Consider the following 114,203-nt stretch of genomic DNA (forward strand, 5'->3'; position numbering starts at 1 on the left):
CGGAGAGTGGAGCCGGACCGCCGCCGCTGCGGACATGGGCGGCCGGCACACACCGAGGCCGAGCCGGGTGGGACCGCTCGGCCTCGATGCGTGCCTGCCGGGGCGGAGGCGCGGCACCCGGCTTCCCTGCGCCGCCGCCCACTTCCCGCTCGGCGCCGGCCGGCGTGTCACACGGGCTGGAGGAGGTCCCAGCGGTTGCCGTACAGGTCCTCGAAGACGGCCACCGTGCCGTACGGCTCGTGGCGCGGCTCCTCCAGGAAACGCACGCCCGCCGCCGTCATCCGGGCATGGTCGCGCGCGAAGTCGTCGGTGTGCAGGAAGAACCCCACCCGGCCGCCGGTCTGTGCGCCCACGCTCGCCAGCTGCTGCTCGTCCGTCGCCCGGGCGAGCAGCAGGTCCGTGCCCCCGCCGGTGCCGCCCGTCCCGCCGCCGGGGCGGACCACCACCCACCGGGAGCCGTCGCCCCGGTCCGTGTCCTCGACCAGGGTGAAGCCGAGGGCATCCGTGTAGAAGGCGACGGCCTCGTCGTAGTCGCGCACGACCAGCGTGATCAGGGCGATGCGAGGCAGAGGGACGGACATGCATTCTCCTTGCTGGGGGAGCGGTCAGTATCGCGGATCGCGTGCACAATGCCTGGCATGGACCCGTCGATCGAGCAGCTCACCGAGCGCGCCCGGCGCCTCGCCCGGCCCGGCGCGCGGCGGATCCTCGGAATCGCCGGGCCGCCCGGAGCCGGCAAGTCCACACTCGCCGGGCAGCTGGTGGCGCGGCTGGGCGGCCTCGCCGTGCTCGTTCCCATGGACGGGTTCCATCTGGCGCAGGCCGAGCTGGAGCGGCTGGGGCGGGCGCAGCGCAAGGGGGCTCCCGACACCTTCGACGCCGCCGGATACGCCGCGCTGCTCGCTCGGCTGCGTGCGCCCGAGGCGGGTACGACGGTGTACGCGCCTGCCTTCGACCGGGGCCTGGAACAGCCTCTGGCCGGAAGCGTCCCGGTCGCTCCCGGTGTCCCGCTCGTCGTCACCGAAGGCAACTACCTCCTGCACGACGAGGGGCCCTGGGCGCGGATCCGCGGCCTCCTCGACGAGGCGTGGTACCTGGAGCTGGAGGACCGGCTGCGGGTCGCCCGGCTCGTCGAACGCCACGTCCGCTTCGGCAAGGAGCGGCCGTACGCCGAGCGCTGGGTGCAGGAATCGGACGAGGCCAACGCCCGTCTCGTCGCACACGGCCGGCACCGGGCCCATCTGACGGTCCGCTCGGCCCAGTAGTGCGGCGACCGGAGGGGGTCACCGGGTCACGACGGCCTGCAGGGCGCGTCGCCGCCTCGGCCGGAGCCCGGGTACTTCCTCCGGAGCCACGCCCGGGGAACCCCCCCCAGGTGCCAGGGCTGTCTCCCGCGGCCTCCGGCCGGTGGGGCCCTCCGTCGGAGCCAGGGAGCGCCCTCGGCCCCGGGACGGCGGGTGCTGGCCCGGCCCGCCCGGCGCTGCGGACGTGCTTCCAGCCGCCCCGAGACGCCCGCCATCAGGCATCCCGCACCGAGGAGGCCTGCACGGGAGGGCATCGGGCGGGGCGGTCGCGGGGTGCGCCGGGGCCGCGGGAACCGGGCGGCCGCACCCCGTATGCCGCCAGTGGGCGCCGGGCACCGGCCGGGAACGGACGGGGCTCCCCGGTACGCGGACCCCTGCCCGCCCGCGGAGGCAGGCGGGCTTCTCCCCGCCTACCGTGGGTCTGGGGGCCCGACCGAGTCGAGCGGTGATCCCGCCCGCGTGGAGGAGGCCGTGATGGAGGAGCACTTCGTCTGGATGACGACGCGCCGCATCGAGCCGGGCAGGCTTGAGGAGTTCGAGCAGGCATGGCGCCCGGCGACGCACCCGGAGGGCATGCGCCGCGCGTTCGCGTACTGGTCCGAGGACGGTCGGGAAGTCGTCGGGGTGTCCCTCTGGGCGTCCAGGGAGGCGTGCGACGCCTGGCGCGGCTCCGAGGCCGAGACCCAACGACGAGAGGCCATGGCTCCCTACGTCGTCGAGGAGCGGGAGGCGTTCTACCGCGGCCGCGAGCTTCTCGTTCCCGGGAAGTAGCCGTACCCGCCCGAAGACCTCGCCCGCTGCGCGGGCCCCGCCCGGTGGGCCCGGCCGGCACCAGCCGGCCGCAGCCGCCGGGACGCCCCCGTTCACCGCCGACTGCGAGGCCGCCGGAGCGGTGGGTACGCTCGAAACCTGAGCACACACAGAGGGAAACCGGGCACACAGAGGACGAGCGGGGGCTGACGTGGGGCTGTTCAGGCGAGGACCCAGGCGGGACGGGGACGACGCGCCCCGGGACGAGGAGTTCGCCTTCTTCTCGACGGGCGAGGGCGCCCGTTTCCGCGGCCAGGTACGCGAAGCCTTCGCGGAACACGGCCTCGAGGTCACCGTCTACGCGGATGTGGTCACCGACAGCAGCGGGCGGCAGTTCGGGCTCGGCAACCTGGCAGCGGTCTGCCACAACGATGAACGCGGCCCACGGGTGTGGCCCGAGGTGATTCGCGGACATGTCGCCATGGTGCTGCGCACCATGGACGCGCCGTCCGCGCTGGACACCCTGCCGCCGGACCAGATCCGCTCCCAGATGTATCCCCGCGTGATCGGATCGGAAGGCCTCGACCCGACGAGCTTCGGCTACGCCCGGCCCCTCGCCCCCGGGCTCTGCGAGGTCCTTGCCCTCGATCTGCCCGAGAGCGTCATGCTGCTCACCGATGAGGCCCTGGAGCCGCTCGGGGAGGTACCGCGGCTCCGGGAGCGTGCGATGGGCAACCTGCGCGGCCTGCCGGTGGAGGGCCACGAGACCATCAAGGACGCCGGGGGCATGTGCTTCGAGGTGGTGGTCGGCGACTCGTTCTACACCGCGAGCAGGGTCCTGGTCCTGGACGCGCTCGTGCGTCAGGTCACCGGGCAGCACATCACTGCGGACGGTGCGCTCGTGGCACTGCCGTTCCGCCACCAGGTCGCCTTCCATGTCATCCGCGACACCGACGTGATCCCGACGTTGAACGGAATGGCCGCCTTCGCCGCCACGGGATACGCGGACACGCCCGGTGCCATCACGCCGTACGTCTACTGGTGGCGGAACGGTTCGCTGACCCAGCTGAGCGATCGTGACGAGGACGGCGACGGGCTGCGGATCGTCGTCGGCGAGGACTTCCAGGAGCTGCTGGAGAGGCTGGTCGCGCAGGAGCAGGGCGAGGGCTGACGCTGCACCGTCCCCGCACCCGTTCCGGTCCCGTCCGGCGCCGGAAGCCGCCCATGGCAGCAGCCCGGCAACCCCCGTCCCGCCGAACCGGATCGTCGGACCGGTTCAGGTCACCGAGAAGGAGCCACCATGCCCACCCCGAACGCAGCCCCCGCTCCCTTCACCACCGACGTCTACCGCGAACGGATGGCCCGGGCCGCCCGCGCCGCCGCCGATGCCGGTCTCTCCGGGCTTCTCGTGGCCCCGGGCCCCGATCTGGTACACCTCACCGGCTACCGGCCCGTGAGCACCGAGCGGCTCACCGTCCTCGTCCTCGCCGAAGGCCGGGACCCGGTGCTGGTGGTGCCCACCCTGGAGGCCCCGGACGCCAAGCACGCGGCCGGAGCGCCGGCGCTCACCCTGCGCGACTGGACCGACGGCATGGACCCGCACGCGGTGGCCGCGGCGCTGCTCGACCGCAAGGGCCGCTTCGGGATCAGCGACAACACCTGGGCGATGCATCTGCTCGGTCTGCAGCAACAGCTGCCGGACACCTCGTACGTGGCGCTCACCGAAGCACTCCCCATGCTGCGCGCGGTCAAGGACGCATCCGAACTGGCGAGGCTCGAGGCGGCCGGTGCGGCCGCCGACCAGGCGTACGGAGAGATCCTCGGGGTCCGCTTCTCCGGCCGGAGGGAGAACGAGGTCGCGGCCGACCTCGCGGACCTGCTGCTGCGTTTCGGCCATTCGCAAGTGGACTTCACGGTCGTCGGCTCGGGACCGAACGGCGCCGATCCGCACCACGAGGCGGGGGAGCGCACCATTGAGCAGGGCGACATGGTCGTGCTCGACTTCGGCGGTCTCAAGCACGGCTACGGCTCCGACACCACCCGCACGGTCCATGTGGGGGAACCGACCCCGGAGGAGCAGCACGTCCACAATGTCGTGCGCGCCGCTCAGCAGGCCGGTTTCGACGCGGTACGTCCCGGCGCCGCGTGCCAGGACGTGGACCGGGCGGCCCGTGCGGTCATCGCGTCGGCCGGGTACGGCGAGTACTTCATCCACCGCACCGGCCACGGCATCGGTGTCACCACGCATGAGCCGCCGTACATGATCGAGGGTGAGGAGCGGCCGCTGGTGCCGGGCATGTGCTTCTCGATCGAGCCGGGGATCTATCTGCCGGGCCGGTTCGGCGTGCGCATCGAGGACATCGTCACCGTGACGGAGTCGGGTGGCCGCCGCTTCAACAACACACCGCGGGAGATGGCGATCGTCGAGTAGGACGGGCGGGCAGGGCGGAGACAGCCCCGCACCTGGCCCCCTGGGGCACCTCCGGTCCCGCCCGCCCGCTCCTCTCACCCGTCCGCGAGCACCACGCACGACTCACCGGGCAGCTCGAGAACCCCGTCCGCGCCGGGCGCCCGCACACCGTTCCACACCGCGAGCACCCGCCCCCCGCCGCCCAGCGGGATCGCGGCCGGGTCCTCGGCCAGATTGACCACGACCCTGAGATCGCCCCGTCGGAAGACGAACCAGCGCGCCTCCTCGTCGTACGCGACACGTACGGCGGCCAGGTCCGGGTCGGAGAGGTCGGGCTGGGTGCGGCGCAGCGCGATCAACTCGCGGTGCCAGGCCAGCAGACGGGCGTGGGGCTCGCGCCCGCGCTCGGAGCGGTCCAGGCACGAACGCTCCCTCGTCGCCGGGTCCTGGGGGTCGGGAATGTCCTGTGCCGCCCAGCCGAACGCCTCGAACTCCCGCCGCCGGCCCTGCCGTACGGCCTCCGCCAGGGCGGGATCGGTGTGGTCGGTGAAGAACTGCCACGGGGTACGGGCACCCCACTCCTCACCCATGAACAGCATGGGAGTGAACGGCCCCGTCAGGACCAGCGCCGCCGCGCAGGCCAGCAGGCCGGGGGAGAGCTGCGCCGAGAGCCGGTCCCCGAGGGCGCGGTTGCCGATCTGGTCATGCGTCTGGGCGTAGCCGAGGAAGCGGTGCGCCGGGGTGCGTGCGAGATCGACCGGACGCCCGTGGGTGCGCCCGCGGAAGGCCGAGTACGTACCGTCGTGGAAGAAGACATGGCCGAGCGTCCTGGCCAGCGCGGTGAGCGGCGCCCGCGCGAAGTCCCCGTAGTAGCCCTGTGATTCACCGGTCAGGGCGGTGTGCAGTGCGTGGTGGAAGTCATCGTTCCACTGCGCGTGGAGCCCGAGGCCGCCCTCCTCGCGCGGTGCGGTCGTGCGCGGATCGCACAGATCCGACTCCGCGATCAGGAACAGCGGACGTCGTACGTCCGCCGCGAATCCGTCCACCGCCGCCGACAGTTCCTCGAGGAACGTCAGGGCACGGCCGTCGGCGAGTGCGTGGATCGCATCCAGGCGGAGCCCGTCCACGCGGTAGTCACGCAGCCAGGCCAGTGCGCTGCCCAGCAGATATGCGCGCACCTCGTCCGAGCCGGGCGCGTCGAGGTTGACCGCGGAGCCCCACGGGGTGTGGTGGGTGTCCGTGAAGTACGGCCCGAAGGCGGGCAGGTGGTTGCCCGAAGGGCCGAGGTGGTTGTGGACCACGTCCAGGACCACGCCGAGACCGAGGCCGTGCGCGGTGTCGACGAATCGTCTGAGCGCCTCGGGGCCGCCGTACGGTTCGTGCACCGCCCACGGCGAGACCCCGTCGTAACCCCATCCGTGCGTCCCGGGGAAGGGACACACGGGCATCAGCTCCACGTGGGTGATGCCCAGCTCGGCCAGCTCGCCCAGCCGCCCCGCGGCGGCGTCCAGCGTGCCCTCGCGGGTGTACGTGCCGATGTGCAGCTCGTACAGGACCGCGCCCGCGAGCCCGCGCCCCTGCCAGTCGTCGCTTCGCCAGACGTGTGCGTCCGGGGCCACCACCGCGCTCGGCCCGTCGGGGCCCTCCGGCTGGCGGCGGGAACGCGGATCCGGCAGCAGCGGGCCGTCGTCCAGCAGGAAGCCGTAGCGCGTGCCGTCGGTGGCCGCCGCCTCGGCCGTCCACCACCCCTCCCGGGCGGGGTCCCGTTGCATGGCATACCGCTCGCCCTCCAGCCACAGCGCGACCCGGTCCTGGGCGTTCGGCGCCCACACCTCGAACAGCACTGGCGAATCCCCTGTCGTGTCGGTCCGTGTCGGTTCGTTTCGGTGGCACTCGCAGCCATCCTGGCAAGTACGGGGTCTGGAGGCGGGCTACTCGCCGGTACTAGGGTCCCGCCATGACACCGCCCCCCGTACCTTCCCCGTCCCGGCTGCCCCTCTTCCCGCCCGGTTTCCTGTGGGGTGCATCCGCGTCCGCCTTCCAGACCGAAGGCGCGGCGGACACCGACGGCAAGGGCCCCTCCGGCTGGGACGCCTTCGCGGCGCAGCCCGGCCGTATCAAGGACGGCGCGGACGCCGCGCGCGGCACCGGTTTCCACGAGCGGTACCGCGAGGACGTCGCCCTGCTCGCCGGGCTCGGCGCCGGAGCGTTCCGCTTCTCCCTCAGCTGGCCCCGGGTGATCCCCGGCGGCAGCGGCCCGGTCAACCCCGCCGGACTCGGCTTCTACGACCGCCTCGTCGACGAGTTGTGCGCCCACGGCATCACCCCCGCCCCGACCCTCTACCACTGGGACACCCCGCTGCCCCTGGAGGAGGCGGGCGGCTGGCTGAACCGCGACACCGCGTTCCGTTTCGCCGAGTACGCCGCCGTGGTCGCCGAGCGCCTCGCCGACCGCGTGCCGATGTGGATCACCATCAACGAACCGGCCGAAGTCACCATGCTCGGCTACGCACTCGGCGAGCACGCCCCGGGGAAGCAGCTCCTCTTCGACGCCCTGCCCGCTGCCCACCACCAGCTGCTCGCCCACGGCTTCGCCGTCCAGGCGCTGCGCGCAGCGGGAGCCGGCAACATCGGCCTCGCGGTCTCCCATTCGCCCGTGCACACGGCAGGCGACACGGACGAGGACCGCTCGGGCGCCGAGATCTACGACATCCTCACCAACCGGCTGTTCGCCGACCCGCTGCTCACCGGCGCCTACCCGGACGGCTTCGACGGTCTGATGCCGGGCCCGGTCGCCGACGACCTCGCGGTGATCTCCCAGCCACTCGACTGGTACGGCGTCAACTACTACAGCCCCATGCTGGTCGGCGCCCCCGCGCCGGACGCCCTGGACTCGTACGCCGGGCTCGGCATGCCCGCCGGGCTCCCCTTCGGCCTGCGGGACATCGAGGGAGTCGAGCGCACCCACTTCGGCTGGCCCGTCGTCCCCGACGGACTGCGTGAACTCCTCGTCACGCTCAAGGAGCGGTACGGCGACCGCCTTCCACCGGTGTACATCACCGAGAACGGCTGCTCGTACGACGACGCGGCCGGCAGCGCCGACATCCGGCGCATCACCTTCCTGGACGGCCATCTGCGCGCGCTGCACGGTGCGATGGAGGCGGGCGTCGACGTGCGCGGCTACTTCGTCTGGTCGCTGACCGACAACATCGAGTGGGTCGAGGGCATGTCGCAGCGCTTCGGCCTGGTCCATGTCGACTACGAGACGCTGGAGCGCACCCCGAAGGCGTCGTACGCCTGGTACCGGGAACTCATCCGTGCCCAGCGGGACGGCTCAGGGCACTGACCGTATCCGCCACACCAGGACCGCGCCGAGGACCGTGACCAGAGTGGACGTCAGATACAGACCGGCGTAGCCGCCCGCGTACGCCACGATCGGTGCGGCCAGGGCCGGACCGAGGACCTGGGGCGCCGAATTGGCGATATTGATCACCCCGAGGTCCTTGGCCCGGTCGCCGGCGCTCGGCAGCACCTGGGTGATCAGCGCCTGGTCCACCGCCATGTACGCCCCGAAGCCGAGTCCCATCAGCAGCGCCGCACCCATCGCCACCGGCCAGGTGTGCCAGAGCGTCAGCAGCAGCGAGGCCGCGGCCATCACCACCGAACCCGCCGACACCAGGGCCCGGCGCCGGCCCCAGCGGTCCGACACGATCCCGCCGGCGAGCGCTGTCACCACGACCCCCGCCGTGTAGAGCAGCGTCAGGACCAGCACACCCTGGTCGGGATTCCCGTGATGGACCGCGTCCTTGAGGAAGTAGAGCAGGTACAGGGTCCCGATGGCATTGCCGAGCATCACCAGGAACCGTGTCAGCCACGCCCAGCCGAAGTCAGGATGCGCGCGCGGGCTCACCCAGAAGTCCGCGATGCGCACCGCCGCCGTCGGGGTCTCCTGCGGCGCCCGGCCCTCGCGGACGAAGACGACGAAAGGCAGCGCGGACAGCACCACCAGCCCCGCCAGCAGCAGATAGCCGGCCGATGTGTCCGTCACGACCGTCGTCACCAGCAGCGCGCCGACCACCAGCCCCAGTGTCTGCGGGATCCCGAGCCAGCCCGAGACGGCGGCCCGCTGCCCGACCGGCACCTGATCGGGCACGACGGCGTTGGCACCGGCGAGCATCGCGTTGAGCCCGAGCTGCGCCAGACACCAGCCGAGAGCCACCCCGGCGACCGTGGTCTGCACCGACGTCACCGCCAGCCCGGCCGCACCGGCCAGTGCTCCGCCCAGTATCCAGGGACGACGGCGGCCGAAGCGGCCGCCCGTGCGGTCCGACAGCGCGCCCGCCAGCGGGTTGGCGAAGACGGCGACGAGCGCGCCGGCTCCGGTGGTCAGTCCGAGCGCGACCTCCTTGCCCGACGGGTCGATGGCCTCCATCTGCTCGGCGAGCAGCACCTGGACGGGAGTCAGAAAGGCCATGAACAGACCGAGCACGGCCAGCACGAGCCCCGATATCCAGCCGCCGCCCACGCGCGCCTGCGGCTCGGAACGCAGCTTTTCCGTCGTCATGAGAGGGCCGCTCGCCATCGGCTCGGTGGTGCAGGGGGCTCGGAGGTGCCCGGAGCCTACGGACACCTCCGTCCCCCGATCAAGAGGCCGGAATCACCCGGGGCGGGGCAGGCGGATCACACCAGGTGGATCCGCTCCTGCACCACGGGGTGACCGGCCTTCGCGAAGTTCGCCGCCATCGGGAAGTTGCCCTGGTCCGTCGCGCCGGCGATGAACTCCGCGCCCTGCTCCGCCAGGAAGTGCGTGCATTCGGCGAGCAGGTCGTACGCGTAGCCACGGCCGCGCTGCTCCGGTACGACACCGATGAAGCCGACGCACGGGCCGGACGGATTGTGTGCCGGGATGTGCAGCCCGGCCAACTTCCCCTCCGGCGTGTACGCCAGCTGCCACCAGTCGCGCGGCGACGGGCACCAGTGGAAGAAGTCCAGTTCCTCCTGGGCCGCCTTGTCGAGCCCGCCCTCGGCGATGGCGCGCAGTGCGTGTGCGTCCAGAGTGACCGAGTGGACGCGCCGCAGGACGTCCAGAACGGCGTCGTCGTCGGGCTCCGGCCGGAACACCAGCCGCCCGGGCCGCTCCGGCAGCCCGCACGCCGGCGTCCACCGGTACTGGAAGCGCTCCACGAACACCTCCATCCCGGCCGCCTTCGCGGCGCGCAGCCGCGCCTCAGCGGCGGTGCGGAGCGCCGGGTCGTCGCGCCAGCCGGCGGGCAGGATCAGCTCGTACTCGACCTGGAACGGGGAGCTGCGCAGCAGTTCGGCGCCTGCCTCCTCCTCGCCTTCGGCGACGTCGAACCAGTTGAGATTGACGGGAGTCGTGTCATCGGGCCCGCCCCACCAGGCGGCCCGCGCGACGACCCTGCCGTCGCGCAGGGCGACCCGCTTCCATTCGGGGCGGTGTGTGGAACGGGCCAGCGCGCGGCCCACACCGAGCGGGTCGGGAAGGGTGTCGAAGAGATGTGCGTCGCTCGAGGAGAGCGCGCGGACGACCGTATCGGTCATGAGGAAGTCCTCCGGGAAGATGCGTGTGTGATGCGCTCCCGGTCAGACGACGCACGCCGGACGGACGGGGTGGGAGCGCGGAGATCGTGTGGTCTGCACTGCACTCGCCTCCTTCCGTCGGTCATGGGCGTCGTGAGCACGCTATCCGGCGCCGGGGAGGGCGTCCAGCGCTTTCCCGGTCCCCCGGCGAATCCCCCGGCACATCCGTCCCGGGCGGCCCACGGGCGGAAGTGATCGTCGACGGTCCTTCTGGACACCTCGGGGCAGTCGGCCCGACAATCACGTTTGTGACGTCGTCCTTCGAGTTCCAGACATACCCCGCGCGGCTCTCCGACGCCGAGCGGGAACGTGTGCTCGGGATGCTCCGGGAGGGCGCGGTCCAGGGCAGACTGTCGCACGACACCTTCGTCCGGCGCATGGAACTCGCCCTGGCCGCGCGCAGGTCCGACGAACTGCGCGCCCTCACCGCCGATCTGCCGCCCGAACGGCGGCTGTCCAGGAAGCTGTTCGGAGCAGTCGGCAGGATCTCCGCGTTCTCCACGCACCTCGGCCGGGCCTGGCAGGCCGGGCGGCTGCCTCCGCTGCTGCTGCCCGAGCCCGGCCCCTCCCCGCTGCGGATCGGCCGCGATCCGTCCAACGGACTGCGTCTCAGCCATGAGACGGTCTCGCGCCTGCACGCCGAACTGTCGTGGCGTGGCGGGCTCTGGGTGCTGCGCGACCTCGCTTCGACCAACGGTACGACGGTCAACGGCCGCCGTGTGACGGGCTCGGTCGTGGTGCAGGCCGGCGACATGGTGAGCTTCGGACGGATGAGCTTCCGGCTCGACGCACGCTGAACCCCTTGACGCACACTGAACCCCTCCCCGGGCCGGGGTGGGGACAGCCCCCGGTCGTCACACCGACGGGCACCAGTGACCCGGACCCCCTTCCACCGGAACGCTGATCACTGTCATCAGCAGGGTCTGCGTCCGAGGGAGGTGCCCGCATGCCGGGCAGAGAGCCGTTGACGGTCCGCACGGCGAGGTGGGGTGCCCGGCATCCCGGGCGGGCAGTCGTCGGGTGGCTTCTGTTCGTCGCGGTGTGCGTCGGCGCAGGTGGCGCGGTCGGGACGAACAAGGGCACGTTCGAGGACTTCTGGGTCGGCGAGGCCGGACGGGCCGAGGCGATGGCCGCGCGGAGCGGGCTCACCCCGCCGCCCGTGGAGCAGGTGCTCGTCGAGGGCAGGAACCCCGGGTCCGCCGCGCGCGAGATCCAACGGCGGATGGAGAAGCTGCCGGAGGTCGTGTCGGCCGCCGAACCCGCACCGTCGAAGGACGGCTCGTCGATGAGGGTCGCCGTCACACTGCGGGGCGACAGGGAGAGCGCCAAGCAGGATGTCGACGCACTGCTCGCACAGACCGCCGCCGTCCGTGAGGCGCACGGGGAACTGCGGATCGAGCAGACCGGCAGCGCCTCGATCTCCAACGGTGTCAACGACAAACAGGGGCAGGATCTCCGGCGCACCGAAATGATCAGTCTGCCGGTGACGTTCCTGATCCTCCTCGTGGTCTTCGGAGCGGTGCTCGCCGCGGGCATTCCCGTGCTGCTCGCGCTCACCGCGTTCGCGGGTGCGGTCGGGTTGTACGGGCCGGCGTCCTGGGTGCTTCCCGACGCGGGCGGTGCGGCGCTCAGCGTCATCTTCATGCTGGGCATGGCAGTCGGCGTCGACTACTCGCTCTTCTATCTGAAACGGGCTCGTGAGGAGCGCCAACGGTCGGGCGGGACCATCGGGCACGCCGCCGCCGTGGAGCTGGCCGCGGCCACCTCGGGCCGTGCCGTCGTCCACTCGGGGCTCGCAGTCGTGCTGTCGCTCGGCGGGCTCTATCTGGTGGACGACGTGGTCTTCTCGTCGATCGCCACCGGCGCGATCCTGGTCACCCTGGTGGCCGTGGCCGGCTCCGTGACCGTGCTTCCCGCGCTGCTCGCCAAGCTCGGTCCTCGTATGGAAGGCCGACGCGGCCTCCGCGGGCGCTCCGAAGAAGGCCGTATGTGGACGGCGCTGCTGCGCCCCGTGATGCGCAGGCCACTTCCCACCCTGGTCGCCGGCCTCGTGGCGACCCTCGCGCTGGCACTGCCCGGGCTCTCGATGACACTCGGCACCGAAGGCAGGGAGACGTTCCCGGACAGCGTCCCGGCCGTCGCGGCCTACGACCGGCTGGTCAAGGCCTACCCTTCGGAGGGTTCCGCACATCTGGTCGTCGCACGGGGCGGGGATCCGGCAGCCGTGCTGCGCCGGCTGGCCGAACGCACGCGCGGCAACGCGCTGTTCGCCCAGGACCGTGTGCCCGAGCCGCGGGTCGCCGCCGACGGCCGCACCGCATTGCTCGTGATCCCCGTTCCGTATGCCCAGAACTCCGTGGAGGCCGGCCGCTCGCTGGAGCTGCTGCGTGGCGAACTGCTGCCCGCCGCCGTCTCCCGCACCCCGGTCGCCGAGATCGCCGTCTCGGGCGAGATCGCTGCGGGCGCCGACTATGCGGCGCACCAGGAGAAGAGACTGCCCTGGGTGATCCTCTTCGTCTCCCTCGCCACCCTGGCCATCATGTACGCGGCGTTCCGCTCCGTCGTGATGGCGGTGCTCGGCATGCTCCTCAACCTGGCCGCGGTGATGGTCGCCTGGGGCACACTGACCCTGGTCTTCCAACACACCTGGGCCGAGGGGCCGCTCGGCTTCGACTCCCTCGGCTTCGTCGGATCCCGCACCCCGCTGATGGTCTTCGCGATCCTGGTGGGGCTGTCCACCGACTACCAGATCTTCGTGGTCAGCCGGATCAGGGAGGCCGTGGGGCGCGGGGTGCCGACCCGGCAGGCGGTGGTGGACGGGATCGCAGGCTCCGCGAGCGTGGTCACCGGCGCCGCAGTGATCATGGTGTCGGTCTTCGTCAGCTTCCTGTTCATCGACCGGATCGAGATGAAGCAGATCGCGATCGGACTGACGGTGGCCGTCCTCTTCGATGCCATCGTGCTGCGCGCCCTGATCCTGCCGTCGGCGATGGCACTGCTGGGTGACCGGGTCTGGTGGCCGCAGCGGCCCGGCGGAGCGTCGTCGAGCTCACCCCTGCTGGTGCAGGCCCCGGCCGGCGAGGGTCAGGAACGTCTCGCCGATCGCCTCCGATAGCGTCGGATGGGCGTGGATGTGCCGGGCCACGTCGGACGGTTCCGCGTCCCACCCCACGATCAACTGGGCCTCGGCGATCATCTCCGAGACGTTCGGTCCGACGAGATGAACGCCGAGGACCTGCCCGCCGCCCTGCTGGGCCACGACCTTCACGACTCCGCCCTGACCGTGCACCATGCCTTTCGCCACGGCGGTCAGGGGCATGGTGTTGACGCGGACGTCATGTTCCCGGCCCCGTGCCTCGGCCTCGCTCAGCCCGACGGACGCGGTCCCGGGAGCGGAGTAGGTGATCCGGGGGACGACGGCGTAGTCGATCGGCGCGGAGGGCACACCGGCCAGTGTCTCGGCCACCAACAGGCCCTCCGCGAAGGAGGCGTGGGCCAGTCCGGGCGACGGTGGCGGCAGCAGGTCGCCGACCACATGGATCCCGGGCACGGACGTCTCGAGCCGTGACCAGTCGGCTGGCTGCACATGGCCGCGTGCGTCGGTGGTCAACCCGGCCGCCTCGAGGCCGAGGCCGTCGGTCACCGGCGCGCGGCCCACGGCGACCAGCAGCTGTTCCGCCTCCACCGTACGAGTCTCACCGCGGGCGGTGCGGATCAATGCCCGTACGCCGTCGTCCAGCAGCTCCGTCGCCTGGAGCAGGGTCCCCGTCCGCACCTCGATGCCCCGCTTCTTCAGACCCCGGGTCAGATGACGCGAGACATCGGCGTCCTCGAGGGGCAGGAGCCTGTCGAGGGCCTCCACCAGCGTCACCTGCGCCCCCATCGAGCGGTGGAACGAGGCGTACTCGACCCCGATCGCCCCGCCTCCCAGCACCAGCACGGACGACGGGAGCCGGGGCACGAAGAGGGCGTCGTCGCTCGTGACGACGCGACGGCCGTCGGCGGCCAGGCCCGGCAGCATCCTGGGCCGCGAGCCGGTCGCCAGGACGATGCCGCGCCGCGCCGTGATGTGTCCGTACCCCTCGACGGCCGCCGAACGCGGGCCGGTCAGGCGGGCGCTGCCGCGTGCGATCTCGACGCCCGCATGCGTCAGACGGCCCTCGACGCCCTGGTGGTTGCGGGACACGATGTCGTCGCGGGTCGCCACGAGCGCGGACCAGTCGACCGTGTCGAGGGACGCTCGCACACCCCATCGTTCGCGCCCTTCCGCGATGGCGTCGACGAGCCCGGCCGCATGCAGCATCGCCTTGCTGGGGATGCAGCCGCGGTGCAGACAGGTGCCCCCGACCTTGTCACGCTCGGCGAGCACGACCCGAAGACCGAGGGCGGCCGCACGCAGCGCCGTGGAGTAGCCGCCGGTGCCGCCACCGATCACGATCACATCGGCCTCGTGCTCTTGTGTTTCCGTCATGGCACCAGCGTCGGCGAGGCCCTTGCCATGCGTCCAAGGCAATGTTCTTGTGGGTTCGATGCACAGCCTTTATGGGGGGACGAGGTTCATGAGTCAAGCGGGATGGGGCTCATGAGCAGCCTGCGGCAGATGGAGTACTTCGTCACCGTGGTGGAACAGTCGTCGTTCACGCGTGCAGCGGAGATCCTGCATGTCACCCAGCCCGCCCTCTCGCACCAGATCAAGGCCCTGGAGAAGTCCGTCGGCGGTGAACTGCTGGAGCGGATGCCGCGGGGGGTGCGGCTCACGCCGATGGGCCGTGCGTTCCTGCCGCATGCCGAACTGGCGGTACGCAGTGCCGCCCAGGCCCGGCGTGCCGCACGCGCGGCGGCGGGTGCGGAAGGCGGTGAGCTGCACATCGCGACGGTGCACGCGATCGCCGTCGGAGTCCTCCCCGATGTCGTCGCACGATGGCACCGGACGCACCCGGGGGTCACGCTCGTGCTCCATGAGTACGCCACCACGGACGCACTTGAGGAGGCGCTGGAGCGCGGCATCGCGGATCTCGCCGTCGGACCGCCGCCGCGGCGCAGTTCGGGACCGGTGGTGCCGGTCGGGGAGGAGGAGGTCGTCCTGGTCGTTCCGTTCGACGACCGGCTCGCGGGGCGGTCGTCGGTCCGGCTGGAGGAGCTCTCCGGCCACACCTGGATCCGGTGCGCCATGGAGCCTGTCGTGGAGGGCCGGCCCTTTCTGGACCGGGCCTGCGAACAGGCGGGCTTTTCACCTCGCACGGCGCTGTGGACGGAGCACACCTCGACCGCCGTCCGTATGGCGGCGGCAGGAGTCGGTGTCTGCACAGCTCCCGCTCAGATCGTGCAGGGCGCAGCCGGCGAGGACTGCGTGCTGCTCAGCGTCGAACCGCCGTGGTGCAGGGCGGTCACGGTGTTCTCCCGGGTCGCACTGACCGGCGCGGCGGAGGCGTTCACCGAGCTGCTGCGTGCCTCCTGGCCGTACGAGGCGCCACGCCCCGCGGGGACCGTGCCGGGTGCACGCGAGCCCTGCCCGGTCGGATCGCCGGAGGCTTCCGGCCCGGAGCACGGGAGTTCACTGTCCGTGACACCCTGAATCGCGCGCTATCCGGCGAATGGGTAGATTTCTTGATCAGGTGTCCTCTTGCGCGGATGCCCGTGACGCCCTCGTGACGGCTTTTCTTCTCCGCAAGAGCCCGAGGCAAGGAGAGCATCATGTCCCGACCCATCGCTGTGGGAGTGGACGGCTCCGACGAGAGCCTGGCGGCACTGGACTGGGCCGCGGACGAGGCAGCGGCGCGCGGGACCGGCCTGCGGGTGGTGAACGCCTCCCAGTGGCAGGAGCACCAGCTCCAGGCGGTGAAACCGTCCCGCGAGACCCGGGACGACCGCACCCGGGGCCTGCTCGAGTCCGTGGAGAAGCGCGTCCGGGCGCGGCGTCCGGACGTCGCTCTGACCGTCGAGGAGACCGAGGACGCCCCGGCCAGGGTGCTGGTGGCCGCGGCCTCCGAGGCGGAGCTGCTGGTCATGGGGTCGCACGGGCTCGGTGAGGTCGGCGGCTTCATCGTCGGATCGGTGGCCCAGGAAGTCGTGGGGGACGCGAAGAACCCGGTCGTGCTGGTACGCCCCGACCACGGCGGCGACGCGGCGGGCGGCGAACCCGGCGGCCCGGCCGGCCGGAAGGTCGTGCTCGGTCTTGACGTACGCGAGGTGAAAGACGAACTCCTCGAGTTCGCGTTCGACTTCGCGGCACGGCACTCCGCACCCCTGCACATCGTGCACACCTGGCACTTCCCCGGCTTCCACCACCGCGCGGAGGGCTCCGGCGACGGTGACGCCGACTCGGGCGCGCACGTGGATACGGCGTCGGCGCTCGCGGAGGCGGTCCGCCCCTACCGGGACAAGTTCCCGAGCGTCGAGGTGACGGCGGCGGCCACTCCCGGGAGGGCCGGCAGCCACCTCGTCGAGGCGGCGTCCGACGCACGTCTCGTGGTCGTCGGACGCCGGCGCGCGGCCTCGGGCTCCCACATCGGGTCGGTCACCCATGCCGTGATGCACCACGCCCCCTGTCCGGTGGCCGTCGTACCGCACGCCTGAGACCCCGCCGCGGCCGCCGACGGCGGGCTTTTCACCCGTGGCGGGTGAGGCCGGGCGGCGGCTGCCCCGGGCACGCTGCGAGCACGATCGCCAATGCTGTGGAACCTACGAAGCGCCGGGCCGCAGGCCGCCGGGGTGCACCGTCGCCGAGACGCACCGCCGACCGGAGCGGCCCGGGCCCGCCGAGATCGGGGAATCGCTCATGACCGACCTGGACACGCTGTCGGTGAACACCATCCGCGGTCTGTGCATGGACGCCATCCAGAAGGCCGAGTCGGGGCATCCGGGCACCCCCATGGGGATCGCGCCCGTCGCCTACACCCTCTGGCAACGGTTCCTGCGCTTCGATCCCCAGGACCCGATCTGGCCCAACCGCGACCGCTTCGTCCTCTCCGAGGGCCATGCATCGGCGCTGCTGTGGTCGCTGCTGCATCTGACCGGGGTCCGCGCGGTCGACCCCGACTACGAGGTGCTGGGACGCCCGTCGGTGACGCTCGACGACCTGAAGTCGTTCCGTCAGCTGGACTCGCGCTGTCCCGGCCACCCCGAGTACCGCTGGACGAGCGGTGTCGAGACCACGACGGGCCCGCTCGGCCAGGGCGTCGCCACCTCCGTCGGTATGGCGATCGCCGGCCGCTGGCTCGCCGGCCGCTACAACCGCGAGGAGTTCCCGCTCTTCGACTTCGACGTGTACGCGCTCGCCGGGGACGGCTGCATGATGGAGGGCGTCGCGTCCGAGGCCGCCTCGCTCGCCGGGCATCTGCAGCTGTCCAATCTCTGCTGGATCTACGACTCCAACCGGGTCACCATCGAGGGCCACACCGACATCACCTTCACCGAGGACGTCGCCGCACGTTTCCTCGCCTACGGCTGGAACGTGACCACCGTCGCGGACGCCAACGACCTCGAGGCCGCCGCGCGGGCGTTTCACACCTTCCGGGCCGAGACCGAGCGCCCCACCCTGATCGTGGTCCACAGCCACATCGGCTACGGCTCGCCCGTGGAGGACTCGCCGAAGGCCCATGGATCGCCGTTCGGAGCCGAGGGAGTGCGGACCACCAAGCGTTTCCTCGGCATGCCCGAGGACGAGGACTTCTGGGTTCCCGACGGTGTCCGCGACTGGTTCGGCCGGGGCATCGGCGCCCGCGGGGCCGAGTTGCGCGCCGCATGGGAGGACCTGTTGGGCCGCTACCGGGCCGCCTGGCCCGAACTGGCCGACGAACTGGTCCGCATGCAGCGCCGCGAGCTCCCCGAGGGCTGGGACGGCGCCCTCCCCGACTTCCCCGCCGACCCCAAGGGCCTGGCCTCCAGGGACTCCTCGAGCCAGGTGCTGAACGCCCTCGCACAGCGAATCCCCTGGCTCCTCGGCGGCTCCGCCGACCTCTCGCCCTCGACCAAGACCCGCCTCACCTTCGACGGCGCGGGAGACTTCAAGCCGGACGACCCGTCCGGGCGCAATCTCCACCTGGGCATCCGGGAGCATGCGTCGGCGGCCGTCGCCAACGGCATGGCCCTGACCAAGCTGCGGCCGTACTGGTCGGGATTCCTCATCTTCTCCGACTACGCCAAGGCGGCCATCCGGCTGTCCGCGCTGATGGAGATCCCGGTCGTCCACATCTTCACCCACGACTCCATCGGGGTCGGCGAGGACGGCCCCACCCACCAGCCCGTCGAACAGCTCGCGGGGCTCCGGGCGATGCCGGGACTGCTGGTGTTCCGGCCGGGCGACGCCGGGGAGGTCGTGGAGACCTGGCGGGTGGTCGCCGCGCTCCGCCACGAACCGGCGGCGCTGGTCCTCTCGCGCCAGGCGCTCCCCACGCTCGACCGCTCACGGCTGGCCCCCGCCTCGGGAGTCGCACGCGGCGCCTATGTCCTCGCCGACCCGCCCTCCGGCGATCCGCAGGTGATCCTGCTCGCGACCGGATCCGAGGTGTCCCTGGCGCTGGCCGCCCGGGACGACCTCGCGGCCGAGGGCATCGGGGCACGGGTGGTGAGCATGCCCTGCTGGGAGCTGTTCGACCGTCAGCCACGGGAGTACCGCGACGAGGTCCTGCCGCCGGCGGTGACCGCAAGGGTCGGCATCGAGCAGGCGTCGACGTTCGGCTGGGAGCGGTATGTCGGTGACCGGGGCGCGCTCATCGGCATGCACACCTACGGGGCGTCGGCCCCGCTGAAGCAACTGCTCACGGAGTTCGGATTCACCCCGCAGCGTGTGGTCCAGGTCGCGCGTGAGCTGGTGGCGCCCCTGAAGGAGGCGAGGACATGACGACGGCCATGACCCCGCTGCGCAGGCGTTCCGCCTGGCGGGCACTGGAACAGCACCGTGACGAGATGGGGCAGCGTGATCTGCGGTCGCTGTTCGCCGACGACCCGGGGCGCGGGCAGAGACTGAGGGCCCGGGCGGCCGGACTGTATCTCGACTACTCGAAGCACCGGGTGACCGACGAGACCATGCGCCTGCTGGTGCGTCTCGCCGAGGAGTCCGGGCTGGAGGAGCACCGGGACGAGATGTTCCGTGGCGAGCGCATCAATGTGTCGGAGGACCGCCGTGTGCTGCACATCGCACTGCGGATGCCCCGGGGCGGTTCCCTGATCGTCGACGGCACGGACGTCGTGCGTGAGGTCCACCAGGTCCTCGACCGGATGGCCGGGTTCGCGGAGCGCATCCGCTCGGGCGCCTGGAGGGGCCGGACCGGCAAGCCGATCAGAAACATCGTCAACATCGGCATCGGGGGCTCCGACCTCGGCCCGGTGATGGCGTACGAGGCACTGCGCCACTACACCCGCCGGGACATGACGTTCCGCTTCGTCTCCAACGTGGACTCGACGGACCTGGTCGAGGCGGTCCGTGATCTGTCCGCGGAGGAGACGCTGTTCATCGTCTCCTCCAAGACGTTCGGGACGCTGGAGACCCTCACCAACGCCCACTCGGCCCGGGACTGGCTCGTCGACCGGCTCGGTCAGGACGCGGTCGCCAAACACTTCGTGGCCGTTTCCACCAATGCCGGGAAGGTCGCCGAATTCGGCATCGACACCGAGAACATGTTCGGGTTCTGGGACTGGGTGGGCGGCCGCTACTCGATGGACTCCGCCATCGGACTGTCGACCATGCTGGCGATCGGACCCGAGCAGTTCGACGAGATGCTGGCGGGCTTCCACGACATGGACGAGCATTTCCGCACCGCCCCGCTTGCGGAGAACCTGCCCGTCGTCATGGGCCTGCTCGCCGTCTGGTACGCGGACTTCTTCGGTGCCCAGACCGTCGGCATCATGCCCTACGAGCAGTACCTCAGCCGCTTCCCGGCCTATCTCCAGCAGCTCACCATGGAGTCCAACGGCAAGCATGTGACGCTGGGCGGCGACCGCGTCGACTACGAGACGGGGCCGGTCTACTGGGGTGAGCCCGGAACCAACGGCCAGCACAGCTTCTACCAGCTGATGCACCAGGGCACCAAGCTGATCCCGGTCGATCTGATCGGCTTCGGCAAGAGCCTCAACCCGCTGGGCAACCACCACGACATCCTCTCCTCCAACATCTTCGCCCAGGCCCAGGCGCTCGCCTTCGGCCGCACCGAGGAGGAGGTCCGCGCCGAGGGAACGCCCCCCGAAGTGGTGCCGCACCGGGTGATGGAGGGCAACCGGCCCTCCACCGTGCTGCTCGCCGAGAAGCTCACCCCCCGCGTGCTGGGCCGGCTGGTCGCGCTCTACGAACACAACGTGTTCACGCAGGGGACCGTCTGGAGCATCGACTCCTTCGACCAGTGGGGCGTCGAACTCGGCAAGGCACTCGCGGCCCGGATCATCCCCGAACTCACCGCCGCCCAGGAGCCGGACCTCGGCCACGACTCGTCCACGAACGCTCTGATCCGTCACTACCGTGCTCTGAAGAACGGGGAAGTCGGCCATGACCACTGACACACCCATGCAGCTCGGCATGATCGGGCTCGGCCGGATGGGCGCCAATCTCGTGCGCCGGCTGATGCGCGACGGCCACCGCTGCGTCGTTCACGACCTCGACCGCGACGCCGTGAAGGAGCTCGAGAACGAGGGGGCGACCGCGGCCGACTCCCTCGAGGACTTCGTGGGCAAGCTGGAACGGCCACGGAACGTCTGGCTGATGCTGCCCGCCGGTGTGGTGCAGCCGACCCTCGACCGGCTGGCCGGCCTGCTGGACGCCGACGACACCGTCATCGACGGTGGAAACTCGTACTACCGGGACGACATGGCGCGGGCCGGGCAGCTCGCACCCAGCGGGATCCACTACGTCGACTGCGGGACCTCCGGCGGCGTCTGGGGCCTGGAGCGGGGCTACTGCCTGATGATCGGCGGCGAGCAGGAGGCGGTGTCCAGGCTGGACCCGGTCTTCCGCACCATCGCCCCCGGCACGGGGAACGCCGAGCCCACCCCGGGCAGGACCTGGACCGACGGCACCGCACCCCAGGGTTATCTGCACTGCGGGCCCAGCGGCGCCGGGCACTTCGTGAAGATGGTCCACAACGGGGTCGAGTACGGGATGATGGCAGCCATCGCCGAGGGGCTCAGCATCATCAAGCACGCGAACGCCGGCCTGACCTCACGGACCGTCGACGCCGAGACGGCCCCGCTGCGCGAACCCGAGGCCTACCAGTACGAGATCGACGTGGCCGAGGTCGCCGAGGTGTGGCGGCGCGGTTCGGTCGTCGGCTCCTGGCTGGTCGACCTCGTGGCCGACGCACTGGCCCGCTCCCCGGAACTCGACGACTTCACCGGTCGGGTGTCCGACTCGGGGGAGGGCCGCTGGACGGTCCTGGCAGCGGTCGACGAGAGTGTGCCCGCACCCGTCATCAGCGCCGCGCTGATCCAGCGCTACGAGTCGCGCGGGCTCGGCGAGTTCACCGACAAGGTGCTGTCCGCGATGCGCGGCGAATTCGGCGGCCACGCAGAGAAGACGGGGTGAACCATGTCCAGCGGCCCTCAGTCCGTGAGCGGCGTCCCGGTCCCCGAGGACCATGTCGTCGTGCTCTTCGGAGCGACCGGCGACCTCGCCCGGCGCAAACTCCTGCCGGGACTCTTCCATCTCGCCCAGGCCGGGCTGCTGCCGGCCCGCTACCGGATCCTGGGTTCGGCGCCCGCAGGGGCCGCGCTCAGCGACGACGAGTTCCGCAAGCGCGCCCGGGAGGCGGTGGCCGAGTTCGGGCGCTCCAAGCCCGAGGGCAACGCCTGGCAGGAGTTCGAGGACGCGCTGTCCTTCGGCTCGGCCGATCCCGACGACCCCGAGCCGCTTCTCGCGGCGGTGAGAGCCGCCGAGCAGGCGATCGGCGGCAGCCCGCGCCGGCTCCACCACCTTGCCGTGCCCCCGAAGGCCTTCACCTCCGTCATCGAGATGCTCGGTGCGACCGGCCTCGCCGAGGGCGCCCGCGTCATCGTGGAGAAGCCCTTCGGCACGGACCTCCCCTCGGCCCGGGCCCTCAACGCGACGATCCACTCGGTGTTCGACGAGTCCCGGGTCTTCCGTATCGACCACTTCCTCGGCAAGGAGTCCGTCGACAACATCCTGGCCCTCCGGTTCGCCAACGGTCTCTTCGAGCCCGTCTGGAACCGCGACCACATCAGCCATGTGCAGATCGATGTGCCCGAGAAGATCGGCATCGAGGGCCGCGCCCAGTTCTTCGAAGGGACCGGGACCTTCCGCGACATGATCGTCACCCATCTCTTCCAGCTCATGGGATTCGTGGCGATGGAACCCCCGACCGCCTTCGAGGCCACGTCCCTGCGGGACGAGAAGAACAAGGTCTTCCAGACCATGCGGACGATCGATCCGGCCCATGTCGTCCGCGGCCAGTACGAGGGATATCGCGACGAGCCGGGCGTCGACCCGCGGTCGGACACCGAGACGTTCGTCGCGCTGAGGGTCGAGATCGACAACTGGCGATGGGCCGGCGTGCCGTTCTTCCTGCGCTCGGGCAAGTCGCTGGGCGAGGGCCGGCACGTCGTCACGCTCGGCTTCCGGGAACCGGCCCTGCGCATGTTCCCGCTCTCCGCCCGCGGGCGCGCCGAGGAGGGCAGGAACAACGAGCTGGTGATCGATTTCGACGATCCCGGCCGGCTCGCGGCCCGCTTCCTGGTGAAGGAGCCGGGCCCCGAGATGCTCCTGGACGAGGCCGAGATGGTCTTCGACTACGGGGCCTCCTTCAACTCCATGTACGCGCTCGAGGGATACGAGCGCCTCATCCTGGACGCGATGCTGGGCGACCAGTCCCTGTTCACCCGCGCCGACGGGATCGAGCGGCTCTGGGAGGCGTCCACCCCGCTGCTGGAGGACCCGCCGCCGGTCGAGCCCTACGCACCCGGTTCCTGGGGCCCCGAGTCCGTCGAACGGCTGATCGCGCCGTATCGCTGGAGCCTGCCGGACCGCCGCTGAACGGGGCGGAAGGGGCAGCCGGTCCTCCTCGTCGCACCGCACCGCACCCCACGCGCGCTGCACCGCGTCGCAGCATCGCCCGGCTGCTCCGGATGGCACCCCCGCCGTCATCCCCACGGGCTATGCGTGGCGCGGCGGCCGCCCGCTGCCGCCCCCCGGGACCGCCGGGCCCTTCTAGCCTCATCGGCATGCTGGGGCTTCCGGATCACGTACGCACTTGCCTGTTCGACCTCGACGGTGTCCTCACGCGTACCGCGAAGGTGCACGCGGCCGCGTGGAAGGAGATGTTCGACGACTACCTGCGCCGGCGCGCGGAACGCGAAGGCACGACCTTCGTGCCGTTCGACGCCGTCCGTGACTACGACGAGTACGTGGACGGCCGTCCACGCGAGGACGGGGTCCGTACCTTCCTCGCCTCGCGCGACATCCGTCTGCCCGAAGGCGCACCCGATGACGGGCCGGACAGCGAGACGGTCCACGGCCTGGGCACCCGCAAGAACGACCTGGTGCTGCGCAGGATCCGCGAGGAGGGTGTGGAGGCGTACGAGGGCTCGGTGTCCTATGTGCGCGCCGCCAGGGACGCCGGCCTGAGGCGCGCCGTGGTCTCCTCGAGCGCCAACTGCCGTGATGTGCTGGCCGCCGCCGGGATCGAGGACCTCTTCGAGGAGCGGATCGACGGCATCGTCGCCCGGGAACAGAAGCTGAGGGGCAAGCCCGCGCCCGACACCTATCTGGCCGCCGCCCGTGCCCTGGGCGCCGAACCCGGTACGGCGGCGGTGTTCGAGGACGCACTGGCCGGCGTGACGGCAGGGCGGGCCGGGGAATTCGGCATCGTCGTGGGTGTCGACCGGACCGGGCAGGCGGCGGAGCTGCTGCAGCACGGCGCGGACGTCGTCGTGAAGGACCTCGCCGAACTGCTGGAGTCGCGATGATCACTCACTCCAGTTATGTGGTCGAACCGTGGTGTCTGCGCGAGACCGAACTGAAGCTCGACGTCCTGGCCCAGAGCGAGTCCGTGTACGCGCTGGCCAACGGACACATCGGATGGCGTGGCAATCTCGACGAGGGCGAACCCCACGGCCTCCCCGGCGCCTATCTGAACGGTGTCCATGAACTGCACCCGCTGCCGTACGCGGAGGCCGGTTACGGCTATCCGGAGTCCGGCCAGACGCTGATCAATGTCACGGACGGCAAGATCATCAGGCTTCTGGTGGACGACCACCCCTACGACCTGCGGTACGGCGAACTCACCGCGCACGAACGCGTACTGGACTTCCGCACCGGAGTCCTGCGCCGCACGGCGGAGTGGACCTCCCCGGCCGGCCGCGCGGTGCGCATCACCTCGCACCGGCTGGTGTCACTCACCCAGCGCGCCATCGCCGCGATCGCCTACGAGGTGGAGCCGCTGGACGGCGAGGCCACCGCCGTGGCCGTCCAGTCCGAGCTGCTCGCCAACGAGCAGCTGCCGCACGACACCGGCGACCCCCGCGTCGCGGCGGCGATCGATTCCCCGCTCCTGGCCGAGGAGGACTTCGCCCAGGACACACGGCTGCGTCTGGTGCACCGCACCAGGGCGAGCGGCCAGCGGGTGGCGGCCGCGGCCGACCACATCGTCGAAGGACCCGAGGGGACCACCTGGTCGTCCGAGAGCGAACCGGACGTCAGCAGGCTCACGGTCACCGCCACACTGGCTCCCGGGGAGCGGCTGCGCCTGGTGAAGTTCGTGGGGTACGGATGGTCCGCCCAGCGTTCGCTGCCCGCACTCCACGACCAGGTCGACGGCGCGGTCGCCGCCGCCCGGAGCACCGGGTGGGAGGGGCTGCTCGCCGAGCAGCAGTCCTATCTGGACCACTTCTGGTCCTGCGCCGACGTCGAGGTGGACGGTGACGCACAGATCCAGCAGGCCGTGCGGTTCGCGCTGTTCCATGTGCTCCAGGCAGCCGCCCGCGGCGAGGAGCGCGCGATCCCGGCCAAGGGCCTGACGGGGACGGGCTACGACGGGCACTCCTTCTGGGACGTGGAGTCCTTCGTGCTCTCGGTGCTCACCTACACCGCACCGCAGGCCGTCGCCCCGGTGCTGCGCTGGCGGCATGCCACCCTGCCCGCGGCCCGGGACCGGGCCCATCAGCTCGGGCTGGCGGGAGCGGCGTTTCCGTGGCGCACCATCACGGGCGCGGAGTGCTCGGCCTACTGGCCGGCCGGCACGGCCGCCTTCCACATCAACGCCGACATCGCCTTCGCGGTGACGCGGTACGTGACCGCGACCGGGGACGAGGCGTTCGAGAGGGGGCCGGGACTCGAACTGCTGGTGCACACGGCGCGGCTGTGGCACTCGCTCGGGCACCACGACGCGGAGGGTGTCTTCCACATCGACGGCGTCACGGGACCCGACGAGTACAGCGCCATCGCCCGCGACAACCTGTACACCAACCTGATGGCGCGACGGAACCTCGTCGCGGCCGCGGAGGCGGCGGCGCGCCACGCCGACCGGGCGGAGGAACTGGGCGTCGACGACGAGGAGACCGCCGCATGGCGTGATGCCGCAGCCCGGATCGCCGTGCCGTACAACGAGGTGCTCGGCGTGCACGAGCAGTCGGCCGGGTTCACCGGTTTCCAGCACTGGGACTTCGACGCCACCGGGCCCGAGCAGTACCCGCTGCTGCTGCACTTCCCGTACTTCGACCTCTACCGCAAGCAGGTCGTCAAGCAGGCGGACCTGGTGCTCGCCATGGTGACCTGCGGGGACGACTTCACCGACGAGGAGAAGGCCCGCAACTTCGCCTACTACGAGGCGCTGACCGTGCGGGACTCCTCGCTCTCGGCCTGCTGCCAGGCCGTCATGGCGGCGGAGACCGGACATCTTCGGCTGGCCTACGACTATCTGGGCGAGGCCGCGCTGATGGACCTGGAGAACCTGGAGCACAACACCCGCGACGGGCTGCACATCGCGTCCCTGGCGGGCACCTGGATGGCCCTGGTGATCGGGCTCGGCGGAATGCGCCACCACGGACGCGAGGGCGGGAACGAGGGCGAGGGCGGACGTCTGGGCTTTGCCCCGCGGCTGCCGGAGCGCCTGTCGGGACTGAAGTTCACCATCCTGGTGCGAGGGCGCAGGCTGCGGGTGGACGTCCGCCGCTCGGTGGCCCGCTACACCCTGGTGGAGGGGGACCCGCTGGAGATCCTCCACCACGGCGATCCGCTCACGGTCACGGTGGCCGAACCCGTGGAGCGGCCACTGCCGGCCGTTCCCGTACAACCCGAGCCGCAACAGCCCAAGGGGCGCCGGCCGGCCGACCGCGCGGGCGTCGGGGAGCCGGTCGCGGGGGAGGCGGCCCGCTGACCGCCCGGGTGTCCGGACCGGTGAAACCGCCGCGGGCGGCGGTTTCACCGGCCTTCGTCCCTGCGCTCCAGCAGCACCACGGGGAGGTCGGCGAACAGTTCCGGCAGCGGCACCGGGCCCCCGAAGTCCCGGTCCGGGGACAGCAGATCGGTCCACCGGCCGTCCGGCAGGGCCAGTGAGGTCTCCCCCCAGCCGCCGGCCTCGTCCAGCCGCAGGGAGAGCCGTGTCACCGCCGTGACCACCTCGCCCGAACGGCAGAACGCCAGGCAGTGCTGCGCCGCGTGCCCCGCCGCGGCCAGCGGTGTGTACGTCCCCGACCCGCCGAACACCTCGGGCCGTCTGCGGCGCAGCAGCAGGGCCGCGCGCATGACGAGGGTCTTCTCGTCCGGCGGTCCCTCCTGGAAGGGCCGGCGGTTGTCCGGGTCCACCAGCGCCAGATACTCCCGCTCCGTGCCCTGGTAGAGGTCGGGCACTCCGGGCATCGTCAGCTGCACCAGCGCCGCGCCCAGCATGTTCGCCCGCATGTGCTCGTCCAGCTCGGCGGCGAACAGCGCCGGCGCGTGCACCGGAGCGCCGGCGGGCCCCGCGGCCACGAACTCGTCCACCGCCCGTTCGTACGCCGCGTCCGGTTCCGTCCAGCTGGTGTGCAGCCCCGACTCCCTGACGGACTTGAGCAGTGCCGGCCCGATCCGTTCCGGCTCCGCGCGCCCGAAGCCGAAGGCCGTCTGCCAGGCCACCCAGGCCAGGTGGTGGTCGGGAGCCGGCACCCAGGCCAGTCCGGTCAGCACCTGCTCCCATCGCTCCGGGCACTCCGAGAGCACCGCGATCCTGGCGCGGACGTCTGCGCTCCGCTTCGTGTCGTGCGTGGAGAGCGCCGTTCCCGTCGAGGGCCAGTCCCGCGCGATCCGCGTGCAGTACGCGTGGAACTCCTCGGGACTCACCGCCGGGCACTCGGGGTCCCCGCCCACCTCGTTCGCCGAGAGCAAAGGTGTGTAGCGGTAGAACGCCGTGTCCTCGACGGACTTGGCGCGCAGCGCCGACGAGGTCTGTGCGAAGCGGGCCCGGAAGGCGCGCTGCTCCGGTCCCTCCCCGAGCCGCCCGGACCCGAGGCCGAGGGCGAGATCCCGGACGACATCGACCGCCTGTGCCTCCTCGGCGACGGCGAAGGCGGCCTTCGCGCGCAGCGCGGCGTCCGCCGTGAGGACCGACTCGCCCCCGGTGCGGTAGGGCCGGTAGACCGGAACCCGCACCAGCAGCTCCCGGATCGCGGTGCGCAGCGCCCACGGCGCGTGGTCGTGCAGCGCGGGGTCGGCCGCGCACACCCGCTCGGCCAGGCGGGCGAGCGCCTCGGTCTCCGCGACCAGCTGATGCGTCACCACCTTGTACGCGGCGCGCCGCACCGTCGCACCCCAGTAGCCGCCCCGGTCCCCGCCCGGGGATGCGAAGTCCCGGTACGCACGGACCAGCTCCTCGGCGCCCACGGGATCGATGAAGAGCCCGTCGATCCGGTGCAGCGCGTCATAGCCGGTCGTCCCGGCCACCGGCCAGGACGGCGGGAGCAGCTCGCCGCGGGTGAGGATCTTCTCCACGACGGTCCAGCAGCCGCCCGTGGCCTCGTTCAGCCGTTGCAGGTACCCCTCGGGGTCGGCGAGGCCGTCAGGATGGTCGATCCGCAGTCCGTCGACGACGCCGTCGTGAACCAGTTCCAGGATCTTAGCGTGGGTGGCTGCGAAGACCTCCGGATCCTCGACCCGTACTCCGATCAGCTCCGAAATGGTGAAGAAGCGGCGGTAGTTGAGCTCGGTGCGGGCGAGCCGCCACCATGCCGGCCGGTACCACTGCGCATCCAGCAGCTCGGCCAGGGGAAGTTCCTCGGTGCCCTCACGCAGCGGGAACATGTGTTCGCCGTAATGCAGGGTCCGCCCCTCCACGCGCAGTGAGCCGAGTTCGTCCCCGAGCCGCCCGCCCAGTACGGGCATCAGGACCTTGCCGCCGCCCGCGTCCCAGTCGATGTCGAACCAGCGCGCGTAGGGCGACCCGGGCCCCTCCCGCAGCACTTCCCACAGTGCCCGGTTGTGGCGGGGCACGGCGGCCATGTGGTTGGGGACGATGTCGAGCACCAGCCCGAGCCCGTGCCGCCGCGCCGTGCCGGCGAGCGAGCGCAGACCCTCCTCGCCGCCGAGCTCGGCGCGCACCCGTGCATGGTCGACGACGTCGTAGCCGTGTGGCGAACCGGGCACCGCCTCCAGTACGGGTGACAGATGAAGATGAGAGACCCCGAGGCCGGCCAGGTACGGCACCGCTGCCTCGGCGGCAGAGAACGGGAACTCCGGCTGGAGCTGGAGCCTGTAGGTGGCGGTGGGCGTCATGCGAACGTACGTACCCGCATCGCGGGCATCTGTGTCATCGCTTCGTGCTCCGGCAGGGCAGGGCGCTCCACGTTCACCTGATGCGACGAACCCCCGAACGGTGATGCCTGCCGCTATGCGGGCCTGCGCAGCACCACCAGACTCCGTCCGATCATCGTCACCTGCTCGCCGGCCGCCACCTTGGGCCCCTGGCCCGGCGGCACCCCGTCGGGCCGTGCCGTGTCGACCACCACCTGCCACTGCCGGCCATGGTTGACCGGAACCGAGAATTCCAGTTCCTCGGCGCTCGCGTTGCACATGATCAGGAACGAATCGTCCGAGATCCGCTCGCCCCGGGGACCCGGTTCCGAGATCGCGTGACCGTTGAGGAAGACGGTGAGGGCCTTGGCATGGGCGGCCTGCCAGTCCCGCTGGGTCATCTCCACGCCCTCCGGGGTGAACCAGGCGATGTCGGAGAGCTCGTCGTGCGTGCCCTCCACCGGCCGGCCGTGGAAGAACCGCCTGCGCCGGAAAACCTGGTGGTCGCGGCGCAGCCACACCATGGCCCGGGTGAAGGCCAGCAGCGAACCCTGCTCCTCCTCGGTCGAGGCCGGCCAGTGCACCCAGGACAGCTCGCTGTCCTGGCAGTAGGCGTTGTTGTTGCCGTGCTGGGTGCGGCCGAACTCGTCGCCGTGGCTCAGCATCGGCACGCCCTGGGAGAGCATCAGGGTCGCGATGAAGTTGCGCATCTGGCGGTTCCGCAGCTCCCGCACCTCCGGGTCGTCGGTGTCGCCCTCCGCCCCGCAGTTCCACGACCGGTTGTGGCTCTCGCCGTCCCGGTTGCCCTCTCCGTTGGCCTCGTTGTGCTTCTCGTTGTACGAGACCAGGTCCCGCAGTGTGAAACCGTCGTGGCAGGTCACGAAGTTGACCGAGGCCAGCGGCCGGCGCCCGTCGTCCTGGTAGAGGTCCGACGAGCCGGTCAGCCGGGAGGCGAACTCGGCGAGCGTGCGCGGCTCGCCGCGCCACAGGTCCCGCACGGTGTCACGGTACTTGCCGTTCCACTCGGTCCACAGCGGCGGGAAGTTCCCCACCTGGTAGCCGCCCTCGCCGACGTCCCAGGGCTCGGCGATCAGCTTGACCTGGCTGACCACCGGGTCCTGCTGCACCAGGTCGAAGAACGAGGACAGCCGGTCCACCTCGTGGAACTGGCGGGCCAGCGTCGCCGCGAGGTCGAAGCGGAAGCCGTCGACATGCATCTCGGTGACCCAGTAGCGCAGCGAGTCCATGATCAGCTGGAGAACGTGCGGCGAGCGCATCAGCAGGGAGTTGCCGGTGCCTGTGGTGTCCATGTAGTACCGGCGGTCCTCGGACAGCCGGTAGTACGAGACGTTGTCGAGGCCCCGGAAGGAGAGGGTGGGGCCCAGGTGGTTGCCCTCGGCCGTGTGGTTGTAGACGACGTCGAGGATGACCTCGATGCCCGCCTGGTGCAGTGCCCGGACCGCGGACTTGAACTCGAGGACCTGCTGGCCGCGGTCGCCCCAGGAGGCATAGCGGTTGTGCGGGGCGAAGAACCCGATGGTGTTGTAGCCCCAGTAGTTGTCGAGGCCCGCGTCCATCAGTCTGTGATCGTTCACGAACTGGTGCACCGGCATCAACTCCAGTGCGGTGACTCCCAGTTCAGTGAGGTGGGAGATCACCGCGGGATGCGCGAGCCCCGCGTAGGTCCCGCGCAGCTCGTCCGGCAGCGCCGGGTGCAGCATCGTCAGGCCCTTCACATGGGCCTCGTAGATGACGGTCCGGTGGTAGTCGGTCCGGGGCGGGCGGTCGTCGCCCCAGTCGAAGTACGGATTGACCACGACGGAGGCCATCGTGTGCGGGGCGGAGTCGAGGTCGTTGCGCGAGTCCGGTCTGCCGAAGTGGTAGCCGTACACCGCCTCGCCCCACTCGATACGGCCGCTCATCGCCCGTGCGTAGGGATCCAGGAGCAGCTTCGCCGAGTTGCAGCGGTGCCCGTGCTCCGGCACGTAGGGGCCATGCACCCGGAATCCGTACCGCTGGCCGGGCATCACCCCCGGCAGATAGGCATGGCGGACGAACGCGTCGGTCTCACGGAGCTCCACCGCCGTCTCCGAGCCGTCGTCGTGCAGCAGACACAGCTCGATTCGGTTCGCGGCCTCCGAATAGACCGCAAAGTTGGTTCCGGCGCCGTCGTACGTGGCGCCGAGGGGATACGCCTGTCCCGGCCAGACCTGCATAGATAAGACTCTTCCACTTCTGATCCGGGTGCGGGGGACCACTTCGGCCAGATCCTGCCCGAAAGGAGGGCAACCTCCTAGGACTTACCGCAGTCCTACCGGGTGACCACTGGTAAGAGGGGGGAAAAGTGCGCAAACTAGTGCGCCGCCACCTGGGTAAGGTGCTGGCGGGCACGGCCATTGCGGTGACGGGCACCGCCGCGATGATCGGAATCACACTTCCGGGTCAGGCAGGAGCGGACGACGGGCCGGGGGGCCGGGCGGTCGCATCCCAGGGCTCCGACGGGCAGGGCGCCGACGGCGGGGGAGAAGGCGGCCGGGCCGTGGAACCCGGTGTCGTGGCCAAGGCCGCGGACGAGGGCGAGAAGGGCATCGGACGGGACCCGCTCACCGACGACGAGCTCAAGCGTGCCGAGCAGCTCGCGGCGGCTCCGGTCGCGCGGAACGGCAGGGACGCGGGAGGTGCACGCGGCCCGCAGCAGCTCACCACCGATCTGGCCGAACCGGAGCCGTCCGAAGCCGGCCTCGCGGCGCCGCCCCGCCGTGCCGTCGTCTCGTACTACGACTACAGGACCGACCAGCTCGTCACGTCGACGGTCAATCTCTCCACGGGGAAGGTGGAGCGGAGGGACGCCCAGCAGGGCGTGCAGCCGTCGCCGCACCGCGAGGAGCTCCGGGAGGCGGCCGAACTGATCCTGGCGAGTCCGCTCGGCTCGGGGCTGAAGGCCGACTACAAGGACGCCACCGGCGCTGCGCTCACCTCGCCGGAGCCGCTGACGCTGAGCGGATTCGTCTACCGCAAGGACCGGGAGGCACAGATTCCGGAGCAGCTCGGCGACTGCGGGGTGCACCGCTGCGTGCGGATCATCACCAAGGTCACGAACGGGCCCTGGATCGACACCCGCGACCTGGTCGTGGATCTGAGCGCCCGGAAGGTCGTCCGGGCTCCGTTCGGGTGAACCTACCCGCCTCGGAATTCCGCCCGCCGGAGTTCCGGCCGGCCGACTCGGCCGACTCGGCCGACTCGGCCGACCCGGCGCCCCGCTGAACCGCCTGGCCGGCAACGGCCACGCCCGTGGCCGCGGCCGACCGGAGACGCCGGCCCTTCGCATCCCACTGCATTCCCGACAGCACGTCTTCCGCACAAACGTCCGAGGGAGTTCCTCTTCGCCATGGACAAGAGCAGATTTCCGCACGCCCGCAAGCCTGCCTCGGTGCTCGCCGCCGCGGTCCTGCTGGGCGGCGCGCTGACCGCCGCGGGGCCGGGCGCGGCGACCGCCGCCCCCAGGGCTCCGCAGGCCCCTGCCCCGGCACTGCCCTGCAGCACGCCCTACCAGATCACGTCGACCCTCACCGGCGGCACCACGTGGCGCATGTGCTGGCACTACGACTCCTCCGCCGGTCTCGTCCTGGACAAGGTCAGCTACCAGCCGAAGGGCGAGTCCCGCCCGATCCAGGTGCTCACCAGCGCCAAGCTTGCCCAGGTGCACGTCCCCTACGACGACGGACAGGCCGAGTACGACGACCTCACCGGCTTCGGCTTCGGCTACGGCCTGCAGAACCTCAAGCCCACCGAATGCCCCGGCGGGACCATCAAGAAGGTCAAGGTTCCCGACGCCGGTCAGGTCAACGGCCTCTGCGTGACCACACGCACGCGCGGCCACGCCTATCGCAAGGCCAGCGACGAGGGCACCAAGGTCTGGCACGCCCAGGGCAAGGACATGCTCCTCTACACCGTCAACAAGGTGTCCTGGTACGAGTACATCACCGAGTGGCGGTTCGCCTCCGACGGGACGATATCCGCCAACGTCGGCGCCACCGGCAGCCTCTCGCCGGGCGACTACGACGCGGGCGACGGCCGCGGCTGGCCGATCGGCAAGGGAGCCAAGGACTACTCCACCAGCCACAGCCACAACGTGTTCTGGCGGCTCAACTTCGGTCTGGACGGCAGCTCCAAGGACCGGATCGAGCAGTTCGACTCCAAGGTGACCCCGCCCACGGGGAACGGCAGCCCGAAGACGAAGACCACCCGTACGCCCGTCACCAACGAACTCGCGGGTGACGCGAAGTCCATGCGCTGGTGGCGGGTCGTGAGCGCGACCGGCAAGAACAAGGACGGGCACGCCCGCTCGTACGAGATCGTGCCCGGCGCCACCGCCAAGCATTCCGGCCGCGGCTTCACCAAGCACGACGTCTTCTTCACTCAGAACCGCGCCTGCGAGCAGTTCGCCAGCAACAACACCCTCAACTGCGGGCGGGGTGCCCCCAACAGCGTGGACAAATGGGTCAATGGTGAGTCACTGACCAATCCGGTCACGTGGGTCAACATCGGGTTCCATCACATCGCCCGCGACGAGGACCAGGAACCGATGCCCGTCCACTGGCAGGGTTTCCAGCTCGCACCCAGGGACGTAACCGCTATGAATCCGCTCACTCCGGCAGATCTCGCCAGTCAGAACGGTGCGCCTCCGTCGGGCAGTTGAGCGAGGAGCATAGGGATCCGGCTGCACCGCCTCCCGCTTGCGGAGTACTCTTCCTTGATCGTTGGAGGGGAGCGGGAAGGCGGTGCGCGGGTGAGCTCGGGAGGGCTGGAGCTACCCCCCGGTGACGCAGGTCACGAGGGGGACTCCGTCGATGTCCCGCCCGGCGCGGTGTCGCTCGCCCGGCCGGTCGAGATCGGGGCGGAACTGGACTGGAGCACGGACGCCTGGAGCGAGGTGCGTACGCGTGCCCAACGAGCCGGGCGGGCCTACATCTGGCTGAACCTGGTGGAGCAGCGTCTGCGGGCCGTGGTGGCCGCCGTACTCCGTCCCATCTACGAGCCCGTGCACGGCGAGGACTGGGTCGTCGCCGCCGCGGGTCCCGCCGGACAGGAGTGGGTGCAAAGGGCCGTCGCCGTGCGGGAGGTCTCGCGCCGCAAGGGGTATCTCCTCGACCCGGCCGACGACAATGTGCTCAGCTTCCTCACCCTCCCGCAGCTGCGGGAGCTGATGGTCCAGCACTGGCCCTGCTTCGAGCCCTATTTCGACGACCGGCGCGAGGTGGAGCTGGCACTGGACGAGCTGGAGGTGGCCCGCAATGTGGTCTCACGCAACCGCGCGCTGAACGAAGCCGTGCTGGCCCAGGCCGAACGGGCTTCGGCCCGGCTGCTGGAGATCCTCGGCAGCGGCGCGGGCGTCCCGTCGGCGGACCGGCTGCCGGTCGACGCGGTGGAGGATCTGGTGGGGGACCGGTACGCGGACGTGGTGTCCGTCCACCCCGACCGGGTGCGACTGCAGCGGCAGCTGCCGGCCGAAGACCTCTTCGGGGGCGCGCGGCGCCTCGACGCCATCGGCATAGGACTGAATCTGCTCGTGCAGAACTTCTCGGGGCGCCGGCTGGTACGGCTCGCCGAGTCCGGTGCGCGGGTGCGGCTGCTGTTCCTCAACCCGGCGAGCAGCGCGGTCAAGCGGCGCGAGCGTGAACTCGGGCTCAGGAAGGGCGAACTGAGCCGTGCCGTGGAGATGAACATCCTCCACACCCGGCGGGTCCGTTCGAAGCTGCGTGACCCGGGGGCGTTCGAGATCCATGTCTTCGACGAAACGCCCCGCTTCACGGCCTATCTGGTGGACGGTGACGGTCCCGACGGGCTGGCGGTCGTGCAGTCGTATCTGCGGCGGGCCCGGGGCATGGAGGCGCCGGTTCTGGTGCTGCGGGGCGCCGGCAGGTCGGTGGTGAGGACGGGACAGGACCCCGAGCACGGACTGTTCCAGACCTACCGCGAGGAATTCGAGTCGGTGTGGGCCGACTCCCGGCCGGTGTCCTGAGTGTCAGTGCCGCGTGCGAGGGTTTCGTCCGTACCGCAGACGAGGGGGCAGTGATGGCGTGGCACCGTGAGCCGCTGGTCGGCTTCGGCCTGGAGACGACCGGGACGGATCCGCTGGAGGCACGCATCGTGACGGCGCAGACCGTCGGCGTGCGGGACGGAGGGGCCGTCGGACGGTGCCCCCTGAGCCGGATGGCGGCCCACGCCGGTGAGGGGGTCGTGCGATGAGCTGGATCAGTGGGCCCTTGGTGGCCTTCGACCTGGAGACCACGGGCACCGACGTGGAGACCGATCGCATCGTCACCGCCGCGGTCGTACGACTGGAACCGAACGGGGCCGTTTCAGGGGAACGGACCTGGCTGCTCGATCCCGGCGTGGTGATACCCGAGCAGGCCTCGGCGATCCACGGCATCTCGACGGGCCACGCCCGCGAGCACGGGGTCCGGGCCGGGTCCGCAATCGAGGAGATCGCGCAGGCCGTCGCCGAGGTTCTGCACTCGGGAACGCCTCTGGTGGTGATGAACGCACGCTACGACCTGTCCCTGCTGGACCGTGAGTGCCGCCGGCACGAGGTGAGGTCGGTCAGCGAGCGGCTGGGCGATGCACCGTCGCCCGTCATCGATCCCCTGGTGATCGACAAACACGTCGACAAGTACCGGAAGGGCAAGCGGGCCCTGCACGCGTTGTGTGCTCACTACGGCGTATCGCTCGAGGACGCGCACGATGCGAGGGCCGACGCGGTGGCTGCCGCCCGGGTGGTGCGACGCATGGCGGAGAGGCACCAGCCGGTCGGGACGATGTCCCTGACGGACCTGCATGACCTCCAAGTGCGTGCGGCGGCCGAGCAGTCGGCCTCTCTGCAGGCATATCTGCGGCGGACCGCGAACCCGACGGCCGTCGTCGAGTCGGCCTGGCCCGTCATCCCCAGGAGTCGATAGCCCGGCCGGTCAGGGTTCTCCGCGTGCGAGAGGCCGCAGGTGGGAGAGGGCGATCCGTCGTCGGGTGGGCAGGGCGGTGTGGGCACGGCACCGGCAACGACCTGGCCGACCCGCTGCGGAACCACGGCATCCGCCGGCCGCGTACACCCGCCCGGCGTGGTGGCCACGTTCAGAACGGGTACCAGCGGACCGTGGGGTCGCCGTCCCGCAGTGACGCCACACGGCGCCGGAACTCCGCCAGCGCCCTCGGGCTGGACGGGGCGTGCTGGGCGACCCAGGCGCAGCTGGCGACCTCACGGGCGCCGCGCAGCACCTCGCAGCCCGGCCAGTTGCGGACGTCCCAGCCGTAGGCCGCCGTGAAGGCGTCGTACGCCTCGGCGGCGAGGCCGTAGCGGTCCCGGGACAGGGCGAGGACCACGAGATCGTGCTCGCGCAGGTCCAGGGAGAAGGTCTCCAGGTCGACCAGGACCGGACCGTCCGGCCCGATGTGGACATTGCGGGGGAGCGCGTCACCGTGGATCGGTCCCGGCGGGAGCTGCGGGGCCAGCGCGGCGGCCGCCGGGGCGAAACCGTCCCGCCGTTCCCGCAGATACGCCGCGTCCGCCGGCTCGATCGCATCGCCCGCCAGCCGCAGCCAGCGCTCGACACCGCCCAGGAGGTCCCGTCCCGGCAGCGCGAACGCCGGGGCGGACAGCATGTGCACCTGTCGCAGCACACGCGCCAGGTCCTTCGGCTCGGCGGGCCGGACGGACCGGGGCAGCCGATGCCACAACGTCACGGGATGGCCCTCCACCAGCAAGGGCCTCGGCTCAGCCGCCCGCACCGCCGCTACGCCCGCCTCCTCCAGCCAGCCGGCCACGGCCAGTTCGCGCTCCGCGCGCTCGAGCAGTTCTTCGCTCCGCCCGACCTTCACGACCACATCACCGGACCCGAACACCGCGTTCTCGCCGAGCGCGATGAGGACCGCATCGGTGGGCAGCCCGGCCGCGGCCAGCACCTGGCGCGCGCGTGTCTCGTCCATGGCTCGAATTCTCGCATCCCCGCAGGTGGTGCTTCTGAAGCGGTTGACGAACCCACGGTCCGTCAGCACGATGACGGGGCCGGAGCCGGGCAGGGTTCCGGTCCCTTCGCGCAAGGGGGTGCATCCGTGTCACCGGCGAGCTCGGCGCAGCGGTCCGGCCGGGCTGGGCCGGCAGTGAGGGACCACGGAGCCTGGTTCCTCGTGCTGCCCGCGCTGATACCGATCCTCGTCCTGAGCGTGGGCCCGCTCCTCTACGGCATCGCGCTCTCGCTCACCGACGCCCAGTCCGGGCGCACCCGCGCCACCCGGTGGACCGGCACGCTGAATTTCCAGGACCTGCTCCACGACACTCTCTTCTGGGACTCGTTCCGGATCGGCCTGGTGTGGGCGGTCGGCGTCACCGTTCCCCAGTTCGTACTCGCCCTCGGACTGGCCCTGCTGCTGAACCAGAACCTCCGCTTCCGTTGGCCGGCCCGGGCCCTGGCGATCATCCCCTGGGCGATGCCCGAGGTCGTCGTCGGCATCATGTGGCGCCTCGCCTACCACCCGGACGCCGGGATACTCAACGAGACCATCCGTGACCTCGGCCTCGGCGACGGCCGCGACTGGCTGACCGGACTGACCACCGCCCTCCCCGCCGTGATCGTCGTGGGTGTCTGGTCCGGAATGCCGCAGACGACCGTCGCCCTTCTCGCGGGCCTTCAGCACACTCCGCGGGAGCTCCACGAGGCCGCGGCCCTCGACGGCGCGGGTGCCTGGCGCCGATTCCGTACGGTCACCTGGCCCGCTCTGAGACCCATCGCCCTGGCGATCACGGCACTCAACCTGATCTGGAACGTCAATTCCTTCGCCCTGGTCTACGTCCTGACCGGCGGCGGCCCCGGCGGCCGCACCCGTCTCCCCATGCTCTTCGCGTACGAAGAGGCCTTCCGTTACGGCCAGTTCGGCTATGCCGCGGCCATGGGCTGTGTGATGGTCGCGGTGGTCTCCGTGCTGCTCGCCCTGTACCTCGTGGGCCGTCTGCGGGAAGGTGACAACGGATGAGCCTGCGCACCAGCAGGGCCGCGCGCACGGGCCAGTACGCCGCCCTTGCCGCCTACCTCGTGTTTCTCGGGTTCCCGTTCCTCTGGCTGGTCTCCACCGCCTTCAAGCCGCCGCGCGAACTCGGATCGCTCCATCCCACGTGGGTCCCCGGCGAGCCCACCGTCGCCAACTTCCACCAGGCCTTCGACGAGCAGCCGCTCCTGGGGGCCGCGGCCAACAGCCTGTTCGTCGCGCTGGCTGCTGCGGTGGTCGCGGTACTCCTCGCCACCCCCATGGCCTATGTGACGGCCCGTCACCGCACGCGTCTCGCACGGGCGGCGACCGGCTGGGTCGTGGTCAGCCAGGCGTTTCCGTTCGTTCTCCTGATCATCCCGCTGTTCCTGGTCCTCAGGAACCTCCGGATGGTCAACACCCTCACCGGACTGGTCATGGTGTATGTCGTGTGGTCGCTGCCGTTCGCCCTCTGGATGCTCACGGGGTACGTGCGGGCGGTCCCTGCCGAGCTCGAGGAGGCCGCCGCGGTCGACGGTGCCGGTAGGGTGCGTACGCTCGTCTCGGTCGTCATCCCGCTGCTCGCGCCCGGGATCGCGGCCACCACGATGTTCGCCTTCATCACCGCGTGGAACGAGTTCTTCTTCGCGCTCGTCCTGCTCAGGAGCCCGGAGAAACAGACACTGCCGGTGGTCCTCACCCACTTCATCGGCGCGGAGGGGGCCGCCGACCTCGGACCGCTGGCCGCGGCCGCCGTCCTGGCGACACTCCCGTCCCTGGTGATCTTCGCGGTCGTCCAGCGGCACATCACGAGCGGGATGCTCTCAGGGGCGGTGAAGGGCTGATGCGTGCACCGTCGCGCCGTCCGGTCCGGCCGATGCGCCTGCGGACACCCCTTGCCGTGGCCACCGTGCTGGCCCTGCTGCTCATGGGCTGTTCCCGTGACGACCGCGCCGGTACCGACGGACGGATCACCCTGCGCTTCCAGTCCCTTGCCTGGCAGCAGGAGTCGGTGGCCGTCAACAGGGAGCTGGTGGAGGAGTGGAACGCCACCCACCCGGGTGTCCGGGTCGAGTACGTCCAGGGCAGTTGGGACAGCGTCCACGACCAGTTGCTCACCTCCTTCGAGGGCGGTGAGGCACCCGACATCATCCATGACGCATCCGACGACCTCGCGGATTTCGCCTACGGTGGCCGCCTCGCCGATCTGCGCGAGCTGCTGCCTGCCCGGCTCACCGCCGGAATCCCGGCCCGGAGCTGGGAGACCACCACATTCGGGGACGGCGTCTACGGGGTCCCGTTCCTCCAGGAGCCGCGCGTCCTGATCGCCGACAAGAGGATCCTCGATGCATCGGACGTCCGCGTCCCCACCCCCGGAAGACCCTGGAGCTGGGGGGAGTTCCGGCTGGCGGCCAGGGAACTGACGGCACGGCTGGGCAAGGGCAGGTACGCCGTCGCCTGGCCCCTGCGGGACCCGGTCTCGGCCACGCTCAACCTCGGCCTCTCGGCCGGCGGGCGGATGTTCCGCCGCGGCGACGACGGAAGGGTACGCATCGAATTCACGGCTGCCGACGCAGTGGTGCCGGGCATCGTCCACGATCAGGTCCAGGTGGACCGCAGTGCCTCGCCGACCGCGCTCGGCGGGGGCGGCTCCGACGCCCTCCCCGGCTTCTTCGCCGGCAAGTACGCGATGGTCATGCTCGGGTTCTCGTACCGGCAACAGGTGGCCCAGCAGGCGCCGGAGGGCTTCGAGTGGACGGTGCTGCCCGCTCCGGCGGGACGCGAAGGGCTCGCACAGGGTGTGAGTCCGCAGACCCTGTCGGTCGCCGAGGACAGCCCGTACAAGAAGGAAGCGGTGGCGTTCATCGACTTCCTGTTGCAGCCGCGGAACATGGTGCGGCTGGCGAAGGGCGACTGGATGCTCCCGACGGCCACGCAGGCGCTCGCGGACCCCGCCCTGCGCACCCCGGAACACGGATGGGGGACGGGCGTGGCACTGGCCCGCCATCTGCGACCCGCGCCGGCGCAGTCGGTGCGGGGCTATCCGGAGTGGAAGGACAAGGTCGCTGCACCGGCGTTCCAGGAGTACTACTCGGGCGGCATCGACCGGTCCGAACTCGCCGGCCGCCTCGTCGACGACGGGAACCTGGTGCTGGCCCGCTACCAGCGGCAGTAGAGGGTCCGTCGGGCGGCTCCCGTTCGCTCCGTTTTCCGTTTTCCGGACCGGTCCGTCCCCTCGGGCATTCTCGTGCATCTGGTTGCACGAGACGTCTCGTCTCGTTTAGTCTCGGGACATGACCGAACCCGTGCGTGCCCACATCGCCATGTTCTCCATCGCCGCCCACGGACATGTGAACCCGAGCCTTGACGTCATCAGGGAACTCGTGGCCCGTGGGCACCGGGTCAGTTACGCGATTCCGCCGTCATTCGCCGAGAAGGTCGCCGCAACCGGCGCACGGCCGGTGCCCTACACCTCCACACTGCCGACGGACGACGACCCGGAAGCGTGGGGCACGGAACTGATCGACCACATCGAACCCTTCCTGAACGATGCGATCCAGGCCCTGCCGCAGCTGGCCGAAGCCTTCCGGGGGGACGAGCCCGACCTCGTCCTCCATGACATCACCTCGTACCCCGCACCCGTACTCGCCCATCGGTGGGGTGTGCCGGCCGTCTCGCTCTCGCCGAACCTCGTCGCCTGGGAGGGATACGAGGAGGAGGTCGCCGAGCCGATGACCGCGGGGCTCAGGGCGACCGAGCGCGGCGGGGCGTACTACGCGCGCTTCGGGGCGTGGCTGGCCGGGAACGGGATCGACACCCACCCGGACCCGTTCGTCGGCCGTCCGCGACGGTCGATCGTGCTGATCCCCAGGGTGCTTCAGCCGAACGCCGACCGGGTCGACGAGTCGGTGTACACGTTCGTCGGCTCCTGCCGGAGGGACCCGGCGGAGCAGGGGAGGTGGCAGCGGCCGGCGGAAGCGGAGAAGGTGCTGCTGGTCTCGCTGGGTTCGTCCTTCACCAGGCAGCCGGGCTTCTACCGCGAGTGCGTGAAAGCCTTCGGCGATCTTCCGGGATGGCATGTGGTGCTGCAGATCGGCAAGTTCGTCGCCCCGGACGAACTGGGCGAGCTGCCCGCGAACATCCAGGCGCACAGCTGGGTGCCCCAGCAGGCCGTCCTCGAGGAGGCGGACGTCTTCATCACTCATGCGGGCGCGGGTGGCAGCCAGGAGGGCCTCGCCACGGCCACCCCCATGGTTGCCGTCCCCCAGGCCGTCGACCAGTTCGGCAACGCCGACATGCTGGTCTCGCTCGGTGTGGCCCGCCATGTCCCCATGGAGAAGGCCGACGCGGAGACTCTCCGTGAAGCGGTCCTTGCCCTGTCCGGCGACCCGGAGGTCGCCCAGCGCCTCCAGGCGATCAGGATCTCGATGGCGGCCGAGGGCGGCACGCAGCGGGCGGCCGATCTGATCGAGACGGAACTCGCCGGGAAATAGGGCCGACTTCGGCGATTCGGGCGGGCTCGGGCAGTCCCGGAACCTTCGTTCCAGGGCTGCCCGCCCCGCGTTTACCCACATGCTCCACGGTCACACCGGAATTACACCGTGAACACATTTTCCCAACCGAAGTCCCCCATCTGTAAAGGAATTTCAACCGGGAGTCCGACTTGTGGAGCCCTGGCCGATTTCGTATTACAAACACTTGTTGATCAAGTCACAGCTGTATGAAGGGCTTGATCTGGGCGCGTCAATCGGTCAAGGTTTCGAGGCAGCCCCCGGAGATTTTCCTTCCGGAGGCCAATCCCCCCACAAATTGATGACGAGGAGACCCCTCTTCATGGCAACTCACAAGCGCGCGAGCAGGATGAAGCTCACCGCGGCGATCACCGCCGTGGCTGCCGCTGCCGGAGTGACCGTACTCAACACCTCATTCGCCGGAGCCGCGCCCGCGCCGGCCGAGGGCAAGATCTATGGCGCGAACGCCGAGGGCGCCGTCGCCGGAAGCTACATCGTCATGCTGGACGAGAAGGCGAACAAGCAGGAACTGGCCCAGGAGTACGGCGGAAAGCTGCAGCGCAACTACAGCTCCGCCATCAACGGCTTCTCCGCCAGCGGGCTTTCGGAGACCGAGGCCAAGCGCCTCGCCGCCGACCCGGCCGTGGCCAAGGTCGTCCAGAACAAGAAGTTCACGATCAACGCCACCCAGGAGAACCCGCCGTCCTGGGGCCTGGACCGGGTCGACCAGGCCGACACCGCGGCCGACAACAAGTACACCTACCCCGACGGTGCCGGCGAGGGCGTCACGGCGTACGTCATCGACACCGGAGTCCGCGTCTCCCACAAGGACTTCGAGGGCCGCGCCAGCCACGGCTTCGACGCCATCGACAACGACGAGACCGCCGACGACGGCAACGGCCACGGCACACACGTGGCGGGCACCATCGCCGGAACCGCGCACGGAGTCGCCAAGAAGGCCAAGATCGTGGCGGTCCGCGTCCTCGACGACAACGGCTCCGGTACCACCGAGCAGGTCGTGGCCGGCATCGACTGGGTGACCAAGAACCACCAGGGTCCCTCCGTCGCCAACATGAGCCTCGGCGGCGGCGCCGACCCGGCACTCGACGAGGCCGTCCAGAAGGCCATCGCCGCCGGTGTCACCTTCGGCGTCGCCGCGGGCAACGAGTCGAGCGACGCGGGCCAGGGCTCCCCGTCACGGGTCAAGGAGGCCATCACCGTCGCCTCCTCGACGAAGGAGGACCAGCAGTCCGACTTCTCCAACTTCGGTTCGGTCGTGGACATTTACGCGCCGGGCTCGGACATCACCTCCTCCTGGAACGACAGCGACGAGGGCACGAAGACCATCTCCGGCACGTCGATGGCGACTCCGCACGTCGTCGGTGCGGCCGCGGTCTATCTCGCGGGCCACAAGGACGCCACCCCGGAGCAGGTCGCCAAGGCGCTGACGGACGGTGCCACACCCGACAAGATCAGCAACCCTAGCGAGGGCACGCCCAACAAGCTCCTGAAGGTCGTCGAGTGACCGACTGATCGACGACGTTCACGAGACGGCGGCCGCCGTGCCCTCCCCCACGGGGCACGGCGGCCGCCCTTAGTGTGTGGCCATGGTGAAGACTCATGCGTATGCACTGCTGCTGCGTGGAATCAACGTCGGCGGACACCGCAAGGTCCCCATGGCCGACCTCCGCGCCCTGCTGACGGAACTGGGCCATGGTGACGTCCGCACATATCTCCAGAGCGGCAACGCCGTCTTCACCACCGCAGCGCGCGACGAGGAGCGCATCGCGTCGGAGATCGGCAGGGCAGTCGAGCGGAAATTCGGCTTCGCCGTCGACTGTCTGGTCCGCGGCGGCCCGTATCTGCGAAGGGTCGTCGAGGACTGCCCCTTCCCGGCCGCCGAACTGGAGGGCAGGCAACTCCACGTCACCTATCTCTCGGAGCACATGGAACCGGGGCGGTTCGACTCCGTCGACGCGGACGCCTTCCTCCCGGAGGAGTTCCGGTTGGGGGAAAGCGCCCTCTATCTGTACGTCCCCGGCGGACTCGGCCGCTCCAAGCTCGCGGAGGTGCTGGCAAGGCCCGGCCTGTACCGGGGGATCGTGGCCACGACCCGCAACTGGAACACCGTCGTCAGACTTGCCGAGATGACCGGGGAGGCGCCCGATGCGTGAGCTCTCCGGGTTCGGCCCTGCCGTCACCGCGGCCATCGAGGGAGAGATCCGCCTCCTCGATCCAGCCGTCCGCACCCGGCCGGAGTTGCTCGCCGAACTGCTGCATCCCGAATTCCTCGAGTTCGGCGCGTCCGGCCGCCGCTGGGACCGGGACTCGACCATCGAGGCGCTCGTCCTGGAGGGCGCCCGGGCTGTCAGGCCCATCACCGCTTCGGACATGAAGGGGGCCGAACTCGCTCCAGGTGTCGTGCATCTGACCTTCGTCGGGGAGTCGAACGGCTGTCGGTCCCACCGCAGTTCACTGTGGCGGCTGACCGGGGACGCCTGGCGGCTCTACTTCCACCAGGGCACGCCGTTCAGTGCCGGCGAGAGCTCCGGTGCCAGCTGAAGCCTCCCGGCAGCCGCACCGATGCGCTCCGGTGACCGCCACTGTGCCGGGTGACGTTCGCCCGCCGTGTGCCGAAGCGCACCGACCAGCCGTGCGCACTGATGTTGAGGTGCATCAGTTTCGGGATGATGGTGATCTGCTTGTGGTAATAGATCGACATGTAGGCCTCCTTGTCGCCATGGTGCTCGAAAACCTCGCCGCGACCGTCACCGCAGTGCCACGGTCGTGTCACCACAGGGCAGACATGTCCTCATCCGGCGCCGAGATCCCGGCCGCGCCCGGGTTCTCCCACCAATGGGGGAGCGAAGACGCCCCCTGGCCCGGACCGGCACGGCCGGATCCGCCACGGGTCCGCGGCCCGTCCCGAGGGGGTGCCGCACTGTCGGTGGCACGGCCTATCGTCGGTTCCATGTACGACGACGGTGACGGACCGCCACGGGATTCCGGGGCGCAGGCCGCGCAGGCACGCGCGGCCGAGGTGCGCGTCGCGTTCGAGGGGATGCTGCAGATCCGCAGGCTGACCAACACCGGCGCCCCCGACCCGGAGGCCACACCGGCGGCCTGGGAACGCGGCCGGATGGTGAGGGCCGTCGCACTCGCCCTGGAGGCCTGCGGCATCACCCCGTCCGCGGTCGATGCCGCAGGCCGGCGGATGGTGACGGGCTATCGGGTGGGGACGGCGTCGCAGGACGAGCCGGAAACGGTCCGGGTCGAATGGCTCGGACCGCACGGCAGCGGAGCCGCCGGACAGGAGGAGGCCGCGCTCGCGGAGTGCTCCCGGGTGCTGGAGCGGCTCGGCTGGGACGCACTCCTGTACCGGGGGCGGGGCCATCACCGCTTCCTGGAGGTGCGGCCTCCCCCTGCCGGGCACTGAACCGCCCGGAATTGGCCCGCGCAGGCGGGCACCGATTGGCCCGGGGCAACGGGACACCCGCTGCCTAGGGTCGGGGGATGACGACCGAGCACACCGCCCCCGTGGACTTCTACTTCGACCCTGCCTGCCCCTTCGCCTGGATCACCTCCCGCTGGATCCTGGAGGTGGAGAAGCAGCGCGACATCGAAGTGGCCTTCCGCCCGATGAGCCTGTATCTGCACAACACGGGCAAAGAGCTGCCCGACTGGTACCGCGACCTGGTCGACCGGTCCATCGGCCCGGTCCGGGTCGCGGTCGCCGCGGCCGAGCGGCACGGGGAAGGGGTGCTGCGGGATCTGTACACGGCCCTGGGCACCCGTATCCACCAGCAGAAGGCCGGGGACTTCGACGCCGTGATCGCCGAGGCCCTCGCGGAGACCGGCCTGGCCGCCGCACTCGCCCGGGCGGCGCACGACCCGTCGTACGACGAAGCGGTGCGCCGCAGCCACGACGCGGGCATGGACCCCGCGGCTGGCGGCTACGTCGGCACACCCACCATCCATGTCGACGGAGCCGTCTGGTTCGGTCCCGTTCTCCGCTCCGTCCCGCGGGGTGAGGCGGCGGGCAAGCTCTTCGACAGCTTCCGCGTGCTCGCTGGGCACCCCGACTTCTTCGAGCTCAAGCGCACCCGCACCGGTGAGCTCAACACCGCCTGATCCGCCGTGGGGCCCCGGTCACGGTCCGGGCCGGATGCTCGGGGACGCCTCCGGGGGCGCGGTCGTCCTCGACGGCGCCTCGTGGCCCGCCCTCGGGTTCCGGCCTTTGTCGTGGCCGAAAGTGAGAATCAAACAACTATTCGCATGATGCCTCCGTCTCGCTGTGTGTACCTGTCACACACCAATGCCGGGAGTAGGTCATGGGACGTTCATGGACAGTGGGCGCGGCGCTCGTTCTCGCCAGCGCGGGACTCGTGAGTGCGGCGGGGCCGGCGGGAGCCGTCTCCCACCGGGCGGAGGGGGCCGCGTCGGTCACCGCATGCTCGACGTCATGGGGCAGCGGAACCAAATCGGCAACGGACTCGGACGGGAAGCCGCTGACGAACATCACGACGAGCCGGAGCACGTGCTACGACCGCATGGTCTTCGACATCAGCGGGGCCACGGGCAAGGTCGGCTATCACGTCGGCTATGTCGACGCGTTCCACCAGGACGGCTCCGGCGACCCGATCCCGGTCGGCGGGGGCGCCATTCTCCAGGTGTTCGTCTCCGCACCCAGCTATGACCCGGAGACCATGCGCCAGACCTACCCGGGGAAGGCCAAGAAGCCGCTGCCGGGTGTTGACCTCACCGGGTACAAGACGTTCAAGGACACCAAGTTCGGGGCGAGTTTCGAAGGACAGACCCAGGTCGGTCTGGGTGTCCGGGCCAAGCTTCCGTTCCGGGTGCTCCAGTCCGGCGACAAGCTCATCGTGGACGTGGCCCACACATGGTGACCCGCGCCGGCCGGTGAGTGCCGTCCGTGCCGGGCGCGGCGGTGGTGGTACGGCGGCGCACCGTCCTTCCACCACCGCACGGGATTGACCCGCCCTCTCCCGGGTGCGGCCGCTGCGTGCCGCCCCGGGAGGAGGGGGCGTCGGCGAATCAGCCTCGGTCGCGTCGCCGCCGGACGTACCGGCGGCCACCGTCGCACCTGCCGTCGTCGCAGGACCGGCGGCGGTGAGCACGGCCGCCTTCCGGCGCCGGCTCTGCCGTGCGGGCCCGATGACACGAGGGGCGCCCTCCGCCCGGCGTCATGCCCCGGCGGCCCACGCCGGCATCCGGGCCAGGCGCGGGAGGCGGGTCACGCGGGCGGCCCGGGCCTCGTCGTAGCGCCGCAGCACCAGCTCGGTCAGCTCGGGGGAGGCGCCGAGGACATCCGCGAGGACGTCCGCGCCCGCGCGTCCGGCGCCGTCGGCGATACGGTCCGGAAGGCGGCCCGGGGCGATGACGTACGGCGCCACCGCCACCCGGGGCACTCCCTCCGCGCGCAGCGCACGCACGGCGTCCTCGGTGCGCGGCAGTGCAGCGGAGGCGAACGCAGGCCGCACGGCGCACCAACCGGTGTGCCGCAGCTCCCGCGCAATTTCAGCGATCACTGCGATCGCCTCCGGGTCGGACGAGCCCGCCGAGGCCAGGACGACCCCGGTCGAGCACTTGTCGGCCGGCGTCAGCCCGGCCTCGTACAGTCGCCGCTCCACCGCGTCCAGCAGCAGCGGGGACGGGCCGAGGACCTCGGCCCGGGTGATCCGCAGCCTCGGATGTCCCGCCACGGCCTCGCGGAGGACGGACGGGATGTCGGCCTTGGCGTGGAAGGCCCGGGTCAGCAGCAGCGGGAGGGCCACCACCTCCCGGACCCCGTCGTCGGCCATCCGTTCGAGCACCTGTGGCACGGACGGTGCGTTGAAGTCGAGGAACGCCGTCGACACCTGCAGCCCCGGCCTCCGGGACCGTGCCTGCCGTACCAGGGCGTGCACGGTCGCGGCGTGCCGGGGATCGCGGCTGCCGTGGGCGATGACGAGGAGTGCGGGACCGTGCATCCGAGGACTCAGTTCTTGACGAGCAGACCGCGGCTGCGCAGGACCCATCGCTCCAGGGGGCTGAAGACGAGCAGGTCGATGGCGATACCGACGATCAGGATGAGGATGATCGCGAGGAACACCCCGGGCATGTCGAAGTTGTTGCGGCCGTTCTCCAGCAGCTGGCCCAGTCCGAGGCCCAGTTCGGGCGAGGAGGCGATGATCTCGGCGGCCATCAGCGAGCGCCAGGAGAAGGCCCAGCCCTGCTTCAGGCCCGCGAGATAGCCCGGGAGTGCGGCCGGCATGACGATGTGCCAGGTGCCCTTCAGCCCGGTCGCGCCCAGGGTGTGACCCGCGCGCAGGAAGAGCGGCGGGACCTGGTCGACACCGGACACCAGACCGTTGGCGATCGACGGCACCGCGCCGAGCAGGATCACCGTGAACATCATCGAGTCGTTCAGACCGAGCCAGATCACGGCGGGCGGAACCCATGCCACCGACGGTAGGGACTGCAGGCCCGACAGGATCGGACCGATGGCGGCGCGGACGAACTTCACCCGGGCGACGAGCAGCCCGAGCGGCGTGCCGATGGCGAGCGCCAACAGGAAGCCGAGCAGACCGCGTGACACGCTTGTCCACACCACTTCGAGCAGGGTGCCCTGCAGCCACATCTCGGACACACTGTCCCAGATCGCGGACGGCGGCGGCAGTTTGTAGTCCGCGGTGACCTTCAGCTCGACCAGCAACTGCCAGACGACCAGCACCAGTGCGATTGCCACCACCGGCGGCAGCACCTTCTGCACCAGGACCTGGCGCACCGGCGTGCGGCGGATCTGGACCGCGTCGAGCGCGTCGAGGCCGGCCTCCAGACCCGCGATGTCGTCGCTCCCCGACACCTTCGTGGACGAGCCGGCCGCCTCGTCGGCGGCCTTGGTGGACCTGGCGGCCTTGTCGGTGGTGTCAGTGCTGGCCATGGCGGCGGATCTCCCCACGCAGTTGTTCGGTGATCTCGACGGACAGTTCCGCGACGGCAGCGTCCTCGATGCGACGCGGCTGGGGGATGTCGACCGTCCACTCGCGGGCCACCCGGCCGGGCCGGGACGACAGCAGAACCACGCGCTGCGCGAGCCGGACGGCCTCGCGCACGTTGTGGGTGACAAAGAGGACCGACACGTTCGTCTCGCGCCAGATCCGGGTCAGCTCGTCGTGCAGCACGTCCCGGGTGATGGCGTCGAGTGCCGCGAACGGCTCGTCCATCAGCAGCAGATCGCTGTCCTGCGCCAGCGCCCGTGCCAGCGCCACGCGCTGGCGCATACCGCCGGACAGCTCGTGCACCCGCTTGCGGTACGCGCCGCCGAGCCGGACGAGCCCGAGCAGCCGCTCGGCCTCCTCGCGGCGCCCCGCCTTCGGGACCCCGCGAAGCCGCAGGGCGAGTTCGATGTTCTTGCCCGCGGTCAGCCACGGGAAGAGGGCGTGCTCCTGGAACATCAGGGCCGGCCGGCCGCCTGGTGTCTCTATGGACCCGGCTGTCGGCCGGTCGAGACCGGCCACCAGATTGAGGAGCGTGGACTTCCCGCACCCGGAAGCCCCCAGGAGGGTGACGAACTCGCCCGGAGCGACATCGAGGCTGATGTCGTCCAGGACGAGCTGCGGTCCGGCCGGTCCGGCGAAGGACTTCGAGACGTGCTCGATACGGGCGGCGTGCGACACCGTCGTGGCGCTCTCGGCAGCCTTGGCGAGCGTGGTGGCCATGGTCGTCACCTCCTGGGAAACGTAAGGAATGCGGTCGGGCAGGACTTACTCGGCGCCGAGTCCGGCGTCGCCCACCGCGGGCCGGCCCTCGGCCTTCAGCACCTTGTTCAGGAGCGTCAGGTCGTAGATGCCGTTCAGATCGGGCCGGTCCAGCAGACCGGCCTTGACGGCGTGGTCGGCCTGCGCCTGGAGGGTGGCGGCCAGCGGGTCGTCGGTGATCCGGATGGACTGCCACGCCGGGTCGATGACCTCGGCAGACAGCTCCTTGCCGCTGAGCTTTTTCAGTGCGGCGTTCGCGGAGGCCTTGGCCTTGTCCGGGTTGGCGTCGATCCAGGCATTGGTCTTCACCGTTCCGCGCAGGACCGCTTCGACGACGTCCGGGTGCTCCTCGAGGAACGTCTGCGACACGATGACGTTCGTGATCACGAACTTCTTGTCCGGCCACAGTGCGGTCTCGTCGAGGAGGACCTTGCCGCCCTCGGACACGAGCTTCGACGCGGTCGGCTCCGGCACCCAGGCGCCGTCGATGGAGCCCGACTTGTAGGCGTCCGGGGTGACCTTGTTGTCCGTACGGACCACGGAGACGTCACCCTTGCCGCTCTCGGCGTCGACCTTCCAGCCCTTCTCCGAGATCCAGTTGAGGAACGCCACGTCCTGCGTGTTGCCCAGCTGCGGGGTGGCGATCTTCTTGCCCTTGAGGTCGTCAAGGGTCTTGATCCTGTCCGGGTCGACGACCAGCTTCACTCCACCGGATGCGGAGCCGGAGACGATCCGCAGGGCCTCGCCCTTGGACTTGGCGTAGGCGTTGACGGAGGGAGAGGGGCCTATGAAGCCGATGTCGATCGAGCCGCCGTTGAGGGCCTCGATCTCGGACGGTCCGGCGTTGAAGGTCTGGGTGGCGAGCTTCGTGCCGCCCAGTTCCTCGGCGATCAGACCCTCCTGGACGCCGACCAGAGCGGTGGCGTGCGTCAGGTTGGGGAAGTAGCCGATCCTCACGGTGTCGGCGGAGAGCTTCTTGCCCTCGGCGGCCACCTCGGTCTTCTTGTCGCCGTCGGCGGCCTGGGAGCCGTAGCCGCAGGCGGTGAGCGCCACGGCCAGCAGCGGGAGGGCGGCTGCGAGGACGCTGCGGCGCGGAGTGATACGGGTGGCAGGCACGGGAGGTGTTCCTCTCGGTGGCCCGGTGCTCACGTCCCCCGGTGATTCACGGGTGTGCGGGACGCGGCCGGGAGATCGGCAGGTCTGTGTCGTCGTCTGCGGTGCGTTCGGGGCATCGCGCCGGTCATCGGACACATCGCGCAACACCTCCGGTGCCCGCGCCGAGCACACCGCTGCCCACGCGGCCGCCCTCCTTCGCGAAGGTCGCGTACACGTCGACCGACATCAGAAGTCCCAGCCCTCGTCGTCCTGGACGGGCTCGGTCCTGGCGGTGGCGAACGCCTCGCCCGCCATACCGGCCGCCAGGGTCGTGCCGTCCGCCGGGTCGATCAGCAGGAACGACCCGGTACGGCGGGAGTCCGCGTACGAGTCGAGCGCGAGCGGCTCGGCCGTACGGACGCGGACCCGGCCGATGTCATTGGCCACCAGCTGCCCGGGCGCCGGGTGCTGGGACAGGTCGTCGAGCGTGAGCCGCGAGGGGATGTCCTTCACGATCGCCTTCACCGTGCGGGTGGTGTGCTTCAGCAGCACCCGCTGGCCCACCGTCAGCGGCTGGTCGGCCACATGGCAGACGGTCGCCTCGACGTCCTGTGTGGTGGCGGGCGCGTCACCGCTCGGCACGATGATGTCGCCGCGCGAGATGTCGATGTCGTCCTCCAGCAGGAGCGTCGCCGACTGCGGGGTCCACGCCACGTCCACGGCCTCCCCGAGCAGATCGATCCCGGAGATCTTCGAGGTCCGGCCCGACGGCAGCACGGTCACGCTCTCGCCGACGCGGAACGTTCCGGCGGCGATCTGGCCCGCGTAGCCGCGGTAGTCCGGGTGCTCGGCGGTTTGCGGGCGGATCACGTACTGCACCGGGAAACGCGCGTGGCAGCCCGTCAGATCGTGACTGACCGGCACGGTCTCCAGATGCTCCAGCACGGTCGGGCCGCCGTACCAGTCCATGTTCGCGGACGCGTCCACGACGTTGTCACCGGAGAGCGCGGAGATCGGGATCGCGGTGATCTCGGGGACGCCGAGCTCGCTCGCGTACGCGGTGAACTCCTCGGCGATGGCGGCGAAGACCGACTCCTCGTAGCCGACGAGGTCCATCTTGTTGACGGCGAGGACCACATGCGGGACCCGCAGCAGCGCGGCGATGGCGGCGTGCCGGCGGGTCTGCTCGACGACCCCGTTGCGGGCGTCGACCAGGACCACCGTCAGCTCGGCCGTCGAGGCGCCCGTGACCATGTTCCGGGTGTACTGCACATGCCCGGGGGTGTCGGCGAGGATGAACCGGCGTCGGGGCGTGGCGAAGTAGCGGTAGGCCACGTCGATCGTGATGCCCTGCTCGCGTTCGGCCCGCAGACCGTCGGTGAGCAGCGCCAGGTCGGGGGCCTCCTGGCCGCGGGAGCGGGAGGCGTGCTCGACGGCCTCCAGCTGGTCGGCGAGCACGGACTTGGAGTCGTGCAGCAGCCGGCCCACCAGCGTGGACTTGCCGTCGTCGACGGAGCCCGCGGTCGCGAAGCGCAGCAGAGTGGTGGCCGACAGTTGCCCGGCCAGCTTCTCGGTGGAGCTGGTCATGTCTAGAAGTACCCTTCGCGCTTGCGGTCTTCCATCGCGGCCTCGGAGAGCTTGTCGTCGGCGCGGGTCGCGCCCCGCTCGGTGAGCCGGGATGCGGCGATCTCGGCGATCACGGCGTCCAGTGTCGTCGCGTCGGAGTCGACGGCGCCGGTGCAGGACATGTCGCCGACCGTGCGGTAGCGGATCAGCCGGGTCTCGGTCGTCTCGGTGTCCTTCGGGCCGCCCCACTCGCCCGAGGTCAGCCACATGCCGCCCCTGGCGAAGACCTCACGCTCGTGCGCGAAGTAGATCTCGGGCAGTTCGATCTTCTCGCGCTGTATGTACTGCCACACGTCCAGCTCGGTCCAGTTGGACAGCGGGAAGACACGGACGTGCTCACCCGGTGCGTGGCGGCCGTTGTAGAGCTGCCACAGCTCCGGGCGCTGGCGGCGCGGGTCCCACTGCGAGAACTCGTCGCGCAGCGAGAACACCCGCTCCTTGGCGCGGGCCTTCTCCTCGTCACGCCTCCCGCCGCCGAACACGGCGTCGAAACGGTGCTGCTGGATCGCCTCGGTCAGCGGCACGGTCTGCAGTGGGTTGCGGGTGCCGTCGGGACGCTCTCGGAGCTTGCCCGCGTCGATGTACTCCTGCACGGACGCGACATGCAGCCGCAGCCCGTGCTCGGCCACGACGCGGTCGCGGTACTCGATGACCTCGGGGAAGTTGTGCCCGGTGTCGACATGCAGCAGCGAGAAGGGGATCGCGGCGGGCGCGAAGGCCTTCAGCGCGAGATGCAGCATGACGATGGAGTCCTTGCCGCCGGAGAAGAGGATCACCGGCCGCTCGAACTCGCCCGCCACCTCGCGGAAGATGTGCACCGCCTCGGACTCCAGTGCATCCAGGTGCGTCAGCGCGTACGGGCTGTCGTCCCCCGGACCGCCGGCGGTCCCGCTCACATGGTTGACGCTCGTGGTCATGCCAGGCCCCTCTCGGTGAGCAGCGCGTACAGCGACGCCGCGGACTCCTGCACGGTCTGGGTGTGCGACTCGATCCGCAGGTCCGGGGAATCCGGCTCCTCGTACGGGTCGTCGACGCCCGTCAGCCCGCTGATCTCGCCGGCCGCCTGCTTGGCGTACAGGCCCTTCACATCGCGCTCCGAGCACACCTCGACCGGAGTGGCGACATGTACCTCGACATACGGTGTGCCCTCGGATCCGTGCCGCTTGCGGACGGCCTCGCGGCTGTCGGCGAACGGAGCGATCACCGGGACCAGCACCTTCACGCCGTTCGACGCCAGGAGTTCGGACACGAATCCGATGCGCTGCACATTGGTGTGGCGGTCCTCGCGGCTGAATCCGAGGCCCGCCGAGAGGAACTCGCGGATCTCGTCGCCGTCGAGCACCTCGACACGGTGGCCCTCGTCGCGCAGCCGCCCGGCGAGCTCGTACGCGATGGTGGTCTTGCCCGCGCTCGGCAGTCCGGTGAGCCAGATGGTGGCCCCAGTCACGTGGTTCTCCCGGTGGTTCAGGTTCGGGTCGGTCGCTTCGTCGGCGGGTGTCGTCATCAGCCGTGCAGTCCGCACTCGGTCTTGCCCCGACCCGCCCAGCGGCCGGCCCGGGCGTCCTCGCCCTCCAGCACCCTGCGGGTGCAGGGGGCACAGCCGACGGAGGCGTACCCGTCCATCAGCAGCGGGTTGGTGAGGACTCCGTGCTCGGCGATGTAGGCGTCGACGTCGTCCTGCGTCCAGCGGGCGATCGGGGAGATCTTGACCTTCCGGCGCTTCTCGTCCCAGGCGACGACCGGGGTGTTCGCCCGGGTCGGGGACTCGTCGCGGCGCAGGCCCGTCGCCCATGCGTCGTACCCGGTCAGGCCCTCCTCCAGCGGCTTGACCTTGCGCAGCGCGCAGCACAGGTCGGGGTTGCGGTCGTGCAGCCTCGGCCCGTACTCGGCGTCCTGCTCGGCCACGCTCTGCCGGGGGGTGAGGGTGATGACGTTGACGTCCATCACGGCGTCCACGGCATCCCTCGTCCCGATCGTCTCCTCGAAGTGGTAGCCCGTGTCGAGGAAGACGACGTCGACTCCGGGAAGGACACGTGAGGCGAGGTGGGCGACGACCGCGTCCTCCATGGAGGAGGTCACGCAGAAGCGCGGGCCGAAGGTGTCGGCCGCCCAGCGCAGGATGTCCAGGGCGGAGGCTTCTTCGAGGTCCCGCCCGGCCTGCTCGGCGACCGCCTTCAGCTCGTCCGTGGTCCGAACCGCCGTCATGTCCTGTCCCCTCCGCCGTCGCCCCGCTGGACTCCGCGGGCGAGCAGCCCGAGGAACTTCAGCTGGAAGGCCCGATTGCATGCCGCGCATTCCCAGGCGCCGTGACCCTGCTCGTTCGGACGCAGATCCTCGTCGCCGCAGTACGGGCAGTAGAAGGGGGCCGCGCGCTCGCTCACGACAGGGCCTCCTCGCTGGCCCGCGCCGCCCAGGTGGCGAAGCGCTCGCCGTCCTCGCGCTCCTCCTGGAAGCGCCTGACGACGCGCTCGACGTAGTCGGGCAGCTCGGCCGAGGTGACTTTGAGACCGCGCACCTTGCGGCCGAAGCCTGCGTCCAGGCCCAGTGCGCCGCCCAGGTGCACCTGGAAGCCCTCGACCTGGTCGCCGTTGTCGTCCAGAACCAGCTGGCCCTTGAGACCGATGTCCGCGACCTGGATACGGGCGCAGGCGTTCGGGCAGCCATTGATGTTGATCGTGATCGGCTGGTCGAACTCGGGGATGCGGCGCTCGAGTTCGTCGATCAGCGAGGCACCGCGGGCCTTGGTCTCGACGATTGCCAGCTTGCAGAACTCGATCCCGGTGCACGCCATGGTGCCGCGCCGGAACGGGGACGGGTTGACCCGCAGGTCCAGCGCCTCGAGTCCGGCCACCAGTGACTCGACCTGAGACTCCTCGACATCGAGGACGAGCATCTTCTGCTCGGCGGTGGTCCGCAGCCGGTACGAGCCGTGCTGCTCGGCCACCTCGGCGATCTTGGTGAGCGCGGCACCGTCCACCCGGCCCACGCGAGGCGCGAAGCCGACGTAGTAGCGGCCGTCCTTCTGCCTGTGGACGCCGACGTGGTCGCGCCACTGCTGTACGGGCTGCTCGGGCGCCGGGCCGTCGACCAGCTTGCGCTTCAGGTACTCGTCCTCCAGCACCTGGCGGAACTTCTCGGCACCCCAGTCCGCGACCAGGAACTTCAGCCGGGCGCGGGTGCGCAGCCGCCGGTAGCCGTAGTCACGGAAGATCGAGATGACGCCCTCGTAGACATCGGGGACCTCGTCCAGCGGCACCCAGGCGCCCAGCCGCACACCGATCTTGGGGTTGGTGGACAGACCCCCGCCGACCCACAGGTCGAAGCCGGGACCGTGCTCGGGGTGGTTCACGCCGACGAACGCGATGTCGTTGATCTCGTGCGCGACATCGAGCAGCGGCGAGCCCGAGATGGCGGACTTGAACTTGCGGGGCAGATTGGAGAAGGCCTTGTTGCCCACGATGCGGCGCTGGATCTCGTCGATGGCGGGCGTGCCGTCGACGATCTCGTCCTCGGCGATACCGGCGACAGGTGAGCCGAGGATGACGCGGGGGGTGTCACCGCACGCCTCGGTCGTCGACAGGCCGACGGCCTCCAGCCGGTTCCAGATCTCCGGGACGTCCTCGATCCGGATCCAGTGGTACTGGACGTTCTGACGGTCGGTGATGTCGGCGGTGCCGCGTGCGAACTCCTGGGAGATCTCGCCGATGACCCGCAGCTGCTCGCTGGTCAGCCGGCCGCCGTCGATCCGGACGCGGAGCATGAAGTACTCGTCGTCCAGCTCTTCCGGCTCCAGGATCGCGGTCTTTCCGCCGTCGATCCCGGGCTTGCGCTGGGTGTACAGACCCCACCAGCGCATCCGGCCGCGAAGGTCGTTGGGGTCGATCGAGTCGAATCCGGCCTTGGAGTAGATCGTCTCAATGCGTGTCCGCACATTGAGACCGTCGTCGTCCTTCTTGAACTGCTCGTTGCCGTTGAGCGGTGTGAAGTGGCCAACGGCCCACTGACCCTCGCCGCGGTGGCGTCCGGCCTTGCGGCGGGGCGCGGCGGTGGCAGGCTTTTCGGGGGTGGCGGCCATGACGATACGTCCTTCGGGACTGCAGGAGGGCGGGTCTGACCTGCACATACGCGCTCCGGTCAAGGTGCGGCGCTGCGCTGCGCAGAAAAAAGGAGGGTGTCTCGGGGGTGGGGTGTGCTGTGCTCTCAGCGCACCGGACACATGGCGCTGGACATGCGGCCGAGGTCGACGTGCCGCCGACTCACCAAGGCAATTCCAGCTCGAGACATGACGGAAGCGTGTCACGGGACTTTGGACAGAGTCCACCGCTATCCAGAATCTGGACAGCAATGTCCCGCATCGCGAGACGGTGTGTCCTCGGTCACCTGGAGCACGACCGGGGCCCGGACAGGTCGTCGGGCCCGGTCGTCACCATCGCCCGGGGCGGACCCGCGGTCGGGGCCGTGAACCGGGTCCTCGGGAGGGTCCGTCGGGGTGATCGGGGCCGGGCGGGCTCAGGCGCCGGCCGGCCACGGGCCGGGAGTGTCCGCCTCGGGCTCGTCCTCGACCTTGGTGTCGAACAGCGTGAAGCCGCGGCGCAGGTAGTTGTCCATCGCGTGCGGCCCGTCCTTGGAGCAGGTGTGCAGCCAGACCCGCTTCGTCGGTGTCCGGCCCGGCCAGCGTTCCGCGAGGTCCCAGGCCCGGGCGGTGCCGTACGCCAGCAGATGACCACCGATCCGCCGCCCCCGGAACGCCGGGATCAGACCGAAGTAGACGATCTCGACGACGCCCTCGTCCTGCGCCTCGAGCTCTACGTATCCGGCCGGCGTGCCTTTCTCGTACGCCACCCAGGTCTCGACGCCGGGCCGCTTCAGGGCCTCGTCCCACTGGGCGTACGTCAGACTCAGCCGGTCCGTCCAGCAGATGTCCCCGCCGACCGCCGTATAGAGGAAGCGGCTGAACTCGGGCGAGGGCACCTCGGCGCGGACGATCCGCACGTCCGCCGCGGGCTCGGCGGCCGGGCGCAGGTCGTCGGGCGAGGTCTGCTCCAGGGACCACGTGGTCACAGCGATGCTCATGCCGCCAGGGAACCATGCCTGCGCCCGGGCTCCAAAGAACGGCCCCGAGGGAGGCTGTCGTGCCCGCGTCAGCCATCCCGCCGGGCCGGAACCCGGGGGCATGGGGCAGGGCGACGGCATACGCTTCCTGATCCGCACGGGCAGGCGCGATGCCGGGCAGTCCGAGGAGCGGCCTGACGTCTTCTGAGAAGGAATACCGCCATGGACCCTCAGCCCGGCGGACGCCGCTCGACGGCGACCGCCGGGGCCGAGGAATGCGGCAGGAGGTCCCCGGGACGGGGCGGGCGCACGACCTCCACCTCGACCTCCTCGCTGAAGCGGTAGGGGCGGTGCGCGAGCACGCCCGCGAGATGGCGCCGCACCCGCGACATCTCGGCGCGCACCGTCACCGTGCGGGTCGGGTCGCCGAAGACGTCGGCCGCCAGCTCCGCCGCCGTGCGCCCCTCCGGGTGTTTCGCCAGCACGTACAGCAGCTCGGCGTGGCGCGGGCTCAGTTCCTGGGTCCAGCTGCCCGCGGGCCCGGAGACGGAGACCGTCCAGCGACGGGGGCGGCTGACGTCGAGGACGACGCGGTTCGCGGCCTCCACCGGACCGGATCCGTCGGGACACACCAGCCAGCCGCCCGGCAGCGGCTCGACGGTGCACATGCCGAGGGACGGCAGCCAGACCTGACCGGCCCGGAAGTTCTTGGGCAGTGGCAGCCGGTCCACGGGCGCCATGCCCGTCACCGCAGCCGTCCAGCCGTGCAGATCCACGGCCAGCGCCCGGCCCGTCAGCCGGCTCAGGATCGGGGTGGCCACCGAGCGCAGCCGCTCGACGGTCCGCCGGTGCCGGTCCCTGAGCTCGGCCTCGGCGAGCCGGGCCACGGAGTCCACCAGAGCAAGGGTGGCCGGATGGAAGCTGGAGGCCGGCCCGCTGACGTCGACGATCCCCAGCAGCCGGCCGTCGCGCGGATCGTGCACGGGTGCGGCGGCACAGGTCCAGTTGTGCAGCGTGTGCACGAAGTGCTCGGCCGAGTGCACCTGTACGGGCCGGCGTGCGGCAAGCGCCGTACCGATGGCGTTGGTGCCGGTCGTGTCCTCGCTCCAGGCCGCGCCCTCCTCCAGACAGATGGTGTTGGCCCTGCGCATGACGCCCGCATTGCCCTCGCGCCACAGCACCCGGCCCTGAGCGTCCGTCACGACCATGATCTGCAGCGAGGCGTCGGCGACCGCGGTCAGTCCGCCGCTCAGCGTGCGCATGACCTCGCCGATAACGGTGGCGCGCCGCCGGTGCTCCAGCTCGTCGTGCCCGAGGAGCACGCTGCTGGTGTCACGGTCGGGGTCGAGCCCCAGCCGCAGCATCCGCTGCCATGACGCGTCGATGACCGGGCGGGGCGAGATCGGCGGGCGCCGGCCGGCCAGTATCGCGGCGCGTACCTGGTAGAGCAGGCGGTTCGCATGCGCGGCGTCCATGGAGGCGAGCCGTGACATGTCGAGAGCTGTGTTCCTCATCATCGGTACCCCCCGCCGCAGGCGGCGCTGAATGAACGACTGTGGTGCCGGACCGGTTCTGCGCGCAGGGCCGGCCGTCGGGTTCCATCGTGCCGCCCGCGCACCCTCCGCAGGGCCGGTTCCCGCATCTCCTGCAACGGTCTGCAACTCTGGCGAAGAGCGGTGCGCTGCATGAAGGTGACATCAGCTGAGGGTGGTGCCGTGTCGGCGCAGCACCACCTTCGGCTCTTTCGCGACCCGGCAGCCGTTTTCCGGGTTGCTCCCGCGGCGGCCGGCGGGTGGTCGCCGCCCGCCCCCCCCGACGCTCACCTCTCCACGCGCGCTCGTTCCACCACCGCCGCAAGGTCCGGCCCGTGCGGCAGCGTCCCGAATGCCGCCCCCCAGTCCCCGCCCAGCCGTGAGGCGCAGAACGCGTCCGCGACCGCGGACGGAGCCCAGCGCACCAGCAGCGAGCCCTGCAGCACCAGAACCATCCGCTCCACCAGCCGTCGCGCCCGTACCTCCATGGTCTCCAGGTCGGCCAGCTCGGTCAGCACCCCCTTGATCGCGCGGTCCAGCCGGTGGTCGGCGCCCCGGGCCCGGCCGACCTCCCGCAGATAGGCGTCGAGGACCCCGGGCTCCCGCTGCAGAGCCCGCAGCACATCCAGCGCCTGTACGTTGCCCGAGCCCTCCCAGATCGAGTTCAGCGGCGACTCCCGCAGCAGCCGGGGCATCCCGGACTCCTCCACATAGCCGTTTCCGCCCAGGCACTCCAGCGCCTCCGCGACGACCGGCGTACTCCGCTTGGTGACCCAGTACTTGGCCGCCGGCACCGCGAGCCGCAGCAGTGCCCGGTCCGCCTCGCCGCCGGAGTCGTACGCCGCCGCCAGCCGCAGCGCCAGCGTCGTCGCTGCCTCCGACTCCAGGGCAAGATCGGCCAGTACGTTGCGCATCAGCGGTTTGTCGATCAGCAGGCCGCCGAACGCGCTGCGGTGACCGCAGTGGTGCACGGCCTGGGCGACGGCCTGCCGCATCAGGGCGGCCGAGCCGAGTACGCAGTCGAGCCGCGTGGCCGCCACCATCCCGATGATGGTGCGCACCCCCCGACCCTCCTCGCCGACCCGGCGCGCCCAGGTGCCGTCGAACTCGACCTCGCTCGACGCGTTCGACCTGTTGCCCAGCTTGTCCTTGAGCCGCTGGATCGCGAAGACGTTCCGAGTACCGTCGTCCAGCACCCGTGGCACCAGGAAGCAGGTCAGGCCCCCCTGTCCCGTCACCGGGTCCGCCTGCGCGAGCACCAGGAAGCCGTCGCTCATCGGGGCCGAGCAGAACCACTTGTGCCCGGTCAGCTCGTACTCGCCCTCGGCGGCCAGTGGTTTCGCCCGGGTCGTGTTGGCCCGTACGTCACTTCCGCCCTGCTTCTCCGTCATGCCCATCCCGAACAGCACTCCGGGTTTGTCCCGCGCCGGGCGCAGCTCCTGGTCGTACACCTGGGAGGTGAGCCGCGGCTCCCACTCCGCGGCGATCGCCGGGTCCGTGCGCAGCGCGGGTACCGCGGCATGGGTCATCGACACGGGGCAGCCGTGCCCGGCCTCGACCTGCGACCACACCACGAAACCGGCCGCACGCCGCACATGACCGCCCGGCCTGCCCCAGGCGTTCGTCAGCCCCGCGGTGACCGCCTTGCCCAGCAGCCGGTGCCAGGCCGGATGGAACTCCACCTCGTCGATCCGGTTGCCGTAGCGGTCATGGGTGCGCAGCACCGGCGGATTCTCGTTCGCCTCGGCCCCCCACCGCTGTGCCTGGGACGAACCGGCGGCCCGGCCGAGCTCCGAGAGCTCCGCCCGCGCCGTCTCCGGCAGCCCGGGCGGAAGATGCCGCTCGACCGCCTCGACGAGCGCACGGTCCGCCGTGAAGACGTCGTACCCGACCAGGGGCGGAGCCTGGTTGGTCACTGTGTGGGTGCTGGTCGCCATGCCGCTACGGTAAGGAGGTGCAGGCAGCAAACGAAACACCCGAGCGGCGCTCCTCCGGCCGTCTCCACCGGGTCCGCGTCCTCTATCGCAACGTCTCCAAACGGAGGCTGGCCTGGCTGCTGCTGAAGGACACCGTCAATTCCTGCATCGAGTACCGCATTCTGGGGCTCGCGGCCGAGGCCGCGTTCTTCACGCTGCTCTCGCTTCCGCCGCTGATGCTGGGCATGCTCGGCCTGCTCGGCTACGTCGACAACTGGACCAACACCACCACCGTCGCCTCCATCCAGCAGAACATCCTCACCGCGGCCGGCACCGTGCTGTCCGACCGGGGCGTCAACGAGGTCGCCAGGCCCCTGCTGGAGGACGTCACGCGCGTCGGCCGGCCCGATCTCATCTCCATCGGTTTCGCCATCGCCCTGTGGTCGGGATCGCGGGCCGTGAACGTCTTCATCGACACCATCACCGTCATGTACGGGCTCGACGGCCAGCGCGGCATCGTCGCCACCCGGCTCCTCGCGTTCCTGCTCTACCTCATCGCGCTGCTGATCGGCGCGGTCGTGCTGCCGCTCGCGGTGGTCGGCCCGGACCGGGTCGTCGAATTCGTCCCCTTCGGCGCGGAAGTCGTCAGCGTCCTGTACTGGCCGGTGGTGATCCTGCTCTCCATCGCCTTCCTCACCACGCTCTACCACGTGTCCGTGCCGGTCCGATCGCCCTGGGCCGAGGACATCCCGGGCGCGCTCGTCGCCCTCGCGATGTGGGTGCTCGGCAGCTTCCTGCTGCGGATCTACCTCACCAGCACCGTCGAGGGCCCCACCATCTACGGCTCCCTCGCCGCGCCCATCGCGGTGCTGCTCTGGATCGGCATTTCTGCGTTCGCGGTCCTGGTGGGCGCCGCGGTCAACGCCGCCATCGACCGTGTCTGGCCGTCGGTCGCCACGGCCGCGGCGCGCGCCGCCAACGAGCGTGTCCGTGCGGCCCATGCGGCCGAGTTGGTGGCCCGGGCCCGGGCCGCGGTGGGGGAGAGCGAGGACGCGGACGGGGACGGGGACATGCCGTCGGAGTTCCCCGAGCGCTGGTCGAGGTTCCTGCCGCCGGACGATGTGAGGTCCCGGCTGCACACCGGGAGGGAGACCCGGGGCGAGAGGGAGCCGCGGGCCGGGAGGGAGACCCGGGCGGAGAGGGAGCCGCGGAAGGAGACCCGGGCCGAGAGGGAGCCGCGGGCCGGGAACGAGCCGCGGGGGGACAAGGAGTAGTCCACGGTTCGTACGGGGCGTACCCGGGCGGATCCGGCAACGCCGCGGGTCGCCGTGGGCGTGTCGCCGGCCGGTGAATCCTTCCGGCCGCAGACCTTAGCCTCGGGAGTGTGTACGAGGAACGCGCCTCCCTGCTCGACGGCGCCGTGGTCTGGAGCCGCATCGAGCCCGGTACCGGGCCGGCCGTGCCCGTGCTGCCCGACGGCTGCATGGACCTGCTGTGGACCGACGGACGACTGCTCGTCGCCGGCCCCGACACCCATGCGCACGTCCCGCCCGGCACGGGGGCCTGCTACGCGGGCGTACGGTTCGCTCCGGGCGCGGCGCCCGCCTTCTTCGGCGTGCCCGCGCACGAGCTGCGGGACCTCCGCGTGGACCTCATGGACCTCTGGCCCGCGGAACGTGTGCGCCGGCTGGCCGAACGTGTCACGGACGCCGCTGACCGGCCGGCCGCGCTGGAGGCCGTGGCGCTGCGCCATGCCGCGGACCGGCCGCCCCCCGACCCGCTGTTGAGGGCCGTCGCCGAGGGGCTGAACGCCGGGCACAGCGTGGCCGCCACTGCAGCCGAGGTGGGTCTCGGAGCACGTCAGCTGCACCGCAGGTCCCTCGACGGCTTCGGATACGGGCCGAAGACGCTCGCCCGGGTGCTGCGGTTGCAGCGGGCGCTTGCGCTGGTCCGGGCCGGGGCGCCGCTCGCCGCGGCCGCGCTCGCCTCGGGCTGCGCCGACCAGGCCCACCTCGCACGGGAGATGCGCAACCTGGCCGGCCTCACCCTCGGCCGCTACGCGGAGCTGTCCGGCGGGCCGGCGGCTGCGAAGAGCGAGACACCGCAGCCGTCCGGGTCGAGCACGACCGCGTAGCGCTGGCCCCAGAACGCATCCCACGGCTTGAGATGGCCGCGATGGCCTGCCGCGAGCAGGTCTTCGTACACCCTGTCCACATCGGCCGGGCTGTCGCAGAGGAAGGCGAGACCGACACGGTCACCGCCCTCGGGCCGGGTCCATCCGGGGTCGAAGGACCGGACGGTCTCCTCGGTGTCCCAGAGCACGCGGAGCCCACTGGGGAGGGTCGCCTCGGCGTGCGGGGCGGAGTCGGCATCGGCGGGAATGTCGATGCCCAGGCGGCGGTAGAAGGCGAGAGAAGCTGCCATGTCGGCGACGACCAGGCCGACGGCATCGAGTCGTGGAGTCATGAGCCCAACGTAGGGGGACGCCGTGCGGCGGTCTTGTACGAATCGGACGTGCCGCGCGCAGGCCCGTAACGCATGTCCGTGCCGTCACGGCCGGGTGAGGCCGTCATGGATTCGTAAGGGGGCTGCCGGGCACCGGCGGACCCGGGCGGACCACACTGGGGTCATGCAGAACATCCTCGTCGTCGACGACGATCCCACCGTCGCCGAAGTGGTCACGGGCTATCTGGAGCGCGCCGGCTTCGCCGTGCACCGTGCCGTCGACGGGCCCGGGGCCCTGCGGGCGGCGGGCGTGCGGTGGCCGGACCTGGTGGTGCTCGACCTGATGCTCCCCGGCATGGACGGCCTGGAGGTCTGCCGCAGGCTCCGGGGACAGGGCCCCGTACCGGTGATCATGCTCACCGCGCGTGGTGACGAGGACGACCGGATCCTCGGGCTGGAGGTCGGCGCGGACGACTATGTGACCAAGCCCTTCAGCCCGCGCGAGCTGGTCCTGAGGGTCGAGTCCGTGCTGCGCCGCAGCCGCGCCGGCGCAGTGCCGCACAACGGCGGGCCACTTGCCGGCGCGGGCATCACGCTGGACCACGCCGCCCGTCGCGCCACCAAGGACGGACGCGAACTGTTCCTGACCCTGAGGGAGTTCGACCTGCTCGCCCATCTGATGCGTCATCCGGGTGAGGCGATCGGCCGGGAGCAGCTGATGCACGACGTGTGGGGCTGGGAGTTCGGCGACCTGTCGACCGTGACGGTCCATGTCCGGCGGCTGCGCAGCAAGATCGAGGAGGATCCGGCCAGTCCCAGGCTGATCCAGACGGTCTGGGGCGTGGGCTACCGGTTCGACGTACCGTCGGACGGGGTGTGACGGTCATGCGCGACTTCCTCCTCATCGCCCTGTTCGCGTTCCTCGGCGCGGCCGCCGCCGGGCTGATCGGGGCATTCGCCCTGCGCCTGCTGCGGCACCGGTCGGTCGCCGTGTCGCTGACCGTGGTCGCCGCGGTGACCGTGGTCGCGATGCTCGCGGGGACCCTTGCGGTCGCCCGGGCGATGTTCCTGTCCCCGCACGACCTGACGGTCGTCACCACGGTCGTTGCGATGGCCGCCGTGGTCTCGCTCGCCACTGCACTGCTGCTCGGCCGCTGGGTCGTCGCCCGCAGCCGGGAACTGGCCCTGGCAGCCCGTACGTTCGGCGATGCGGGCAGCTTCGCCGCGCCGGACGGCGCCGCGACGGCCGAGCTTGCCGAGCTGAGCAGGGAGCTCGCCGCCACCAGCGCGAAGCTGGCCGCGTCCCGGGAGCGGGAGCAGGCGCTGGAGACGTCCCGCCGGGAGCTGGTCGCCTGGATCTCGCACGATCTGCGTACGCCGCTCGCCGGGCTGCGCGCCATGTCGGAGGCGCTGGAGGACGGCGTCGTCCAGGATCCGGAGCGCTACTTCAGGCAGATCCGCACCGAGGTGGACCGGCTCAACGGGATGGTGGGCGACCTCTTCGAGCTCTCCCGCATCCATGCCGGTGCACTGGCACTGACGCCGACCCGGATGTCGGTCCACGACCTGGTGGGTGAGGCCCTCGCAGGTGCCGATCCGCTCGCGCGCGAGCACGGGGTGCGGCTCGTCGGGGACCTGGTCGAGCAGGTGCCGGTCGAGGTGGACGGCAAGGAGATGACGCGCGTACTGGCCAATCTGCTCGTCAACGCGATCCGCCGGACACCGGCCGACGGCACGGTCGCGGTCGCCGCGGAGCGCCGCGAGGACTCCGTCGTGCTGTCGGTGACCGACGGCTGCGGCGGCATCCCGGAGGCGGACCTGCCGAGGGTCTTCGACACCGGCTGGCGCGGGAGCGAGGCCAGGACCCCTCCGGCTGGTGCCGGGCTCGGCCTGGCGATCGTGCGGGGCATCGTCGAGGCCCACGAGGGTCACGCCGGTGTGCGGAACGTGAGGGGCGGCTGCCGCTTCGAGGTCACGCTCCCGGCGGCCCGCTGACGCCCTGCGGAACCGCCCGGACGCGTCGGCAGCGATGCCGCTGGACGACGCATGGCGCCCGGGTTCGCTGTCGCTCCCGCGGAACCGCCGCCGCACGGCGCCGGAGCAGGGTGCTGCCGAGGGACCCGTCCCGGCGAAGCCGGGCGCCCGGGCCTTCGTGGCCTTCGACGACGCCCGTCGGCCGGGCGGACCTCGCCGTCCTGTCCGCCGCCTGCTCCGGTGGTGGCGGCCGACAGGGCACCCGCCCTGTACGTGCCGGCTCACGCGGCCGGCCGCGGTGGCGGTGGCTCCGCGTCGGCCGGGTCGCAGTACCGCCGGAGCTGCCGGGTCAGCCGGACCGGAGCGCGCTGTACACCGCATCGACCAGCGCCATCTTGCGCGGATCGTCGGCGATGTGCGGCCCCATGCGGTTCATGACGTACCCCATCGAGATGCCCGCATCGGGGTCGGCGAGGCCACAGGAGCCGCCGAAGCCGTCGTGGCCGAACGCACGCGGATCGGGGCCGTACGAGCCGTTCGGGCCGCTCAGCCAGAGACCGAGGCCCAGCTCCGTCCGGTGCGCGAATCCCGCGCCGAGCACCAGGTCCCGGCATGCTCCCTGGCCCTCGCGCACGCGTTCGGCGGCTTCGGGGGAGAGGACCCGGTGCTCGCCGAGCAGTCCGCCGGAGGCGAAGACCCCGTACAGCGCGGCGATCGCACGGGCGGTGCCATGGCCGTTCGCGGCCGGGATCTCCGCGGCCCGCCACTCCGGTGTGTTCGTCTGCGCCGCACCCACGCCGGGGTTGAGCAGTGCCGCGACCGCCACCGGCTTCAACTGTGCGAAGACCGCCGCCTGTTCGCTGTCCGAGGCCGCCCGGGGGTGCACCAGCTCGGCGGCGCGGTCCGCCTCCTTCTCCGGCAGGCCGATGGTGAAGTCCACGGCGCCGGGGCCCGTCACCTCCTGCTGCAGAAACGCGCCGGGGAGCAGTCCCGTGACGCGCCGGACCACCTCGCCCACCAGGAAGCCGTACGTCATCGCGTGGTATCCGGACCGTGTGCCTGGCTGCCACCACGGCTCCGTGGCGGCCAGCTTCGCGGTGGTCAGCTCCCAGTCGTACAGCTCGGCGACCGTGTGCGGCTCACGAAGCCCGGCCAGGCCCGCGCGGTGCGAGAGGAGATGGCGCACGGGAACGGTTCCCTTGCCGGCGGCCGCGAACTCCGGCCAGTACGAGGCGACCGGGGCATCCAGGTCGAGCAGACCGCGGTCGGCGAGGACATGCGCGCACAGCGCCGTGGGTCCTTTGGTCGTCGACCAGACATTGACCAGGGTGTCCCGTTCCCACAGCCGGGTCCGCGCCGCGTCCGACCAGCCGCCCCACAGGTCGACGACGGTCTCGCCGCCGGCCATGACCGTGACGGCGGCACCCAGCTCACCGCGTTCCCGGAAGTTCTCCTCGAAGGCGGCCCGCACCGCCGAGAACCGCTCGTCGCAGTAGCCCTCGACCGGCGACTCGGCGGGTGGCTCGGTGCGCAGTTCGTTCTCGCTCATGACCCCTCCCGGTGGAGCTCGGCATGGCCCCAGAACATACCGACTGGTCGGGCTGCCGGGAAGGTGTCAGGCCCGCCGTGCCGAATCACCGGCCTTTCGCGTCGAACCACCGGGCCCTTCGGGCCGAATCACCGCAGTGCCGGCCGCCGTCGTGGGCGGCGGTTCCGCCGACTGTGCGGCGGCACCCGTTGCGGTCTGTCGACGGCGTTGTCAGTGGCATGGGGCAGGGTGGACGGTGCGCCGTTGCAATCACCCGAGAGGAGAGGCCGACCGATGAGTGCTGCCACTGTGATGACATCCCGTGAACGAGCCGCCGCCCAGGCCTATCTGCGTCTGCTCAACGCCGTGCGCGCCGCGCTCGCCTGCCCTCCCGCGCCCACGGGTCCACCGCCCGCGCTCGCCCTCTCCGCTCCCATGGCCGAGGCCGACCAGGCGCTGGCGGAGGCGGGCTTCGCGGGAAACGAGGCCGAGCTCTTCGGGTTGGTGACGGACCTTCACGCCACGCATGTCACGCGTCGTGCCGCAGGGGCGTGAGCTGTTCGATGTCGTAGCGCGCACGCAGGGCAGCGATCGCCGCATGGTCGGGCGGGCCGTCCGCGTCGAGGATCTCGAGCAGCTCTTCGAAGTACTGCTCGTGGTCCGGTGGCGGCGATGCCTGGAAGAACATCTTCGCCGGCCCGTCCGAACGGTTGGCGAAGGCATGGGGGCAGCCGGGAGGTACGACGATGACCGTCCCCGGACCTGCACGGACCGTACGGCGGCCGGACCGGGACTCCCAGTGGCGCCAGTCGTCAGGGGTGCGGATCCGCGGCTCGAAGGCGAGGACGTCCAGTTCGCCCTCGAGCACGTAGAAGAGCTCTTCGCTGTGCGTGTGCACATGGGCGCCCACGTCGAAGCCCGGAGGCACCACGACCTCGAAACTCGAAGCCACCCGGGAGTGTTCGCCGGTGACCTTGAACGTCACCTGCTGGGCCGCCGTGTGCAGGGTCCGCCCATGCCCCCGTGGCACCAGCAGTCCGTCGGGCGACTCGGCGAACGCGGCACCGGCCGGCGTCTTGATGTGCGCGGTCACCAGGTCACCGGCAATCGCTCGGGGCCCCGGATGACCGCGCCGGGACGCCAGCCCAGTTCCTCCACCGGTACCGCGAACCGCAGGTGGGGGAACCGGTCGAGCAGGGTGGAGACCAGCAGTTCGGACTCCAGTCGCGCGAGCATGGCGCCCAGGCAGTAGTGCGGCCCGTACCCGAACGCCACATGCGGGTTCGGGTCGCGTTCCAGCACGATCTTCTCCGGTTGCGGGAAGACGTCCGGGTCGCGGTTCGCGGCCAGGTACGAGACATAGACCGCCTCGCCCGCCCGGATCTCCTGGCCCGCGATGGTCAGGTCCTCCAGGGCGATCCGGGAGAGTCCGACGGCGCTGCGGTGCGGGATGTAGCGCAGCAGTTCGTCGATGGCCGCAGGCCGCAGCGCCGGCTCGGCGCGCAGCCGGGCCTGATGCTCCGGAGAGGTGAGCAGGATGTAGAGCATGTTGCCGGTGTTGTGGGTGACCGCCTCGCCGCCGATCTGGACGAGCAGAGCGAGGCCGACCGCCTCCGACTCGCTGACCTCGCCGTCCGCGACGGCCGTCGCCAGCAGCCCGGTCACATCCTCTCCGCCGGTGCCGCGCCGCTTCCGCAGCAGCCCGGCGAAGTAGGCGCACATCCTCGACTTCGCGTCCTCGCTGCGCTCCGCGCCCTCGGACGCGGACAGTATGAGCGAGGTCCACTCGTGCATCCTTGGGCGGTCCGCATCGGGCACGCCCATCAGCTCGCACACGACGGCGAGCGGGAACGGCGCGAGGATCCGCTCCGTGAAGTCGGCCGGCGGGCCGTCCCGCAGGACGCCGTCGACGAGTTCGTCGAGCATCCGCTGCGCCTGCTCGCGCAGGCGCTCCACACCCCGGGACGTGAAGGCGGCCGCGACGGACCGCCGCAGCCGCGTGTGGTCGGGCGGGTCTGCGAAACCGACCGCCCCGGGCACGGGTATGAAGTGCGGGGCGAGCCGGGTGACATTGTGCTCGACGACCGCCTTGCGGCTGAAGCGAGGATCGTTCGTCACCATGCGGACGTCCTCGTGGCGGGTCACCAGCCAGGCCCAGCCTTCACCGTTGGGCAGTTCGATGCGGGTCAGGGGTCCTTCCCGCATCAGCTCGGCGAGCACGGGATCGAAGTCCACGCCGGTCAGGTCCCCGACCCGCCAGAACCGGACAGGGGGCCGGGAGACGTCCGTGGTCCTCGTCTTCTGCATGCTTCAGCTCCTCTGCCGGGGCGAGGACGGAGGCGAGGCGGAGTCGGGGAGACCATGACCGTCGGGGACGGTCCAGCGGCCCAGCGACATCTCCGCGGTGATGCCGGGGCCGAACCCCGCGAGGATGCCCCGCGCCCTGTCCTGGGTCGTGCCCTCTTCGAAGAGCCGGCGCAGGGCGTCGAGGACGACGGCGCTGGCGATGTTGCCGTACTCGGTGAGTGTCGCCCGGCTGAAGCGGAACGCTTCGGCCTCCACCCCGAGGAACATGCTGAGGTCGTCCAGGATCCGGGGCCCGCCCGCGTGGATGATGTAGAAGTCCAGCTCCGTGGCGTCCCAACCATGCTGGCCGGCCAGCTCCTTGAGCGCCGGAGCGAGCGGTTCCATGGTGCCGGGCACCCGCTTGTCCAGTTTGAAGTGGAAGCCGGTTGCGCGGACGTCGTAGGCGATCCAGTCCTCCGTGTGCGGGACCAGGTAGGAGCCGTTGCGCTCCAGCGCGATGCCGTGCCCGCCCCTGCCGCGCACCACCGCTGCCGCCAGGCCGTCCCCGAAGAGGCCGTTGGAGAGGAGGTTGCCGACGTTCACATCGGTCGGCTGATAGCACAGCGAGCAGAACTCGCAGGCCACGATGAGTGCGTTGGCCTCCGGATAGGCGGTACAGAAGTCATGCGCGCGGTTGATCGCGGCGCCGCCGGCGGCACATCCGAGCTGGGCGATGGGAACCTGACGCACATCGGTGCGGAACTCCATCGTGTTGATCAGCCATGCGGTGAGCGACGGCATCATGAAGCCGGTGCACGACACGAAGATGATCATGTCGATGTCGACAGGCCGGAGTTCGGCGTCCTCGAGTGCCCGCCGTATGACGTCGGGAACGCGCGCCTTGGCCTCTATCTCGTAGAGCGTGTTGCGTTCCTCGAAACCGGGATGCCGCAACGTCTCGTCGATGGGCCGCAGCAGATGCCGCTTCTCGACCCCGGTGTTCTCGATCAGGCGCAGAGCCAGCTGCAGTTCCGGGTGGTCCGCGTGAACGGACCGCGCCAGATCAAGGGTCTGCTCCATGGTGATCACATGCTCGGGCACGGACACCGCGGGTTTGCACAGAGTGGCCATGACATGCCGCCCTTCTCCTCAGTCAAGCGCTCCTCCAAAAGGATCAGGGACGACACGCGGTCTCGCGCGCCGGGGATTCCCTGTCCGATTGCGCCGGAAGAGTGATGCGCGGGCGTGTCCGGGCCGATGGCCGTGCAATCGGGAAGGGATGGGGTCCTGGCGGGGGCGCTATCAGCTCACTGCATGTGAGGCGCGCGGCGCGCGTGTTCACAAACCGGGAGATGAACTCGATGACGTCAGAACCCGAGACGGTGGCCCAGCGCGACACCGGCGCCGGGAGCTGTCCTGTGACCGGTGCCGTGCCCCGGCAGGACGCGACCGTCCACCACTGGTCCCTGGAGGATCTCCGGGGCCTGGAATTCGACCCATTCCTGACCGCACTCATGTGCGATGAGCCGGTCGCCAGGATTCGGCTGCCGTTCGGCGAGGGCAGCGCCTGGCTCGTGACACGGTACGAGGACGTCAAAGTGGCCTCGTCGGACCCCCGCCTGAGCCGGAAGGCCCTGGCGGAACGCGCGGTGACCAGTGGCTCGCCGCATGCCGTCGCGGCCAAGCACGCGGCCCTCAACTACGCGGACCCGCCACATCTCGGCACGATGCGCAGCGTCGTCGCCCGCGCCTTCACCGGCAGGAACATGCAGCAGCTGCGGCCGAGGGCCCAGCGGACCGCGGACCGCCTGCTGGACGGGATGGAGCGGCAGGGTGCACCGGCCGATCTCATGGAGCATCTGCACGGCCCTTTCCCCCTCGCCGTCGTCTGCGACCTGCTGGGGCTGCCAGAGGACGAGCGCTCGGAGATGGCCTCCTGGGCAAACGTGATCATGACGCCGAGGCCGGCACCCTCCCGCAGCAGAACGGCACAGACCTCGGTCCGCGAGGTCGTGGCCGGGCTGCTGCACCGGCGGCATGCCGAGCCGCGTGACGACCTGGCAGGAGTCCTTGCGGCCGCGGCCGACTCCGGTGAGATCACGGACGACGAGGCGCTCTCGCTGGCGATGGCCATCCTCGTGAGCGGTGCCCACGCGGTACGCAACAACAGCGCAAACATGATGTACGCGCTCCTCACCCATCCGGGTCACCTGGCCCGGCTGCGGGACGAGCCCGCGCTCGTCCCGCAGGCCGTGGACGAACTGCTGCGCTGGATCCCGCACCGCAACGGTGTGGGTATTCCGCGCATCGCGACGGAGGACCTGGAGATCGGGGGCGTGCACATCCGGGCGGGTGAAGCGGTCTACTGCTCGTACATGGCCGCGAACCGCGACCCGGCCGCCTTCAGGGACCCGGACACGCTGGATTTCGACCGGGGCCCCATCGCCCATCTGTCGTTCGGGTACGGACCGCACCACTGCGTCGGACCGACGCTGGCCCGGATGGAGTCCGAGATCATGATCGCCACGCTGCTGGACCGTTTCCCGCGGCTGGCGCTCGCCGTCCCGCCCGAGCGCATCGCATGGCAGAAGGGCGGTCTGATCCGCGGACCCGAGACCCTGCCCGTGGGCTGGTGATGCGCCATGAACGGTGATGTGCGGATCGTGCACGGGGACCCGAACGAGACCGAACTGGCAGCCCTGATGGCAGTGCTGTCCCTGGTCGCCCGCCACCGCGAGGCGGCGGGCGACGATCCGCCCGAACGACTGCCCCACAGAGCGCACTGGGACCGCGCCTGGGGCGGCCGTCTGCATCCCTGCAGCTCCTGGCGGGTACGGGACAGGTCGGTGACGGCGTTCGACCCCGGGAGCCGCTGAGGCGGGGGCGAGGGCCGGGTCAGACGAGGAGCCGCAGCGCGGTGTCCGACACCCCGACGCGCACGGTCTGACCCCAGGTCAGCTCGACGGCGTCGGACTCCATCCCGTCGCCGAAGGCGACGAGCCGGTCGGACTCCACGGTGAGCCGCAATCGCTCCGTGCCGGCCAGAGTGCCTTCCACCAGGGAGGTTCCGGTGGCAGGTGACGGCCAGGCCTCTCGGACGTACCAGACCAGCCTGCGCTCGGCCGGTGCAGGCAGCGCCCGGTGGCCGCCCCGCTCCCGCCACAGCGAACGCAGCCAGCCGGTAGCCCCGGTGCCGGTGCCGACGAGCACACCGGAGGAGGCCTGGGCCTCCGACCGGTCGGGGTGCGTCTCCATGCCGAGCCGGTAGCGGGACGTCTGGTGGCTCGGCCGCCCGAGGTAGATCTCGTTGAGCGCGACGATTCGCTGCGTGTCGTCGGCGACCGCCTCCACCATCGTCAACTCCTCGGCCGTGCCACCGCCAGGGGTGACGGCCGCCTGCAGCAGCCGGCCGGCGTCTGCTGCCCGGTGCCGTACGAGCACACCGGGGTTGCGGCCCGGTTCGCCGTCGATTCCCACGACGGGTTGGCCCGCCAGGTACTTCGCAGTGTTGGCGACCAGCCCGTCCTGGCCCACCACGACCACCACGTCCTCGGGCGCGAACAGAAAGCGGTCGAGGTCCGCACGCTCCACCCGGGTCTGCCGCCACCGGATCGGCACGGCCGCAGCGACCTCGGAGAGCGCCCGACGGGTGCGGTGATGGCGCTCGGCGACCTCCCGGATGCTCCGGCCGCGTGAGGACAGGAAGAACTCCGCCTGCCCGTGGGTGCCGTGCCGGGCGAGCAGCTCCTCGTACTCGGTGGTGCGGTGCACCAGAACCGCACGCGGGGCGAGACTCACCTGTGCTCCTGGCCGGAATTGCCACCGAGCTTCGCCAGCAGTCCGGTGAGGACGTCGGGCGAGAGGGTGACGCTGTCGACGCGGGGCAGGTTTTCGGCGAGACGGGTGACGGCCAGCGCGCGCAGCGTGTCGGCCCCTGCCTCGGCGTGGACCCGGAGCCAGGCCGCCTGGGCCGCCGCCCGTGCCTCGCCGATCTCGCGCGCGGCCGTGGCCTCCGCCCTGGCCAGCCGGACGTTGCGGGCGGCTTCCGCTTCGGCGCGTACCGCGTCGGCGGCAGCGCTCTCCTCGGCCTCGCGCCGGGCGTTGATGCCCTTCTGATCGACCAACTGCTCTTCCCTGCGAGCCAGTTCGATCTGGCTGGCGAGTTCGTTCTCGGCAATGGCCCGCTCGCGCTCGACCGCGACGGCACGCCGTTCGTAGGTGGCGCGGTCGGCCTCCTGCTGGATCTGCTCGCGGGCGGGCGTGCGCAGTGCGCGCTCGACCTCGGGCTCGGGGCGCAGTGCGATCACGCGCACGGCGACGACCTCGATACCGGTGGCGGCCAGCCGGGGTTCCGCGGCCAGACCGCCGGAGATCCGCTCGCGGACGGCCGCGACGCCGTCGGCGAGCGCCGCTGCCAGAGGCGTACGGGCCAGCACGTCGAGCGCGTGCTGCTGGGCGTTCTCGGTGAGCAGCGTGGATATCTGCTCCAGCGGAGCGCCGCGCCAGGCACCGGTGTCCGGATCGACGGAGAAGTCGAGCCGGGCGGCGGCCGTGGCCGGATCCCCGATCCGGTACGTGACGGTGGCCTGCACCGAGATGTCCTGGAAGTCGGACGTCCTGGCGTGGAACGTCATGGCCAGCTCCCGGTCGTCGACCGGGACTTCGGAGAGCGCGGCGGTGAGCGCGCGGTACCAGAAGCTGAGGCCCGGCCCGTCGTGGACGAGCTTTCCGCGCCTGTGGTGGCGGACATGCGCGGTGGGTGCGGAGCGGAGATGGCGCCATCCGAAGCGCCTGGTGATGTCGGCCATGGAAACAACCCCCATTTATCGTCGGAGCGACGATATGGGATCATCTTCCTTATCGTCAAGGCGACGACATGGGGAGTCGGTTCACTTGCGTCACACGTCGGTCCGCAGCAGGCTGGCGGAATGGACAGCATCACCGTGCGCAGGGTGTACGACGACCCGGATCCCGACGACGGCACGCGCGTCCTCGTCGACAGGCTCTGGCCCAGAGGTGTGTCCAAGGAGCGGGCGGCCATCGACGAATGGCTCAAGGAGGTGGCCCCCTCCAACGAGTTGCGCACCTGGTACCACAAGGACTCCTCCCGTTACGGGGAGTTCGACTCCCGCTATCGCGTGGAGCTGGAGCAGGGTGCGGCTGCGGGCGCACTGGCCCGGCTGCTCGAACTCGCCCGGAGCGGACCGGTCACGCTCGTCACCTCGGTGAAGAGCATCGAGGGCAGTCATGTGCCCACGCTGGTCGACCTGGTGGAGCGTGCGGGCTAGGGACTTGGGTTCGGATCGGGCTGGATCGGTGAGCGGGGTCCGGTGCGTGCGATCGCAGGGCGGAGGAAAGCCCACGCGGAGCGTGGGCGACCGACGACAACGCGGCGGGCGTGCGTGCCGGGGCACGCGAGCCCGGCAGGATCCGAACGAGTGGCCCTGGTGTTCCGGCCGGAAGGGGTCTGCCGGGAAGCTCGCGGTGTCCGGTGGTGCAGCCGGCGGACGGCCGTGCAGGCCGTCGCGAGCCGGTGAACGCTTCCGGTCACCGCACGGGACCCTCTCCTCCGACCGCCCGGATCCTGCCGATCGGCGTGGTTCGGGAGGATGGGGAGGAGGCGGCCCGGAGGCGTCCCCCGGGAACCCGCCCCGCCTTCGCCGCGCCGCTCCGCCTCTTCGCCGGGAACCCGGGGCTCAACTGCGAGGCCGCGGAGGGCAGTCGGGCGGGGGCGAGAAGAAGCGGCGCGGGCGTGAGGGCAAGCGGTGCGGGGGCGAGTGCGGGACGCCCCGGCGGGACGTGTGCTCAGCCGGAGAGCCCGGCGGGACTCGGCGTCCGTTCAGCCGGACAGCTCCGGCGAGGACTCGGCGTCGCAGGAGTCCTCCGGCGAGGTGCTCTCACCGGAGGTGAGGTGGAAGAGTCCGCCCCCGGGATCCCGCAGGGTCGCCACCCGGCCGAGCGGTGTGTCCCGGGGGACCGACACGACGGTGCCGCCCGCCGCGGCCGCCCGGTCCACCACGGCGTCCACATCACTCCTGCAGAAGTGCACATGCCACTGCGGGCGGATGCCCGGATCGGGAGAGCCCGACACGCCTCCGCCGTACATTCCGGCGACCGTCTGGCCGTCGACCCGCAATATCACCCGGTCGTGTTCGTACCGGACGTCAATACGTTCGGACGCATCCCATTCGAACACCTCGCCGTAGAACAGGGCCGAGGCGAACGGGTCCCTCGTATGGAGCTCCAGCCACGCCGCGGCGCTCGTCCTGCGCCCCGTGTGCCAGCCGACGTCGACGGGCCCCTCCCAGATGCAGAACAGCGCGTCCAGGGGATCGGCGGACCACGCCATGCGCCCTCGACCGAACGCGAGCGGTCCCACCGCGACCGTGCCGCCCCGTTCCCGGATGCGTGACGCCACGGCATCGGCGCTGTCCGCCGCGAAATAGGTCGTCCACACGACGGGCAGTTTCACTCCCATGGTCTGTGTGGACTCCACCAGGCCGGCGACCGGCAGTCCGTCCGAGAGTGCGACGACGTACGAGCCCTGTCCCTGGACGCCCGGAGTGAACTCCCAGCCGAACGCCGCACCGTAGAAGTCCTGGGCGGCCTGCAGGTCATGTGCCGTCAGGCTCACCCAGCAGGGCGTGCCCTGAACCCCACGCCTCGTGGCCGCCAAGGCCCCTCACCTCATTCATTCCGTCCCTGCACAGGAATCCACTCTCACACCTTTCAACACAATCCGGGCGGTCGCCACCGGGGCCGTATTACCTTCCAGGGCCTCTGGCCCGCCCCTTGCCGAGATGTGCGAAGCGGCTGTGGGGCCCGCGTAATTCACTGGCGCGGTGGAAGGGCCGGGGCTAATGTGTGCGTCGTTGCCCCACGAGGCGACGACGAAGCCCGAGAAGGGCCGGGAAGAACCGACCGGATCAGGATGCGGAGGTGAGGACATTGATGACTGCCGTCGCGCTGGGCGCTGCCCAGAACCAGAAGATCATCACTCCCATCTCCGTGGTCTCCGGCTGACCTTCCCCTTCGATCGGCACGCCTGTGCGCGTGCATCTGTGCCGGGACCGCCCTGTTGAAGGGTTCTCCCTTGTCTTTCTCTTCTGTTCCGTCTTCCTCCACCTCTCCGTCGCAGGCCCCGCCGACGCCGCACCCGCTGGCCGCGTACGGCTGGGACGGGACGATCGCCGCCGCGTTCGCTCCGTTCACCGACCAGGGACTGGTGCCCGGACGGGTCGTGCGGGTCGACCGGGGGCAGTGCGACGTCGTCACGGCGGACGGGACCGTCCGCGCCGACACCGCGTTCGTCACCCCGCACGATCCGCTGCGTGTCATCTGCACGGGGGACTGGGCGGCCGTCGAGCCGGACGGCAACCCCCGCTATGTGCGCTCCTATCTGCCGCGTCGCACCGCCTTTGTACGATCGACGTCGTCGCAGCGGTCCGAGGGGCAGATCCTCGCCGCCAACGTCGACCATGCCGTCATCGCGGTGTCGCTCGCCGTCGAGCTGGACCTCGGGCGGATCGAGCGGTTCCTGGCCCTTGCCTGGGAGAGCGGCGCACAGCCGGTCGTCGTGCTCACCAAGTCCGACCTGGTGCCGGATGCGACCGGCAGGTCGTATCTCGTCCAGGACGTCGAGACGGCGGCGCCCGGAGTGCCGGTGCTGCCGGTGAGTTCACTGACCGGTGAAGGCATGGACGTGCTCGCGGCGGTCGTCTCCGGCGGTACGAGCGTTCTGCTCGGTGTGTCTGGGGCGGGCAAGTCCACACTGGCCAACGCACTGCTCGGTGAGGACGTCATGGAGGTCCAGGCCGCCCGTGACGTCGACGGCAAGGGCCGGCACACCACGACGACCCGGAACCTGCTGGCGCTCCCCGGCGGTGGAGTCCTCATCGACACGCCCGGACTGCGTGGCGTGGGGCTCTGGGACGCCTCCACCGGAGTGGGCCAGGTCTTCGCGGAGATCGAGGAGCTCGCGGAGAACTGCCGGTTCCACGACTGCGCCCACGACGCCGAGCCGGGGTGCGCCGTTCTCGCCGCGATCGACGACGGCTCCCTGCCGGAACGACGCCTCGAGAGCTACCGCAAGCTGCTCCGTGAGAACCAGCGCATCGTCGCCAAGACCGATGTCCGGCTCCGGGCCGAGATCCGCCGCGACTGGAAGCTGAAGCAGGCCGTGGGCCGCGCCGCCCTGCAGGCGAAGCGGGGGCGGGGGCGCTGAGCGGGCGGCCCCGGGGCGCGACCGTGCCCCGGCGGCGGTGATCCGGCGGCGGTGATCCGGCCCCGTACCCGGGCCTCGTACCCCGGCCGCGGCCCGTTCTTCGGGCCGCGGCCGACCGTCGTGTCCGAAAACCGCCGGAGCACCGCCCCTGCGAGACGGACACTGGACGGTGTGATGGACGAGGACACCAGGTACGAGGCCGTGAGCAGCCGGGATGCACGGTTCGACGGAGAGTTCTTCTTCGCCGTCCGGACGACGGGGATCTACTGCCGGCCGAGCTGCCCGGCCGTCACGCCCAAGCGGACGAACGTGCGGTTCTTCCCGACCGCCGCCGCTGCCCAGGGCCATGGGTTCCGCGCCTGCCGGCGCTGCCGGCCGGATGCGGTACCGGGCTCGGCCGAGTGGAACGTGCGCGCCGACGCCGTCGGACGGGCGATGCGGCTGATCGGGGACGGGGTCGTCGACCGGGAAGGCGTGTCCGGCCTCGCGGGACGGCTCGGCTACAGCACACGGCAGGTGCAGCGGCAGCTCAACGCCGAGCTGGGCGCCGGGCCCGTCGCGCTCGCCCGTGCCCAGCGCTCCCACACTGCCCGGGTGCTGCTCCAGACCACCGGGCTGCCGGTCACGGAGATCGCGTTCGCCTCCGGGTTCGCGAGCGTGCGGCAGTTCAACGACACGATCCGGCAGATCTACGCCCGCACACCGACCGAACTGCGCGCGGAAACGGGAGCGAAGCAAGCCGCCGACGCCGCCGGGATCCCCCTGCGCCTGGCCCACCGGGGCCCGTACGCCACCCGTGAGATCTTCGACCTCCTCGCCGGCGAGGCCATGGACCGCATCGAGGAGGTCGTCGGCTCATCCGGCGCCCGCAGCTACCGCCGCACCCTGCGTCTGCCCTACGGCTCCGGGATCGTCGCCGTCGACGAACGCTCGGCCGGCCCCTGGCTGGAGGCCCGTATCCACCTGACCGATCTGCGCGACCTGACCACTGCCGTCCAGCGGCTGCGCCGACTGTTCGACCTGGACGCCGACCCCTACGCCGTCGAGGAACGCCTGTCCGCCGACCCTGGGCTCGCCCCGCTCATCGCCGCCCGCCCGGGACTGCGGTCACCCGGATCCGCCGAGCCCGAGGAGTTCGCGCTGCGGGCCGTCGTCGGCCGCGTCGAGGCGGCACGGCTCGTCGGGACCTACGGAAAGGTCCTGGACCGGCCCTGCGGAGGTCTCACACATCTGTTCCCCGAACCGGCCGTGCTCGCCGATCACCCCGTCGCCGGACCGCTCGCCACCGCCCTTGCCGACGGCCGCGTGCGCCTCGACCCGGGGGCCGACCGCGACGAGGCCGAGCGGGCACTGCTCGCGCTGCCGGGTGTGTCGCCCGCCGTCGCCGGTCTGATCCGTATGCGTGCACTCGGGGATCCGGACGTCGCGCCCGATGGCGCCCCGGCCGGCGATGCGTGGCGGCCGTGGCGTTCCTACGCCGTCCGCCACCTCGAGGCCCGGGGCCCGGGCCCCCTCAGCCCGCGTCCTCCTCCAAGCCCCAGCTGATGATCCGCTTCGGGTGGATCCGGATGACCTCCTGGCTGAAATGCGGACCCAGTCCGTGCGGGCCCGTCAGCAGCTCCGCCTCGCCCCGGATGTCGACCCCGCGCACCCGCCACGGCCTGACGCTCACCAGGTCGTCCACGACCAGTGCCACCTTCGGGTTCGACCGCAGATTGCGCCACTTCTTCGACGTCCCCATCGCCAGCCCCCCGATCAGGATCGTGCCGTCCTCCTGGGGGAAGAACCCGACGGGGTTGGCCTGGGGCTGCCCGTCGGGATCCACGGTCGCGAGCCGCCCCAGTTGCCGGGACCCGAGATAGGCGCGCTCCGCCTCGCTGAATTCGGTCATACGGTCAGCATGGCGCGGCCGGAGCACCCCCGCATCGGCTCTTGGCCCTGGTCCGGAAGACCTACCCGAACGCCCCGGTACCGGCCGCAGCGAACGGCAGGACCGTGCCCGGCGTACGGAAGTCACGGCCCGTCAGCCCCAGATCACCGCACCCACCCAGGCTCCCGCGACCAGCAGACACGCGAGCAGTTCCACCAGCACGCTGGTGCCCGCCGCACGCATGACCGTCCGCGTCGACGTCACCGCCTCGCCGTGCCCGCCCAGCCGCAGCCGCTCGCTGCCGTACACCCCGCCGACGAAGCCGGCCACCGCGCCGACGACGGGCAGCAGCACGAAGCCGACCAGCGCCCCCACTCCCGCGAACAGCGCCATCCGGCGTGTGATGCCGACCCCCCGGATCCGGCGCGGCCCCAGCTGCCAGACGACCACCTGGGTGACCAGCAGCAGTGCGGTCGCCCCGACCAGCACCCACCACGCCAGGGCCGTCCTCTCCTGCACCGACCACCACAGCACCCCGGACCACACCAGCCAGGTGCCGGGAACGCCCGGTACCAGCACCCCGAACAGGCCGAGCAGCATCACCATGCCGACCAGTGCCAGCTGCCATGCCTCCATCTGCCAAGGGTGCAGGAACGCGATCGGCCCCGCAGGTCGCGCCGACCCGTCCGACGCGGCCGCGCTACCCGTGCGGTGTCACGGCGGGCGCCGGATCCCGCGTGACCCAGCCCTTCTCGTACGCGTGCCACCCCAGCTGGAGCCTGGTCGTCACCCCGGTCAGCTCCATCAGCCCTTTCACACGCCGCTGCACGGTCCGCAGCCCGAGCTCCAACTGCTTCGCAACGCTCACGTCGGTCATTCCGGCCAGCAGCAACGAAAGGATCTCCAGATCGGTGGCATCGGGCCCCGGAGTCCCGTCCTCGGTCACCTCACCGCCGGCACCGAGCCGCAGTGGCAATGCCTCCCGCCACACCGCCTCGAACAGCCCCGTCAGTGACTCCAGCAGCCCGCTCGCATGGACCACCAGTGCCGCGGGCTCGGAACCCCGGCCGGTCATCGGCACCATCGCCAGCGTCCGGTCCGCGACGACGAGTTTGGTCGGCACCCGGTCGACGACCCGAACCTGCTCCTCACGGCCGAGCACGGCGGACAGTTCGGTGAGCCCGGAGGGCAGCGTCAGCACCTCGCGCTCGACGACGACCCGGTACGCGACCCCGCGCTGCGAGGCCCGTTCCTCCGCCTCGTTCTCCAACCCCGGCACCGCGATCGGCTTTCCCGTCACCAGCGCGCAGATCTCGGTCGCCGCGCCCAGTTGAAGCTGCAGAAAGCGGTGCGCCACGGCGCTCGCGCCCGTGACGACCTCGACCAGGTCGTGCACGGCCTGTTCCGCCGCCTCCGCCCGGTACTCCTGAGCGAGCAGCGCCGCGGCAAGCTCCGCCTGTTCGAGTTCGTGCCGCTGCTGGGTGAGCAGCGCACCGAGCGCGACGCCCGGCGGCGCCGCCACCCAGCGGCCCCCGCCGGCGGACGACTGCGCGGCCAGGCCGTGTCGTTCGAGCCGGCGAAGTGCGCTCTCGGTGTCCGGCTCGGGAAGCGCGAGCCGGTGCGCCAGATCGCTGACCTCCGCGGCGCCGAGCGCCACCAACGCGCGGTACGCCGACTCCTGTCGCGCGTCGAGACCTATCGCTCCCAGCACCCCGGGCCCCTCCCCGAATCTGTTCGTTCTGCGTGTCGGCGGTTGCACCCGATGGCGGAAACCGGCCACGGCGCAAACCCGCCGCCCCCATCATCCCCGCACTGCCCCCACCTCTGCCAATGTGGCCTCGTCGTGGCATCAACCGCCGGTGGACATGGGGCCTTTCGCCTCTCCTGTCCGCTGTCCCACCGAGGTGGGCGAGGCGACGGGCCCGGACGGCGTCCGGGACGGCCCTGCTGCCGTGACCGTGACCGTGGAACGGTGCCCGACGGGCCCCGGCCACCGATACGTCCGCCGGGCGGCCCTCCCGTGGGGGGTTGGGCCGCCCGGTGGACCCGTCCACGCAACCATGCGCGGACAGAATCTCCCGTTCCCTCGTTTTCGACCGGCCTCCACGGTGGACAATAGGGGCATGAGCCAGCAGGGGGAGAGGCCCACCAGCCCGGACGACTGGTGGCAGCGGCTGTACGACGAGTCCGCACCGGACACCGGTCCCGCCCCATCGGCGGGGGACACCCTCGACGACCGATTCGACTCCGCGGTCGACACCGTGGGCACGGAGCCCGCGCCTGCACCGGCACCCGCGCCTCCCGCGGCACCGGTGGCTCCGCCCCGGCCACCGGCAGCACCGGTGGCTCCGCCCCCGCCTCCGGAGGAGCGCCCGCGCGCCTGGTGGGACCCTCTGCGGCCCGGTGCCCGTGCCCCGTGGGAAGCGTCGGCGCCACCCGCACCGGCCGACCCGCCCGGTCCGGGCACCGGGGCAGGCGGTACCCCCACCCCCCGTTCCGTCAAGGACCCGGCCGCCGTGCCCCCGCGGCCCTCGGCGCCACCTCAGGGCGGCGCCGCCCCGGACGCGGGCGCCCCCGGGCGCCGGAGAACCACGCCACCGGCCCCCCGGGCCGGCCATGTCGGGGACCGGCCGCCCACTTACGACCCGGAACCCACGGCACTCCCGGCCGCACACCCCCAGGAACTGGACGAGCTCGTCGCGGACACCGTGCTCGACGGCGCCCGTTACGGGACGTACACCCTGCGCGCCGCGTCCGTGCGGGGAGACTCCGCGCGCTATCGCGGCGAGCCCCGCCGCGACGCACTCCTCACCGCACGCTTCGGTGCGGGTGAAGGCGCACTGGTGCTCGTGGCCGTGGCCACCGGGGCGCGGGCCGCGGCGGGGGCGCATCTCGCCGCCGGGGACGCGACACACTGGATCGGCGGAGCCGTCGGCCGCAGTCAAGCCCGCCTCGCGGCGGACATCAGGGCAGGCCGCCGGGGCGATCTCAAGTCCGGGTTGCACCGGCTCGCCGACCGTACCTTCGGCAAGCTCCGTGCCCGCGCGGCAGAACTCGGCTTACCGCCCGAGGAATACACGGCGAGCCTGCGCTGCCTGCTGCTGTCCGCCGACCCGGCCTGCCGCACCCGGGTGTTCTTCGGCGCCGGCGGCGGCGGGCTCTTCCGGCTGCGCGACGGTGTCTGGCAGGACATCGAGCCGCATGTGCCCCAGACCCCCGCGGGTGAGCCCGTCGTCGGCTACGGCTCATCGCCGTCGGAGACTCCCGCGGGCGACCGGCTCACCATGGAACTCGGTATCACCACACCCCCCTCGCCGCACATCGACGAGCCCGTCCCGCCGCCCGCCGAGCCCTTCCTCTTCCGTGCCTCCGTCGCCCGCCCGGGCGACACACTCCTGCTCTGCAGCACCGGCTTCGCCGAACCGCTCCGGGGTGAGCCGGCCCTCGCCGGCGAGCTCGCCGCGCGCTGGGCGGCATCCGAGCCACCCGGCCTCGCCGCCTATCTCGCGGACACCCAGCTCAGGGTGAAGGGTTACGCCGACGACCGTACGGCCTGCGCCGTCTGGGAGGCGTAACGGACCGGGCCGTGGATAGATGGATCCATGGCCAAGCAGAACGTCGCAGAACAGTTCGTCGACATCCTCGTCCGCGCGGGCGTGCAACGGCTTTACGGAGTCGTCGGCGACAGCCTCAACCCCGTCGTCGACGCCATCCGCCGCAATGCCGCCATCGAGTGGATCCAGGTCCGCCACGAAGAGGCCGCCGCCTTCGCCGCCGGAGCCGAGGCGCAGATCACCGGACGACTCGCGGCATGCGCCGGTTCCTGCGGCCCCGGCAACCTCCATCTCATCAACGGTCTCTACGACGCCCACCGTTCCAGCGCATCCGTGCTTGCTCTGGCCTCCCACATCCCCTCCTCCGAGATCGGCCTCGGCTACTTCCAGGAGACCCATCCCGACCAGCTCTTCCGTGAATGCAGCCACTACTGCGAGCTGATCTCCAACCCGCAGCAGATGCCGCGCCTTCTCCAGACGGCGATCCAGCACGCCATCGGCCGCCGCGGCGTCAGCGTCGTCGCACTCCCGGGCGACATCGCCTCCCAGCAGGCGCCCGCCGCGTCCATCGAGCACTCACTCGTCACCAACCGCCCGACCGTCCGCCCGGGCGACACGGAGATCGATGCGCTCGCCCGCATGATCGACGACGCGGAGCGTGTCACCCTCTTCTGCGGCAGCGGAACCGCCGACGCCCACGCCGAGGTCATGCAGTTCGCGGAGCGCATCAAGTCACCCGTCGGACACGCGCTTCGCGGCAAGGAGTGGATTCAGTACGAGAATCCCTACGACGTCGGTATGAGCGGTCTCCTCGGATACGGCGCCGCCTACGAAGCCACGCATGAGTGCGATCTGCTGATCCTGCTCGGTACGGACTTCCCGTACAACGCCTTCCTGCCCGACGACGTCAAGATCGCCCAGGTCGATGTGCGGCCCGAGCACCTGGGTAGACGTTCCAAGCTCGACCTCGCGGTCTGGGGCGATGTGCGAGAGACGCTGCGCTGCCTCACCCCGAGGGTGCGCGCCAAGACCGACCGGCGTTTCCTCGACAAGATGCTGAAGAAGCACGCCGACGCACTCGAAGGTGTCATCAAGGCGTACACCCGCAAGGTCGACCGCCATGTACCGATCCACCCCGAGTACGTCGCCTCCGTCCTCGACGAACTCGCAGACGAGGACGCCGTGTTCACGGTCGACACCGGTATGTGCAATGTGTGGGCCGCCCGCTATGTCTCCCCCAACGGCAGACGCCGCATCATCGGTTCGTTCAGCCACGGTTCCATGGCCAATGCCCTGCCCCAGGCCATCGGCGCCCAGTTCATCGACCGCGACCGGCAGGTCGTGTCGATGTCCGGGGACGGCGGATTCGCCATGCTGATGGGCGACTTCCTCACGCTCGTCCAGTACGACCTGCCGGTGAAGGTCGTGCTCTTCAACAACTCCTCGCTGAGCATGGTCGAACTGGAGATGCTGGTCGCGGGCCTGCCGTCGTACGGGACCACGAACGACAACCCCGACTTCTCGGCGATCGCACGGGCAGCCGGCGCCTACGGCGTGCGTGTGGAGAAGCCGAAGCAGCTCCCGGGAGCGCTGCAGGAGGCGTTCAGACACAAGGGTCCGGCCCTCGTCGATGTGGTCACCGATCCCAACGCGCTCTCCATCCCGCCGAAGATCAGAGCCGACATGGTGACCGGCTTTGCACTCTCCGCCAGCAAGATCGTGCTGGACGGCGGCGTCGGGAAGATGGTCCAGATGGCCCGCTCGAACCTGCGGAACGTGCCCAGACCATGACGAGCGGAGCGTGCTGCATTCATAACTCGGTGTGAAATCCGCATGCGTGGCGGGACGGGGGTGGGGCATGCATTTCGGAGTGCCTGTTCGGCAGGACGACAAGGAAAGGACCATTCCGACGTGCGGTGGGGGATGATGACGAGACGTCAGGGACGGTCCGGGCCTGCACAGCTGCGCCGCAGAGTGGGGCGTTCGGATCTGAGGGCCGTACCCGAAGTGAGGCGGGCTCTGCGTGACTTACTGGGGCACGGCGACTGGGGCGTACCGGGCTCGGCCGAAGTGGCGGAGCTGCTGATCAGTGAGCTGGTGACCAATGCGCTGATCCACACCGAGGACGGTGCGGTCGTGACGGCGACCGTGGCACCCGCCAGACTCCGGGTCGAGGTGAGGGACTTCACCTCAGGGCCGCGCGAGCCCCGTCTGCCGGTCCCGGCCGCCCCGGACGAGAGTACGCACGGCAGGGGACTGATGCTGGTGCAGAACCTCGCGGATTCCTGGGGAGTGCGGGCGCACGCCCTGGGCAAGGTGGTGTGGTTCGAACTGGACGCCGGGCTGAAGTGACCACACCGGACGTCCGATGGATGATCCGGGCGGCGGGCGGACTGGTCGTGAGCAAGTCCGACCGGTCCGCCCACCGTTCATTCAGCCGAACTGCTGCTCGAGATCCTTGAGTTTGCGCTCCAGCGAGTCGAGGCGCGGCAGCGCCTGGGTGTCGTCCTCGGCGGTGAGGTCGACAGTGATCGGTGTGACGGGCTCAGTTCCCCTCACGGCCAGAAGGGAGGGCCGGGAGCGCGATGGCAGCTGTCCCGGCTCGGGTATGGCAGGCTCCGCGACGGCTGCCGCGGTGCCCGCCGGTCCGTTCAGGGCGCCGACGTCCACCTGCCGCCCGCCGCGGGCGCGGCCCCAGGCGCGGTGCTGCCGGTTGATCGCACGCAGCTGCGCCCGTTCCAGCTTCTCCTGTTCGCGCCTGCGCAGCCGGTTCTGCTCCTTCTCCCGCTTGTCCTCGCGGACCTCGTCGACGGCTTCGTCCAGTGTGCGTACGCCCTCGAGGAGCATCAGCGACCAGGCGCCGAAGGTCTCGCGGGGCGCCCGCAGCCACCGTACGACGCGGATCTGCGGCAAGGGGCGGGGAACCAGGCCCTGTTCGCGGAGTGCGGCCCTGCGGGTCTGCTTGAGGGCGCGGTCGAAGAGCACCGCCGCCGACAGCGACATCCCTGCGAAGAAGTGGGGGGCGCCGTCGTGGCCCATTCCACGAGGGGCGTGCACCCAGTTGAACCACGCTGCCGCACCGGCGAACATCCAGACGAGCAGCCGCGAACCGAGGGCGGCGTCGCCGTGGCTCGCCTCGCGCACCGCGAGCACCGAGCAGAACATGGCGGCGCCGTCGAGGCCGAACGGGACCAGGTACTCCCAGCCGCCGGAGAGGTTGAGGTTCTGCCGGCCGAAGCCGACCAGGCCGTGGAACGAGAGCGCCGCGGCGACCGCGGCACAGCAGAAGAGAAGTACATAGGAGGCGGTGCCGTAGACGGCTTCCTTCCGCCTGCGGCGTTCCTCGCTGCGTTCCCAGGAGTCTTCGGCCGCGGAACCGTCCCCGGCGCGCTTGCTGCGTGCGAGCACCGCCACCGCCGCCACGACACCCGCGAGCATCACGCCGCCCGGAAGCAGCCATTCCAGCGATATGTCGGTCAGTCTCATTGAGGTCCCTTGCATCCTTGCATCTGCATCGCGGTAGGGCGTTTCGGGCGCCATATTGGCCGAAGTCCGGTGCCGGTCAGGGGGTTTCGTGGCAAGAGAACGCCAAGGGGATGCCGGGGCGGACAAATAGGGGTGTTCCGCTCGAACGCGTGTTGCTCCAGCGGAATTGGAGTTCGATTGGCAGCACTCGGACGAGTGGTCTTCAGAGAGGGGCTTCCCTCAGCACTGAGCGGCGGTGCCCGTCAGCCTGCGCACCCGTTCGGCGTCGCAGGTGCGAGGACAGGTGGCGCATGTCTCCTCGGGCCGGAGCGTGTAGAAGAGGCAGCAGCTCGCCCGGTCGCGCGTGGGAAGCGGCTCACCGCACGGGCCGGTGAGCTCGCGGAAGCCGGCCGCGCCGACATACGGCTTCGTCGTACCGGGCAGCAGCGCCCCGAGCTCCGCCGTCGCCCGGGGCTCCTCGCCCAGCAGCTGGGCGATGTGCCAGAGGCCCTCGACCACATCGTCGGTGACCATGCCCCACAGTGCCCTCCTGCCGCGCCTCATACGCGGTCCGAAGCCTTCGAGCAAGGGTCCGAAGTGGTCCGCCACGGCGTCCCTGACCTCGCCGCGCAGCGCTTCCTCGTCGGGTACGACGCGGGCACCGGGCAGCGCGGCCGCGGGATCGCCGGGCAGGCAGGCGAACTCGCGGACCCGTACCGCCATGAGGCCGAGGGCGCGTTCCAAGGACACGTCCCCGACGGGCACCCGGGGCACCCGTCGCTGCAGGAACCACGGGACCGTGATCAGCAGGCACACCGGCCACGCATAGCGGTGCAGCCCGAAGCTGGCGATCACATCGGGGCGGGCCCGCTCGCCGTAGTCGCGCACCACCTGTGCGTCGTCCTGGGCGAGGAACGCGTCCAGCGCGGGACCGCCCGCCGCGAGATCCGCGGCCCTCAGCCAGCCGCCGTCGTGCGGGGTCGCCTCGTGCGCCGACAGTTCCCGGACCCGCAGACCCGGAAACACCCCGGTCAGGCGTGCATACGCGTCCGTGACCGGCGTGGCGGCGGACGGGGGAGCCATGAGGTGCGAGCCGGGAGGGGCGGGGACGGTCATGTGGAGACCACCGAATCACGATCGTTAGAAGGTTAGCCTAACCTTACCCGATGTGATCGGTGTTTGAACTGCAGTCACCTCCGCCTATCGTGCACAGAGGGTCCGCGCCACGCGAGCCGGGCCCGCACGACGCCTGAGGAGGACCCGAGTGGAGCAGGGCAGAGCGCGCGGGGCCGCCGCGGCAGGGCCGCATGCGTCCTCCCAGGAAACGGACGCACAGGCATGCATCCCGGATCAGGTCCGCGGTGAGCACACGCACAGCGAGCCGCCCGCCCCCGGCACGGCCGTCCGCCGCCACTCCGTGCGCGGCCAGATCCTCCGGGCGCTTCGCGCGGCACTCGTCAGCGGCGAACTGGTACCCGGCGAGGTGTACTCCGCGCCCGCTCTGGGGGAGCGCTTCGGGGTGTCCGCAACGCCCGTGCGGGAGGCGATGCAGCAGCTCTCCCTCGAAGGCGCGGTCGAGGTCCTCCCCAACCGCGGCTTCCGCGTCGTCGAACGCGGCGCACGCGAGCTGGCCGAGCTGGCCGAGGTGCGGGCCCTCATCGAGGTCCCGGTCATGCTCCGGCTCGCACGCACCGTCCCCGCCGCCCACTGGGCCGCGCTCCGCCCCCTCGCCGATGCCACGGCCGCGGCAGCCGCCACCGGCGACCGCGCGAGCTACGCCGAATCCGACCGTGCCTTCCACCGCGCGGTCCTGGCCCTCGCCGGCAACGAGCAGCTCGTCGCCGTGGCCGACGAACTCCACCGCCGCTCCCAGTGGCCGTCGTCAGGTGCCCGGGGCACCGGCGCCGGGCCCTCCGCGGAGATCTCCCACCGCGCGCTCCTGATCGCCGACGCGGCCGAGCACGCCGCACTCCTGGAAGCCCTGATCGCACAGGATCTCGCCGTGGTGCAGTCACTGGTGCGCGAGCACTTCGCGGGTGCGGACCGCTGAGGCCGGCTCACCGCCGGGCGGGTTCGTCCCCGGAGGCGGAGGCGGAGACGATCGTTTCGCTCGCAGGGCTGAGCGTGCGGGGCGCGGTGTGGGCCCTGGCGAACCGGCTGGGAGTGGTGGCCCGGACCTCCGGCGAGCTGATCGCCGCCCTGACGGCCGACGCGCGACCTCGACGGGTCGTCGTGGCGGACCTCCAAGCCGCTCACGATCCGGAGGAGATGGCCGCACTGGTCGGTGCCCTGAGGGATTCGGGTCACCTCCGGATCGTCACCGGGACCGGGAGGCCGGAGGCCACGCGGGCCGGCGGTGCCCCGGGGGATTCGGACGACGCGGTTGCGCTGTGCTCCGCCGACCCGTTGCAGGTCACGACCGCGTACGAGCACCACAGCGGTTTCCAGGGCGACGGCGGAGGTCTGCGGGCCGCCTGGTTCCGGGCCGGCCCGTCGCTGATCCGGGAGCAGTCGGCGTCCGGGCGCGCCCTGGTCCTGCTCACCGCGCTCGGCGACGACGCCGATCCCCGGTCACGGCCCGCCCTCGACGCCCTCGCCTCGGGCGCCCCGTGGCGCGTCGACTGGACCCGGGTGCGCGGCGATGTCACCCCGCCCTGGCCCGGTCCCGTGGCCGCGCTGGCCCATGGCGCGGGCCGCTGGGCGGGCCATCTGCTGGTGGCCGACCAGCGCGGCACGATCCGTTCGCTGGATCCGGCGGATGCCGTACCCGCGGCCGGTTCCGTCCCCATGCCCGTACGGATCACAGCCCTTGCGCCGCTCCCCGACGGCACCCTGCTGATGCTGGACGAGCGCGGACGTCCGCACGCCCACGGCCGTACACCGTTGACGGACGCCGTCGCCACCACGCTGGAGAGACACCCGGGCACCGCGCTGGCGGCCGCCGACGGCCTTGTCGTCGCCGGAGACCGGCACGGCTCGCTGCACGCGTTCGGCCTCGACGGACTGCATCAGGCGGCCCCGCACCGCGGCAGGGTCACCTCCGTGACCGTTCTCCACGATCCCGCACCGCTCGTCTGCAGCGGCGGCGCCGACGGAACGGTCCGCATCTGGTCCCCGGGCCGCACCCCGCGGACGGCTCCGGTCGCGGAGCGCCCCTGCTCCGTGGTCGCCCTCTCGGGACTGGGCACGGCGCTGGCGGTCGCCTGGGCCGACGGCCTGGTCGAACTGCGCCCGGCCGGCACGGGCGAGGTCCTCGGCTTCCGCCCGGGGCAACCGGTGCGTGCGCTGGCCGTGGCCGGTGACCGGTCGGTCGTCGTCGGCACGGACGAGACGCTGTTCCGCCTCACGGCGCGGTCCGCCGGCTGACGGCGGGGCAACCGGTGCGTGCGCTGGCCGGTGGCCGGTGGCCGGTCGGTCGTCGTCGGCACGGACGAGATGCTGTTCCGCCTCACGGCGCGGTCCGGCGGCTGACAGCGGGGCGACCGGTGTCGCGAGCACCGGCCCGCGGAGGCAGCACCGGCCCGCCGAGGCGGTCCCGTCCACGCGCGGCACCGGCGTCGCACGGGGCGCCGAGGCCCACCATGTGCTGAGCGGCGTGCCCGCCGCAGGCTGCAGGCCCTGGCTTCGCTACGGGGAAGCCTCCGCCGGCCCCTCCCCGGCCCGAGCCCCGCCGCGCTTGCGCCACCGCACGACGAGGGCTCCGAGCCCTCCGGCGGCGACGAGGAAGCCCACCTTGACACCGAGCTTGACCGAGAGCCAGCCGAAGCCGAAGCGAAATCCCCAGCCCTGCCACCACCACACCCCGAGGACGCCTGCCGCGGCGAGAGCTCCCGCCACGATGCCCAGTGCGATCATCTTCCTCGGGTACCCGTCGGAGTGTTCCCCCGTGTCACTCTTCATACGGATCACGCTAGATCCCGCCCTGCGGGGTTCCCGTCCTTCCGAAGGACGATCGCGTGACGACTTTGGTGGGAAGACAGGCCCGAGGATCCGAGCCGAAGGTCTCAAGTACCGCGCGGCGGAACGGGCTTGCAGGACGTCATGCAGCCGGCGCCGACGGAGCCAACTGGTCCGCCAGCCAGGTCGGTACGCCGCCCAGCAGCCGGAACAGACGCCCCGCCTCGGCTCGCAGGCGCCCCGCCTCGGGCTCGGGTTCGGTGTCGGCGAGCGCCGCCAGGGCCGGGGCCGTACCGACGAGATAGCCGAGCTCCTCGCGGATCCGGAGCGACTCCGTGAACCCGTGCCTCGCTTCGGCCAGTTCGCCGTCGCGGAGCGCGAGCGCAGCCAGGTGGCGCCAGGTGAAGGAGAGCAGGAGTGTGTCGCCCTGGGCGGCCGCGCCGGCGTGGGCCCGGCGGTAGGCCGCATGCGCGGCCTGCGGGGAGTCGGCGAGATGTTCGGCGACGAGACCGCGGCGGAAGTCCAGGAGGGGGCGGCCCGGGGCGTCCGGCGCGAGCAGTGCGGCCGCCCGGCCGAGGGCGGCCCGCGCCTCGTCCGCACGGTCCCTGACGCCCAGCACGGTGGACGCGTACGCGAGTTGTCCGCGCTCGCAGGCGGCCACGCCGCGCTCGTCGTCGTCGCCCGCCGCGGCCTCTGCCGTGCGCAGGGCGTCCTCCGCGTCCGCCCAGCCCTTGCCGGTGAACAGACAGCGTTCGACGAGGAGTGACGCCCGCTGCAGCGTGAGCGCGGGGGACGCGGAGTGCGGGGTGAGCAGCGCCGCCGCGTCGCTCCAACAGCCGCGCGAACGCAGCCGCCATACCGCGGTCTGGAGAGGATCGTCACCCGCAGTGGTTCCGGAACCAGACATGGCGGTATGCGCCACATTGCCCTCCCCGAGCGCGCCATTGTGCTGTTGAGTCAGACCGAATCTCAGCACGGATGGGCATGCCTGGCCAAGGGGTCTGGTGAATCAGTTCACAATCATGGGAGGTTCCGCAGCCGCGGCAGGTGCGCAACGGCGCGGTTCCGCGGGCTTTGTGATCCGTGCCCGTTTCACCGTACGTGTGAACGCGTGAACAGGCGTGCGAGCACTGGAAGGTTCGGTCCCACCAGGGAACGCCCACCCCGCCGAAGGGTCGTGCTCAGCTCATCCTCAGCGCCAGGAAGAAGTCCAGCTTGTCCTCCAGCCGCGACAGGTCACGCCCCGTCAGCTGCTCGATCCGTCCCACCCGGTACCTCAGCGTGTTCACGTGCAGATGCAGCCGCGCCGCACAGCGCGTCCACGACCCGTCGCAGTCCAGGAACGCCTCCAGCGTCGGGATGAGCTCCGCCCGGTGGCGCTCGTCGTAGTCGCGCAGCGGGTCGAGGAGCCGGGCCGTGAAGGCGCGCCGGACGTCGTCGGGGACGAAGGGCAGCAGCAGTACGTGGGAGGCGAGCTCATGGTGCCCCGCCGCGCACACCCGGCCCGGGCGCGCGGCTGCGACGCGGCGGGCGTGGCGGGCCTCCTCCAGGGCGCCGCGCAGGCCCTCCGCGGAGTGGACGGCGGCGCTGACCCCGAGGGTGAGGCGGCCGTCGCCGTCGAGCCCGGCCGAGAGGGGCTCACGGACGACGGCGAGCAGCGCATCCGCGTGGAGCCCGGCGCTGCTGGTGCCGATGTCGGCCGCCGGGCCCTCGAGGAGGTCGTCCGTCGCTCCGGACTCGTCGGAGGCCGCCGTCGCGGCCACGGCCGGCAGCGGAACGAGCGCGATCGCCTCGTCGCCCGTGTGCGCGACGGCGATGCGGTCGGCCGATTCCGCCCCCGTGGTCGCCGGGTCGACCAGGATCTCCTCGAGCAACGACTGGCTCACGGGACCCGCCTCGACCGGGGCCCCCGAGCCCTGCTCCCACTCGACCCGGGCGACGACGACCTGCCAGTGCGGGGCCGTTCCGAGACCCGGCAGCAGCACCGGTGCCGCGACCCGCAGCCGGGCGGCGATCTCGGCGGGCGCGGCGCCGCTCTGGACGAGTTCCAGCACCTCCTGGGCGAGCCGGCGCCGTACCGTGCGCGCCGCCTCGCGACGGTCGCGTTCGACCGCGATCAGCTGGGTGACGCCCTGGAGCAGATCGAGCCGGGCGGCGGGCCAGTCGGAGGCGTCGGCCTCGACGGCGAGCAGCCAGTCGGAGAGCACGGTCTCCCGGACGTCCCGTGACGCGGGCGCTGCGCCCCGGCCTGAGTTTCGGATCGGGAACAGTGAATACGTCGATCCACCGGCGGTCGCACGGTGCGGTCCACGTCGCCCGGTCCGGGTTGCGGCCAGATGTTCACCGGCCAGCGATGCACTGACTTCGGCGGGCAACGGGTCGCCGGCGCCCGCGATCTGCCGGCCGGTGGGGGAGAGGACCCAGGCGCGAAGGTCCAGGTCGGAGCCGAGCAGATCGAGAACGACATCGGGGCCGCCGCCTGCCGGTCCCGATGTCATCATCCTGCGGTGCCGGTCGACCACGGCGGCCAGGTCCCCCGCCCGCTCACCCGACACCTGTCGTACGACATGCTCCGTGATCGTTGCGAAAGCGACGGATTCGTTCACGGCGAAGAGCGGCAGTCGGTGTTGCCGGCAGGCCTGGACGAGGTCTTCCGGGATGTCCCCCAGCTCCGCCTCGCCGGCGGCGAGACCCGCGACCCCTGCGCTTGCGAGAATACGGACAAAAGGCTCGGAATCCTCGGTGGAACGACGCCAGGCCAGTCCGGTGAGGACCAGCTCTCCGCCCGACAGATAGCGGCTCGGGTCCCGTAGATCGGTCGTCATCACGCCACGGACGGTGCGGTCCAGCTCGTCGTCGCCGCCGAGCAGCCGCAGTCCCAGCGCGTCGGTCTCCAGCAGTGCGCGCAGCCGCATCTCGTCGCCGCCGATCTGGCTCGTTGTAGCCGTTGAACTGTTCTGGGGGTCGTGCAGTGGGTTTCGGGAGGAAAGCGGAGAGGTTACCGGGTCCCGTCTTTCGTTCGAATCTACAAGACAAGGGTGGCGACCAGCCAACTCCTTCATGGTTTCGGTGACTGCACCGGGCATGGCGGTGCTTGTGTACTTGGGCCACAGCGCGTTAACAGGACATGAATATCCAGTCGAGGGCCGGCCGTCCCCAGCCCCTGCGAACGACCGAATCACGTAGAAGAGAGCCACTCATGGACTTCCTTCGCCCCGCCAGCTGGGAGGAGGCGCTCGCTGCCAAGGCCGAGCACCCCTCGGCTGTGCCCATTGCGGGTGGCACCGACATCATGGTCGAGATCAACTTCGACCACCGGCGGCCCGAGTACCTCCTGGACCTGAACCGCATCGTCGAGCTGCACGAGTGGGAAGTCGGCGAGGAGAACGTCCGTCTGGGCGCGTCCGTGCCGTACACCCGGATCATGGAGGACCTCAGGGCGGAGCTGCCCGGTCTCGCTCTCGCCTCGCACACCGTCGCATCCCCGCAGATCCGCAACCGTGGCGGCGTCGGCGGCAACCTCGGCACCGCCTCCCCTGCCGGCGACGCCCACCCGGCCCTGCTGGCCGCGGGCGCCGAGGTCGAGGCCGAGTCGGTACGCGGCGTGCGCTTCATCCCGATCGACGAGTTCTACACCGGTGTGAAGCGCAATGCGCTCGCCCCGGACGAGCTCATCAGGGCGATCCACATCAAGAAGGCCGACGGCCCGCAGCAGTACTCGAAGGTCGGCACCCGCAACGCCATGGTCATCGCCGTGTGCGCCTTCGGTATCGCGCTGCACCCCGGGAGCCGCACCGTGAGGACCGGCATCGGCTCGGCCGCGCCCACTCCGGTGCGGGCGAAGGCCGCCGAGGAGTTCCTGAACGCCGCGCTCGAGGAGGGCGGGTTCTGGGACAGCGGAAAGATCATCACTCCCTCGATCGCCAAGCAGTTCGCGGAGCTCGCGTCCGCCGCCTGCAATCCGATCGACGACGTCCGCGGAACCGCCAAGTACCGCCGCCACGCGGTGGGCATCATGGCCCGCCGCACGCTCGGCTGGACCTGGGAGCAGTACCGCGGCACCGGCCGCACGCTTGAAGGAGCTGCCTGATCATGCGCGTCAATTTCACGGTCAACGGCCGCAAGCAGGAGGCCGACGACGTCTGGGAGGGCGAGAGCCTCCTCTACGTGCTGCGGGAGCGTCTGGGGCTGCCCGGTTCCAAGAACGCCTGTGAGCAGGGCGAATGCGGCTCCTGCACCGTCCGTCTCGACGGAGTGCCGGTCTGCTCGTGCCTCGTGGCCGCCGGGCAGGTCGAGGGCCGTGAGGTCGTCACCGTCGAGGGCCTGGCGGCGTACGCCAAGCAGCGCTCCGAGCACGAGGGTTCCTGCGGGACCGGTGCCTGCGGCACCCCGCTCGACTCCGCCAGGCGATGGGAGGCGCGCCCGTCCGACTCGCAGACCGGTGAGGGTACGGACCTCGCCCCGATCCAGCAGGCGTTCATCGACGCCGGTGCCGTTCAGTGCGGGTTCTGCACCCCGGGTCTGCTGGTCGCGGCCGACGAACTGCTGGAGCACAACTCCTCCCCGTCCGACGCGGACATCCGTGAGGCGCTCTCCGGCAACCTCTGCCGCTGCACCGGCTACGAGAAGATCCTCGACGCGGTCCGCCTCGCGGCCGCCCGTCAGGAAGAGGCGGTCTGAGCACCATGGCGCCCAATCCCCGAGTCGCCGCCACTCCGGCGGGCACTCCCACCAAGGTCACCCAGGGGTCGCAGACCAAGGGCGGCATCGGCGAGTCCACGCTCCGCCCCGACGGCACCCTCAAGGTCACCGGTGAGTTCGCGTACTCCTCGGACATGTGGCACGAGGACATGCTGTGGGGCCAGATCCTGCGCTCCACGGTCGCGCACGCCGAGATCGTCTCCATCGACACCTCCGAGGCCCTCGCCCAGGCCGGCGTCTACGCCGTGCTCACCTACGAGGACCTGCCGACCGAGGTGAAGAACTACGGCCTGGAGATCCAGGACACCCCGGTCCTCGCCAACGGCGTCGTACGCCACCACGGCGAGCCGGTGGCCCTGGTCGCCGCCGACCATCCGGAGACCGCACGCCGCGCCGCCGCCAAGATCAGGGTCGAGTACAAGGAGCTGCCCGTCGTCACGGACGAGGCCTCCGCGACCGCGCCCGACGCGCCGCTGCTGCACCCCGGCCGCGACGACCACCACGCGGCCCATGTCGCCCATCCGAACATCGTCCACCGCCAGCCGATCGTCCGCGGCAACGCCGACGAGGCCGCCGAGCGCGCGGACGTGATCGTCAGGGGCGAATACGTCTTCGGCATGCAGGACCAGGCCTTCCTCGGCCCCGAGTCCGGTCTTGCCGTGCCGGCCGAGGACGGCGGTGTCGATCTGTACGTCGCCACCCAGTGGCTGCACTCCGACCTGCGCCAGATCGCCCCGGTCCTCGGCCTGCCCGAGGACAAGGTCCGTATGACGCTCTCCGGTGTCGGTGGTGCCTTCGGCGGCCGCGAGGACCTCTCGATGCAGATCCACGCCTGTCTGCTGGCACTGCGCACCGGCAAGCCGGTCAAGATCGTCTACAACCGGTTCGAGTCCTTCTTCGGCCATGTGCACCGGCACCCGGCGAAGCTGTACTACGAGCACGGGGCCACCAGGGACGGCAGGCTCACGCACATGAAGTGCCGGATCGTCCTGGACGGCGGCGCCTATGCGTCGGCCTCCCCGGCGGTCGTCGGCAATGCCTCCTCCCTCTCCGTCGGTCCTTACGTCGTCGAGGACGTCGACATCGAGGCGATCGCGCTCTACACCAACAACCCGCCGTGCGGCGCCATGCGCGGCTTCGGCGCGGTCCAGGCGTGCTTCGCCTACGAGGCCCAGATGGACAAGCTCGCGGCGAAGCTGGGCATGGACCCGGTGGAGTTCCGGCAGATCAACGCCATGGAGCAGGGCACGCTCCTGCCGACGGGCCAGCCGGTCGACTCCCCGGCCCCGGTCGCCGAACTGCTGCGGCGTGTCAAGGCCATGCCGCTGCCGCCCGAGCAGCAGTGGGTGACCACCGAGGGCGCGGACGTCCGCGCGCTGCCCGGCGGCCTGTCCAACACCACCCACGGCGAGGGCGTCGTCCGCGGCATCGGCTATGCCGTCGGCATCAAGAACGTCGGTTTCTCCGAGGGCTTCGACGACTACTCCACCGCCAGGGTGCGCATGGAGGTCGTGGGCGGTGTGCCGGTGGCGACCGTGCACACCGCGATGGCGGAGGTCGGTCAGGGCGGTGTCACCGTCCACGCCCAGATCGCCCGCACCGAACTGGGCGTCACCCAGGTCACCATCCACCCGGCCGACACCCAGGTCGGCTCCGCCGGCTCCACCTCGGCCTCTCGCCAGACCTATGTCACCGGCGGCGCGGTGAAGAACTCCTGTGAGGCCGTACGCGAGAAGGTCCTGGAGATCGGACGCCGCAAGTTCGGCTCGTACCACCCCGCCTGGGCCACCGCCGAGCTGCTGCTCGAAGGCGGCAAGGTCGTCACCGACGGCGGCGAGGTCCTCGCCGATCTGGTGGACGTGCTGGAGGACGAGGCCGTCGAGGCGGACCTCGAATGGCGGCACCGCCCCACCGAGGCCTTCGACCTTCGCACCGGCCAGGGCAACGGCCATGTCCAGTACTCCTTCGCCGCCCATCGCGCGGTCGTCGAGGTGGACACCGAGCTCGGTCTGGTGAAGGTCGTCGAACTGGCCTGTGCCCAGGACGTCGGCAAGGCGCTCAACCCGCTGTCCGTCGTCGGCCAGATCCAGGGCGGCACCACCCAGGGCCTGGGCATGGCGGTGATGGAGGAGATCATCGTCGACCCGAAGACCGCGAAGGTGCGCAACCCCTCCTTCACGGACTACCTGATCCCCACGATCCTCGACACGCCGACCATCCCCGTCGATGTGCTCGAACTCGCCGATGAGCACGCGCCTTACGGGCTGCGCGGCATCGGGGAGGCCCCGACCCTGTCGTCCACTCCGGCCGTCCTCGCGGCGATCCGGAACGCCACGGGTCTGGAGCTCAACAGGACACCGGTACGCCCCGAGCACCTCACCGGTACCTGACACCCCACCAGGACTCTCCGGACGGTGCGTGCCTCGTGGGAACACCACAGGTCCACATGCCCGCGCCGGCCGGAGAACCCGTACCGCACCGCTCGCGTTACGGCATCCCGCAGTACCCCGCAGTACCCGCCAGCAGTAATCGTTCGTCTCGGGCCGTCCCCCGGGTCGTGCAGCCAACGCAAGTCCCAAATCCCGCAGCTTCCCGGCGTCCGTACCGGATGCGGGTGCCCCTTTGAACCTTGGGAGTAGGCACCATGACCCAGTCGTCAGTGGAGCCCAGGACCACCGCGGAGGACGCGGGCCCCGGCTCACGCGTCCCCGCCGGACGGTCCTGGCTCGACCGGTACTTTCACATCTCCGAACGAGGATCGACGGTCGCGCGCGAGGTGCGCGGCGGCATCACCACCTTCATGGCGATGGCGTACATCCTTCTTCTCAACCCTCTGATCCTCAACGGCAAGGACGTTGCGGGCAATGTCCTCGGCCAACCGGGACTCATCACTGCGACTGCCTTCGCGGCCGCCGCGACCACCCTGCTGATGGGCTTCATCGGCAAGGTTCCGCTCGCCCTCGCGGCCGGTCTGAGTGTCTCCGGCGTTCTCGCCTCCCAGGTCGTGCCCCAGATGACCTGGCCGCAGACCATGGCCATGTGTGTGATGTACGGCCTGGTGATCTGCCTTCTGGTGGTCACCGGTCTGCGAGAGCTGATCATGAACGCGATCCCGCTCCCGCTGAAGCACGGCATCACCATGGGCATCGGCCTGTTCATCGCCCTGATCGGCCTGGTCAAGTCCGGTTTCGTGGGCAGGGGTTCGGAGTTCGGCCCGCCCGTCACCCTCGGTGTGGGCGGCGAACTCGCGGGCTGGCCCGTCCTGATCTTCTGCTTCACCCTGCTGCTGATCTTCATGCTGCAGGCCCGCGCCGTGCCCGGCGCCATCCTGATAGGCATCGTCGTGGGCACCGTGGTCGCGGTCATCGTCCACGGCATGGCCGGTCTCGACGCCAAGGCGTGGAACATGGCTCCGCCGGAGCTGAACGGCAGCGCGGTCTCCATGCCCGACTTCTCCCTCTTCGGCCATGTCGAGTTCGGGGGCTGGGGCGAGGTCGGTGCGATGACCGTCGGCTTCATCGTCTTCACACTGGTGCTGGCCGGCTTCTTCGACGCCATGGCCACGATCATCGGTGTCGGCACCGAGGCCAAGCTCGCCGACGAGCGAGGCCGGATGCCCGGTCTGTCGAAGGCGCTGTTCATCGACGGTGCCGGCGGTGCCATCGGCGGCGTGGCCGGCGGCTCGGGCCAGACCGTGTTCGTCGAGTCGGCCACCGGCGTCGGCGAGGGGGCCAGGACCGGTCTCGCCTCGGTCGTCACCGGCCTGTTCTTCGCCGCCTGTCTGTTCTTCACCCCGCTCACGGCGATCGTGCCTCCGCAGGTGGCTTCCGCCGCCCTGGTCGTCATCGGCGCGATGATGATGCAGAACGCCAGGCATGTGGACTGGGGCGACCGTTCGGTTGCCGTCCCGGTCTTCCTGACCGTCGTGCTGATGCCCTTCACCTACAGCATCACTCCGGGCGTGGCCGCGGGCGTCATCTCCTACGTCGCCATCAAGGCCGCCCAGGGCAGGGCCCGCGAGGTGGGCGCCTTCATGTGGGGCCTGACCGCGATCTTCGTGGTGTTCTTCGCCCTCCACCCGCTCGAAGGCTGGCTCGGGGTCCACTGACCCCGCCGGGCCGCCGCGTATCCACAGACCCGTGAGGAGACCGACATGCTGGACATCGCCGACGAGCTGCACCGGTGGGTCGAGCAGGGACGCGACTTCGCCGTCGCCACCGTGGTGGCGGTCGGCGGCAGCGCGCCCCGGCAGCCGGGTGCAGCCCTCGCCGTCGACGACGAGGGCACGGCGATCGGGTCGGTCTCCGGCGGATGCGTGGAGGGCGCGGTCTACGAGCTGTGCCGGCAGGCGCTCCAGGACGGCATGACCGTCCTGGAGCGCTTCGGGTACAGCGACGAGGACGCCTTTGCCGTGGGCCTGACCTGCGGCGGCATCATCGACATCCTCGTCACCCCGGTACGTGCGCACGATCCCGTGAGAGGGGTGGTCGCGGCTGCGCTGGCCGCCGCCGCCGACGGCCGGGCCGCGGCGCTCGCGCGGATCGGGCAGGGGCCGGACGAGCTCATGGGCCGCGCCCTGCTGGTCCGTGCGGACGGTGCGTACGAAGGCGCACTGGGCGGGCACCCCGGGCTGGACCGCACCGCGGCCGCCGAGGCGCGCGCCATGCTGGACGCGGGCCGTACCGGAACCGTCGTGATCGGCGAGGACGGCTCCCGCTGCGGGCAGCCGCTCACCCTGCTGGTCGAGTCCAGCGTTCCCGCGCCGCGCATGATCGTGTTCGGCGCCATCGACTTCGCGTCGGCACTGGTGCGGGTGGGGAAGTTCCTCGGCTACCACGTGACCGTGTGCGACGCACGGCCCGTCTTCGCGACGAAGCCCCGCTTCCCGGAGGCGGACGAGATCGTGGTCGACTGGCCGCACAGATATCTGGAGTCGGCCGAGGTCGACGGCCGCACCGTGCTGTGCGTCCTCACCCATGACGCAAAGTTCGACGTGCCCCTGCTGGAGCTGGCGTTGAGGCTTCCCGTCGCCTACGTGGGTGCGATGGGCTCCCGCCGGACCCACGAGGACCGCAACAGGCGGCTGCGGCAGGTCGGCGTCACCGAGCTGGAGCTCGCCCGGCTGCGCTCGCCCATCGGCCTCGACCTCGGCGCCAGGACACCCGAGGAGACGGCGCTGTCGATCGCGGCGGAGATCGTCGCCGACCGCCGGGGCGGCAGCGGAGCGTCCCTGACCGGCGCGCACACCCCGATCCACCACGACGGTCCGCGCGTACCGGCCGGGGTCATCGGGTCGGTCGCCTGAGGGGGCAGGGCTTACCCCATCGGGCGACGAAAGGGGCAAAAAGTTAGCATTGCCCTATGGGAGAGCGTCCCGTCGTGCCGAACGCACCCGAGCTTGTCCTCGAAACCGACGGGGGCTCGACGGTGATGAGTCCCGGCCACGACTACCACGTCGGGCGGGACCCCCTGAGCGAGATCGTGCTGGACGACGCACGGGTTTCCTGGCATCACGCCGTACTGCGCAGTGAAGCCGGACACTGGACCCTCCTCGACGAGAACAGCACCAACGGCACCTACGCCGACGGCCACCGCGTCCGTGAATGGGACGTCGGGCCCGGCAGCGTCATCCGCTTCGGCAATCCGGCCGACGGTCCGCGGGCCGAACTCGTCGGGCCCCCGGAGCCGCCCCCCGAGCCCACCCGCGGGCCCCCCACCGACGTGTCTCCCGTCGACGGGAGCCTCCCGGGCGACCGTCCGGTCGGTGCACGCCCCTCCGCCGTGTCGGTGCCCGCTGCCACCGGTACGTTCCGCCGGCCCACATCGGTGCGCCCGCTGCCGACCCGGGCCGTCCGGATCGGTCGTGCCCCCGAGAACGACCTCGTCGTCGACGACCTCACCGTCTCCCGCCGGCACGCCGAACTGCGCGTCCACCCGGACGGTACGTACGAGATCGTCGACCTCGGCAGCCACAACGGCACCTATCTCAACGGCCTGCGCGTGGGCCACGCCATGATCTCCCCGGACGACATCGTCGGCATCGGCCACTCCGCCTTCTGCCTGGTCGGTGACCAGCTGCAGGAGTTCGTCGACTCCGGCGAGGTGTCGCTGGACGTCCAGGACCTCGCCGTCGCGGTGGACGGCGGCCGCAAGGTCCTGCTCGACCACGTCTCCTTCCCCGTCGGCGAGAGGTGCCTGCTCGCCGTGGTCGGACCGAGCGGCGCCGGCAAGTCCACACTGCTGAACGCGCTCACCGGGCTCCGCCCCGCCGACCAGGGCACGGTCCTCTACGACGGCCGTGACCTCTACCACGACTACGCCGAGCTGCGGCAGCGCATCGGACTCGTACCGCAGGACGACATCCTGCACGTCCAGCTCACCGTGCGCAGGGCGCTCCAGTACGCCGCCGAACTGCGCTTTCCCGGTGACACCGCGCAGACCGAACGCGAGGCCAGGGTCGAGGAGGTCATCCGGGAGCTCGGCCTGGAACAGCGTGCGGACCTGCCCATCCACAGTCTCTCCGGCGGTCAGCGCAAGCGGGTCAGCGTCGCTCTGGAGCTGCTGACGAAACCGTCGCTGCTGTTCCTCGACGAGCCGACCTCGGGACTCGATCCCGGCATGGACCGGTCGGTCATGCACATGCTGCGCGGTCTCGCCGACGACGGCCGCACCGTCATCGTGGTCACCCACAGCGTGCTCAGCCTGGACGTCTGCGACCGGCTGCTGGTCCTTGCGCCGGGTGGCCGGGTCGCCTTCTACGGACCGCCCTCGGACGCCCTCTCGTTCTTCGGTTTCGAGCACTGGCCCGAGGCCTTCGAGGCGTTCGAGAACGACCGCCGACGCGACTGGGCGGGGAAGTACCGGGCGTCGCCCCACCACCACCAGTACATCGAATCGACCCTGCAGCCCAGGCTCGACCGCGATCGCGCGCCCCAGGGTCTCACCCCGCCCCCGCCCACCGCACAGAGCTGGGGTGCTCAACTGAGCACGCTGGTACGGCGCTACGCGTCCGTGCTGAGCGCCGACCGCACCTTCATCCTCATCATGGTCGGGCTGCCGTTCGGGATGGGCGCCATGGCCCGGGGCCTGGCCGAGAGCAAGTTCACCGTGGAGACCGCGATAGACGCGCTCCTCGTCCTGTGCGTGGGCGGGGTGCTGATCGGCGCGGCGAACGCGGTGCGTGAGCTCGTCAAGGAACGGGTCATCTACCGGCGTGAGCGCGCCGTCGGACTCTCCCGTTCCGCCTATCTGATGTCGAAGGTGGTGGTTCTGGGCACCGTCACGGTCGCGCAGTCGATCGTGCTCACCCTCGTCGGACTGTTCGGCGTCGACCTCAGTGCGCCCGGCGGCCAGGGCGTCCTGCTGCCACCGCTGATCGAGATCACCGTGGCCGTCGCCCTGCTGTCGTTCACCGCCATGATGTTCGGCCTCCTGGTCTCCGCCCTGGTGCCCAAGGAAGAGGTCACCATGCCGTTGCTGGTGCTCCTCACCATGATCCAGGTCGTCTTCTGCGGTGCTCTGATGAAGCTGAACGGAGCGCTGGTCCTGGAGCAGCTGGCATGGCTGGTACCTGCCCGGTGGGCCTACGGAGCCATGGCCGGTACGGTCGACATCGCCCGCATCGTGCCGGGGCCCGACACCGCCGATCCGAGGTTCGACCATTCCGTCGCGGTATGGCTGGTGAACATGGGCATGATGGTCGCGCTCTGTGTCGTCCTGTGGTTCGCCATCGCGCGGATGCTGCGACGTCATGAGCCCGCGATCATGCGGAAGTAGAGGGCGGTGGCGACATGAGCGATGCCGTTTCCGTGCCCGGGTTCGAGCCCACCCATGTCGTCCCCGGCGATGGGCTGCCCACCTGGGAGGCCCCCGACGTCAGTCGCCCCAGTGCGCCGCTCGACCCCTTCCTGCCGGTCGAACTCGTCGACCGGCGCGGTGAGTGGGGGCGCGTCATGTGCGCCAACGGCTGGTCGGCCTGGGTCGATGCCCGGCTCCTCGTCGCCGTACCGCAGTCCCCGCCGGCCCCCGGGCAGCCGGCCGCCCGCACGGCGGACCCCCGGCCGCTGCTCGCCCGTGCCGAGGAGGCGCTGGCCGGGTACCGGCGCGCGGCGGAGGCGCTGGCCGCGGGACAGTCGGACGGGGAGACCTTCCAGCGAAGCACCCACGGCCTGCGGGTGGGGCTCGTCGTCGACGGAGAGGCCCTGTGGCTGTACGAGGCCGAGCACGAGCGCTGGGTGTACTGCGACGGCACCAGACTGGCCACCTTCGCCGCAGAGTCACCGCCGCACGACGGCACCGGTTCACCGGCGCGCGGGACCGCCGCGGGCGGCCCCGCCGCCGGACCCGGGGCCGGGGCGGAAGGTGCGGCTGCGCACCGGCCCCCCACAGTGGCCGGTCAGCCGTCCACCCGGATCGTCGGTCCGGGCGAGTCCGCTCCGGGCGCCCGGGGCGGGCGCGGTGAGACACACGGCGGGTGAGCTTCCCGACCATGCGTGCGGCATGCCGTACTACGTGGGCGGACCGCCCACGGTCGGACTGTCGCCGGATCCGGGCGGAGTGTCCTTGCCGGGGCCGCCCGTCCGAGCGCTGCGCGAGCCCGTCGGCACCTCGCCGCGGCGCCGCACAGGAGCGGCCAGCAGCGAGCCGATCAGTCCGGCCGCCACCCCCCAGACCAGTCCGAGGCCGACCGCCGCCGCCAGGCGCGGCTGCAGGGAGACCTCGCCGCCCAGGCCCTCGATGTCGCCGATCCCGATGAGCGAGAGGCCGTAGCCGGCGGAGACCCGGACGAGCAGACAGACGACCAGCACGGTGAGGGCCAGGGCGATGCCCATGTGGAGGGCGTGCTCCCAGGGCCGGATCCTCGCCGGTGACCGTGCCGCCATCAGGAAAGCGGCCGCGAGCAGCAGCACGGCGGCGAGCACCAGCAGCCACCAGGCCCGCCCGTCGCGCTCGGCGAGCGTGGACAGGCTGAGCGTCGAGCCACCGGGCGTACGGAGCACCTCGTCCAGCACCTGCGGCACCGGCAGCCCGAGCAGCCCCTCGACCTTGCCGTCCCAGGTCGCGCCGATGCCCAGCGTGAGCGACAGCCAGACGAGGTTCGGCAGCCCGAGCAGGATGACCGCGAACGTCCGATCGGCGTGTCCGTGCGTCGCGGCGACGACCAGTCCGGCGCACAGGCCGATGACGACATAGGCGAGCAGCAGGGCCACCATGGCGAACGCCACGGGGCGCACCGACTCCTGGAAACGCACCAGCCGGGTCGGCAGCGGCGCCCGGCGCGACACCAGGAGCGCCACCGCGATCACACCGATCAGCCACAGCAGCCCGAAGAACAGTGTGGGCCCCGGATCCGCTGCGAATCCGACCTGCGGTGCGGCGTCGAGGAGGTCGCCGATGTCGCTCAGCAGGGAGTCACCGAGCGAGATCTCGAAGGTGTGCCTGGTGAAAACGGCCAGCCCGGCGAGCGCCGCCAGCCACAGCACCGCGAGCCTGGCGAACCGGCCCAGCAGCTCGCCGGTCCCGGCGACCGCACGGTGGCGCAAGGGACGCAGGAACAGCTCGGCGGTCACCAGCGCGCCCGCGAGGCTCACGGACAGCGGCAGCACGGTGAGCTCGGCCTGCGACTCGGCGATGACCCCCGCGTCCCCGGCGAGGTTCACGGAGCCGCCCGCCGCCATGACGACCACGGCTGCGACGACGTGCGGGAACGCGTTGTCCGGGACATCGGCCGCACCTGCGGCCCAGAGCCCGAGCGCGGCCACGACGATCATGGCGACGAAGCCCACGAGGACCGCGATCAGCGCATCGGCCCAGCCCCGGATCCCGCCTGCGGCGCCGCGACGGGCGGCGGTTCCCCGCTGGTTCGCGCTGCCGAGGTGCTGACTCACGCTTGCCACCGTAAGCAGCGACGACGACCCCCGCGCGCCGGGTGGTCCGACCGCGCTCGTGGATCCGCCCGCTCCCGCCCTGCCGCCGCGGCGGACCGCCGTCCCGGCGGAACGTCCGCTTGCGGGTCCTGCCGAGCCGGAGCACACAATTGGGGGCAGGAGGCGACAGAGGGGATAGTGGCGCAGGGGGGACAGGAGCGGCAGACGCGCTCCGCCGCCCGGAGGAACGACTCGTGAGCGACCGACCGCCGTCAGGCCGACCCGCAGGACCTCCTTCCGGCCCGCTCACGGGCCGGGGGCCGACGCCGGCACCGCCGCCATCGGGACCGCCGCCGTCGGGACCGCCCAGCGGGCCGCCGAGCGGAGCGGGGTCGGGGCGGTCCGGCGGAGGCGGCCCTACCGGCCCTCCGGGAGCCGGTGAGGGGGGTGGTCACGAGCCCTGGTACCGATCGGTGCCCAAGATCGCCGCGGTCACCGTACTGGCGGTGGCCGTGGTCGCGCTCGCCGTGGTCCTCACCCGCCCGGAAAGCGGGGCAGGGGGCCGTGGCGAGATCTTCATGCAGGCCGCGAACGCGACCGGACCCGATCCGTTCACCCGGTCCTCGGTCGCCGGCACCACCGATGTCCCGCCCGCGGCGCTGCCGACCTCGGCCGCGGCCACGTCACCGGACGGCACTGCGGTGCGCGGTGTGGACGGTGCGACGCCGGGCCTCTACGGCGGCACGCTCAGGACGGCCAGCTGCGACACCGAGAAGCAGATCGGCTTCCTCACTGCCCAGCCCGAGAAGAACCGTGCGTTCGCCTCCGCCCTGGGGATCCAGCCGTCCGCCGTCCCCGGCTACCTCCGCTCGCTTACCGCCGTCCAGCTGAGGATGGACACCCGGGTGACCAACCACGGCTTCAAGGACGGCGCCGCCAGGCCGTACCAGGCGGTCCTGCAGACGGGCACCGCCGTCCTCGTCGACGCCCGTGGAGTGCCGCGGGTGCGCTGTGCCTGCGGCAATCCGCTGAAGCCGCCCGTCCAGGTCCAGGGGAACCTCAGACGGACCGGTGACACCTGGGCCGGATTCGAGCAGTCCCGCGTGGTGATCGTCCAGCCCGCGCCCCGGGTCGTGGACTCCTTCGTGGTGTACGACCCCGGGGACGAGGAGTACTTCTCCCGCGACCGTGGCGACGCGGGCGGCCGCGACAAGCCCGTACCGCCGCCCAGGGATCCGCTGACACCGACCCAGGTCCCTTCCCGGCCCGGGACCGGCACGTCCTCGAGTCACAGGGAGTCGCCGGGGAAGGAGAGCTGCCCTCCGGGCGACGACTCCACGGGCCCCTGCCCGCCCCCCGCCTCGCCATCGGCCGAAGGCACCGCGCCAGGGAGCCCTTCCCCGAAGAGTCCGGGCACGAGGACGCCGGGAGGCACGCCGCCCGAAGGCACGACCACGGACGGGACGACCACCGAGCCGCCTTCGGAGGAATCCGCGCCCCCGGACGAAACCCCGCCGGAGGAACAGCCGCCGCAGACGGAGTCGCCGCCGTCGCAGGAGCCGCGGACACAGTCCCTTGCGCCGGAGTCCGAACCCGCACCGGAATCCGGGGCTCCGAGGTCCCGGTCGCTCGCACCGCCGTCGGCCGCCGACGTGCCGCACGGCATTCCGTCGGCCCCGGTGCCGGCCTAGGGCGTTTCTTTCATCACCTCGCCGACCAGATGAAGATGGCGGCGATGTGGAGTCCGGCGAGGTAGATGGTGGCGGTCTTGTCGTAGCGGGTGGCCGGACCGCGCCACTGCTTGAGCTTGTTTGTGCACCGCTCAACGGTGTTGCGCTGCTTGTATGCCTCGCGCTCGAAGGCTGGCGGCCGGCCGCCGGATCGGCCTCGCTTCGCACAGCGGGGGAGCGCCCCCACCTGCCGGAGCCCGGGGAGGGGGCTCCCAACACGGGACGCATCGCGGCACGCCACGCGTGGGACACCTCCCGGCCCCGAAGGCCATGGGGAGCGCCGTGGCCCTCGTCGCATGCCTGCAGGGGGAACGCGGCACCCACCCATGAGCCGCCTCCCTCCGGTCCGCGGGTGGACCGGAGGGAGGGGCCGCCTATGACCTGTGAGGGCCCCCGGCCCCGGCGTCGGCCTGGCCGGGCGGGCCGTGCACCGGCTGTTCCTCCGCGGACCGGACTGCGCGGCGAGGGCGGATACGGGCCGCCAGCAGTGCCACGTCGTCCTCGGCGTCGTCCGCGCCCAGCTCCCTGACCACCGCGTCCACCATCTCGTCCACCGGTGTGGCGCAGGGCAGCCGCACCCGGGTGAGCCGCGCCAGCGACTCGTCGATGTCCTCGCCGCGCCGCTCGACGAGACCGTCGGTGTAGAGCAGCAGTGTGTCGTCCGGAGTGAGCTGACGGGTGACGAGTTCGTACCCCCCGAGTCCGGTGCCGAGCGGCGGTCCTGCCGGTACATCGATCAGTTCGGCCCCGTCGTGGGTGAACACCACGGGCGGCAGATGCCCCGCACTGGAGAACGACCCGAGGCCCCGCGCCGGGTCCACCCGGACCAGCAGACACGTCGCCGGTCGGGTGCTGGTGTCGGCGATGGCGATGTCGAGCTGCCTCAGCACCCGGTGCGGTGGCAGATCGGCCGCGGCGACGTCACGCAGCATCGCGCGATAGGTGTTCATCTCGACGGCTGCCTCGACCCCGTGGCCCATCACGTCGCCCATGACCAGCAGCGTCCGCCCGTAGTGAAGACGCACGGTCTCGAACCAGTCCCCGCCGACCAGATTGCTGCTGCCGACCGGCAGATAGCGGGTTGCGAACTGCAGATTGGGATGGGGCTTGCCCGGCTCGGTCAGCAGGGCGCGCTGCAGCTCGACCGTGGTCCGGCGCTCCGCGGCGAGCTCACGGGCGTGTGCGATCGAGACGGCTGCCCGGCGCGCCGCGTGCCGGGCGACGAGGACGTCGTCCCGGTCGAACCCGGTGTGGGCACGGGCCAGCAGGACGACACCCAGGGCCTTGCCCGTGGTCTCCGCCAGCGGCACCGCGAGCACCGTGGCGCCGCCCGGGCTAGGGTGCTCGGTGGCGGGAAGACCGGAAGCGAGAGCCCGAGCCGCCGCCGAATCCGAGTCATGGCGGACACGGTGGCCCCGCTCGTCGCCGCCGAGGAGGTCCACGGTCCCCGTGGTCGCCGACCTGAGCATCCCGGCCGGGCCGGGGTCCTTCGGAAGGCCCTTCGGCGGTGGGGTGGGAACGACGTCGACCGCGGCGGCGTCCGCGAGACGCCGGCCCACGAAATCCGCCAGCTCCCGGCATGTGGTTCCCTCGTCGAGCGAGGTTCCGATCCGCTCGGTGGCCTCGTCGGCCGTCGCGTGGCGGGCCCCGGCCGATTGCGGCTCCTCGTGCAGGGCGGGCACATGGGATTCGACCACGACGCACAGAACGCCTGCCGCCGTCCCGTGTCGCTCCAGCCGGACGCAGGTCGTGTGGCCGCTGCCGTCGGGGCCGGCGACCCGGATCCGCGGTATGCCGTCGTCCCGCACCCCGGCCAGCACCTCCGACGGACCGAGGTACTGCTCCGCGGTCGGGCCGGGGAGGCGGCCCACGAGCTTCTCCGGCAGCTCCCCGGTCATGCGGCAGTAGGCGTCGTTGGCGAAGAGATAGCGCAGATCGGGACCGAGCACCGCGAAACCGGCCGTGGTGTCCCGCAGAACGTCCTCCAGAGCCCGGGTGCCGAGGCCGTCCGCCTCGGCTGTGCGGAGCCCGCGACGACCCTGGATCCAGTCCCGACGATCGGCTGCCACACGACCACCTCCTCCCCTCGCGGGGCGGTGACCCCAGCCTGCCCCCCAGCCTCACCGCACGCATCCCCTGGGCACCACGGTGCTATGCCGGACCGGTCGGCCTCAGCGCGAGCACGGCCTGGTCGTCGTTGTCGGAGTGCACCGAACGGGCCGACCAGCGCTCGGTGTCGGACCGCAGGAACGCCACGACCGCCTCCGGGTCCGGCGTCCGGTGACCTCCGAAGCGCTCCGCGAGTCTCTCCAGGACCGGATAGAAGGCGCCCTCCGCGTCACGCGCCTCGCTCACCCCGTCGGTGTGCACGACGATCACCTCACCGGGCTTCAGGGAGTGCACCGTGGCCACCGCCTCCTCACCGGCGGCCATGGCGCCCAGCCCCAGCGGCAGCGCGGGCGAGGTCACCAGCCGCCGTGCGCCGTGCCGGCCGATGACGATGGGTGCGGGATGCCCGCGGTCGACGACGCGCACCTCACCGTCGGACCGGGGGAACTCCAGCAACAGCGCGGTCACGAACAGCTCGGGGTCCCCTTCGCCGTCCCCCGAGCCGTTGCGGGCGATGCTGAGCTCGAGACGTTCCGCGAGGCTGCTGAGGCTTTCCCACTCATGGGCGGAGACCCGGAAGCTGCCCAGCACCGCGGCGACGGTCTGGACCGCGTCCATCCCCTTTCCCCGGACGTCACCGATGAGCGCCCGCACCCCGTAGGGCGTCGTGACCACCTCGTACAGATCGCCACCGACGAGGGTGCCGCCCTCGCCCGCCGAGTAGAACCCGGCGGCCGTCACCGGACCGAGCCGCCGCGGCACGGGACGCAGCAAGGTCTGCTGCATCGCCTCGGCCACGGAATTCGCCCGGATCAGATGCTGCTGCGTGCGTTCGCGCTGCCAGGCGAGCGCGGTGCTGGCCGCCCCGATCAGCAGGGTGGCCGAGTACACCGCGACATGGTGCTCCTCGCCGAAGTGACCGGGGCGCAGGGCTGCCATCAGCATCTGCAGGCCCAGACAGACGAAGGTCGACAGGAGCGTCCCCCGTGGCCCCCGGGTCGCGGCGGCAAGCGGCGGTACACCGATGAGCAGGAAGCTCACCGGTTCCTGGCCACGGACGGCGGCCTCCGCGACCAGGTCGAGCAGCACCGCGACGAACGGCAGCCACCACACCCAGCCCCGGCGCAGGAACGCGGGGCGCCGCTTCGGCCGTGCACTCCCGGAGGGCATGCGGGCACCCCTAGGATCCGGGCCCGGCGGGCCGGTCCGGTTCGCGGATCGAGGACTCGATGCGCGCGAACTGCCGCGCGAGGCCGCTCAGCCACACTTCCAGGTCGATCAGCATGGGCAGCGGAGGGGCGTCTCCCGGTACGGCGCAGGGCGGATCCGGCAGGTGCGGCGGATCCGGGTCGTTGCCGACCAGGGCCGCGATCCGGTCGGCGGTCGTGGCCAGATCGGCGGCGCTGGTACGGGCCCAGTCGGCGGCGCAGGGCGGAACGGTGACCCGGGGTACGTCCATGCGGGGGAGCCACAGCACGCCCAGCAGGATCTGATTCGCGGTGATGAGCAGAGCGTGCCAGTCGGCGACCGGGGCGGACGGGGCGCTCGCCGGCTCGCTCCGGAACTGCGCGTACGCGGCCTCCGCAAGCCGCAGCCGGCGCAACGCCGGCATGGTGGACGGCGGTGGCTCGGCGCCCGGCGGGGTGGTGAGGAGCACGCGGACCGTTCCCGTGATCAGCGGACCGCAGGACCGGATCAGGCCGGCCATGGTTCTGCGTACCTCCCGCCGGGCGCCGGCGGGCCAGGCGAGCAGCCCGCACAGCAGTCCCACCGCACTGCCCGTCACGACGTCGATGATGCGTTCCTCGGCCAGCTGCCAGGAGGCCGGGGCTATCTGGGCGAACGCCGACGCCACGACGAGCGTGAACAGCGCCTGCGCCCAGGCGATCCCCAGCAGCGGCCCCAGCGCGAAAGCCGCCAGCATGCCGGGTACCAGGAACGCCGCGTACGCATCGGTGTGCTGTCCGAACCCGATCAGCAGTGCCCCCGCGGCCACGGCGCCCACCAGGTTTCCGAAGACTGCCTTGCGCACGGCCTGCCAGGTCTCCCCGGCGGTGGTCCGGCCCAGTGTCAGCACCACGAGCAGAACCCAGAATCCGTGGGCCAGATCGAGCGATCCCGCCACCAGCCGCGCCGCGCTCAGCCCGAGCGCGATCCGCACCGCGTTCTGGAACTGCACGGATCGGATCGTCATATTGCCGGTGAGGCGCCTTGCCCACAGCACCGGGGTGCTCGTCTCGGCGTACCAGAACAGCTCCCGCGGTGGTATGGGCCCTGTCCGCCGGCCGTCCGTCCCCACCCGTACGGCGGTCTCGACGATCCGCGCGGACTCCGCGATGCCCAGGACTCCGGCCTGCCTGCGTAGTACGGCCACCGGCGGTACGGCATCGGACAAACCGGTCGCCTGTTCGATCCGCAGCTGCTGGAAGTCGTGCATCGCCTCCTCCAGCGCCCCGGGCCGCGGCGGCGGACGGCCGTCGCGCAGGGCGGCCGAGGTCGCGCTGCACAGGGCAGCGACCCGGTGCAGCAGCGCGCTGCCGGCGGCGTGAGCGGGATCCGCCTCGCCGACGGGCGCCGGCCCGGTGGCGGGCTGCGCAGGGGGGCCGGAGGCCGGGGCCGTGCCGGGCTGACGGGAGGCACTGCTGATGTCCACGAGGTGGGCCAGCTGGTCGAGGAGCCGGCGGACCGCGGAGCCCGCCTGGGACAGCGCGCGGTCCCGTCGGCCGGGGCCTGCCGGACGTTCGGCCGGAGGCAGCTTGGAGAAGCGCAGACCGTCGCCGGTGGCATGCAGCTGCTCGGACGAGGCGCCGGTGGGGTGGTCGGCGGCGGCGGCCGCGCGTGCAAGTGCCTCCGCCAGTCGGGACCGGTAGGAGACGGGTGCCGGGTCGGGGAGGAGGAACACCTCGCACACGGCGAGCAGCAGGACGCCCGCGGTGAGGCCGGCCAGCCGGAGGCCGAGGGTGTCCGGGGCGTAGGGCGGGAAGCACGCCAGGATGTAGAAGAGCTGCAGCCCGGGAGCCGCACCGGCCGGGCGGGGGCCCGCAACCGCGGCGAAGGCCAGGAGGAAGCCGACGACGAGCATCCCGAGCACGGCCGCCCAGGTGCTGATCGCCAGCGCGGTGCCGAGTGTGACCAGCACCAGCCCTACGGGCAGTGCCTTGAGGATCACCGTGGCCCGCTGGCGTCCGGATCCGGGGATCGACGAGAGGACTCCGAGTGCGACCGGTGCGAAGAGGGCGTACAGCGCGACCACGGGTTCGTGGAACCCGTACAGGAAGGCGTAGAACCCCACGCTGGTGGCGACCGTGACGCGCACCGACCGGCGCAGGATCGCGGTCCGCTCCGGCCCGGTCTTCACGTCACCTCCCCGGCCGGGGAGGTGACGGGCGCCCCACGCGGGGATCGTGGCGGCGGCCGCACCGCACGCCGCACGGCGCAACCGGCCGGCGGGGTGACGACACGGCAGTACCGAGGAACGGCTCGGACGGCGGGGATGAGCGCGAAGAAGTCGACCTGGGTGTGGCTGTGCGCGACCGTGACCGGGATGCGGGCCCCCGTCCGCGCGGCCGACGACGACTCAGTGCGCATGGGCACGTTCCTCTCGGCCGGCGCCGTCAGGCGTCGTGAGTGGGCCGGGCGTGCGACCTGCTCCCATTGTGGGGCGATGCCGTTCGGTCCGCAGCCCGGCCCTTCGGATCGCGCGGGGAAGGAGACCGGGCCACGATGGCAGCAAACGCGAGGCGGAGGCGGGAGGTCGTACGGTGCATTTCCTCCTCCCCGTTCTCTTCGCTCTTGCCGCGGCCCTCAGCAACGCCGTTGCCACGGTGCTGCAGCGCCAGGCCGCGACGAGTGTGCCCAGCTCCCAGGGTTTTCGCGCGGGGCTGATGCTCGATCTGCTGAAGCGCCCGGTGTGGCTGGCCGGGATCCTCGCCGTCATCGCCGCGGGGGTCTGCCAGGCACTCGCCCTGAACACCGGGCCGCTGACGGTCGTTCAGCCCCTGTTCGTCCTCGAACTGCCGCTCACCCTGATCGTCGCCTCGCTCCTGATGCGCCGGCACCTGGCGCGCACCGGGTGGGTGGCCGTCACCTTTGTGGTCGTGGGGCTGGGAATCGCCCTGGCAGCCCTGTCACCCACCGGCAATCGCACGCATGTCCCCATGGATCGCTGGGTGCCCGCCCTCGCCGTCTGCGTGGGGGCGGTCGTGGTGCTCGCCGCTGTGGCGCTGAGACGGCCTCAGGGCCGGGCCAGGGCGGCCTGTCTGGGTACGGCCACCGCGATCTGCTTCGCACTCACCGCCGCGCTGATGAAGGAAGCGACCCACGTCCTGGACGACTTCGGGGTTGCGGCATTCTTCACCGCATGGCAGACCTATGCCTTCGCCGCGGCCGGCGCGGGGGCGCTGTTCCTGCTCCAGAACGCGATGCAGGCGGGCCCCCTGGTCGCCTCCCAGCCGGCGATCACCCTGGGCGACGCCCTGGTGAGCCTCGCACTCGGCGTCGCCGTGTACGAGGAGCAGGTCCGCTCCGGCTGGTGGCTCCTGCCGCAGTTGCTCGGCTTCGCACTGATCGCGGCGGGCGCGGTCGCCCTCGCCCGTATCCCGCTCACTCAGTCCCTGGTCGCGCCCGACGAGCGGGCCGATGCACCTCCTCGAGCCGCGCAGCCGCCGCCGTGAGCAGCATGTCCAGCGCCCTCGGATAGGCGCTGAGATTCATGTCCGCCACCAAGTGCCGTGCGGTTGCGGCGATATGGGGGTGCGTCTCGGAGGGCAGCCTGGCATATCTGTCCCGCCACGCCGCCTCGTCCGCCTCGCGGGCCGTTCCGGGCAGCGCCGCCGCCGCAGCGTCCAGCGCCGCGAACGCGAGGGTCTGGTCGACGAAGGCGTGGTAGATCCGTACTGCCTCGGCGTCGGGGAACCCGGCCTCGCGCAGGATGCCGATCATCGTCTCCACCGCCTGGATCTCATGGAGACGGCCCGTCACCCGGCAGGCGCTGAGCACCGCCGCCTGGGGATGGGCGAGATAGTCGGCATGCATGCGCAGACCCAGCGCCCTCAGGTCGGCGCGCCAGTCGCCGGTCGGGCGCCAGGTGCGCAGCGTACGGCCGATCAGCTGGTCGGCGATGGCCAGCAGCAGCTCGTCGGTGTCCCTGAAGTACCGGTACAGGGCGCTGGGGTCGGCCCCGAGCGCGAGACCGAGACGGCGCACGGTCAGGGCGTCGGCGCCGTGCTCCTTCAGGAGCCGTAGGGCCGTCTCCACGATCAGCTCCTCGGACAGCACGACGCCCTGCTTGGTCGGGCGCCTGCGCCGCCTGGCCGAAGGGGGTACGACGCGTTCGCTCATCGGCGTCCTCCTCACTCGGCACCTTATGACAACGCCATTGACCTGTGAAGGGCGTCGCCAGTTTCATGTGCGGTCACCGGGGCCGGTCAGGTCCCTTCGGTGCGAGCGGAGCTGTCATGACAGTGACGAAGAACCCTTACGGCGCGGACCCTCCCGCGCCCGCCTCCCTGCGCAAGTCCCTCGGCGTCGTCGACGGCGTCGCGATCGCCGCCTCCAGCACGGCGGCGACCACCAGCATCGGCATCGGCCTCGGCGTCACCGCCGCAGTGGTCGGGCTGCATCTGCCCGCGATCATGCTGGTGGCCTTTCTGCCCGTCCTCGGTATCGCCGGTGCGTTCTCCCGGCTCAACCGGGTTGAGCCCAACGCCGGCAACGGCTATGTGTGGGTGGGCCGTTCGCTCACCCCCTGGCTCGGCTTCCTCGTCGGCTGGACGGCGTTCGCCACCACCGTCGTCTTCCTCGCCTACACCACCGCCGTCACCGGGTCCGCGATTCTCCAGCTCGCCGGACTCGCAGGGCTCCGCACCGTGGCGGGACTCGAACTGGACCCGGGCTCAACGGCCCAGACGACGGCGGTCGGCATCCTCGTACTCGCCGCCGTCACCCTCACGGCCGTGACCGGCGTCCGGGCGGCCGCCCGGCTGCAGGGATGGCTTCTGGTCTTCGAGTACCTCGTCCTGCTCGGGTTCTGCGGCTACGGCATCGTCGTGGGACCCCATGCCTTCAGCCTCGAGTGGTTCAACCCGTTCGCCATTCCGTCCGCATCCGCGCTCGCGCAGGGGCTGCTGCTCTCGGTGTTCTGCTACTGGGGGTTCGAGGCGGCGTTCAGCGTGAACGAGGAGGTCCGTGAGCCCCGCGACGCATCCCGTGCCGGGCTCACCACGCTGTTCACGATGCTGGTGCTCTTCCTGATCGGCTCGGTGGCCTTCCAGCGCGTC

Annotated in this window: 100 protein-coding genes and 1 pseudogene (1 of these 101 cut by a window edge); 55 read left to right on the forward strand and 46 right to left on the reverse strand. The window is 71.2% G+C overall.

The genetic code is table 11. The features are described from left to right. Positions 1 to 167 precede the first annotated feature (167 nt). Positions 168 to 569: a VOC family protein gene (locus AC068D_RS00625; protein WP_478821368.1), complete on the reverse strand. Its 402-nt coding sequence runs from the start codon at positions 567 to 569 to the stop codon at positions 168 to 170. Positions 570 to 638: 69 nt separating this feature from the next. Here AC068D_RS00625 and AC068D_RS00630 point away from each other — a divergent pair, with 69 nt between their 5' ends. From AC068D_RS00630 to AC068D_RS00645, 4 genes are all read left to right on the forward strand, one after another. Continuing rightward, positions 639 to 1,265: a nucleoside/nucleotide kinase family protein gene (locus tag AC068D_RS00630; RefSeq protein WP_478820711.1), complete on the forward strand. Its 627-nt coding sequence runs from the start codon at positions 639 to 641 to the stop codon at positions 1,263 to 1,265. A 513-nt stretch (positions 1,266 to 1,778) separates the two neighbouring features. After that, complete coding sequence (locus tag AC068D_RS00635) at positions 1,779 to 2,075, forward strand: antibiotic biosynthesis monooxygenase (RefSeq protein WP_478820712.1); 297 nt, start codon at positions 1,779 to 1,781, stop codon at positions 2,073 to 2,075. Between the two features lie 190 nt (positions 2,076 to 2,265). Beyond that, the gene (locus tag AC068D_RS00640; RefSeq protein ID WP_478820713.1) at positions 2,266 to 3,225 is read left to right on the forward strand and encodes a DUF1444 domain-containing protein; all 960 of its coding nucleotides are present in this window, start codon (positions 2,266 to 2,268) and stop codon (positions 3,223 to 3,225) included. Between the two features lie 129 nt (positions 3,226 to 3,354). After that, positions 3,355 to 4,485: an aminopeptidase P family protein gene (locus AC068D_RS00645; protein ID WP_478820714.1), complete on the forward strand. Its 1,131-nt coding sequence runs from the start codon at positions 3,355 to 3,357 to the stop codon at positions 4,483 to 4,485. Between the two features lie 74 nt (positions 4,486 to 4,559). On the opposite strand, the gene treZ is transcribed toward AC068D_RS00645, so the two are convergent. Continuing rightward, complete coding sequence (gene treZ, locus AC068D_RS00650; RefSeq protein ID WP_478820715.1) at positions 4,560 to 6,308, reverse strand: malto-oligosyltrehalose trehalohydrolase; 1,749 nt, start codon at positions 6,306 to 6,308, stop codon at positions 4,560 to 4,562. Positions 6,309 to 6,421: 113 nt separating this feature from the next. Here treZ and AC068D_RS00655 point away from each other — a divergent pair, with 113 nt between their 5' ends. Beyond that, on the forward strand, positions 6,422 to 7,810 hold the full coding sequence (locus AC068D_RS00655; protein WP_478820716.1) for a GH1 family beta-glucosidase: 1,389 nt from the start codon (positions 6,422 to 6,424) through the stop codon (positions 7,808 to 7,810). Here AC068D_RS00655 and AC068D_RS00660 read toward each other — a convergent pair. Further along, complete coding sequence (locus AC068D_RS00660; RefSeq protein WP_478820717.1) at positions 7,799 to 9,028, reverse strand: MFS transporter; 1,230 nt, start codon at positions 9,026 to 9,028, stop codon at positions 7,799 to 7,801. The two genes, AC068D_RS00655 and AC068D_RS00660, sit on opposite strands and share 12 nt — an antisense overlap. Positions 9,029 to 9,144: 116 nt before the next feature. Further along, positions 9,145 to 10,026 (reverse strand): GNAT family N-acetyltransferase, encoded by an 882-nt coding sequence (locus AC068D_RS00665; RefSeq protein WP_478820718.1) that lies wholly within the window; start codon positions 10,024 to 10,026, stop codon positions 9,145 to 9,147. A gap of 287 nt (positions 10,027 to 10,313) precedes the next feature. On the opposite strand from AC068D_RS00665, the gene AC068D_RS00670 reads away from it, so the two are divergent. Further along, entirely contained in the window at positions 10,314 to 10,862 is a 549-nt protein-coding gene (locus tag AC068D_RS00670; protein WP_478820719.1) for a DUF1707 and FHA domain-containing protein, read from the forward strand. A gap of 149 nt (positions 10,863 to 11,011) precedes the next feature. Continuing rightward, positions 11,012 to 13,180, forward strand: coding sequence for an MMPL family transporter (locus AC068D_RS00675; protein WP_478820720.1), 2,169 nt, complete (start codon positions 11,012 to 11,014; stop codon positions 13,178 to 13,180). Here the strand turns inward: AC068D_RS00675 and lpdA are convergent. Continuing rightward, on the reverse strand, positions 13,115 to 14,536 hold the full coding sequence (gene lpdA / locus AC068D_RS00680) for a dihydrolipoyl dehydrogenase (protein ID WP_478820721.1): 1,422 nt from the start codon (positions 14,534 to 14,536) through the stop codon (positions 13,115 to 13,117). The two genes, AC068D_RS00675 and lpdA, sit on opposite strands and share 66 nt — an antisense overlap. A 129-nt stretch (positions 14,537 to 14,665) precedes the next feature. Here lpdA and AC068D_RS00685 point away from each other — a divergent pair, with 129 nt between their 5' ends. The 8 genes from AC068D_RS00685 to AC068D_RS00720 all read left to right on the forward strand — a co-directional run bounded on the left by AC068D_RS00685 (position 14,666) and on the right by AC068D_RS00720 (position 26,381). After that, complete coding sequence (locus AC068D_RS00685) at positions 14,666 to 15,640, forward strand: LysR family transcriptional regulator (protein ID WP_478821369.1); 975 nt, start codon at positions 14,666 to 14,668, stop codon at positions 15,638 to 15,640. A 119-nt stretch (positions 15,641 to 15,759) separates the two neighbouring features. Then, positions 15,760 to 16,641 carry a universal stress protein gene (locus tag AC068D_RS00690; protein ID WP_478820722.1) on the forward strand — a complete coding sequence of 294 codons (882 nt, stop codon included), beginning with the start codon at positions 15,760 to 15,762 and terminating at the stop codon, positions 16,639 to 16,641. Between the two features lie 202 nt (positions 16,642 to 16,843). Further along, positions 16,844 to 18,907 (forward strand): transketolase, encoded by a 2,064-nt coding sequence (gene tkt / locus AC068D_RS00695; RefSeq protein ID WP_478820723.1) that lies wholly within the window; start codon positions 16,844 to 16,846, stop codon positions 18,905 to 18,907. Continuing rightward, complete coding sequence (pgi, locus tag AC068D_RS00700; RefSeq protein ID WP_478820724.1) at positions 18,904 to 20,556, forward strand: glucose-6-phosphate isomerase; 1,653 nt, start codon at positions 18,904 to 18,906, stop codon at positions 20,554 to 20,556. Before tkt ends, pgi begins: the two co-directional genes overlap by 4 nt. Next, positions 20,546 to 21,577, forward strand: a complete 1,032-nt coding sequence (gene gnd / locus AC068D_RS00705) for a phosphogluconate dehydrogenase (NAD(+)-dependent, decarboxylating) (protein ID WP_478820725.1) — start codon at positions 20,546 to 20,548, stop codon at positions 21,575 to 21,577. The genes pgi and gnd overlap by 11 nt, the downstream gene beginning before the upstream one ends. Positions 21,578 to 21,580: 3 nt before the next feature. Further along, the gene (gene zwf / locus AC068D_RS00710) at positions 21,581 to 23,041 is read left to right on the forward strand and encodes a glucose-6-phosphate dehydrogenase (RefSeq protein WP_478820726.1); all 1,461 of its coding nucleotides are present in this window, start codon (positions 21,581 to 21,583) and stop codon (positions 23,039 to 23,041) included. 188 nt (positions 23,042 to 23,229) lie between these two features. Then, the gene (locus AC068D_RS00715) at positions 23,230 to 23,973 is read left to right on the forward strand and encodes an HAD family hydrolase (RefSeq protein WP_478820727.1); all 744 of its coding nucleotides are present in this window, start codon (positions 23,230 to 23,232) and stop codon (positions 23,971 to 23,973) included. Then, positions 23,970 to 26,381: a glycoside hydrolase family 65 protein gene (locus tag AC068D_RS00720; protein ID WP_478820728.1), complete on the forward strand. Its 2,412-nt coding sequence runs from the start codon at positions 23,970 to 23,972 to the stop codon at positions 26,379 to 26,381. The genes AC068D_RS00715 and AC068D_RS00720 overlap by 4 nt, the downstream gene beginning before the upstream one ends. 44 nt (positions 26,382 to 26,425) lie before the next feature. Here the strand turns inward: AC068D_RS00720 and treY are convergent, their stop codons facing one another. After that, on the reverse strand, positions 26,426 to 28,750 hold the full coding sequence (gene treY, locus AC068D_RS00725) for a malto-oligosyltrehalose synthase (protein ID WP_478820729.1): 2,325 nt from the start codon (positions 28,748 to 28,750) through the stop codon (positions 26,426 to 26,428). 113 nt (positions 28,751 to 28,863) lie between these two features. Next, positions 28,864 to 30,984 carry a glycogen debranching protein GlgX gene (gene glgX, locus AC068D_RS00730; RefSeq protein ID WP_478820730.1) on the reverse strand — a complete coding sequence of 707 codons (2,121 nt, stop codon included), beginning with the start codon at positions 30,982 to 30,984 and terminating at the stop codon, positions 28,864 to 28,866. A gap of 128 nt (positions 30,985 to 31,112) precedes the next feature. Here glgX and AC068D_RS00735 point away from each other — a divergent pair, with 128 nt between their 5' ends. From AC068D_RS00735 to AC068D_RS00755, 5 genes are all read left to right on the forward strand, one after another. Next, entirely contained in the window at positions 31,113 to 31,943 is an 831-nt protein-coding gene (locus AC068D_RS00735; protein WP_478820731.1) for a Tat pathway signal sequence domain protein, read from the forward strand. Positions 31,944 to 32,156: 213 nt separating this feature from the next. Then, the gene (locus AC068D_RS00740) at positions 32,157 to 33,467 is read left to right on the forward strand and encodes a copper amine oxidase (RefSeq protein ID WP_478820732.1); all 1,311 of its coding nucleotides are present in this window, start codon (positions 32,157 to 32,159) and stop codon (positions 33,465 to 33,467) included. A 90-nt stretch (positions 33,468 to 33,557) separates the two neighbouring features. Then, complete coding sequence (locus tag AC068D_RS00745) at positions 33,558 to 34,790, forward strand: SAV2148 family HEPN domain-containing protein (protein WP_478820733.1); 1,233 nt, start codon at positions 33,558 to 33,560, stop codon at positions 34,788 to 34,790. Positions 34,791 to 34,843: 53 nt separating this feature from the next. After that, positions 34,844 to 35,017: a hypothetical protein gene (locus tag AC068D_RS00750; protein WP_478820734.1), complete on the forward strand. Its 174-nt coding sequence runs from the start codon at positions 34,844 to 34,846 to the stop codon at positions 35,015 to 35,017. Continuing rightward, entirely contained in the window at positions 35,014 to 35,727 is a 714-nt protein-coding gene (locus AC068D_RS00755; protein WP_478820735.1) for an exonuclease domain-containing protein, read from the forward strand. The genes AC068D_RS00750 and AC068D_RS00755 overlap by 4 nt, the downstream gene beginning before the upstream one ends. A 169-nt stretch (positions 35,728 to 35,896) precedes the next feature. Here AC068D_RS00755 and AC068D_RS00760 read toward each other — a convergent pair whose 3' ends face one another. Beyond that, complete coding sequence (locus tag AC068D_RS00760) at positions 35,897 to 36,748, reverse strand: phosphotransferase enzyme family protein (RefSeq protein WP_478820736.1); 852 nt, start codon at positions 36,746 to 36,748, stop codon at positions 35,897 to 35,899. A gap of 126 nt (positions 36,749 to 36,874) precedes the next feature. Between AC068D_RS00760 and AC068D_RS00765 the strand changes: the two genes are divergently transcribed. From AC068D_RS00765 to AC068D_RS00795, 7 genes are all read left to right on the forward strand, one after another. Beyond that, entirely contained in the window at positions 36,875 to 37,792 is a 918-nt protein-coding gene (locus tag AC068D_RS00765; protein WP_478820737.1) for a carbohydrate ABC transporter permease, read from the forward strand. A 2-nt stretch (positions 37,793 to 37,794) separates the two neighbouring features. Next, a complete protein-coding gene (locus AC068D_RS00770; protein WP_478821370.1) occupies positions 37,795 to 38,628 on the forward strand; it encodes a carbohydrate ABC transporter permease in 834 nt (277 codons plus the stop codon). Positions 38,629 to 38,660: 32 nt separating this feature from the next. Next, positions 38,661 to 39,959, forward strand: coding sequence for an ABC transporter substrate-binding protein (locus AC068D_RS00775; RefSeq protein ID WP_478820738.1), 1,299 nt, complete (start codon positions 38,661 to 38,663; stop codon positions 39,957 to 39,959). Between the two features lie 118 nt (positions 39,960 to 40,077). After that, a complete protein-coding gene (gene mgt / locus AC068D_RS00780; RefSeq protein WP_478820739.1) occupies positions 40,078 to 41,277 on the forward strand; it encodes a macrolide-inactivating glycosyltransferase in 1,200 nt (399 codons plus the stop codon). Positions 41,278 to 41,617: 340 nt separating this feature from the next. Beyond that, on the forward strand, positions 41,618 to 42,820 hold the full coding sequence (locus AC068D_RS00785; RefSeq protein WP_478820740.1) for a S8 family peptidase: 1,203 nt from the start codon (positions 41,618 to 41,620) through the stop codon (positions 42,818 to 42,820). 82 nt (positions 42,821 to 42,902) lie between these two features. Beyond that, on the forward strand, positions 42,903 to 43,469 hold the full coding sequence (locus tag AC068D_RS00790; RefSeq protein ID WP_478820741.1) for a DUF1697 domain-containing protein: 567 nt from the start codon (positions 42,903 to 42,905) through the stop codon (positions 43,467 to 43,469). Then, the gene (locus AC068D_RS00795; protein WP_478820742.1) at positions 43,462 to 43,857 is read left to right on the forward strand and encodes a nuclear transport factor 2 family protein; all 396 of its coding nucleotides are present in this window, start codon (positions 43,462 to 43,464) and stop codon (positions 43,855 to 43,857) included. The genes AC068D_RS00790 and AC068D_RS00795 overlap by 8 nt, the downstream gene beginning before the upstream one ends. Here the strand turns inward: AC068D_RS00795 and AC068D_RS00800 are convergent. Beyond that, on the reverse strand, positions 43,826 to 44,017 hold the full coding sequence (locus AC068D_RS00800; protein WP_478820743.1) for a DUF4236 domain-containing protein: 192 nt from the start codon (positions 44,015 to 44,017) through the stop codon (positions 43,826 to 43,828). The two genes, AC068D_RS00795 and AC068D_RS00800, sit on opposite strands and share 32 nt — an antisense overlap. A 249-nt stretch (positions 44,018 to 44,266) precedes the next feature. On the opposite strand from AC068D_RS00800, the gene AC068D_RS00805 reads away from it, so the two are divergent. The 3 genes from AC068D_RS00805 to AC068D_RS00815 all read left to right on the forward strand — a co-directional run bounded on the left by AC068D_RS00805 (position 44,267) and on the right by AC068D_RS00815 (position 46,202). Further along, positions 44,267 to 44,731, forward strand: coding sequence for a hypothetical protein (locus tag AC068D_RS00805; protein ID WP_478820744.1), 465 nt, complete (start codon positions 44,267 to 44,269; stop codon positions 44,729 to 44,731). A gap of 77 nt (positions 44,732 to 44,808) precedes the next feature. Then, positions 44,809 to 45,426 (forward strand): mycothiol-dependent nitroreductase Rv2466c family protein, encoded by a 618-nt coding sequence (locus tag AC068D_RS00810; RefSeq protein WP_478820745.1) that lies wholly within the window; start codon positions 44,809 to 44,811, stop codon positions 45,424 to 45,426. A gap of 200 nt (positions 45,427 to 45,626) precedes the next feature. Next, positions 45,627 to 46,202, forward strand: a complete 576-nt coding sequence (locus tag AC068D_RS00815) for an AMIN-like domain-containing (lipo)protein (RefSeq protein WP_478820746.1) — start codon at positions 45,627 to 45,629, stop codon at positions 46,200 to 46,202. A gap of 297 nt (positions 46,203 to 46,499) precedes the next feature. Here the strand turns inward: AC068D_RS00815 and AC068D_RS00820 are convergent, their stop codons facing one another. From AC068D_RS00820 to AC068D_RS00885, 14 genes are all read right to left on the reverse strand, one after another. After that, a complete protein-coding gene (locus AC068D_RS00820; RefSeq protein ID WP_478820747.1) occupies positions 46,500 to 47,285 on the reverse strand; it encodes a sirohydrochlorin chelatase in 786 nt (261 codons plus the stop codon). A gap of 8 nt (positions 47,286 to 47,293) precedes the next feature. Further along, a complete protein-coding gene (locus tag AC068D_RS00825) occupies positions 47,294 to 48,238 on the reverse strand; it encodes an ABC transporter permease (RefSeq protein WP_478820748.1) in 945 nt (314 codons plus the stop codon). Continuing rightward, positions 48,225 to 49,016, reverse strand: a complete 792-nt coding sequence (locus AC068D_RS00830) for an ABC transporter ATP-binding protein (RefSeq protein ID WP_478820749.1) — start codon at positions 49,014 to 49,016, stop codon at positions 48,225 to 48,227. Before AC068D_RS00830 ends, AC068D_RS00825 begins: the two co-directional genes overlap by 14 nt. 45 nt (positions 49,017 to 49,061) lie before the next feature. Next, positions 49,062 to 50,171, reverse strand: coding sequence for an aliphatic sulfonate ABC transporter substrate-binding protein (locus AC068D_RS00835; RefSeq protein WP_478820750.1), 1,110 nt, complete (start codon positions 50,169 to 50,171; stop codon positions 49,062 to 49,064). Between the two features lie 225 nt (positions 50,172 to 50,396). Continuing rightward, on the reverse strand, positions 50,397 to 51,737 hold the full coding sequence (locus AC068D_RS00840) for a sulfate adenylyltransferase subunit 1 (protein WP_478820751.1): 1,341 nt from the start codon (positions 51,735 to 51,737) through the stop codon (positions 50,397 to 50,399). A gap of 2 nt (positions 51,738 to 51,739) precedes the next feature. After that, a complete protein-coding gene (cysD, locus tag AC068D_RS00845; RefSeq protein WP_478820752.1) occupies positions 51,740 to 52,693 on the reverse strand; it encodes a sulfate adenylyltransferase subunit CysD in 954 nt (317 codons plus the stop codon). Then, entirely contained in the window at positions 52,690 to 53,280 is a 591-nt protein-coding gene (gene cysC / locus AC068D_RS00850) for an adenylyl-sulfate kinase (RefSeq protein WP_478820753.1), read from the reverse strand. The genes cysD and cysC overlap by 4 nt, the downstream gene beginning before the upstream one ends. Continuing rightward, a complete protein-coding gene (locus tag AC068D_RS00855) occupies positions 53,280 to 53,981 on the reverse strand; it encodes a phosphoadenylyl-sulfate reductase (protein WP_478820754.1) in 702 nt (233 codons plus the stop codon). The genes cysC and AC068D_RS00855 overlap by 1 nt, the downstream gene beginning before the upstream one ends. Then, positions 53,978 to 54,157 (reverse strand): hypothetical protein, encoded by a 180-nt coding sequence (locus AC068D_RS00860; RefSeq protein ID WP_478820755.1) that lies wholly within the window; start codon positions 54,155 to 54,157, stop codon positions 53,978 to 53,980. Before AC068D_RS00860 ends, AC068D_RS00855 begins: the two co-directional genes overlap by 4 nt. Continuing rightward, positions 54,154 to 55,851 carry a nitrite/sulfite reductase gene (locus tag AC068D_RS00865; RefSeq protein WP_478820756.1) on the reverse strand — a complete coding sequence of 566 codons (1,698 nt, stop codon included), beginning with the start codon at positions 55,849 to 55,851 and terminating at the stop codon, positions 54,154 to 54,156. Before AC068D_RS00865 ends, AC068D_RS00860 begins: the two co-directional genes overlap by 4 nt. A 125-nt stretch (positions 55,852 to 55,976) precedes the next feature. Further along, positions 55,977 to 56,060, reverse strand: a complete 84-nt coding sequence (locus AC068D_RS00870; RefSeq protein WP_361290638.1) for a putative leader peptide — start codon at positions 56,058 to 56,060, stop codon at positions 55,977 to 55,979. Between the two features lie 225 nt (positions 56,061 to 56,285). Then, positions 56,286 to 56,849: a GNAT family N-acetyltransferase gene (locus tag AC068D_RS00875; protein WP_478820757.1), complete on the reverse strand. Its 564-nt coding sequence runs from the start codon at positions 56,847 to 56,849 to the stop codon at positions 56,286 to 56,288. A gap of 209 nt (positions 56,850 to 57,058) precedes the next feature. Beyond that, a complete protein-coding gene (locus tag AC068D_RS00880; RefSeq protein ID WP_478820758.1) occupies positions 57,059 to 58,342 on the reverse strand; it encodes a GAF domain-containing protein in 1,284 nt (427 codons plus the stop codon). Between the two features lie 305 nt (positions 58,343 to 58,647). Then, a complete protein-coding gene (locus AC068D_RS00885; protein ID WP_478820759.1) occupies positions 58,648 to 60,297 on the reverse strand; it encodes an acyl-CoA dehydrogenase family protein in 1,650 nt (549 codons plus the stop codon). Positions 60,298 to 60,314: 17 nt separating this feature from the next. Between AC068D_RS00885 and AC068D_RS00890 the strand changes: the two genes are divergently transcribed. Next, positions 60,315 to 61,550 (forward strand): YihY/virulence factor BrkB family protein, encoded by a 1,236-nt coding sequence (locus AC068D_RS00890; RefSeq protein WP_478820760.1) that lies wholly within the window; start codon positions 60,315 to 60,317, stop codon positions 61,548 to 61,550. 110 nt (positions 61,551 to 61,660) lie between these two features. Then, positions 61,661 to 62,410, forward strand: a complete 750-nt coding sequence (locus AC068D_RS00895; RefSeq protein WP_478820761.1) for a helix-turn-helix domain-containing protein — start codon at positions 61,661 to 61,663, stop codon at positions 62,408 to 62,410. Here the strand turns inward: AC068D_RS00895 and AC068D_RS00900 are convergent. Next, positions 62,332 to 62,742 (reverse strand): VOC family protein, encoded by a 411-nt coding sequence (locus tag AC068D_RS00900; protein ID WP_478820762.1) that lies wholly within the window; start codon positions 62,740 to 62,742, stop codon positions 62,332 to 62,334. The two genes, AC068D_RS00895 and AC068D_RS00900, sit on opposite strands and share 79 nt — an antisense overlap. 163 nt (positions 62,743 to 62,905) lie before the next feature. On the opposite strand from AC068D_RS00900, the gene AC068D_RS00905 reads away from it, so the two are divergent. Together AC068D_RS00905 and AC068D_RS00910 are read left to right on the forward strand one after the other, a co-directional pair. Beyond that, entirely contained in the window at positions 62,906 to 63,601 is a 696-nt protein-coding gene (locus AC068D_RS00905; RefSeq protein WP_478820763.1) for a response regulator transcription factor, read from the forward strand. A gap of 5 nt (positions 63,602 to 63,606) precedes the next feature. Next, entirely contained in the window at positions 63,607 to 64,716 is a 1,110-nt protein-coding gene (locus AC068D_RS00910; RefSeq protein WP_478820764.1) for a sensor histidine kinase, read from the forward strand. Positions 64,717 to 65,044: 328 nt separating this feature from the next. On the opposite strand, the gene AC068D_RS00915 is transcribed toward AC068D_RS00910, so the two are convergent. Continuing rightward, positions 65,045 to 66,244, reverse strand: a complete 1,200-nt coding sequence (locus AC068D_RS00915) for a serine hydrolase domain-containing protein (RefSeq protein WP_478820765.1) — start codon at positions 66,242 to 66,244, stop codon at positions 65,045 to 65,047. A 273-nt stretch (positions 66,245 to 66,517) separates the two neighbouring features. Between AC068D_RS00915 and AC068D_RS00920 the strand changes: the two genes are divergently transcribed. Then, the gene (locus AC068D_RS00920; protein WP_478820766.1) at positions 66,518 to 66,778 is read left to right on the forward strand and encodes a hypothetical protein; all 261 of its coding nucleotides are present in this window, start codon (positions 66,518 to 66,520) and stop codon (positions 66,776 to 66,778) included. Here the strand turns inward: AC068D_RS00920 and AC068D_RS00925 are convergent. From AC068D_RS00925 to AC068D_RS00935, 3 genes are read right to left on the reverse strand one after another with little or no spacing between them, the layout of a single operon-like run. Then, positions 66,753 to 67,316, reverse strand: a complete 564-nt coding sequence (locus tag AC068D_RS00925; RefSeq protein ID WP_478820767.1) for a cupin domain-containing protein — start codon at positions 67,314 to 67,316, stop codon at positions 66,753 to 66,755. The two genes, AC068D_RS00920 and AC068D_RS00925, sit on opposite strands and share 26 nt — an antisense overlap. Beyond that, positions 67,313 to 68,530, reverse strand: a complete 1,218-nt coding sequence (locus AC068D_RS00930; protein WP_478820768.1) for a cytochrome P450 — start codon at positions 68,528 to 68,530, stop codon at positions 67,313 to 67,315. The genes AC068D_RS00925 and AC068D_RS00930 overlap by 4 nt, the downstream gene beginning before the upstream one ends. A gap of 3 nt (positions 68,531 to 68,533) precedes the next feature. Next, on the reverse strand, positions 68,534 to 69,640 hold the full coding sequence (locus tag AC068D_RS00935; RefSeq protein ID WP_478820769.1) for a type III polyketide synthase: 1,107 nt from the start codon (positions 69,638 to 69,640) through the stop codon (positions 68,534 to 68,536). A 230-nt stretch (positions 69,641 to 69,870) separates the two neighbouring features. Between AC068D_RS00935 and AC068D_RS00940 the strand changes: the two genes are divergently transcribed. Both AC068D_RS00940 and AC068D_RS00945 read left to right on the forward strand, forming a co-directional pair. Further along, on the forward strand, positions 69,871 to 71,145 hold the full coding sequence (locus AC068D_RS00940) for a cytochrome P450 (RefSeq protein ID WP_478820770.1): 1,275 nt from the start codon (positions 69,871 to 69,873) through the stop codon (positions 71,143 to 71,145). Between the two features lie 6 nt (positions 71,146 to 71,151). Then, complete coding sequence (locus AC068D_RS00945) at positions 71,152 to 71,385, forward strand: acyl-CoA carboxylase subunit epsilon (protein WP_478820771.1); 234 nt, start codon at positions 71,152 to 71,154, stop codon at positions 71,383 to 71,385. A 19-nt stretch (positions 71,386 to 71,404) separates the two neighbouring features. On the opposite strand, the gene AC068D_RS00950 is transcribed toward AC068D_RS00945, so the two are convergent. Continuing rightward, complete coding sequence (locus AC068D_RS00950; RefSeq protein WP_478820772.1) at positions 71,405 to 72,307, reverse strand: hypothetical protein; 903 nt, start codon at positions 72,305 to 72,307, stop codon at positions 71,405 to 71,407. Further along, a complete protein-coding gene (locus AC068D_RS00955) occupies positions 72,304 to 73,317 on the reverse strand; it encodes an SPFH domain-containing protein (RefSeq protein ID WP_478820773.1) in 1,014 nt (337 codons plus the stop codon). The genes AC068D_RS00950 and AC068D_RS00955 overlap by 4 nt, the downstream gene beginning before the upstream one ends. 120 nt (positions 73,318 to 73,437) lie before the next feature. On the opposite strand from AC068D_RS00955, the gene AC068D_RS00960 reads away from it, so the two are divergent. After that, positions 73,438 to 73,797, forward strand: coding sequence for a DUF488 domain-containing protein (locus tag AC068D_RS00960; RefSeq protein ID WP_478820774.1), 360 nt, complete (start codon positions 73,438 to 73,440; stop codon positions 73,795 to 73,797). A 551-nt stretch (positions 73,798 to 74,348) separates the two neighbouring features. Here AC068D_RS00960 and AC068D_RS00965 read toward each other — a convergent pair. After that, on the reverse strand, positions 74,349 to 75,143 hold the full coding sequence (locus AC068D_RS00965; protein ID WP_478820775.1) for a VOC family protein: 795 nt from the start codon (positions 75,141 to 75,143) through the stop codon (positions 74,349 to 74,351). Between the two features lie 459 nt (positions 75,144 to 75,602). Here AC068D_RS00965 and rsgA point away from each other — a divergent pair, with 459 nt between their 5' ends. After that, positions 75,603 to 76,733, forward strand: a complete 1,131-nt coding sequence (gene rsgA, locus AC068D_RS00970) for a ribosome small subunit-dependent GTPase A (RefSeq protein WP_478820776.1) — start codon at positions 75,603 to 75,605, stop codon at positions 76,731 to 76,733. Positions 76,734 to 76,907: 174 nt separating this feature from the next. Then, on the forward strand, positions 76,908 to 78,278 hold the full coding sequence (locus AC068D_RS00975) for a bifunctional transcriptional activator/DNA repair enzyme AdaA (RefSeq protein ID WP_478821371.1): 1,371 nt from the start codon (positions 76,908 to 76,910) through the stop codon (positions 78,276 to 78,278). On the opposite strand, the gene AC068D_RS00980 is transcribed toward AC068D_RS00975, so the two are convergent. The 3 genes from AC068D_RS00980 to AC068D_RS00990 all read right to left on the reverse strand — a co-directional run bounded on the left by AC068D_RS00980 (position 78,247) and on the right by AC068D_RS00990 (position 80,314). Continuing rightward, positions 78,247 to 78,624, reverse strand: a complete 378-nt coding sequence (locus AC068D_RS00980; protein WP_478820777.1) for a PPOX class F420-dependent oxidoreductase — start codon at positions 78,622 to 78,624, stop codon at positions 78,247 to 78,249. The two genes, AC068D_RS00975 and AC068D_RS00980, sit on opposite strands and share 32 nt — an antisense overlap. 132 nt (positions 78,625 to 78,756) lie before the next feature. After that, a complete protein-coding gene (locus AC068D_RS00985; RefSeq protein ID WP_478820778.1) occupies positions 78,757 to 79,239 on the reverse strand; it encodes a DUF456 domain-containing protein in 483 nt (160 codons plus the stop codon). 64 nt (positions 79,240 to 79,303) lie between these two features. Continuing rightward, complete coding sequence (locus AC068D_RS00990) at positions 79,304 to 80,314, reverse strand: helix-turn-helix domain-containing protein (RefSeq protein ID WP_478820779.1); 1,011 nt, start codon at positions 80,312 to 80,314, stop codon at positions 79,304 to 79,306. A gap of 412 nt (positions 80,315 to 80,726) precedes the next feature. On the opposite strand from AC068D_RS00990, the gene AC068D_RS00995 reads away from it, so the two are divergent. From AC068D_RS00995 to AC068D_RS01005, 3 genes are all read left to right on the forward strand, one after another. After that, positions 80,727 to 82,178, forward strand: coding sequence for a protein phosphatase 2C domain-containing protein (locus AC068D_RS00995; RefSeq protein ID WP_478820780.1), 1,452 nt, complete (start codon positions 80,727 to 80,729; stop codon positions 82,176 to 82,178). Between the two features lie 27 nt (positions 82,179 to 82,205). Beyond that, positions 82,206 to 83,948, forward strand: a complete 1,743-nt coding sequence (locus AC068D_RS01000) for a pyruvate dehydrogenase (protein WP_478820781.1) — start codon at positions 82,206 to 82,208, stop codon at positions 83,946 to 83,948. Between the two features lie 135 nt (positions 83,949 to 84,083). Further along, positions 84,084 to 84,509, forward strand: coding sequence for an ATP-binding protein (locus tag AC068D_RS01005; protein ID WP_478820782.1), 426 nt, complete (start codon positions 84,084 to 84,086; stop codon positions 84,507 to 84,509). Positions 84,510 to 84,590: 81 nt separating this feature from the next. On the opposite strand, the gene AC068D_RS01010 is transcribed toward AC068D_RS01005, so the two are convergent. Both AC068D_RS01010 and AC068D_RS01015 read right to left on the reverse strand, forming a co-directional pair. Next, on the reverse strand, positions 84,591 to 85,643 hold the full coding sequence (locus AC068D_RS01010) for a DUF2637 domain-containing protein (RefSeq protein WP_478820783.1): 1,053 nt from the start codon (positions 85,641 to 85,643) through the stop codon (positions 84,591 to 84,593). Between the two features lie 219 nt (positions 85,644 to 85,862). After that, complete coding sequence (locus AC068D_RS01015; protein WP_478820784.1) at positions 85,863 to 86,738, reverse strand: (2Fe-2S)-binding protein; 876 nt, start codon at positions 86,736 to 86,738, stop codon at positions 85,863 to 85,865. 148 nt (positions 86,739 to 86,886) lie between these two features. On the opposite strand from AC068D_RS01015, the gene AC068D_RS01020 reads away from it, so the two are divergent. Both AC068D_RS01020 and AC068D_RS01025 read left to right on the forward strand, forming a co-directional pair. Then, positions 86,887 to 87,672 (forward strand): GntR family transcriptional regulator, encoded by a 786-nt coding sequence (locus AC068D_RS01020; protein WP_478820785.1) that lies wholly within the window; start codon positions 86,887 to 86,889, stop codon positions 87,670 to 87,672. Between the two features lie 74 nt (positions 87,673 to 87,746). Then, on the forward strand, positions 87,747 to 88,988 hold the full coding sequence (locus AC068D_RS01025) for a WD40 repeat domain-containing protein (RefSeq protein ID WP_478820786.1): 1,242 nt from the start codon (positions 87,747 to 87,749) through the stop codon (positions 88,986 to 88,988). A 261-nt stretch (positions 88,989 to 89,249) separates the two neighbouring features. Here AC068D_RS01025 and AC068D_RS01030 read toward each other — a convergent pair whose 3' ends face one another. From AC068D_RS01030 to AC068D_RS01040, 3 genes are all read right to left on the reverse strand, one after another. Continuing rightward, positions 89,250 to 89,522, reverse strand: coding sequence for a hypothetical protein (locus AC068D_RS01030; RefSeq protein WP_478820787.1), 273 nt, complete (start codon positions 89,520 to 89,522; stop codon positions 89,250 to 89,252). A 139-nt stretch (positions 89,523 to 89,661) separates the two neighbouring features. After that, positions 89,662 to 90,426, reverse strand: coding sequence for a hypothetical protein (locus tag AC068D_RS01035; RefSeq protein ID WP_478820788.1), 765 nt, complete (start codon positions 90,424 to 90,426; stop codon positions 89,662 to 89,664). 274 nt (positions 90,427 to 90,700) lie between these two features. After that, complete coding sequence (locus AC068D_RS01040; protein ID WP_478820789.1) at positions 90,701 to 92,434, reverse strand: PucR family transcriptional regulator; 1,734 nt, start codon at positions 92,432 to 92,434, stop codon at positions 90,701 to 90,703. Positions 92,435 to 92,718: 284 nt separating this feature from the next. Here AC068D_RS01040 and AC068D_RS01045 point away from each other — a divergent pair, with 284 nt between their 5' ends. From AC068D_RS01045 to AC068D_RS01075, 7 genes are all read left to right on the forward strand, one after another. Then, complete coding sequence (locus tag AC068D_RS01045; protein ID WP_478820790.1) at positions 92,719 to 93,609, forward strand: FAD binding domain-containing protein; 891 nt, start codon at positions 92,719 to 92,721, stop codon at positions 93,607 to 93,609. A 2-nt stretch (positions 93,610 to 93,611) separates the two neighbouring features. Next, complete coding sequence (locus AC068D_RS01050) at positions 93,612 to 94,199, forward strand: (2Fe-2S)-binding protein (RefSeq protein WP_478820791.1); 588 nt, start codon at positions 93,612 to 93,614, stop codon at positions 94,197 to 94,199. 5 nt (positions 94,200 to 94,204) lie between these two features. After that, a complete protein-coding gene (locus AC068D_RS01055) occupies positions 94,205 to 96,610 on the forward strand; it encodes a xanthine dehydrogenase family protein molybdopterin-binding subunit (RefSeq protein WP_478820792.1) in 2,406 nt (801 codons plus the stop codon). Between the two features lie 254 nt (positions 96,611 to 96,864). Then, entirely contained in the window at positions 96,865 to 98,328 is a 1,464-nt protein-coding gene (locus AC068D_RS01060; protein ID WP_478820793.1) for an NCS2 family permease, read from the forward strand. 45 nt (positions 98,329 to 98,373) lie between these two features. Beyond that, complete coding sequence (locus tag AC068D_RS01065) at positions 98,374 to 99,525, forward strand: XdhC family protein (RefSeq protein WP_478820794.1); 1,152 nt, start codon at positions 98,374 to 98,376, stop codon at positions 99,523 to 99,525. Positions 99,526 to 99,581: 56 nt separating this feature from the next. After that, a complete protein-coding gene (locus AC068D_RS01070; protein WP_478820795.1) occupies positions 99,582 to 101,996 on the forward strand; it encodes an FHA domain-containing protein in 2,415 nt (804 codons plus the stop codon). 14 nt (positions 101,997 to 102,010) lie between these two features. Then, positions 102,011 to 102,697, forward strand: coding sequence for a hypothetical protein (locus AC068D_RS01075; RefSeq protein ID WP_478820796.1), 687 nt, complete (start codon positions 102,011 to 102,013; stop codon positions 102,695 to 102,697). Positions 102,698 to 102,727: 30 nt separating this feature from the next. Here the strand turns inward: AC068D_RS01075 and AC068D_RS01080 are convergent, their stop codons facing one another. Next, positions 102,728 to 104,107 (reverse strand): streptophobe family protein, encoded by a 1,380-nt coding sequence (locus tag AC068D_RS01080; RefSeq protein WP_478820797.1) that lies wholly within the window; start codon positions 104,105 to 104,107, stop codon positions 102,728 to 102,730. Between the two features lie 233 nt (positions 104,108 to 104,340). Between AC068D_RS01080 and AC068D_RS01085 the strand changes: the two genes are divergently transcribed. Further along, positions 104,341 to 105,777 carry a DUF6777 domain-containing protein gene (locus tag AC068D_RS01085; RefSeq protein ID WP_478820798.1) on the forward strand — a complete coding sequence of 479 codons (1,437 nt, stop codon included), beginning with the start codon at positions 104,341 to 104,343 and terminating at the stop codon, positions 105,775 to 105,777. Positions 105,778 to 105,790: 13 nt separating this feature from the next. On the opposite strand, the pseudogene AC068D_RS01090 reads toward AC068D_RS01085, so the two are convergent. The 5 genes and pseudogenes from AC068D_RS01090 to AC068D_RS01110 form a co-directional block, all read right to left on the reverse strand. Next, a pseudogene (locus AC068D_RS01090) lies at positions 105,791 to 105,979 on the reverse strand (IS5/IS1182 family transposase); the annotation flags it as partial. A 211-nt stretch (positions 105,980 to 106,190) separates the two neighbouring features. Next, a complete protein-coding gene (locus AC068D_RS01095; protein WP_478820799.1) occupies positions 106,191 to 107,885 on the reverse strand; it encodes a SpoIIE family protein phosphatase in 1,695 nt (564 codons plus the stop codon). Positions 107,886 to 107,967: 82 nt separating this feature from the next. Next, positions 107,968 to 109,095, reverse strand: a complete 1,128-nt coding sequence (locus AC068D_RS01100; protein ID WP_478820800.1) for a PP2C family protein-serine/threonine phosphatase — start codon at positions 109,093 to 109,095, stop codon at positions 107,968 to 107,970. A 10-nt stretch (positions 109,096 to 109,105) separates the two neighbouring features. Beyond that, positions 109,106 to 111,283, reverse strand: coding sequence for an FUSC family protein (locus tag AC068D_RS01105; protein ID WP_478820801.1), 2,178 nt, complete (start codon positions 111,281 to 111,283; stop codon positions 109,106 to 109,108). Beyond that, complete coding sequence (locus AC068D_RS01110) at positions 111,280 to 111,513, reverse strand: hypothetical protein (RefSeq protein WP_478820802.1); 234 nt, start codon at positions 111,511 to 111,513, stop codon at positions 111,280 to 111,282. The genes AC068D_RS01105 and AC068D_RS01110 overlap by 4 nt, the downstream gene beginning before the upstream one ends. Positions 111,514 to 111,686: 173 nt before the next feature. On the opposite strand from AC068D_RS01110, the gene AC068D_RS01115 reads away from it, so the two are divergent. Next, positions 111,687 to 112,598, forward strand: a complete 912-nt coding sequence (locus AC068D_RS01115; protein ID WP_478820803.1) for a DMT family transporter — start codon at positions 111,687 to 111,689, stop codon at positions 112,596 to 112,598. Here AC068D_RS01115 and AC068D_RS01120 read toward each other — a convergent pair. Beyond that, positions 112,528 to 113,265: a TetR/AcrR family transcriptional regulator gene (locus tag AC068D_RS01120; RefSeq protein ID WP_478820804.1), complete on the reverse strand. Its 738-nt coding sequence runs from the start codon at positions 113,263 to 113,265 to the stop codon at positions 112,528 to 112,530. The genes AC068D_RS01115 and AC068D_RS01120 overlap by 71 nt on opposite strands. Positions 113,266 to 113,381: 116 nt before the next feature. Here AC068D_RS01120 and AC068D_RS01125 point away from each other — a divergent pair, with 116 nt between their 5' ends. Beyond that, positions 113,382 to 114,203: the 5' portion of an APC family permease gene (locus AC068D_RS01125; RefSeq protein ID WP_478820805.1), read on the forward strand. It continues 702 nt past the right edge of the window; 822 of the gene's 1,524 nt are visible here — the first part of the coding sequence; its start codon is at positions 113,382 to 113,384; the stop codon falls past the right edge of the window.

The sequence above is a fragment of the Streptomyces sp. NPDC043861 genome, from assembly GCF_056435905.1.

What these genes read in the sequence shown, in the direction of transcription:
- AC068D_RS00630 (WP_478820711.1), top strand. Translation starts at nt 639, where the DNA reads ATGGACCCGTCGATCGAGCAGCTCACCGAGCGCGCCCGGCGCCTCGCC.
- AC068D_RS00635 (WP_478820712.1), top strand. Translation starts at nt 1,779, where the DNA reads ATGGAGGAGCACTTCGTCTGGATGACGACGCGCCGCATCGAGCCGGGC.
- AC068D_RS00645 (WP_478820714.1), top strand. Translation starts at nt 3,355, where the DNA reads ATGCCCACCCCGAACGCAGCCCCCGCTCCCTTCACCACCGACGTCTAC.
- AC068D_RS00655 (WP_478820716.1), top strand. Translation starts at nt 6,422, where the DNA reads ATGACACCGCCCCCCGTACCTTCCCCGTCCCGGCTGCCCCTCTTCCCG.
- AC068D_RS00660 (WP_478820717.1), bottom strand. Translation starts at nt 9,028, where the DNA reads ATGACGACGGAAAAGCTGCGTTCCGAGCCGCAGGCGCGCGTGGGCGGC.
- AC068D_RS00665 (WP_478820718.1), bottom strand. Translation starts at nt 10,026, where the DNA reads ATGACCGATACGGTCGTCCGCGCGCTCTCCTCGAGCGACGCACATCTC.
- AC068D_RS00675 (WP_478820720.1), top strand. Translation starts at nt 11,012, where the DNA reads ATGCCGGGCAGAGAGCCGTTGACGGTCCGCACGGCGAGGTGGGGTGCC.
- lpdA (WP_478820721.1), bottom strand. Translation starts at nt 14,536, where the DNA reads ATGACGGAAACACAAGAGCACGAGGCCGATGTGATCGTGATCGGTGGC.
- AC068D_RS00685 (WP_478821369.1), top strand. Translation starts at nt 14,666, where the DNA reads ATGGAGTACTTCGTCACCGTGGTGGAACAGTCGTCGTTCACGCGTGCA.
- AC068D_RS00690 (WP_478820722.1), top strand. Translation starts at nt 15,760, where the DNA reads ATGTCCCGACCCATCGCTGTGGGAGTGGACGGCTCCGACGAGAGCCTG.
- tkt (WP_478820723.1), top strand. Translation starts at nt 16,844, where the DNA reads ATGACCGACCTGGACACGCTGTCGGTGAACACCATCCGCGGTCTGTGC.
- pgi (WP_478820724.1), top strand. Translation starts at nt 18,904, where the DNA reads ATGACGACGGCCATGACCCCGCTGCGCAGGCGTTCCGCCTGGCGGGCA.
- gnd (WP_478820725.1), top strand. Translation starts at nt 20,546, where the DNA reads ATGACCACTGACACACCCATGCAGCTCGGCATGATCGGGCTCGGCCGG.
- zwf (WP_478820726.1), top strand. Translation starts at nt 21,581, where the DNA reads ATGTCCAGCGGCCCTCAGTCCGTGAGCGGCGTCCCGGTCCCCGAGGAC.
- AC068D_RS00715 (WP_478820727.1), top strand. Translation starts at nt 23,230, where the DNA reads ATGCTGGGGCTTCCGGATCACGTACGCACTTGCCTGTTCGACCTCGAC.
- AC068D_RS00720 (WP_478820728.1), top strand. Translation starts at nt 23,970, where the DNA reads ATGATCACTCACTCCAGTTATGTGGTCGAACCGTGGTGTCTGCGCGAG.
- treY (WP_478820729.1), bottom strand. Translation starts at nt 28,750, where the DNA reads ATGACGCCCACCGCCACCTACAGGCTCCAGCTCCAGCCGGAGTTCCCG.
- glgX (WP_478820730.1), bottom strand. Translation starts at nt 30,984, where the DNA reads ATGCAGGTCTGGCCGGGACAGGCGTATCCCCTCGGCGCCACGTACGAC.
- AC068D_RS00740 (WP_478820732.1), top strand. Translation starts at nt 32,157, where the DNA reads ATGGACAAGAGCAGATTTCCGCACGCCCGCAAGCCTGCCTCGGTGCTC.
- AC068D_RS00750 (WP_478820734.1), top strand. Translation starts at nt 34,844, where the DNA reads ATGGCGTGGCACCGTGAGCCGCTGGTCGGCTTCGGCCTGGAGACGACC.
- AC068D_RS00755 (WP_478820735.1), top strand. Translation starts at nt 35,014, where the DNA reads ATGAGCTGGATCAGTGGGCCCTTGGTGGCCTTCGACCTGGAGACCACG.
- AC068D_RS00760 (WP_478820736.1), bottom strand. Translation starts at nt 36,748, where the DNA reads ATGGACGAGACACGCGCGCGCCAGGTGCTGGCCGCGGCCGGGCTGCCC.
- AC068D_RS00775 (WP_478820738.1), top strand. Translation starts at nt 38,661, where the DNA reads ATGCGCCTGCGGACACCCCTTGCCGTGGCCACCGTGCTGGCCCTGCTG.
- mgt (WP_478820739.1), top strand. Translation starts at nt 40,078, where the DNA reads ATGACCGAACCCGTGCGTGCCCACATCGCCATGTTCTCCATCGCCGCC.
- AC068D_RS00785 (WP_478820740.1), top strand. Translation starts at nt 41,618, where the DNA reads ATGGCAACTCACAAGCGCGCGAGCAGGATGAAGCTCACCGCGGCGATC.
- AC068D_RS00790 (WP_478820741.1), top strand. Translation starts at nt 42,903, where the DNA reads ATGGTGAAGACTCATGCGTATGCACTGCTGCTGCGTGGAATCAACGTC.
- AC068D_RS00795 (WP_478820742.1), top strand. Translation starts at nt 43,462, where the DNA reads ATGCGTGAGCTCTCCGGGTTCGGCCCTGCCGTCACCGCGGCCATCGAG.
- AC068D_RS00800 (WP_478820743.1), bottom strand. Translation starts at nt 44,017, where the DNA reads ATGTCGATCTATTACCACAAGCAGATCACCATCATCCCGAAACTGATG.
- AC068D_RS00805 (WP_478820744.1), top strand. Translation starts at nt 44,267, where the DNA reads ATGTACGACGACGGTGACGGACCGCCACGGGATTCCGGGGCGCAGGCC.
- AC068D_RS00810 (WP_478820745.1), top strand. Translation starts at nt 44,809, where the DNA reads ATGACGACCGAGCACACCGCCCCCGTGGACTTCTACTTCGACCCTGCC.
- AC068D_RS00815 (WP_478820746.1), top strand. Translation starts at nt 45,627, where the DNA reads ATGGGACGTTCATGGACAGTGGGCGCGGCGCTCGTTCTCGCCAGCGCG.
- AC068D_RS00820 (WP_478820747.1), bottom strand. Translation starts at nt 47,285, where the DNA reads ATGCACGGTCCCGCACTCCTCGTCATCGCCCACGGCAGCCGCGATCCC.
- AC068D_RS00825 (WP_478820748.1), bottom strand. Translation starts at nt 48,238, where the DNA reads ATGGCCAGCACTGACACCACCGACAAGGCCGCCAGGTCCACCAAGGCC.
- AC068D_RS00830 (WP_478820749.1), bottom strand. Translation starts at nt 49,016, where the DNA reads ATGGCCACCACGCTCGCCAAGGCTGCCGAGAGCGCCACGACGGTGTCG.
- AC068D_RS00840 (WP_478820751.1), bottom strand. Translation starts at nt 51,737, where the DNA reads ATGACCAGCTCCACCGAGAAGCTGGCCGGGCAACTGTCGGCCACCACT.
- cysD (WP_478820752.1), bottom strand. Translation starts at nt 52,693, where the DNA reads ATGACCACGAGCGTCAACCATGTGAGCGGGACCGCCGGCGGTCCGGGG.
- cysC (WP_478820753.1), bottom strand. Translation starts at nt 53,280, where the DNA reads ATGACGACACCCGCCGACGAAGCGACCGACCCGAACCTGAACCACCGG.
- AC068D_RS00855 (WP_478820754.1), bottom strand. Translation starts at nt 53,981, where the DNA reads ATGACGGCGGTTCGGACCACGGACGAGCTGAAGGCGGTCGCCGAGCAG.
- AC068D_RS00865 (WP_478820756.1), bottom strand. Translation starts at nt 55,851, where the DNA reads ATGGCCGCCACCCCCGAAAAGCCTGCCACCGCCGCGCCCCGCCGCAAG.
- AC068D_RS00870 (WP_361290638.1), bottom strand. Translation starts at nt 56,060, where the DNA reads ATGTCTCGAGCTGGAATTGCCTTGGTGAGTCGGCGGCACGTCGACCTC.
- AC068D_RS00875 (WP_478820757.1), bottom strand. Translation starts at nt 56,849, where the DNA reads ATGAGCATCGCTGTGACCACGTGGTCCCTGGAGCAGACCTCGCCCGAC.
- AC068D_RS00880 (WP_478820758.1), bottom strand. Translation starts at nt 58,342, where the DNA reads ATGAGGAACACAGCTCTCGACATGTCACGGCTCGCCTCCATGGACGCC.
- AC068D_RS00885 (WP_478820759.1), bottom strand. Translation starts at nt 60,297, where the DNA reads ATGGCGACCAGCACCCACACAGTGACCAACCAGGCTCCGCCCCTGGTC.
- AC068D_RS00900 (WP_478820762.1), bottom strand. Translation starts at nt 62,742, where the DNA reads ATGACTCCACGACTCGATGCCGTCGGCCTGGTCGTCGCCGACATGGCA.
- AC068D_RS00905 (WP_478820763.1), top strand. Translation starts at nt 62,906, where the DNA reads ATGCAGAACATCCTCGTCGTCGACGACGATCCCACCGTCGCCGAAGTG.
- AC068D_RS00910 (WP_478820764.1), top strand. Translation starts at nt 63,607, where the DNA reads ATGCGCGACTTCCTCCTCATCGCCCTGTTCGCGTTCCTCGGCGCGGCC.
- AC068D_RS00915 (WP_478820765.1), bottom strand. Translation starts at nt 66,244, where the DNA reads ATGAGCGAGAACGAACTGCGCACCGAGCCACCCGCCGAGTCGCCGGTC.
- AC068D_RS00920 (WP_478820766.1), top strand. Translation starts at nt 66,518, where the DNA reads ATGAGTGCTGCCACTGTGATGACATCCCGTGAACGAGCCGCCGCCCAG.
- AC068D_RS00930 (WP_478820768.1), bottom strand. Translation starts at nt 68,530, where the DNA reads ATGCAGAAGACGAGGACCACGGACGTCTCCCGGCCCCCTGTCCGGTTC.
- AC068D_RS00935 (WP_478820769.1), bottom strand. Translation starts at nt 69,640, where the DNA reads ATGGCCACTCTGTGCAAACCCGCGGTGTCCGTGCCCGAGCATGTGATC.
- AC068D_RS00940 (WP_478820770.1), top strand. Translation starts at nt 69,871, where the DNA reads ATGACGTCAGAACCCGAGACGGTGGCCCAGCGCGACACCGGCGCCGGG.
- AC068D_RS00945 (WP_478820771.1), top strand. Translation starts at nt 71,152, where the DNA reads ATGAACGGTGATGTGCGGATCGTGCACGGGGACCCGAACGAGACCGAA.
- AC068D_RS00955 (WP_478820773.1), bottom strand. Translation starts at nt 73,317, where the DNA reads ATGGCCGACATCACCAGGCGCTTCGGATGGCGCCATCTCCGCTCCGCA.
- AC068D_RS00960 (WP_478820774.1), top strand. Translation starts at nt 73,438, where the DNA reads ATGGACAGCATCACCGTGCGCAGGGTGTACGACGACCCGGATCCCGAC.
- AC068D_RS00975 (WP_478821371.1), top strand. Translation starts at nt 76,908, where the DNA reads ATGGACGAGGACACCAGGTACGAGGCCGTGAGCAGCCGGGATGCACGG.
- AC068D_RS00980 (WP_478820777.1), bottom strand. Translation starts at nt 78,624, where the DNA reads ATGACCGAATTCAGCGAGGCGGAGCGCGCCTATCTCGGGTCCCGGCAA.
- AC068D_RS00985 (WP_478820778.1), bottom strand. Translation starts at nt 79,239, where the DNA reads ATGGAGGCATGGCAGCTGGCACTGGTCGGCATGGTGATGCTGCTCGGC.
- AC068D_RS00995 (WP_478820780.1), top strand. Translation starts at nt 80,727, where the DNA reads ATGAGCCAGCAGGGGGAGAGGCCCACCAGCCCGGACGACTGGTGGCAG.
- AC068D_RS01000 (WP_478820781.1), top strand. Translation starts at nt 82,206, where the DNA reads ATGGCCAAGCAGAACGTCGCAGAACAGTTCGTCGACATCCTCGTCCGC.
- AC068D_RS01005 (WP_478820782.1), top strand. Translation starts at nt 84,084, where the DNA reads ATGACGAGACGTCAGGGACGGTCCGGGCCTGCACAGCTGCGCCGCAGA.
- AC068D_RS01010 (WP_478820783.1), bottom strand. Translation starts at nt 85,643, where the DNA reads ATGAGACTGACCGACATATCGCTGGAATGGCTGCTTCCGGGCGGCGTG.
- AC068D_RS01015 (WP_478820784.1), bottom strand. Translation starts at nt 86,738, where the DNA reads ATGACCGTCCCCGCCCCTCCCGGCTCGCACCTCATGGCTCCCCCGTCC.
- AC068D_RS01030 (WP_478820787.1), bottom strand. Translation starts at nt 89,522, where the DNA reads ATGAAGAGTGACACGGGGGAACACTCCGACGGGTACCCGAGGAAGATG.
- AC068D_RS01035 (WP_478820788.1), bottom strand. Translation starts at nt 90,426, where the DNA reads ATGTCTGGTTCCGGAACCACTGCGGGTGACGATCCTCTCCAGACCGCG.
- AC068D_RS01040 (WP_478820789.1), bottom strand. Translation starts at nt 92,434, where the DNA reads ATGCGGCTGCGCGCACTGCTGGAGACCGACGCGCTGGGACTGCGGCTG.
- AC068D_RS01045 (WP_478820790.1), top strand. Translation starts at nt 92,719, where the DNA reads ATGGACTTCCTTCGCCCCGCCAGCTGGGAGGAGGCGCTCGCTGCCAAG.
- AC068D_RS01050 (WP_478820791.1), top strand. Translation starts at nt 93,612, where the DNA reads ATGCGCGTCAATTTCACGGTCAACGGCCGCAAGCAGGAGGCCGACGAC.
- AC068D_RS01055 (WP_478820792.1), top strand. Translation starts at nt 94,205, where the DNA reads ATGGCGCCCAATCCCCGAGTCGCCGCCACTCCGGCGGGCACTCCCACC.
- AC068D_RS01060 (WP_478820793.1), top strand. Translation starts at nt 96,865, where the DNA reads ATGACCCAGTCGTCAGTGGAGCCCAGGACCACCGCGGAGGACGCGGGC.
- AC068D_RS01065 (WP_478820794.1), top strand. Translation starts at nt 98,374, where the DNA reads ATGCTGGACATCGCCGACGAGCTGCACCGGTGGGTCGAGCAGGGACGC.
- AC068D_RS01070 (WP_478820795.1), top strand. Translation starts at nt 99,582, where the DNA reads ATGGGAGAGCGTCCCGTCGTGCCGAACGCACCCGAGCTTGTCCTCGAA.
- AC068D_RS01075 (WP_478820796.1), top strand. Translation starts at nt 102,011, where the DNA reads ATGAGCGATGCCGTTTCCGTGCCCGGGTTCGAGCCCACCCATGTCGTC.
- AC068D_RS01100 (WP_478820800.1), bottom strand. Translation starts at nt 109,095, where the DNA reads ATGCCCTCCGGGAGTGCACGGCCGAAGCGGCGCCCCGCGTTCCTGCGC.
- AC068D_RS01110 (WP_478820802.1), bottom strand. Translation starts at nt 111,513, where the DNA reads ATGCGCACTGAGTCGTCGTCGGCCGCGCGGACGGGGGCCCGCATCCCG.
- AC068D_RS01120 (WP_478820804.1), bottom strand. Translation starts at nt 113,265, where the DNA reads ATGAGCGAACGCGTCGTACCCCCTTCGGCCAGGCGGCGCAGGCGCCCG.